Raw genomic sequence first — 115343 nt, 5'->3', positions numbered from 1 at the left:
GGGAAAACGGATTTTTTCACACAGCAAATCGCTTATGACTGTATAGAACTCAATGAACCTTGCGCGGTGTTCTATATGGAGATGAACCCCGAGGAAGCTGCAAAGAGAACCGCAGGGAAAGCTCAAGGAAAGCGCTTTCACTTGCCCGATGGAAGCTGGGAGACTGGCGAACTGAAAGACGCCTTAACACACCCAAAGCTTTATGAAAATCTTCACCTTTACGATGCGAACGGCGTTACTGATTGGGAGAGTATACAAGGAGTGATGCTTTACTATATCGGTCAGGGTGTAAAACGATTTTTCATCGACCATCTAACAGCAATGGCAACAGGAGCCGAAGAAGACGAACGCACCGAGTTAGAAAGAATCATGAAGGGACTCTATGAGATTGCTAATCGATTAGGTGCAATGATTCATGTTATTTCCCACTTAACCACACCAGACGGAAAGAGCCACGAGGAAGGCGGACGGGTTACTATTCGACAGTTTAAAGGAAGTCGAGCAATCGGCTTTTGGTCATTCTTCATGTTCGGAATCGAAAGAAATCAACAAGCCGATGATGAAGAAGATAGACACACCTCAATTTTAAGATGCCTTAAGGACAGGCTCACAGGTCGTTCTGTTGGCCATACCATCCCATTAGGGTACAACTCAGACACCGGAAAGATGTTTGAGGCTGAAACGGAATTCAGCAACCCATTTAACGAACACCCACCAGATTTTTAAATAATCAACACAACACACAATTAATCAATTAGGAAATTTCTATTATGGATATGAAGCAAGCAGAAGAAATCAAGCGCGTTCACTTCGAGTTATCAGATACAGAAGTGAGAGAGTTAAAAGACGTTTCCGACTTACTTTATTTGATGGAACGTCGCAACGATTTAAAACACCTTGTTACACGTCGAGCGTTAATTAATACGCAGTTAATTCTAAACGCATTGCAGTAATGGATGTCTCCAACATGGAATGATAAGGAGGTGTAAGAATGCGTCTTGTCTTCGACATTGAGACAAACGGATTATATTTTGACGCAACGAGAATTCACTGTATCACCGCTATCGACATTGACACGGAAGTTATCAAAGAGTTTAGGCCGCACGAGATAGAGCGAGGGATTGACTATCTTAAGTCGGCCTCATACCTCACTGGGCATAATATTATCAACTTTGACTTGCCAGTCATTCAAAAGCTTTACGGTGTCAATCTAAAACTGACCTCAGAGATTTACGATACCTTAGTAAGTTCGAGACTTATCTATTCGAATATTAAAGACATTGATTTTCAGAATAGAGGCCGTTTTAAGTTGCCCAGTAAATTATTAGGCTCTCACTCGTTGAAAGCTTGGGGCTATCGTCTAGGCAATCACAAAGGCGAGTTTGCAGAGGTTACCGACTGGCAACACTTCACTGAGGAAATGCTTGAGTATTGCACACAGGATACAAAGCTTAATTTAGATTTATGGAGGAAATTACAGAGCAAGAACGTATCACAGCAAGCTTTACAACTGGAACACCAAGCGGCCTTTGTGCTTTCTCAACAGGAACGAAATGGGTTTTGTTTTGATGAAGGAAAAGCCATTAAGCTTTATGCACACCTCTCACAAAAACGTTCAGATATTGAAAGGGAAATTCAAAAGCGTTTCAAAGGTTGGTGGAAATGCGAAGAAGCCAAAAAGGCAAAGCGTACTATTAAACCTAAAAAGGGTTCTAACGCTCTCGCAACGGTCAAAGGAGCGGAATACTGTAAAATCAAATGGATTGACTTTAACCCAAGCTCAAGGCAGCACATTGAGAGAGTGTTAACGAATAAGGGATGGAAGCCGAAAGAGTTTACACCAAGCGGCCAAGCTAAAATTGATGAGACTATCTTGTCAAAACTGCCTTACGAAGAGGCAAAGCTTTTTGCTAAGCAATTCTTGTTACAGAAACGTATCGCACAACTTGCCGAAGGTAATCAAGGATGGTTAAAAGCAATAAGACAAGGAAAGATACACGGTTCTGTTAATCCTAACGGTGCAGTAACAGGGAGAGCAACCCATGCTTACCCGAATGTGGCGCAAGTACCATCCGCGCGCGCTCCTTTTGGCCGTGAGTGTCGGGAACTATGGACAGTTCCCAACGGCTGGTTTTTGTTAGGGACCGATGCAAGTGGTCTTGAGTTACGCTGTCTAGGTCATTTCATGAGTCGCTGGGACAATGGCGCATACATCGATACGATTCTAAATGGTGACATTCACACAGTAAATCAGAAAGCGGCGGGACTGCCTACAAGAGACCACGCGAAAACATTTATTTACTCCGTATGTTACGGCGCTGGTGACCAATTGGTTGGTTCAATTGTTGAACCTCACTCAAGTGCACAAAAACAAAGGAATATTGGTAAAAAGTTAAAAACTAAATTCTTTAATAGTGTCCCCGCCTTAAAGTACCTCAAAGACGCCGTAGCAAAGGCCGCTAAGCGTGGTTTCATTGTGGGCCTTGACGGTCGACCTGTTTATATCCGTTCGGCGCATGCTGCGCTTAATACGCTGTTACAGTCAGCAGGTGCATTGATTTGCAAGGCGTGGATTGTGGAACTTGAAAGGTTGGCAATTGAAGCAGGGTTAAAACATGGGTGGCATGGTAATTTTGCATACTGTGCGTGGGTTCACGATGAGTTGCAGATTGCTTGCAAGACAAAGGAAGTCGCAGAGCACTTATCAAAGCTTAGCCAAGACGCAATAAGAAATGTAGAAAAGATGTTTTCTTTTAAATGTCCTCTGGCTACCGATTCAAACATTGGTAAGAGCTGGTATGAAACACACTAAGTATTTTTTAAGGATTGAATAAATTAAAACGGAAAAACTGAAAGTCTTAGACCTGTTTTCAGGTATTGGCGGTTTCGCACTGGGATTAGAAAGAGCTGGACTTGAAATAGTTGGTTTCTGTGAAGTTGATGAACATGCAATAAATGTATTAAAGAGGCATTGGCCTGAGACACCAATTTACAACGATATTAGATACCTTGATGTAGGGATGCTTAAAGATGTCGATGTGATTTGTGGTGGTTTTCCTTGCCAGGACATTTCAAAAGCCAACACAAAAGGAAAAGGTTTACACGGTACGAAATCAGGTTTGTGGTTTGAGTTTTTTCGAGTTATCAAGGAGGTGAAACCAAAACATGTACTTATCGAAAATTCAGCGAACCTTAGACATCGAGGACTTGCAACCATCCTCAAAAATTTACATGACGTCGGGTATGATGCGGAGTGGCACGTTATCCCATCTAGCGCCTTTGGTGCGAATCACCAAAGAGCGCGATTGTTTATTATTGCCTACCCCAACACACCGAGATTACAAAGACCTATCCTCAACGGGGATTCCCTGCCAATCAGCAACAAAAAGGAAAAGCCCGAGTTTACTAGTGAGGGCGTATCAAAATGGTTTGCCAAGTGGATACAAGGACTTGTTATATCAAGAGACTATGCGATTTCCCAAAGGATGGCACGAAGTGCAATAAAACATTACGGAAATAGTTTAGACCCGCATATTGCACAGTTTATTGGGAGTGAGCTATTAAAGTTTAATAAGGAGGTTACCAATTAAGAGGGTTTTAATTTTAGACGGTGATCCGTTCGCATGGAAAGCGGCGGTTGCTCATGAAAAACAAATCGATTGGGGTGATGGGATTTACACCGCACACACAAATATTAATGATGCAATCAAGAGCGCAATTAAACAGATTGATAAAATTGCAGAGAAGTTAAATGCTGAGGTAGTGTTTTGCTGGAGTGACCCAAGCGGTTACTTTAGAAATGAGCTTGGAGATTACAAAGGCGGTCGCAAGGAAAGTATCAGGCCGCTCTGTCTCGAAGATATCAAGGAAGGTTTGGCAGAGCATTACGAATCCTTCATGCGCCCAAAACTTGAAGGTGACGACATCATAGGAATACTGATGACAGAGCCACGCTATAAACAGGGTTATGAAAAAATCGCTGTGTCTATTGATAAGGATATTCAGACGATACCAGGACTATTCTTTAACCCCGACAAAGACGCATCGCCAAGGCTTATCACAGAACAAGATGCGGATAACTTTTTTTATGCTCAATGTATCGCTGGTGATATCACGGACGGTTACTTTGGCGCTCCTAACTTTGGCATGGGAACAGCTCAACGACTGCTTAAGGAAATGAAAAAAGTTGAGCTATACGAACACACGTTAACGAGAGGAAAACGCAAGGGAGAGACAGAGCTAAGGCGTAGAGAGGTATCATGCGGTGACCCTTGGGAAATCGTTTTGAGCACTTACAGCGTTAATAATTTAAGTGAAGAGGTCGCACTATTGAACGCCCGCATGGCGCGAATCTTAAGGGCCTCTGATTGGGATAATGAAAAAAAGGAAGTGATTCTATGGACACCACAAAAACAGAAAGAAGAAAAAGCAGCGTAAAAAGCAATTGCATCTATTACAGTCAGTCAAAAGGTTGTAATGTCTATAGTTGTCAAGATTGTATCAAACAAGGTGCTGGTATTGGTGAGTGGTCAAGAAGCGGCTTTGAAACGACCGAGCGGGGTTATCCTGACTCGGTAAGAGTTCGGGCTGGAGTTAAAGAAAGCCAATCTATAACTAGTTCTGGCGGTTCTTCTGGCTATTACGATTTCACCATTACAAATCAAAAAGGTGAATCATTAGAGGTGACTTGTAATGATGTAATTCGTTGCATGGTCAATAATGATTTTGATTTAGGTAATATCGTTAAAGCAGCTAGAAGAATCTCAGAGGCCCGCCAAGGACGAGGCAAGGCGGGCGTCAGTGTTGATTATGATGTGAATAAGATTATTTATTTTTCTAGGCTAACCAACTCAGCATCTTGAAGTCGAACTTGCCGCCTTAAATTTAGTGCTGATAGATACTGAATAATGGGAAAGAGGTAAAATAGAGACGAAATAAATGTAGTCAAGGTGACGATAGTGAATGCGCTTTTAGCAAGAAACTCTTCGCTGCTTAGAGCAACATCAAAACTTTTTATAGAAACTATAATTAAACTAATAGCTATCCCGATGAAAAGTACTGACAATATTACATCCTTCGCATTTACTTCTACTTCTATTTCCTTTTTCATATCTTGCTTTAAGTATGGGAGGCAGCACCACAATTGGGTCCAACTAAAAAATCCGTTATAGCGGCTATGAAAGTCTATTAGTGATCTTCGTTGTTCGGCGTCTGCTTTAATGCCTGTTCGCAGCTTGAATAGGCTCATTTGAATAAACTCTTTAGCGTCTTTTAGTTCTACGCCTTGAAGAAGTTCTTTATCAATTGCGTTTATCAGAAGCTCTACTTTCTTTATGGTGTATTTTTTGTAGTCAAAAAAAGGTTTGAGGGGAGCAAACGGATTCATAGTTTAATTTCCTTTAAGTTAGATGTTGAGAAAGGTCCAATTGATACATTAACACAATAGTATGAAAGAAAATAAAACACAATGGTTAATAGCAGTCTTGGGGATTACCTTTACAGTTCTCCAAGGCTTCACTACCTACTATACGCGCAACGTGGACGCGCGACTAAATCAGATTGCGGTCAAATTAGATGAGACTCGCGAAATGTCCATCGAGACAGCCGCAAGACTTGCCGCGATTAATCAACGACTCTCACAAACTGAGAGTCAATTAAAAGAAATACACCGGACAGCCTTAACGAATCAAAAAGACATCGCGATTGTTAAAGCTGTAGGTAATAAATAATAAGGAGGTTTAAAGATGCCGCAGAGAGCGCCTAGAGGATGTCGCAAAAGAGGCTGCATGCAATTAACAATAGAAAGACATGGATATTGTCAGGAACACTCAACCCTTGCCAGTTGGGGCAAGTGGCAAAGCGAACACGGAACATCGTCACAACGTGGCTATGGTGCAAAGTGGCAAAAGCTAAGAAAGGAAATCTTAGCGCGTGATAAATATTTATGTCAGATATGTCTCTCAGCAAGTCGAATACAAGCAGCGCAAACCGTTGATCACATCATATCGAAAGCACGAGGCGGGACCGATGATCCCAATAACTTGCAATCACTTTGTTATCCATGTCACGACTTTAAGACAGCTAGGGAATAGCTTAAGGAGAAAACAAAAAGGAATGTTATTTGATGTTTTGAAAATGGCTGTGGGTCCATTAACTTCATGGCTAACTCATAAAAAGGAAATCAAGAAAATCAAAACAGAGACACAGTTGGCAGTTTTAAGGGCTGAATCTCAAAGTAAAATCAGACGTGCAGAAAATCAGGAAGCCGCAGACATCAATCTCGATTTGGTCGCATTGAAAACTCGCGGTTGGAAAGATGAATATTTGTTAGTGATTGGAACCGTTCCGATAATTTTATCGTTTATCCCTGATATGCAGATTTACGTTAAGCAAGGCTTTGAAGCGTTAAAAGAGACACCCGAATGGTACTGGTATTTAATGGCCGGACTCTTCATTGATACGTTGGGCTTTCGTTCGCTGCTTCGCGGCATCATTGATAGCACGTTACAAAAGCGCTTTAAATAGAGCCTTGTGCTACACACGTGCATAATCTTGGCACTATAAGCACCTAACAACTCTCAATAGGTTATAAAAAGCCATATTCTTACTTCTCTGGGTTGCAATGCATCTCTCGTGTGGATAAAATGCGTTCGCTTTTTGAGCTGAGTCTAGAATGTCACGGATAGGACATTGGGTATTTTTTATTGCCACGGGCTTCTCAGAAAGTTTGTTTGTACTTTTTAACTCATTAAGGTGGAAATGGAGTTCTCTTGAATGAAAGTTGCGCTTTATTGCATTGCTCTGAACGGATATCCAGAGTGAACGGAAAAGGACTCGTTCTAACGCATTAGATACAAAGCGCTGTTAATCAATCTTTGGTAAGCAATTTTTTGGGGCATTACTTTAGCCCGATTGCGTACCTGGCGTATATACCTATTTTTCTATGGAGATGATAATGTTTTATCGGTCTTTGTTATTGTGTGGGGCTTTATTCAGTGCTCATGCTGTTCAGTCAGCTGCTACAGGTGGCAGTGGAACCCATATCAGAGTCAATGAGTTTGTTGAATCAGATGCTCAAGCAAAAAGTGCCTGTGATGCGGCAGTAAGAGAGTTTAGGCCAGATAGCTCGTGTCCTTCGGCAGGTCGAAATGCTGCGGGTATGCGTGTGTATTCTGCGGGATGGTATCGAGAAGACGGTACTCGTTATCCATTCTTTTATTACAGCTTTCATGTGGGTGGAAAATCATGCCCATCTAATCCGGAGCAAACTCAAGGTAATCCTGTTGGGTGTTTAACGGGAACTAAATATCAATCGACGCCTATTTATCAAGGCTCGGGACATGATGCCTTGTCTTTCTCCACTACTTATAATAGCCAAGACCAAATAAGTAAAGATTCATCGTCTAGCAGTACACCAAGCTTGGGTATGCTTGGCGCTATGCGAGGGTTTTCTTTCGAACGCAAAGTGACTGGAAATCATGTTGACCGATGGGGTTCTGAATGGATTGTCAGCATTCAAAAAGCAAATGGTAACATTCAATATTACTACGGCGACAATGCCAACGAATTAAAAAGTACAACGGGAAGTCGCGCACGAGCAAAAGTATTAGCGGACAAAAGCGTTGAAGAAACGCTGTCTGATGGTACATTACACCGATATAACCCAGAAGGTCGACATGTTTCCGAAACCAAATCCAACGGCATTCAGCGAACTTACCATTATCATGAGTCTGGTTCTTCATCTGGAAAACTCGCGTCGATAACAAATACTTTCGGACAAACTCTAGCGTTTGATTACAATTCGGATGGCTTGGTGAGTAAAGTAACGGCTCCGGGTCACAAAGATTATCGGTTCGAATACGATGCTCATAAAAATCTGATTAAAATAATTTATCCAGATAGTACGGATAACGATTTAACCGATAACCCAACTAAAACTTTCCTCTTTGAAGACAGTCGTTTTCCTCATGGTTTAACCGGTATTATTGATGAGTCGGGTGTGCGTTATGCAACCTGGCAGTATGACGACAAAGGGCGTGCAACATCCAGTGTACATGATGGCGGTGCAGACCGAGTGGAGTTTGATTACTCAACCGAACATCAAACCAAAGTTCGACAATATGTTTCTGAGACAGAATATAGCGAAAAGATTTATCGCTATGAAACTTCTATTGGTGGACGTCGTGTCACCGAAATCGAAACGTTACCTTGTTCTGGTTGTGGTCAGGTGGGTAAAGATGCTTATGTTTATGATAAGGTTGGTAACCTTAAGCAAAAAATTCATGCCAACGGTAACATTGAAGAGTATCGATACGATAGCAATCAACGAGAAATATCCTTTACAGAAGCTTTAGGGAAACCTGAAGAAACGGTAACAACCAAGGTTTGGGATGATGCCGCCAATAAAGTCAAAAGCATCACCAAAGGGAATCTAGAGACAGCGTATATTTATGATGCACATGGCAAAGTGCTCACCAAAACACTGCGAGATATTGCAACCAATCAATCGCGTATTACTACCTACACTTACAACTCGTTTGGTCAAGTTACATCTATAGATGGCCCTCGAACGGATGTTAACGATACAGCCTTCTTTCGTTACGATTCGAGTACAGGGCGGTTAACTTCGTTTGATAATGCATTAGGGCATACTGTTCAGATTACGGATTACAACGCTGATGGAAGGCCTTTAAGCATTGTTGACTCAAATAATCAAACGACGACCTATACGTGGGACCACCGTGGTTTGCCATTAACACAAGCCATTAACGGTGCTCAGGCCAATTTTGAATACAATGAAGTAGGACTAATCGCTAAAGTCACTTCACCCTCGGGTGATACCTTAAGCTATGAATATGACGGCGCCCGTCGATTAACCAGCATTGCCGACAAGTCAGGTAATCGCGTTCGATATACCTATGATGTGATGGGTAATCAACTGTCATCGGAAAACCAGAATGTTTCCGGCGTTGTATTTAAAAAGCATTCGCAAGTTTTCAATGGACTTGGAGAGTTAGTGACTCTGTTAGGTGCGAATGCACAAAGTCAACAGTTTGCTTATGATAAAGCAGGCAATCAGAAGCAACATACGGATGGGAATGCGAACACTACAGAAAACCTCTACGATGCGCTAAGTCGATTAACTAAAGTGAAAGATGCTTTAAATGGCGAAACCTCTATTCAGTATGACAACGAAGGTCGAGTTATTTCCGTTGAAGATGCAAAAACATTAACAACCACTTATGAATATAATGCGTTTGGTGATGTGACTAAGCGAGTAAGCCCTGCAACAGGTATGACGACCTATACTTACGATAGCGCAGGTAATTTGCTAACAAAAACCGACGCAAGAAACGTACAAGTCTCCTATACCTATGATGCGCTTAATCGATTAGCGACGGTTCAATATCAAGGTGCTTCAGAGAGCGTAACGCTTCATTATGATGATATGCAAGATGGGAATTATGGTCGAGGGCATTTAACGTCGGTGATAGAGCCTTCGGGTAGCACTCAGTATGTCTACAATACCTTCGGACAGATGATTAAAGATATTCGAGTTGTCAACAATCAGTCTTATATTACAGAGTACCACTTTGACAGTAACGGACGTGCAACGGGACTGACGTATCCATCTGGTGTCAAGCTTCACTATGTGTATAACGCCTTGGGGCAAGTTCATGAGGTGCAAGTTACAATTAATGGTGTTCCTCAAACCATTGCGAGTAATATGAGTTACTTGCCTTTTGGACCTTTCTCTTCTTTAACCTATGGCAATGGGTTGGTTCAATTTAACGGCTATGATTTGGATTATCGACTGACTCAAAGTGATGTGACTGGACTTAGGCGTTTAAACTATAACTTTGATAACAACAATCAAATTACCACCATCAATAATACCGAAGCGGCTAATCAGACATTCTCTTACGATGAACTTAACCGATTAGATTCAGCGAGTGGGCAATACGGCTCTCTTGATTACGGTTACGATTCAGTCGGCAATCGAACTCAACTGGCAGAGAATGGTGACAATACGACCTATACTTATGGCAAATCTACTCAAGTGCCATCAGTGGATGGGACTATGTTACTCAAGTCTGAAGGTCATCGTGCGGTCACTTTTGATTATGATGCAGTTGGTAATACGATTCGTAAAAATGATTTGTTTATGAGCTTCAACCAAGCCAATCGATTAAGCTCGGTAGCCAAAGGCAGCACAACGGCTAGCTATCAATATAATGCGAAAGGTGAGCGTAGCGTTAAAATATTGAATGGAGTTGAAACACATTACATTTACAATACTCAAGGTCAGCTCATAGCAGAAGGCGATGCACATGGCGCGATTGTTAAAGAATATGTGTATTTAAATAATCAACCTTATGCACAGATTGTTGGTAGTCAGATTTACTATTATCATAACTCTCATCTAGGTGCGCCTGAGTTAATGACAGATAACAGCCAAAATGTTGTCTGGAACGCGAGCTACACTCCCTTTGGAGAAGCTCAAGTAACTGTTAATACAGTAGAAAATAACATCCGATTCCCTGGGCAGTATTATGATGTAGAAAGTGGTTTGCATTATAACTACTTTCGAGACTACGATCCCAGTATTGGACGTTATATAGAGAGTGATCCTATTGGATTAGGTGATGGTGTTAATACCTATTCATACACTCATCAAAATCCGGTCAACTATTATGACTCCAATGGCGAATCATCTATTAGTGCTTCGATAGGAGCTCATCCTGTTGGTCGAGCAGGAGTGGTTGGGTATCGAATTGGCTCAACAGCTAATAGTCTTTATACTGTTGCTAATGGTGGCGTGACTTTAGGTTCTGATATTTACGATTGGGTTAATGGGCCTTCGGATATTACGGCTCCGACACCATCACATAGAGCTGGTGATGAAGAGCGAACTGGAAACCCCGCTACTGACAGAGCTAACCCATCGGTGGCAAGACAACTTGAGTACGAGCGAGCTAAAGGTTACTGCGATTCAAAGCCTAGAGGTGATAGTTGCTCTTCTTTGTCAAAGCAAATTGATCATGCTAAACAATGTATTAAGTTCTATAAGCAGTTTGATGCTAAGTGGAACCCTGGGCGTCATACAGAGAAAATTGAGACTTGGGGATTACGACTTGCTAACTTAAAAGGCAAGTATAAAAAGAAATGCGCGCCGAAGTGTGCAACACAAGAGGAAGAGGATAAGTAATGAAATGTATTCCTGTTGAGAAAGATTGGGGTGATATTAATCGATGTCAGGAGCTGAAGTATGCCTATATGCATTTTCATGGAAAGTCTATGGATGAGTCATATGTTAGATTTCGAGCTAATGTCATTGAGGCTGTCTCAGAGCTTAGAGCAATGCCTGAAATACCTTTTAGATATTATATGTTAAGTTTTAATCAATTTATTGAAGAAAAAGAATATGATGAACTTGATGCAGCTGATACCGCTCATTGTTATCTTCGCGCAATTGAGTTAAAGCTGGAAAATGAACCTAATGTCATAGAGCCGATTATGAATCAGTTATATGAAACCCTCATGCATGTAGCAGATAATCAGGCTGCATTTGACGCACCAATCAATATTTATGGTAGCTTTGAAAAGCGCGTTGAAAAAATAAAGCTTATCTGGAAAGCTATTTAATAACATTTTGACTGAGTAGGAAAATTAACCTGAACCTGCTCAGTCAATCTATCCTATAGGGAAATAAATTGATTTAATATACACAAGTCTTAAAGACATATTAAAGGAGAATCTAGTCTTATCGTGTCAATAGTCAGTCCTTAAGCATATTGCTGAAAATCAACATGAGCTTGATGAACTTATAGAGCCTTAGTGAGCACTTCAAGTAAATAGTTATTTTTTTGGATAGTTTTTTGACTTTTCTATCGCAAGTAATGGGATTGTTGTGAATAGTTTGAAGGTGTATTAAAACAGTGCTTAGATACTCCCTCTTGGTATGGACAAAAGTTGAAAAGTGTAGACGATACTAATTTTATGGAAGATACACCATTACGTACAGTATGTCGCAGGGGTGATCTTGAACCAGTAAAGATATTAGTAGAAGTTGGATCTAATGTGAACGCTATTGGAGATATTGGTTGCACTCCGTTGTTTGATGCAATTGGAGGGAAAAGTCCTGAAGTAATTGAATATCTGATTTCTTCCGGAGCAGACCCTAAATATCAAAATGACCGCAAGTGGACCCCTTTATCTTATGCTATATCAACAGATGCCCCTGATGAAATAATAGCAATACTAAAAAAACATCAGTAGTAGAATGTAGGTGTTAATAGCTGATAGGCATGCAGAAAGTCTATCAGCTAAGTGTTAAGAGGCTATTCTTGCTTGTTGCTGTGATGTGTGATCAAGTGTCCTTGCACGCAACTTAGCTTCGCTCGATTACCATGCCTAAACTAAATCATTCAAGTTGGCTATCAAAAAATTTTCAGGAAACTGCAGAAGGAGAGTGTAAGAAAAAAGTCTCAAGCTGTCTTTAAAGTAGCAGCGTAAAACTTGAATCCCATCAAGCTTGCTCTAACTCCCCAATGTAATTTTATCTAAGTCTATTCTCGGGGCTGTCCTAAGCCCCTCTTCAAATTAAACAACAAATCTAAAACATTCATTAAGGAAAATGAAAAGAGATGAGAAAACTAAATAAATCAAACGTATACGGCCTTGTGGTCCACTGTAGCGCCACAAAGCCAAGCATGAAGGTAAACGCTAAGATAATCAAAAGATGGCACACAGAGGATCGGGGGTGGTCTGACATTGGCTATCACTTTGTGATCAATCGTGACGGTTCCTTAGAGTCTGGGCGCTCATTACAATATCAAGGCGCTCACGTTCGGGGCTATAACGCTCAAACTATCGGCGTGTGTCTCATAGGTGGGCTTAACGAACAGGGAGAAGCAGACGCTAATTACACGCTTGCTCAATATGCAACATTGAAACGCCTCTATGATGACTTAAGGCTACGCTTTCCGATTCAGGAAATTCTAGGGCATAGAGATTTAGATAAGGGTAAAGATTGTCCCTGCATAGATGTTCGGGCGCTGTTTTCGGAGGGATAAAAGAAAGGGGCCATTAAGCCCCTCTCTAAGTTACTTGTTTAACTAAATGCGTATAACGCCTCTTTAACTTCATTCAAATCAAAGTCACCGCACGCAGGTAAGAGCGGTGCTTTCTTTTGAGTATCAGGAAGCATTTGGCTATCTAGCTCCATTTTCAGCTTTTCATAAACAGGTTCTTTATAAAGGTCGATTAATGTTTTTCTGATGAGTATGAAGAACTCCTGAGAGTCACCTGCATGAACTCCAAAAGAATCATGTATCAAACAGAAATCTTTTAACCCATACTCTTTGTTAGCTTCTAAAACGGTCATCATTAAGTGGGTGCTATCTAATGAATGAACAACGTTAGGGCTGATAGCATTGACCATTTTATCCACATCAATATCACTTAGCTGTTTACGGAATCCAACTTGACAACGCCCACCTGTTAACCGAGTATTTATTCTTTTAAACTCTGTTTCATAAGCCACTTGATACGCTGGAAAGTTCAACGGTGTTGTCCAGGCGATGGCTTTATTATCCTCCGCGATTAGTCTTGCTGTTTCCTGCATCCAGTTCATAGCTTCCTCTGCTTTTTGTACGGTGCTTTCAATCACACTGTAGATTTGCTCTGCAAGGAAGCGCGCCATTTTCTGTCCGTATTTATCACCTTTTGGTAAAGTTAATAGTCCTTCTTTCAAAGCAGGCTTAACGATTTCTTTCATGATATGCTCTTGAAAACCTGCAACGGTTGCGCCATAGGGATACGTCATTACAGGCGTCTTGGTGATGCTCCTAGAGATGACTCCCGCAAAGAATGCTAACCATAGTTTTGCCATTTCATCGTCAGAATTAAGTAGAGCTGCACGCAGACCATTAGCGATATCTTGATAGATATCTTGAGGCGCATCGCGTACCGATTCTGGAGGCAATAAGTTAACGGACTTGGCAGTTAACATGCAACGAAAAGCTGCACCTAAATGTTGCAAGCCCGAGCATGTCCCGTCAAAAGCAATTGGCATTCTCGATAGATACTTATCGCCCTGCTCAAAAGCACCCTTAAGCTCTTCACAAACGGCCTGAAATAAAAATGGCTTGTCTGCACCTGTCCAGAAAAGATTATTTTCAGGGTCTTCCGCAGAGTCAAGGATATCTTCAAGGTTGTCATCAACCCATTTGATACGGTCAAAGAAGCTAACCTTATCGACGCCAAAGCAGCCCGATGCGTGAATCTTTAACCAAAACATACCATGTCGCCCCAGTGGTTTACCTTCTGAAAACTCAAGTAAGGCTTTAACGTAATCGGGTCCTTGAGGATTCAACGTTGGGACTGCATAAACACGGCCACGAGTATCCACTTGATAGGGCATGTAAATCTTATCAAAGTTTTGGAATCGTTCAGCGATATCTAAGTGAGTTAAACGATTTACTCGTTGGCTTATGAATCCCTGATTAACTTTTTTAACCTCCTTTTTTTCTAGATAACTCATGTCATCTGTTAGCTTGATGTCTTCATGAGGTATATACTTTTTGGAAGACAAGCCCAGTGTTAATTTTTTCTCAAGCATTATCTTTTGAAGCTTCAAGGCAGACTTTCGGATTCTCCATTTTGTGCATTGAATTATGTTCAGCGCTTTAAATACATGCTTAGGGTTTTTGTGATAAATCAACGAAAGCTGCTCTGGTATTTTACGCTTAACAAAAGGTACGGCTTCTTGAGCATCGGTAAGATAGCCACCACGCCTTAAGTTATGAATACTCCAGTCTTTCGGCTTGACTACCATCGGAAGATACAAAGGGGACAAGTTTCTGTATTTGTCCTTATTCTTCTCTATCCACTGTCGCATCGATTCAGTTGCAAAAACTCTTTTCTGTTTTCTTTTTTTATTAGCGCTTTTTACTTCTCTCACTTCAATCCAGTTAGTCGATTGCTCAAGTACATCAACACAGAACGCACCTACTTTTAATTGTGTTGCTTCGTCCCAACTTTTATGGACTCCTTCGTATCTATCATTGATATACTGTAAGGCGGTTTTACGCTCCCACTCAGACGCGCCTTTGTCTTTATCTATTAAGTTTTGGTGATGTTTTTGGCCCTTCTTAGACAGCCCAGACCATAAAACTTCATCCTCTACAGCATCGCCTATCCGCATCCCTACATAAGTTAGGCTGCGCTCTTTGCTGATGGTCGATAGGACTCTTTTAAGGGTCAGGAAAGCTAATATTTCAGGCTCAACAACACCCTTAAGCAGTTTTACAGGAACTGATAAGTTTTTCTTCTTTCTGAGCTCTTTTTTGAAGCCTTCTGTTAGTTCGGGTAATTCTTCGGCGATTTTTTTACGCCCATATAGTGTTTCGTCTTCGGCTCCTTTCTTTTGTGCTTTTTTGATTCGGTTGTCGTAACGCTCGTGACCTAAATCCCTTCCTAGTTCTTCCATTTCGATTTGTACATTTTCTAAATTATCCATTAAGCGACTTTCCTATTTTAAATGTCTGTTAGCGAACCTGTGCGGCTCTAAATGTATAAACAGCGGTCAATAATTGAGCCTTTATCCATGTGCCATTAGCAATCCATTGTGTATCTTAAATACTCTTTTGATGCCTTTATCCATAGGCCAATAGCAATCCATTAATCCGCAATAAATATCGTGATAATTAACCTCCTTGGTCAATATCACGGGGCGAGATTATATTAATGGTATGACCAGCTAGGCAAGTAGTATTTACGTACTAGATATAAGTTTTTGACATAAAGTGTCATAAAGGTAGTTTTGGGAGATCATAAAGGTTAAAAAGGGAGTGTGTGGTTAATTATATTGACTACCAGCTAATTGATATGTACATAGGCCATACACGTTAACACAGCGGCTTCATCCAACAGCCCAATGGTTTTAAAACGGCCCTCCCAGAAACGACCTGTACACTCATCTTCTTTATTGGCACGACGAGCCAAGTGTTCATTCAAACAACGCATATACCAAGATAGCGAACAGAGCCTTCCTTTCCAGTTTCCAATAAGCTCCAGGGCTTTAGTCTGCTCTGCAACAGTAGCGACTCCTGCTAAGTATCGTTCGACTATGACTGGTATAGAAAACAACTGACGCCATCGATGAATGACCTCTTGCTCATCCCAATCAACTGAACCTTCATCGTTTAAGCGTACAACAAGATGATAATGATTCGACATAACCGCATAAGCAGCTATTTCAATTGAGAACACTTTCGACAACTCAGCAAGCCTGTCTACTACCCATTGCTTTCGGTGTTCATAGTTTCTTCCAGTGAGAGTATCCTCCCCACATAGAAATGCGCGCCTGACACAACGGGAAATACAATGGTAATACGAAGTCGTTTCTGAACACACGAGTTCCTTTCGTGCACGGGTCATTTATAATATCCTTTTAATTAATAAGTCTAAGAAGCTCGTCTTCCTGACGGGCTTCATCAGTATTTTATCTGGTTAGACTTGTCAAACTGAAAGATGGGTGTCCTTTATCTCTCCTATCTATATAGTTTGACATATTGATATCCAATAATTCTAACAAGCAGCTTGTTGAGGAGTATTTAAACTATAGCACTTTTTAAGTACGCTAAGCCTTTATGCATGAGAACGGTTATCGAAAAAACTTTTTATTAATAAGAAAAAAGCTCATCTTCCTGACGAGCTTCAACGCTCTTTCATCTCAATTAGCTTGTCAAACTGAAAAATGAGTGTCCTTTATTTTTTCTGCCAGAAGTATTTTTTATTTCCCAAGTTAACTTCCTTTTCACTGTACCATCCTTTATTAGTGTCGTATTGACTATTAAATGTAGTATCTAAATGACTACTATACTCTTTCACGAGAATATTCCCTTCTTTTTCTACCAGACTTATTTTTCGTTTCACTTCAAACTTATAACCTGATCTCCTACCATTACTATTCTGACTATGATCCCACTGCTCATAAATATCATAACAACCACCACCGCAAGATTTAACACTGATATAAGTTAATCGACTACTCATCATCAATGTATGCAACTTTCCTACTTGCTTAAAACCCTTAGTCAAAACGATAAGGGGATGAGCATAAACAAACTCTTTTTCAATAAAAAGCCCATCTTGCTCACTTCTTTCTCTTAGACTTAAGAGTCCACCATTACACTTAACTTGTAACACAGATACAATGGACTCCCCCTCATCTATTAGCTCTGATTTACTTGGCAAGCTTAAAGGGCATATAGAAAACCCCTTAAACTTTATCTTCTCAACTTCATGAGAGAATTCAATAGCTTCAATATAGGAGCAAAATAAAAGGAAACTCCCCAATAGTATTCTATACACTTTAATCCTTCCTATCAGCATTGTAAGTTTCATAGTTTTTGTTTCTAATTGTTCTAGCTACATCACTATGATAAACACTTGACTCGAACATTGTAGCAGTTGCAGTAAAGAATGACCGAACCGCTCTCACAATACTAAATTCGGCCTTAATTTTAAACTTTTCGTTAAACTTAAAGTCAGCTCCCAAGCGAAAATCTGTCAATGTTAGCTCTCCGGTATCAATATCAACTAACCCTTTAAACTTCGCCATACCTAATGATCCAGACAGTTTATAATAACCAGTCTTTCCCTCAACAATCACATTGGATTGATCTAATGTTAACTTAGCCCCTGATTTTAACCTAATACTTTGCTTTCCTTTCATCGCCTCAACCAAAGTAGTCCCTTCAGTATCAAAGTGGAACAATCCATCTTTTTCAACAAATTCTTCATGAATTCTCTTCAATGCATACTTTCTGGTTTTGTTGTAAGGAATGGTCTCTTTCCCTGCTTCATTATTGTAAGCCCACTGAATAGCATTAGTCATAAACCCATTAGTGAACTTACCACCTGTCGCCTGAGAAATCAGCCCTCCAGTCACACCAGCAGCGATGGTTCGCTTCCACGAAAAACCATCATTACCCGTATCAATACTATCATTTATCCAGCCTCCAGCAAGCTTAGTAAAGAACGCAGATACAAACCCATGACCAAATTTACCTCCATTCAAAACAGTCATAGTGCCACTTAATGTGCCATGTGCCAGCGCAGCGTTGATCCCTTCAAGATGATTGCCGATCCCATCGGCAATTTCAGCTGAGATATAAGATGTGGCAAAACTACGAACCCCAGACGTCACTCCACTTTTGAGATTTCCACCTAGTGCAATATTATTTGCAGCATTCATAGCAGCCGCAGCCGCTCCGCAAGGAGGACATCCAACAGCAACGATTGAAGCTGCAATGCTTCCAACGGTACTGGCTATACCAGGAAACTTATTATAGAAGTAATTACCAAATACTCCTCCCATAGCAAACCTTGCCACACGGCGAAGATTCTTCAATCCACCACTCACTTTATACCCCGTCGGGTCAGTGTACTTAAGCGGATTATTCTTCACATAAGAATAACGATTAAAGCCTTTCGAATCCGTTGCACCATCTACATGAGGATCGGCCTGCATAAAGCGGCCCAACTTCGCATCGTAGATACGGCCATTCATGTGAATGACTCCGACTTCATCCAACATCTCATGACCAGTATAACCTTGTGAGGTAATACCTAATGGACTGTAGATAACCGAAGTGAACTCTCCACTCCAGGTAGTCGCGTTACGTTTGTTACCAAACACATCGAAGCTGTTCTCTTGAACAATCACACCGGATGCATTGGTAATCACATCGGTGGAGCCTAGATGGTCTTTTAACACATAGTGGGTTGTCGCTGTAGAACCATTGATTTCAATAACCGCTCCAGGTACTTGACGACGAAACACTTTGTCACCGTTTGGCTTCTGAATGTATTCGGTGCCGCCTAAGTAATAGGTCGTTGTTTTGCCGGAGCTGTTAGTATCGACACGCTTGTATCGACTGCGCATGGGTGAGTAAGCAAAGTCTGTTGTATGACCACTCTTCTGAATACGGCTCGGCTTATCAAAGGTCGCGTACTCAACCGTACGACCAGCACCACTGACCATATTACCGTTTAAGTCATAACAGTAGCTGTTATTACCTGCTTGAGTCACAGCGTGAATACCCGCTTTCACACTCCCACAAGTCGCACCGTCATAACGGTAGTCACCTACATCATGCTTCCAGGTTAAGTTACCCGTGGCATCATAGCGGAACTTCTCAACCCCATTAACGGTTGTCACTCGGTCAAGTGAGTCGTAGCCGAAGAGTTCTTGCAGCTGTTTACCACCACTCAGCTCTTTACGGTGCTCCAGATTACCAATGGAATCCCACTTGTATTCCAAATCCTGAATGCTTTGTGTATTCGCATTCACAGTAGAAATACCCGTTAAGCGTGACATCTTGTCATCGTAGGTACGTGTTGTTACCAAGCCGTTGCCCAGTGTTTCTTTAACCACGTTGCCAAAGGCATCCATCGCATTGATGGTTTGATACACGGTGGCATTCACTCCACCGCGAGCATCACGCACTTTCTCTACAAAACCATACTCATTGTAAACGTAGCGCAATCCGTAGTTACCACCCGCCGTGTTAAAGCTCTGGAACACACGACCATACTCATCAAAGGTGGTGCTCTGAATAAACATCACATCATCAATGGTGGTTCTCACCAAATCCGCTCGACCGTAATCGTCAAACTCCGACTCAACTACATAGTTTGAGTAGTCGTCATGAATTTTAGTCAATTGACCTATAGAACCTGAAACAACAGTGCTGTTATCAAACGTCCAATGAGCACGTCCAACTATTGTACCGTTTGCATCTTTATCTTCTTGCTTTACTTTGCGTCCTTCGCGGTCGTAGAAGTTAGAGACAATCTGGCCTTTCGCATCTTTCTGCTCAATAACCGCACCTTGCGCATTGTAGGTATAATGCCAAGCTTTATCGTTTTGACCGCCTTTATCCCAGTCCAACATGGACGTCTTACGACCCAAGGCATCGTAATTCACTTGCGATTGCAACACATCGTTAAACTTTACCGTGCGTAAGTTACCTAATGAACCATACTCATAATCCAACTCACCACCCAGGTTATCGACAACCTTAACCAACTCACCTGCCGCATTCTTGTATTCGGTTTTCTTATGACCTTTATCATTGACCGATTCGATTTTCAGTAAGCCGCCATCCAGGCCCAAGTAGTTGACTTTGCTGACACTGCCATCGGCATGCGTGATTTGAACCACATTGTTCAACACATCGAAGTGATTCGTTGACCAATACTGTGCAGTACCATCACTGAAGTAAGGCTGGCTCGTAGTGTATTCACGACCTTTGTTGTCATAACGTGTATCAACAAAAGTGCTACGACCATCAAAATGGATATTCGCTGCACGTAATGGACGACCTAATGCATCTATATACGTAATGCTGGACGCACCACCCGCACTCACTTTGGTCACTTTAATCACAGCACCCGTTGGGCAGTCGCTTTCGACCGAACACCAGCTTTTGGTGGTCTTCGACCATCCGCCTGTTGCTGTACGAGTAAAGTATTCATCACCAAAAGTGGTGTAGCGGCTTTCACTGACCACGCCTTGTGCATTCTTCACCTGAGTCGGCAATCCTAACTCATTACGCGCTACAACTTCTGAAACCAACTGACCATAACCGTTGTAGGTTTTGGTGGCATAACGACCATTAACATCATAGTCGGTACGAGCTGCACGCTGAATGAAGTAAGCATCGCTTGTCGACTCGGAAGGGTTCGTCGAACAAGTCACCCCATAGCTACACATAAGGGCATAAGTTTTATTACCAAAGCTGTCGTAACGATACTCGGTTTTCAGATACTCTGACTTGTCAGTGCTGTTAGGCTGAATAATTTCTTGAGTTAACGCACCTGTCATATCGTCGTACTCAAACGCGGTAGAACGAGTGATAGAAGTTTGTCCCGCTCGCTCGTGCAACACACTGGTTGAAGACAAACGACCAAGAATCCAGTTCGTTGTATCCGGTGTTTCAAAAGTATTCACTGTACGCTTATGGGTTAACCAACTGCCTGTATCACAGCCAGTTACACCGGATGCACACACATACAAATCACTTTGAGTTAACTCACCATCGGTATTGTATTCATTCACGGTAATCGCTTGCTTTGTCAAACCACCTTTTTCTAAGGTGCTTGTATTAAAGAACCAGCTGTCTTCAACCGCTTTTTCCATATAAGGAAGGATGATGTTCTTTGCGCCACTGTCTGTCAGGTAGCTTCCTGTGACTTTAGTGTTCCAGGTATTTTCTGCACGACTCATTAAGCGATTGTCGGTCTGCTCACCATACCAAACTTCAGACTTTAATGGACTGCCAATGTAAGGATAATCCTGACTATAAGTTGTACGGGTAATGACACTGGTTTGCAAATCACGCGTCTCCAACCACTCAAAGCCTAAAGCGCCTCGACCGCGTGGTTGAGTACGAACCTGACCGTAGCGATATTCAATGCCATTCATATTGCTGGCATCATTGTGAGCAGGTGCTGAGCTTTCTACTTTTTGAACCACATACTGAGGGCCATCAAACTGATAAGTCACATGGCCTTGGCGCATGTTCCAACCGTTAGTGCCTTGATATAAGTTAGGCTGGCTTGGATCATTCAACGCCTTATAAGTAATCTTGGTTTTGTTACCCATGCCTGTCGTGACTTCCGTAATACGGTTTGCCACTTCAAATGGTGTTTTGTTAAACGAAGCATAGTTGTCGAAGTTTGTATAGGTAGTATGCTCATCAATAACTACAGAGATAAAGTCAAGATCTCCATCACTGTTTAGGTCAACAGGGGAAATATGTTGGCCAATACTTCCACGCATCATGGAGTTATGAATCACATCAACCAGCTCACCGTCACGATTAAACTCTCGATACTTCAAATATTCATCATGAACAAAGTAAACTTCGTTTAAACCATCTTGGTCTAAATCCAGGAACCAAATTGGGTCATTTTTATCAACGAGTGTTGACTGCTCTGGCAACATTTCTTTACCAGTAAAAATACGATATACCCAGTAGCCTCCACTGCCCTTATAATAAATATCAGATATTCCATCAAGGTTGACATCAGCCACCTGAAAATCTTTATCATTAAGAACGTTAATTCCAAGCTGGCCAAGATTCACAACATCTTTAAACTTATGACTACCTTCTGATGTATAAGCAACCCAAAAGTAGTCAGATTCTGTTATCCTAGGCTCTCGACAAATTTTTGCACCTAGGTGAGCAGCACACCAATCATCACTTACTCGTCTCATTCGAGTTACTTTTGCAACTAAATCAATACGACCATCACGATTGAAGTCAGCTACCACAGAATGCTCGGTGTCAACAACGATGTGGTAATCAAAAATGTCATCTTGAATACCACCAAAGCTTGTTTGAACTGTAGTCGTTTCAAACTCAACAGCGAACTCATCAGAAAAATACTTACCCTCTGTTACATTCGCACCTAAATGATAACGAACATAAGAACGGTCATTACGCTTATATACTAAATCAGGTAATGCATCGCCATTAATGTCACCTAAGAACCAGTTTTTGCTATCGCTATCAATATCAGATAACTTTAAGGTTCTCTGACTAAAGTCTGATTTCAGACATCCGTTCTCAAAAAATACTGCTATTAATTCTGTTGGCGTAGTTAATAGGGCTTCATCAACGCCATCTCCGTTAATATCGAAGTTAGCAAAAGTATGATCGGCATGAATGTCACCTTCTACATATCCCTGACATACCTGCTTATATTGCTCACCATCAAACTCACTAATTGCAAGGAAAGAACCTCGAACCCAATCTGACTGCGGACTACCAAATGAGCTCTGTGGCTCACCAGTGCTTGGATCTATCCAAGCAACTTCTTCACCATTTATATGCAACCATTCTGGTGTTGGGTCACTATCCAAATTGATGTAAATGCCTGACTTAAATTCAATTCCATTATGGGAAAGCGTGTCGGCAATGATGCCTTTATCAGCAACTTTCCAAGTAAAAGTGAGCGGCTTAAGATTTACACCATCTTTACTTTCGGTTATAGATTGCAACCGGCTAATGTTATCCGCATAGTTACCGTAGCTCAGAGTGTACTTTCGAACTTCTACACCACCATCAGATACGGTGATATTATTCAAAATGTCTCTCAGTCGAGTCTTACCACCCAGAGCATAACCAACATTGTAATCATCACGAGTCGTATCGAAATTAAACTGAATAACAACGTTAGGACCATAACTCACTTTATTGATATGGAACTCGCCTTCTGACTCATACTCGGTATATTCATAACTAATACGGTTGCTAAAGCGGTCTTCACTATACGTTTGTGCCCAAGCCAAAACTTCTTGTGCAACAACACCATTTTTATTCGCTAAAAACTGAGAGTCAGACGTCGCACCATATCGGTTGTAACTACCATCTTTAAGCCACACTTCAAAGTAATCTGGTCCGGCACCTGCTTGTCCTTTTGCAATAACTTTAGTATGAGACTCTGTTACTGTTCGGTATTCAGAATCGGACTTACCGTATTCACCTCTGACCAACACCAAACGCTGACCGTCCAAACAGAAGCGATCATCATAAGAAAGAGTTACGGATTTATCGTATCCATCGATTAACTTACTTTGACCGCAACGAGAAATGGAAGATACGCCAGAAATACTCCAACCAACACCAACATGACTATTACCGCCACCAGAGTTGTAAGCCAGAGCTAAAGAAGGTGCGATAGCGCCCACGCCCTTAGGAGTGTAAATAGGTAATTGATAAGTAGCATTACCCGACTCATCGACTCGGAACTGACCCGTTGTAATACCAACAGCATCGGATGTGATGTCTCTTGCAGGAATAGGCTCAACGTGAATGGCTGGTGCAATTTCTGTTGAAGCGTCGTCTGTACGGATTTCAACGAACTGACCACCGACGCCCGCTAATAACGTGTAAGACGCCTGATTATTGGTGATAACCATATCATCACGGCCATCACCGTTCACATCCAGGAATAAGATAGATGAAGAGGTAGACCAATCTAAACCAAGATAGCCACTAGCAAAGTTTTGTAGTAACGAGCCGTTACTGTCCAACAAAGTGGCTGGCGCATTATCACCTTCGCCTTGTAATAACATTTCATTGTGGCCGTCACCATCAACATCACCAAATACCACACGAGGATTTGTAAGTGAATCATCCATCTGGAATTCAGTATAAGAAGCATTCCCACTCACATCCCAGGACACAATCGCATTCGGAACATTCGGCGCAATAGCAATAGGCGTAATGATGTCACCGTGTAAGAACACAAACTGCTGTTGTCCTAGCAACAACAGCTCATCACCAGGATTCGCATTCAAGTTAGAGGCATAGGCCTGATAGCTCTCTGCACTCCAGTCTTCGATATTGGTGATTTGTGGGTGAGTGGATGTCCAATTGATATAGATAGGTGAAGTGATGTCTTCACTGGTGCTGGTGGGCATTAACCCTGAGGTCGCGCCTCGTGCTTTGGCTTGAATGAAACTGTCGGACTTTCCATCCCCATTAAAATCGCCAGTCACTTCATTGTGAGTCGTACTGTACCAGGGGAACGTCGGATTCGTGACCGCCTGTGCGGTCGAAAAAGAAAAGACACTTAAAGTCAGTGCTATCGATGAACCTAATAATCGCTTCATTCAAATCATTCCTGAGTCAATGTTGAATCGTCCAGCACCTAAAATGAGGTCCTGGCTGAGCTATCTAAAAATTCGTGTATATCTGTACGCCAATAAAGTGCTTAAGGCCCTTCTGGCAATCATTCAACTGAGAAATTTTTAAGTGTCTGCCACAGTCAAAAGGTGGAGACATCTGTTATACCCGTCGCCTTTCAAGATGCAGCGGTGTTGGCTGCGCGCGCTCACCCCAATCACTTAGTCTATCTAAGCTCAGGGGACTCGCTTGCTGGCCGCCTACCTGCACCTCGAAATACTTTGGCTATATTTACCTTCTCAAGTCTTCGCTTTCTGAACCGAAATCCACAGCAATGTGACCTGCCGATATTCTCTGTCAGAAAGTACAACCAACACCTGAAAACAAAAACCTGTCTTCAAAGCAGACAATCTACCTGCTCCAAAAAAAGTTTCTAATTATTTGATATTATTAATATTTCTTTGGCTAACCTTAGCCGTGTCTTGCTTTCATTCCGTGAGGATTTGAGCCTAGTATCTTAATAGCCTCAATAAAAGTGGCGAAATGATACCCAACTTAATCGCTTTTATCAATATAAAGTTACATTTAAAGAGTTTTTTGGAATAAAAAATAAACAGCGAGAGATACTCTCAAAATCTCCATTAATAGCAGACCAATCGTCTGTTAAAAAAATCCTAGATACAAAAAACTCAATACCGCGACAAGGTTAACCGCGTACCTTCCTGCTTCATCTGCAGTCGGCTTAAGAATGACATACCTAACAAAACACTACTGGGCTGAGCGCCGACGATCACTACGGCTTCCACATTTTTCAGTTCAATATCACCCACGCGCACCGTCGCCAGATTCACTTTATAAGCATCAGTAATGCCTGAGGCTGTTTCTACCTTGGTTAACCGACCTTGGGTACGATAAGGAATGCGAACTCGATTAGCCACAGAGTGATTCATCGCGATCACCGTGGCTCCCGTATCCACCAAAAAGTTAACCGAAACGCCGTTAATCAATCCTTTGGCACGGAACATCCCGTCACCCTGACGGATCAGTTGCAATACTTTATCCTGGCCTTTATTGGTATCCGCCGCAAAACCAGCGGAGCTTAAAGAAGAAGTCGAAGACAGGGCCAGAGTGTGTTTTTTGCCGCCCCATTGGATCACCGCCTTGCGGCTGTCGGCTTTAATAAGAGTGACACCTTCTGGTGAGGTTTTGCCGACTTTTAGAATGCGTTGCTGGCCGTTGATCTTAACAATAGCAGTGTTCTTAAAAAGGCCGACTACATCAATAGATAACTCATTGGCGAAAACCAGTGAGCTAAAAAAGCTACCGACTATAAAACACCATACTGCAAACCTAAGTGCCACAATAAACCACCTATTATCGCTGCCAAAACACCCGCCAGAATATCATCCAGCATGATTCCTAACCCGCCTTTAACCTTTTTATCCGCAATACTGACGGGCCAAGGCTTGGCGATATCAAATAATCGGAACAAGGCGAATCCTAATACTATGGCACGCCAGTCATTAGCAGGCAATGCCATCATGGCGATCCAGAAGCCCACAAACTCGTCCCACACAATACCGGGATGGTCGTGTTTATGTATCGCGCGAGCTGTTTCACCGCAGAGATAGATGCCCACTCCCATTGCCACAATGGTAGCTACCACATAAACAGCAAATGGCAGACTCGCCAAAGCTATGTATAAAGGAATTGCCAGTAGCGTCCCCACAGTTCCAGGCGCTTTAGGTGCGAAACCCGAGCCAAAGCCAAAGGCTAAACAATAGACCGGGTGCAGTAGTATTTGTTTTTTTGTTAACGGCAAATCATTCATCAGGATGCAAAGTGATCAAAACCAGATTTATTAAGTTCTAACGGCTCGCCGTCTTTCAAAATACGTACGCCGCTTTTACCGGAGATACGCCCAACAGCATAACAAGCAACACCTACAGATTCGAGGGCAGACTGTACTTTTCGGTAATTGTCTTCCGAAACCGTGAAGCATAGCTCGTAATCATCGCCACCGGTCAGTGCACAATCCAGAGCTCGTTCATGAGTCGTCACACTGGTTGCCGCTTCAGAGAGTGGAATGTCATCTGCATTGATCACAGCACCAACTTCACTCGCTTTACAGATATGACCTAAATCAGCCACCAGGCCATCAGATACATCAATTGCTGCCGATGCGCCGACTCGCAGTGCAATCCCCGCAGCCACTCTAGGCTCCGGTCGGTAATAACGGGTTAGCAAGTGATCACGCACTTCACCTTGAGCCGCCAATCGATGCTCAGCAATGAGCAATCCTAAAGCCGCGTCACCTAGTGTGCCAGTGACACACACCAGATCGCCCGCTTTAGCGCCACTGCGTTTGAGTGCCACACCTTCTGGCACAAAACCATGAACCTGCAAGGTAATCGCTAAGGGTCCTCGAGTGGTGTCGCCACCGATGACCTGTAAACCATAGTGATGCAATAACTCATGAAAGGTATCGCTGAAAGACTGTAACCATCCTAACTCTGCTGTAGGCATCGACAAAGACAAAGACACCCACGCAGGCTCAGCACCCATTGCCGCTAAATCACTTAAGTTAACAGCGATGGCTTTGTGCGCAATATCCGCAGGCGCAGTGCCCGATAAAAAATGGATACCTTCATTCAAGGTATCCATAGAAACAGCAAGACACTGATCGGAAGGTACATTCAGTAATGCACAATCGTCGCCGATGCCTAAAACCACATCGCGACGATCTCCCTCTTTTCGAACAAAAAATTGCTCGATAATATTAAATTCCGAAACTGACATAGATAACTCTATTTAGCGAACTTCTAAAGGTCTCAGTTCTTTGGCCAAATTATCCAGCACACCATTGACATATTTGTGACCATCTTCTGCGCCAAAAATTTTTGCCAATTCCAATGCTTCATTAATAACTACCCGGTAAGGGACATCCATGCGCTCAGAAAGTTCCCATGTTGCGATCCTTAAAATAGAACGCTCAACGGGATCGACCTCATCCAGGGTACGATCTAGATGAGGGGCAATTTTCTCATCCAGAGTGGCCAGAGACGTGAGAGTACCTTTGAGTAACTCGCGAAAATACTCAATGTCTGTTTTTTTGGGATTTACTAATTCCAAAAATTGAGTTTCGATGTCGAGCAAAGGATTGCCCGACATTTGAAATTCGTAAACGCCCTGTACTGCGTAGTAGCGGGCCTTACGTCTGAGAGAAGGTTTAATAGTCATGTTTTAACCAATTGCGTCAAACAAGTTAACCATTTCTAGCGCCGTAACGGCTGCTTCGCCGCCTTTGTTGCCAGCTTTGGTGCCCGCACGCTCAATCGCTTGTTCGATAGAATCAACGGTTAATACACCAAACGAAACAGGTACATCAAAGTTGAGTGACACTTGAGCTAAGCCCTTGGTGCACTCACCCGCAACATAATCAAAGTGTGGCGTACCGCCACGAATCACTGCGCCTAATGCAATAATTGCTTGATGATCTTTTTTTGCCGCAATGCGTTGAGCAGCGATGGGCATTTCGAAAGCGCCAGGAACGCGGAAGATCTCAATTTGGCTTTCATCAACACCGTGACGCTTTAAGGTATCAATCGCGCCTTCTAGCAGGCTTTCTACGATGAAGCTGTTAAAACGTGCTACCAAAATAGCAAATTTAGCATTTTTGTCAGAAGCCACTAACTGGCCTTCGAATGTTTGCATGTTCTTTATTCCTGCTTATTCGTTATCTTCTATGTATTCAACCACTTCCAGATTAAAACCGGACAGGGCGTGATATTTTTTCTCAGGGCTAAGTAAGCGTAGTTTATGAACATCTAACTCAGCCAAAATTTGCGAGCCAACACCGACTTTACGTAACGCATCACTGGGTGCCATTTTAGGCGACTCAATGCCTTCGTCTTCGTCGGCAAAGCGCTTGATGCGAGCAATTAAGGATTCGGTAGGTTCTTCATTGGCAAGTACAACGACAACCCCTTCGCCCTCTTGAGCTATACGCTCGATAGCACGATTAAGCGACCAACTAGAACGGTCACCGCGTTGCTGCTCCAGCAAGTCAGCTAGATTGTCAGTAACGTGAACTCGAACCAAGGTGGGTTGATCCGGCTTAGGGTTACCTTTGACGATGGCAAAATGTAACTTGCCATCAATGTTGTCCTGGAAAGTATGGAGACGGAAGTCACCATGTAACGTCGGCCAATGGCACTCACTCACCTTGGCTACGGTTTTCTCGTTCATGGTGCGATACTGGATCAAATCGGCAATGGTGCCCATTTTGATGCCATGCTCTTTGGCAAACACTTCCAGATCAGGACGACGGGCCATAGTGCCATCTTCGTTTAAGATTTCAACAATCACAGAAGAAGCTTCTAATCCCGCCAGACGAGCCAGATCACAACCGGCTTCAGTATGACCAGCACGATTAAGTACGCCACCAGGCTGCGCCATTAATGGGAAGATATGACCAGGCTGCACAATATCAGACGGTTTCGCATCTGAAGCGACAGCGGCTTGCACTGTGCGAGCTCGATCAGCTGCAGAAATACCTGTTGTGACACCTTCGGCTGCTTCAATAGAAGTCGTAAATGCCGTTGCGTATTTGGCACCGTTGTTGTTAACCATCAACGACAGATTGAGCTGTTCACAGCGCTCACGGGTTAGAGTGAGGCAGATAAGACCGCGCCCATAGCGCGCCATAAAATTAATATCTTCGGGTCGTACCATGGTCGAAGCCATGATCAGATCGCCTTCGTTTTCGCGATCTTCATCATCCATCAAGATGACCATTTTGCCCTGACGGATGTCTTCAATTATTTCTGAAATGCTGCTAAGAGCCATAAAATACCTGCACTCAATGATGTTGCTGATAGCTATTATATCAGGGCGCTCTCAAAAGCGTGACTGTTAAGTGCTTTTGGCTGCAATTACGCCCAATAAATTACCTATAAGGGGTCAATTTCGACCAAAACCTATTTCATAAAGCCATATTGGGCCAGTTTGTCCAAGGTAATGCCGTCCGCTGATTGCTCACCAGAGAATTGCAGTAAACGCTCCAGGTAACGGGCAATCTGGTCGACTTCCAGATTAACCAAAGTACCTTCGGCGTAATTCTCCATGATGGTTTCTTGCAGGGTATGAGGCACAATATTGAGTTCAAACTCTGTGTCCATGACCTTATTAACCGTTAAGCTGATGCCATCAATACAAATCGAACCTTTGTGCGCAATGTAGCGGGCCAACTCATCAGGCGCTTTAATCACAAAACGAACAGAGCGCGCATCTTGCCAACGATGCATTACTTTACCAATACCATCAACATGCCCACTGACCAGATGACCTCCAAGGCGCTTGGTCGGCGTGAGAGCTTTTTCCAGATTCAGTGGCGCTTGATTGGCGTAGCGATCAAACCCGGTAAGTTCCAGAGTTTCTCCAGAAACATCGGCTTTAAAATAATCCTGGCCAAATTCAATCACGGTTAAACAAACCCCATTGCAGGCTATGCTGTCGCCCAAAGCAACATCACTCATATCAAGCTTGCCCGTGCCAATGGTGTAGCGGCGATCACCACCACGCTCTTCGATGGCCTGAATTTGACCAACCGCTTCAATGATACCAGTAAACATATAACCTCATTATTTCGTGAGTTGATGACAATCTAATCAGTAGATAACCGATAAGTTAGGCGCATATCACTACCTAGCTGGCGCATGTCAGTTAATACCAGCGTTTGTGCTTGAGACATGGTTTCTAACGGCCAATGAACTAATGGTCGCGCATCACTGCCCATTAGCTTGGGCGCCATGTAAACCACCAGTTCATCAACGAGCCCTTGCTGCACAAAAGCACCAGCGAGTTCAGCGCCCGCTTCAATTAAGACTTCATTCATTTCGTGACGCGCGCATTCAGTGAGTAAATCTTGCAACCAGTTTTCCTGCTGAGAAAAAACTCTGCGCTCAATATGTTCAGGCAGCTCTGCGTCATAGTGGTTATGACCCACCCACCAGATAGGTGAGCGAATAGCAAAAAACTGCTGTGACAGATCGGCTTTGGCATCACGATCGGCCAAAATTCGAACTGGCTGTCGGAATGCTTGTTGTGTCGAGTCAGAAACCTCTTCAGGATATTGTTCAAAGCGAACATTCAGTGATGGATTATCATGGGTTAAGGTTCCGAGCCCAGTAATAATGCCATCATGTCGGGCGCGCAGTTTTTGTACATCAGAACGAGCAGCGGCTCCTGTAATCCACAAGCTCTCGCCACTGGCCATGGCAGTGCGACCGTCCAGACTCATTGCCAATTTGCAACGCACATACGGACGTTGTTGAGTCATACGAGAAATAAATCCGGGATTGATGGCGCGCGCATCCGCTTCCATTAGCCCCGACTCAACCTGTATGCCAGCTTGCTGCAATAGAGCAAAACCGCCGCCGTCCACCTTAGGATTGGGATCGCGCATGGCAGCAACCACACGTTTAACGCCAGCCTGGATCAAGGCTTTGGCGCAGGCTCCGGTTTTACCCTGATGAGCACAAGGCTCCAGCGTCACATAGCATGTCGCTCCTTTGGCTTGCTCACCCGCCTCGGCAAGGGCATTCACTTCGGCATGGCCTTCACCAAATCGCTGATGATAACCTTCGCCCACAACCTTACCTTGATTAACGATGATACAGCCCACTCGCGGATTAGGGCGCGCTAATAAGTAACCGCGCTCAGCCAAACGCAAAGCACGAGCCATGTGTTGACAGTCATCAGTATCAAAAGGCATGAGTTACCTCAAAAAGATGGGAAATATACCCGTCGTCTTTATTAAAGTGTAGGGCTATTAGTCGCCTAGAAGCACTTTGAATAACTTGGGGTATCGATTAGTCAAAATAATTAATGGCGAGAACACGCTCTCGCCGAACACAGTTCAAGCTTAAGTGCTTTGTGATTCCAGCTTGTCGATTTCTTCGCGGAATGCGTTTACATCCTGAAAACGACGATAAACAGAAGCAAAGCGAACATAAGCGACATCGTCCAGATCACGTAATGCATTCATCACCAACTCACCCACCATGGATGAGGGGACTTCACGTTCACCCGTTGCACGCAATTTAGACTTGATTTTGTTGATGGCTTCTTCGAGAGATTCAACACTCACCGGACGTTTCTCTACTGCACGCATAACACCGGCACGCATTTTTTCTTCATCAAAAGGTTGGCGCGAACCATCACTTTTGACCAATCGAGGCAAGACCAACTCAGCGGTCTCGAAAGTAGTAAAGCGCTCACCACAGGCAGAGCATTCTCTACGCCTGCGAACTTGTCCTCCATCCGCTACCAAGCGAGAGTCGATGACTTTGGTATCGGGGTGTGAACAAAAAGGACAATGCATGCTTCACCTCATAAACTTATTAACATATAACCTGGCCATTAGGCCCAATAAAGCAACGGCCCAATGACTGCTTGTTGTTCTGTTTGCGAACAACCAGGCAGTAAATTGAGCCGACGCCAAAGATGGTGTCATCCTACACCAGAGGCGATTACTTATAAACAGGGAATCGAGCCGTTAGCTCTTTGACCTTGTCTTTCACTTCTGCAATCACCGCTTCGTTTTCGATATCGTCAAGAATATCGCAGATCCAGCTCGCTAATTGCTTCACTTCGTCTTCTTTGAAACCACGCGTCGTCACCGCAGGCGTACCCATACGCAATCCACTGGTCACAAAGGGCGAACGAGGCTCGTTAGGTACTGTGTTTTTGTTCACCGTGATGTTCGCTTTGCCTAATGCAGCTTCAGCGTCTTTACCGGTGATGTCTTTGTCGATTAAGTCCATCAAGAACAGATGGTTATCAGTACCGCCAGAGACTATTTTATAACCGCGTTCCATGATCACGTCTACCATGGCACGAGAATTTGCAACCACCTGCTTTTGAGTTTCTTTAAAAGAGTCACCTAAGGCTTCTTTAAAAGCAACGGCTTTAGCAGCGATAACATGCATCAGAGGACCACCCTGGCCACCAGGGAAAACCGCAGAATTAAATTTCTTTTCTAACTCAGGGTTGCTGCGCGCCAATATAATACCGCCACGAGGACCCGCCAAGGTTTTATGAGTTGTTGAAGTCACAACATCAGCATGAGGTACTGGGTTAGGATAAAGTCCAGCTGCGATCAAACCCGCAACGTGAGCCATATCAACCATAAAGTAGGCACCTACTTTATCAGCGATCTCACGGAAACGCGCCCAATCAACCACACGAGAATAGGCCGAGAAACCCGCCAGAATCATCTGAGGTTTATGCTCAATTGCCAACTGCTCAACCTGGTCGTAGTCGATGTAACCTTCTTCGTTAACCGGATACTGAACTGAGTTATAGATTTTGCCAGAGAAGTTAACCGGTGAACCGTGAGTCAGGTGACCACCGTCCGACAAGCTCATACCCAATACGGTGTCGCCGGGCTTCAACAAGGCCATGTAAACCGCAGCGTTTGCCTGCGAGCCGGAGTGAGGCTGTACATTAGCGTAGTCGGCACCAAATAACTCTTTGATTCGCTGAATAGCGATATCTTCTGCCACATCCACATATTCACAACCACCGTAGTAGCGTTTATGAGGATATCCTTCAGCATATTTATTGGTTAACACAGAGCCCTGAGCTGCCATAACGCGCGCGCTAGTATAGTTCTCAGAAGCGATCAGTTCGATATGCTCTTCCTGACGCTGGCGCTCATTTTCGATGGATTGCCAAATCTCGGGATCGTATTCGGCGATAGAAGAAGCATCATGCAACATGCTCATTCACAAAGTCCTCAACTTGATGGTGAAAAGTTGCGCTATTCTATCGTATTTGTTGAGGCTGTGTCTTATTGATATGTAAAAAAGTTACATCAGGTTAAAAAAGTGTCAAAGTTGGCTACGACGCGGTCAGCCCGAAGCCTCGAAAACATACTAATACATACTCAAACTTGCCGAAAAGCACAGAAAAAGAAGGGTTGCGCACGCCATCATCACAAAGTGAAATACTGACGTGCGCAAACAGAGAAATCTATCTTATTATCAGGCTGCCTCCACCTGTGGTTTACTGGCCAGACTGATCACCGACAGACGCTCTTCCATAACTGGCTGCAATTGCGTCAGTAGCTCAATGTGACGTTGATTAAATTGATTTTCGCTGTAGCTGGCAAATATCAGCAGCGACTGCCAATCTCCCTTATTAAGCGGTTGAACCATTGCCGACTTCAACGGGTAACGATCAATCAAGGCCTTTAACAGAGTCGCATCCACATGCTCATTCACATAACTGGCAATGTGATTAGCATAGACCAGTTCGCCACTATTAATTTGATTTAAAAACAAATCTCGTTGATTACCCACTCCTGTTGGGATCGTTATCTTATAAAGATTTTTAAAAGACTGTTTGGGCGATAGTTGTACAAAGTTAAACGCCGTTTCTTTCGCATTTTTTTCGGCATAAATAATCACATCACAGGCGAGATAAGAGTGAGCACTTTGATACAAACTGTCGACAGCATCCGCCACCGATGTGGCATTTTGCAATCGAGTAAGAATATTAAGCACGAGCTCCGAGCGAGCCGACATTTGATTGAAAGACTCGGTTAGCTGGCCTAACTCATCAATGCGTTGAGTGGGTACCTGATGTCCGAAGTCTCCATCAGCCACGCGCATAAAGGCTTTTTGAGTAACCACCAGAGGACGGATAACCTGATAATAAAACCAGGATGCAAATAACAAAGTAAAAGTAATCACAATCGCCACGGTAAACTGCCCTACCATGGCAGACACTTTGGTTTGACGATTGGCGATACTATCAAACTGAATCACCATATTCTCAAATTGAGCCACCATATCAGGTGATTGATTGTTTATGTATCGAGCTCCCCACTCCAATCGAGGCTCATCGGCATTATCACCAAACTCTTCAAAAATAGATTGTTTAAAGCTAGCCCATTGGGTTTCAGTCTCTGCAATGGTCGATGATAAATTATCAAACTCAGCTTTATCAATCAGTGTCATACGACTGCCAGCCAGCTCTTCTACCAAGGCTTTTAACTCAGATAACCTTTCTACTTTAGCGGTAACAACATCAATGTCTTTAAGTAATACCCGATAGTAAACTTCGACATCTCGAAAATAGCTCTCGTAATCTCGAGCAGCATTCGATAAATAAGTACTGCTACTGCGCTGAATGGTTTTGATTGTATCGTTTAACCCGTGAACAACTACCTTACCATTTGCCAGCTTTTGACTCTGCTCTGACATCGTAAGAATAGCGGCGATCAAACTAACAATAATGGCTGTCAAAATAAAAAAACCAGTTAACACCTTCAACTGGATACTGCGTTTAAATACTGACATAGGGAACTCCCAATACAATGATAGCTATTGCAGGGATGCGCCAGAAATTCGTTTGTTACAATCACGATCACTTTCGTAAATATTTACACCCTAACTATTCAAAATGATCGACAGGGATATTAACAATAAGAGATGTTTCCTCTTCGGTGGTCGGACAACCCATCATAATCAACTCATATCCTTGATCGTCTGATCCACCAGCCTGCCACTCTGATATCTGCGCAAAACGCTCAATGATTTTCATCAGCTCTTGAATCAGCTTGGCGTAGAGTTGCGGTGATAAGCTTAAGGGTTTGGCAATAAAAAAATGCTCTGCTGCATCGGGAGCATTCATCACTTTGTCGCAGGTTGCTTCAATGCTCTTTTGTACCTGTTGTTTGAGCACTTTGCTTTGGTGATCAAACCCTAAGGGCGCCTGGACTAAAAAACGAACTTTGTTCTGTGGCAAAAGCTCTATCAGCTCGATGTTTTCCAACGCGCGTAGATACTGGTAGCTAGATACTTCATTAAGCTGATACTTGGCGGCAATTTCTTCTGCCGATAACCCCGTATAAAACAGCTCAGAAAAATAATGTAATAGGCCGGGATGTTGATAAAAAGCTTCATCCTGCCGTGCAGAAAAATAGTAGTGCAGAGGCGGTTGACTGTTAAAATCTTCCAGCAACTTAGCCAGTGACAATCCCGCAATGTCACACAGAGCCAACAAGCGGCTCATAGCAATATCGGACTGATTGAGCATTCTCTTAATGGTCACCTCAGCCACTTCAAATCGTTGAGCGAGCTCGGCATAGGTAATCGACTGTTGCTGCAGACTTTCTTTAATCGCTCCTAAGCAGTAAATCACCAGCTGCTCATCCAAGTCTTTCATATTTTGTCCACCCGGGTATCTTATTTTGATACCTGCAAAGTATACCGAGCCCAAGGGGTGTTCGCTACTCAACAACCTGGTTATGCTGGTTTCAGAGTGATTTTTAATGGGTGGTAATCGAATTTATGTGGTGGATGATTCTCGATATTTCAGGCGTTGTGTTACTGGGTGCAGTACTGACATTAGGTTTCTATACAGGGACTTTCTACAACCTGCTGAATGTTTATCTTATTTTTCGCTGTGGCGTAGAAGTCATCAAATTGGTGATGGCACTTATAAATCAAGAATACGGTATCACTTTTTGGCAGCAAGTGGTGCAGGAACAAGGCCTGTCTTACTGGCTTATTGCGCTCAACAAGACGCTCTTTTTTGCTTTGGTGCTCACTTATGTTTTGCAGCGTTTGCCCGCCTTCAGTTTCTCAGCGGATGAATATCGTTGGATTCTGATCATGATGATTGGTTGTCCGGTATTTATTATCATTGCTAGCTGGATACCCACCTCGCGATTAAACTGGCCTCAATTTGCACTGTTCCTTTTGATGAACGGCGTATTGATCTTTCAATTGCTGCAATTCTCTCGCACGCAATTTGCCGATGCGGTGCAGCTGCATTCTCCTTTCCAACAAGCGGCTTATGTAGGCCAGGGCGGAGCCAGTAGTTTATTTAACCATCACTTCCATTTGCCGGAACAGCGGTTTGCTTTAGACATGACACTGGCACAACGCGCAGAAGACACCTTATCTGAAAAACTGGAAGACTACCCCTGCTTTGATATTCCCCTGTACGCCCCCACCCAAGGCATCGTGCGTCAAATAAAAACTCATCTCCCGGATGTTAAAATAGGCAATAGTGATCAAGATAATCTCACTGGTAATTATGTTGTTATAGAAATAGCCCCCGAGCGTTTTGTTCTTATGGCACATTTAAAACAGAACAGTGTTGTCGTTGCCGAAGGCCAGTCAGTAAAACAAGGGGAATTAATTGCTCATTGTGGAAACTCAGGCAATACCACAGAGCCTCACCTACACCTGCAAGTACAAAATGCATTGGATTGGGAAAAGGTCACACAAACATTTCCTATTGAGTTTTACAACGAAAGTGGGCAGGCATTTTTTGCCAGAAGCAATGACATTGTCCCCGGTTTTAAGAAAGCCACCTTCGTTCGCAGATATGATTTAGAGGCGTGGGCGGCAGCCGAATAAAGAGGTACACTAGAGCATCCATCTATCATAAAGAGAAGCGACATGTCTCCAAGATTGCAGCTTGATGTGCTCAATCCTTCTACCGGTGATATCATCGAAACACTTTGCGCCGACTCTCTTGAGTCGGCAACGCAAAAGCTCGCCACGGCTCATAAAACTTATCAAGATGCTAGTCAAAGACTTCCGGTCCATCAACGCATTGCCTGGTTAACGCAGATAGCAGAGCAATTAGCCGAACAACAAGAATCCTTTGCGCAAACCATCGCTACCGAAGGGGGAAAACCTCTAAAAGATGCTCGTGTCGAAGCGGCTCGAGCCGTCGCGGGCATTCATACTGCGATTCATTACCTTCATCAAAATGACGGTACACAATATCCTTTAACAGACACACAATCTCAAGCACCTAGGCGCGCCATGTCCAGCGCGTTTCCTATCGGCCCGGTATTAGCTTTTAGTGCTTTTAATCACCCTCTAAATCTTATCGTACACCAAGTGATCCCAGCCTTAGCAGCGGGTTGTCCTTGTGTCATAAAACCTGCACCAGACACGCCTCTATCCTGCTTAAACTTTGTTAAACTGATGTGGCAAGTGGGTGTGCCGAAACATTACATCGATGTTGTCATTACAGCAGACTTAAACATAGCTCAAGCACTCATAGACAATCTAACCGAAGGTTTTTTTAGCTTTATTGGCTCAGCAAAAGTGGGCTGGCAATTAAGAGCAAAACTTAATCCTGGAGTACGTTGCGCCTTGGAGCATGGAGGCATTGCACCCAGCGTCGTCACTGAAAGCGCCGATCTAAAACGAGCAATCCCAGATATTGTTAAAGGCGCTTTTTATCACGCAGGCCAAGTTTGTGTCTCAACACAACGACTCTATGTTCACTCCAGTCGACAACAAGAAGTTTTACAACAATTGGTGGAAGCTACCCAGCAATTGCATATATGCGATGCCCGAGATCCTAAGACCGACGTTGGTCCTTTGATTCGCAGCAAAGAAGTCACCCGATTAACAGAATGGATTGAAGAAGCCAAAAACAATCAATGCGAAGTCGTGCTAGGTGGCAAAGCTATTAATGCACATTTTTTTGAACCCACCATTTTGCTCAACCCCGACAAAAACCTTAAAGTCAGCCAAGCGGAAGTCTTCGGTCCAGTGTTGTGCATCTATACCTACGAGCACTTAGAAGAAGCGATCCAACAAGCCAATGATACGCCCTTTGCTTTTCAGGCATCAGTGTACTCTCATAACATTCAACAAATAGAACAATGTTATCAACAGCTGAATGCAGCGGCGGTTATGGTGAATGAGCACACGGCTTTTCGCGATGATGCTATGCCTTTTGCAGGCTTAAAGCACTCAGGTTTAGGTATCGGTGGCATTCCTTATACTATCGACGACATGCAGTTTCAAAAAATGCAGATCTGGAAGCACACTCAATAAAACTAAAGAAAGCTCAAAATATTTAAAGGCACAGCTAACACTCTGGCACTTAAAAGCTGACGGAGTTATTCAAAAAAGCCTCATACTTTTTATGAGGCTTTTTTAAACTTATTTCTATTATGTAATTAAATGAACAACTAGAAGAACCAACCATCGATGGCATCGTCCAGATCGCTTTTACAAGTTTTTAACTGAGTATTATAACGAGCCGCTTGCAGCTTCACCTTTTTTGCGACATTAATCAGCCAGCCTTTTGAACGATAAGTACCACGAGAATAACCACCACGACCTTCATGGTATGCCAAGTATTGATTGTAGGCATCCCACTTAGATATGTTGAGTCGACGCTGTGTTTTATGAGTGTACCAACCAATAAAATCAATAGCGTCACCAAAATCATCTCTCGAGCCGCCCGAGTTCACTTCTGCTCGATACTCGCCCCAAACTTCATCTTTCGCTTGCGCAAAACCGTAAGCACTCGATTTGTATCCCCAGGGGATAAATCCCAGCAGGTAATCTCGTGGCGCATGCACATCATGACGAAAACTGGATTCTTGCTTCATGATCGCCATCATCACCCAAATAGGCGTTCCCCAACGTTCGTTAGCATCTACGGCATCTTCGTACCAGTCAGTTTCACCACGAAAAATAGAACACAGATCATTCGCGTTCGATGGCCGATAGGTACTGCACCCCAAAAGGAGGCAGGAGATTAGAATACACATTGTTGTTTTTATCGTCGTCAAACTTAAGCCATCCTTCTGTTTATAGCCAAAGTACTTCACACAGCTTGTGGGAATTGTCCATAAAGAAACAGTTAACTGTCAACTACTCGTGCTGTCACAATCCAGTCGCCCAGTTGCAATGACTGTGCAACATCAAAGCCACTAATCACTTTACCAAATAATGTGTAATGACGGTCCAAGTGCAAGTTCGGAGCCAGGTTTATAAAAAACTGAGCGCCACCTGTGTCTTTGCCAATGGTCGCCATACCGATGGTTCCAGGTTGATGAGAAAGCGATGAGATTTCTTCGCGAATCGTGTAACCAACATGCCCGCTTCCATCACCCTGATGCTCACCACCCTGCGCAACAAAGTTGGGAATCACCCGAGAAAAAAGAGAACCGTTATAAAAGCCGTCTCTGACCCGTTGAATAAAATGGTAGGCGGTATAAGGCGCATGCTTGTCAAAACCAAACACCATAGTGCCTCGATTAGTCACCACCTCAACTTTTAACAGATTTATAGGAGCGACCTGCTCATAGTCAGGTGTCGATTGAGCAGGATATTCAGGCTCTTTAGCTTCAGGAAGCTCGTGCTTCCACCGCTGCTGTCGATGTTTTGCGGTTTGTTGTAACCAGGTTAGCAAACGCGAGCGTTCTGTTTGGTACTCTGTTTTATCGAGCTCTTTTATCAACTTAGCTAACCAGACAACATCTTCTGGAGAAACATGGTTTAGCGACCATTGAAGCGCGGCTCGACGGTCACGTTTTAGCCATGCGTCAAACAGCGATACCTTCAACCATTGATAATTGAAGTTTTTGGAACGAGCGCTCAGTTGCTCAAAAACCTGAGGACTTGCTGTATTGGCTAACGCTGTGATCGCTTCTGCGGCTAAAGCAGGCTTGCAACGATCAACACAATCAAAAAGCATCGCCTTAACTTGAGGTTGATCAACAAACCCATGTAAAGCGCGAATGGCTTCTATACGAACCGCAATCGAAGAGTTAGACATCTGCCGCAATATAACCGCAAAACCTTTGACCTTTGGCAATCGTCCCCACGCTTTAATCAACAAAGCTTTTGCTGCTGGTGCCTGAGCAGAGTTAATGGCCAACTCCCAGGCTGACTCGTCAATATAATCCTTAGGCCAGGGGATCCGTGTGAGTGCAAAGGCTGCGTTTAATGATTTTGTTTTCTGCATTGCAGAAAGTTTTAACAAACGAGTATAAAGCGAAGGAGTGACAATCAAATCATTCCGATGCCAGGTCGCCAACAGGCCGATGGCCTGAGCCGCAGCGTCAGCCACATCGTCTCGCAAAATTTGCAGGTTCAAAAACTGGGCTGCCGTTTTTCCTCCCAAGCTTCCCAGAGCTAACAACATCTCTTTTTTTACGGTAACAGTCGATTCAGTAGAATAAGCCTGTATTAAGAGAGGCACTCTATCGGGCTCGGCACTGATTCCCAATGCTAATGCCGTCGCAGCTCGCACAACAGCACTCTTATCCGCTAGCATTAAACTCAATCGTTCCGCAGCATGGGCACCACCGATACGTCCAAGGCTAAGCACAGCCAGCTTTCGAACTTCTTCATTCGAGTCACCTAACCCCTGTTCAAAAATAGACCAGTTTATTGCTCGTCGATCGGCTTGCGTATAAAGCTGTTCAATAATAGCCGTTGTTTGGGGAGAGAAACTTTGTGATTCAGGAGCTTTATGAACACAGGCATTCAACATAAAAAGAAGGCATACCCACAAAGGAACAAACGCTATTTTTTTCATATTCTTTACTCTTATTATTTACTGCCTGCGAAACGATAAAATTCTGATAAAATAAGGTTAACTTCATTAATAAAAGAAAAACTCACATGGCACAATTCATTTATACCATGAACCGGGTGAGCAAAGTTGTTCCACCTAACAAAACCATTATTAAAGATATCTCACTTTCATTCTTCCCTGGTGCAAAAATCGGTGTCCTCGGACTTAACGGTGCGGGTAAATCAACCGTACTACGCATTATGGCTGGCGTTGATACCGACATTGATGGCGAAGCTCGCCCTCAGCCGGGCATCAATATCGGCTACCTACCTCAAGAGCCTGTCCTGGATGAGTCCAAAGATGTACGCGGAAATGTCGAAGAAGGACTCGGCGAAATCAAAGACTATCTCACACGCTTCGAAGAAATCAGCAACGCCTTTGCTGAGCCTGATGCCGATTTTGATGCCTTGCTAGCTGAGCAAGCCTCATTGCAGGATAAGATCGATGCCTGCAATGGTTGGGAAATAGAAAGAACACTAGAACGCGCCGCAGAAGCGTTGCGCCTTCCACCATGGGATGCCAAGGTAGAGCATTTATCTGGTGGTGAACTACGTCGTGTTGCTTTGTGTAAACTGCTGTTATCAAAACCCGATATGTTATTGCTCGATGAGCCAACAAACCACCTGGATGCAGAATCAGTAGCATGGTTAGAACGCTTTTTACATGACTACAAAGGCACAGTGGTAGCGGTGACTCACGATCGTTATTTTCTAGATAATGCGGCCAGCTGGATCTTAGAACTTGATCGCGGCCATGGCATTCCCTGGGAAGGCAATTACTCGTCCTGGTTAGAGCAAAAAGAACAGCGCTTGGCGATGGAAGAGAAGCAAGAGAATGCTCACCGCAAAGCCATGAAAGAAGAACTAGAGTGGGTTCGTTCTAACCAAAAAGGTCGTCAGGCAAAGAGTAAAGCGCGTTTATCACGCTTCGACGAACTCTCTTCTCAAGATTTCCAAAAACGCAACGAGACTCAGGAACTTTATATCCCACCGGGCCCTCGTCTGGGTGCCAATGTGATTGAAGCCACCAACGTTAGCAAAACCTATGGCGACAAAGTTCTCTACAACGATTTGAACTTCCGCCTACCTCAAGGTGGTATCGTGGGAATTATCGGAGCTAACGGTGCCGGTAAATCAACATTATTCAAAATGTTGATGGGACAAGAAAATCCTGACAGTGGCGAAATCAGCATTGGTGAAACTGTCGAACTAGCCTACGTTGATCAGTCACGAGACAGTCTTGATGACAACAAAACCGTTTGGGAAGAAATCTCTGATGGTCTGGATATGATCACAGTCGGTAATTATCAAGTTCCTTCGCGTGCTTATGTTGGTCGTTTTAATTTCCGTGGTGGCGATCAGCAAAAGTTCATTAAAGATCTGTCTGGTGGTGAGCGCAATCGAGTCCATCTGGCTAAACTGTTGCGCAGTGGTGGCAATGTCTTGCTGCTGGATGAGCCAACCAATGATCTGGACGTTGAAACACTGCGTGCGTTAGAAGATGCATTGTTAGCCTTCCCTGGTTGTGCCGTTGTGATTTCGCACGATCGCTGGTTCCTGGATAGAATCGCAACTCACATGTTAGCTTTCGAAGGTAACAGTGAAACCGTTTGGTTTGAAGGTAACTACGCGGACTATGAAGCTGACCGTAAGCGTCGACTAGGTAAAGACGCCGATCAGCCTCAGCGAATTAAGTACAAAAAGTTAGGCGATGACTTATAAATAAGTTTACCAACACAAAAGCCGAGCAATAGCTCGGCTTTTTTATGCGTTTCAAAGAGAGAAAAAATCCCGGCACTACCGAATACTTTGCTTTAACTAAGCCAGAAAAATTCTTTCGCTCACTGTTTCAAAAACTAATTGACGCGCGTAGCAGACGGCTCTTCAAGCTCGCTGCATTGAGGTAACTCAACCCTTTGAGTTTGAGATAATATACGACGCTTACATGCGTATCCTACTGCCGTTTCGACAATATCTTCTTCGAGCTCTTCGTTCTGACATTGGCACTGTATGCTCTCAACACGATAGTCGGTTCCGCTAATCACATTATTTAACTCTATTTTTGTGACTTCAATTTCCTCATCAGGAAATGCGTTATACAGTCCAATCGCTATCAGGGTTAACAGGACCACCATCAAAGCCGCGCCCAACATGGCTATTAGTATTCTCATTCAGTATTACTCAGATTCGTTCAGGTACGCTTGTTATTAACGCCACAAGATTTCAATGGGGGCTATTTTACCGATCTTACCTCCCGAAAGTCAGCAAAATACTGTTTCCAATATTGTCGATACACTTGCTTCAGCTCTAAGACAGATAAAACCCTTTAAGTATCATGAGGTTGTTCTGTATTAGCAATGCAATGAAGCACTGATATCTCATATAAAAAACCATCACGACGACAAGAAGTACTCGCTTTCTATTGATTCCCAATATAGCTCTACAAAGACATTCAACGAAAAATCAACAGACCTTAATAATCTGCTACATTTATAGGTGGAGGATATGTAATGGAAGAATCAACAGAAAGACGGCTATTTCATCGAGTTCCGTTCGATCATTCTGCGACATTAACGCAGAATGGCACCAGCTACCCGTGTCAGTTGAAAGACATATCACTAAAAGGAGCACTGGTTAGCTTTCCCTCAGAAACTGAGTTTGAAGCAGAAAGTGAAGCCTCTCTTACCTTCTTCTTAGGCCATGACCGACACAAAATTAATATGGCCAGCAAAATCGTACACCAAGAAGAAGGTTCTGTTGGGCTCTACTGCGTGCATATCGATGTTGAAAGCATCAGCTTGCTGCGTCGAACCATCGAACTGAATACGGGCGACAGCACTTTGCTCAACCGAGAACTGGCAACACTCATCGAGCAACACTCGCAGCAAGCCTAACGCTTATTGCAGTTGGTCAAGCGCTTCCTGGAGGTTTTTGACGCCAACGACTTCAACGTCTTTTGGATACTTTTTGGGTAGGTTAGCATAAGGGACAATCGCCTTCTTAAAACCATGCTTGAACGCTTCTTTTAACCGTTCCTGGCCATTGGGTACTGGGCGAATCTCTCCTGCTAGCCCCACTTCTCCAAAAACAATCAATTCTCGAGGCAGAGGCCGATTTCTTAAACTCGAAAGCACAGCAAAAAGCAACGCCAGATCGGCACTGGTTTCGGTCACTCGTACCCCACCCACTGCATTTACAAACACGTCTTGATCAAAAGTCGATACCCCACCATGTCGACTTAAAACAGCCAACAACATAGCCAGTCGATTTTGCTCCAGTCCAACAGTGACACGCCTTGGGTTCGATAAATGACTTTCATCAACCAGAGCCTGCACCTCTACCAGCATAGGTCGCGAGCCTTCCCAGGTCACCATCACTGTACTGCCTGCCACTTGTTGTTCATAACTGGATAGAAAAATTGCCGAAGGGTTCTTAACTTCTTTAAGCCCAGTTTCGGTCATGGCAAACACACCCAACTCATTGACCGCACCAAATCGATTTTTTACAGCACGTAGAATACGATAGCGACCATCACGTTCACCTTCAAAATACAATACAGCGTCGACCATGTGTTCCAAAACTCGCGGCCCCGCCAGAGCGCCATCTTTGGTGACATGCCCAACCAGAAATAAAGCCGTATTATTTTGCTTAGCATAACGCACCAGTTGCGCGGCACTCTCTCGAACCTGAGAGACACCACCGGGCGCAGATTGCAACTGTTCGGTGTACACCGTTTGAATCGAATCCACGACCATGATCGATGGTTTTTCGGCATCGGCGTGAGCCACCATCAACTCTACCTGAGTTTCTGGCAGCAATTTCAACTTGTCACCATTGAGACCTAATCGTTTGGCGCGCATGGTGACTTGCTGTAGCGACTCTTCTCCCGTCACATACAAGGCTTCTAAACGCTGACTGAGCACGCACATCGCTTGCAATAATATGGTCGACTTGCCAATGCCTGGATCACCACCAATCAAAATCACCGAACCAGGAACAAGCCCTCCGCCTAATACTCGATCCAGCTCCTGCAATTGGGTCGAAGTGCGTGGCACTTCTTGCAATTCCACATCGGCCATGGTTTGAATCGCTCCCGTTTTGCCCGCATATCCGGAATGTCGAGCAGAACGAGTATTCGCTGCTGCTGGGAGTTGCTCGGCCAAGGTATTCCATTGTCCACAATCACTGCACTGGCCTGTCCATTTAGGAAAAACAGCACCGCAGTCGGTACACGCGTATTGAGTTTTCGTTTTCGCCATCGTATCTCTTCAATTTTTACTATAATTTAATCGCGCCCTGAGTCATTTCACTGGCCCTACAATCAGGTCTGGTTCAGCTCAGAAAAGTTTATCCAATCAAGCATTTAGTTAGACCCTAGTAACCTTAGAGGACATTTTCCGTTTTGGCAGACAATGAAAAAAACATCATCCGGCATTATAAATCCACGGGGCGTTCGGGCAAGCAAATTGTTGACGAAGAAGTCAAAGAGGGCTCGGATACCGCTCACTTTCTCGCCCGTATGGAACTGCGTCGACTCAGCATGGCGTGCAACATTACCATGGATATGCGTGGCAAAGTGCCAGGCGAGTGCAAAATCTTTGAGTATGAAGGCTATGCTCATTATCTGGATGATAAATGCATTGAAATTTTTAAAACCAAAGCGGCGGAATTCGATAACAAATACACCGTCGGTGTTTTTGAAGCCGTCCAATCGGCCGAACATACTTTTAAAGCCCAGCATGAGAAAGAAAACAAAGAACGTTTAAAAAGACGCGCCGAGCGAGAAAAACAGCAAGCCCAGGTTGTTCATGATCCCTTATTTGCGTCATCAGATGAGAATTCTGACAACTCAGCAGATACCTCTCAGTCTCAATCCAGCAAACCACTCCTCGAAACCGAGTTAATTCCATTTGGTTACCGCGTACAACGAAAAGAACAACGTTTGAACTATGCGACTGAGGTCATATTAATTCTGTCAGAAAACACTCAAATCACAGCAAAAACCAGTGATGTTTCGGTTAGTGGTATCAAAGTCATTCTGCCAAGAGAAGTCGAAGAGTTAACGGCCGAAACAGAAGTCCAAATTCAGTATCCGAAACTAGAACAACAACACAGACGCAAGTTAGGTAACGTAGATTACAAAGTGATTTCGCAAGAAGTGTCTGAATCTCGCAAAGTGGAACTGCGTTTAATTCGAATATTCAGCGAAAAAGAAACAGCGTTTGATGATTTTTTACCGAAATTCATCCAAGCCTATATAAGCCGCTACAAGATAGATCTCGAAGACAGCCTGCAGGCACTCACGGCGAAAGTCTATGAACGCATTTACACTCTTTCGACTCCGACCACATTAAATCTTCTTCATATTTCTCCGAGCAATGTTAACAGCTTGTACGCAGCCCGAAGGCTTGGCAAACAAGATTCACTCAGAGATCATCTGCTCTCGTCATTGTCGGCTTCACTGGATCATTTTTTTAGTCCTTCTAAATTGCAAAAGCTAACCAAAGAACCTTATATTTTATTGGAATCTTTTGTTATTAAAGGCAATCGTCAAGAGCGAGTTTATTGCGCCGAAAGGCAAACCCTGCTCAAAGATAATACCATTGATGATTTCTTTAATATCGCGACCAAAGCGCATTTTGTTGCACGAGTACTCGTTTCACTGCAAGCCGTTCATCACAATGATATTAGTTTGACCAAAGAGCTGATGGCACCTCTGACAGAAGTGGATCCTGTTCGTGCAGAGTCGTTACTTAAAACCTGGGAAAGCACTACACATATTGCCTACCTATCCCTTGTTGAAGAAAAGCTCAACCCCGAATCAACGCTTAACAACCAGTCAGAACAACTGGCTTCTCTTAAAAACTATCAGCTCAAACCTAATGCCAATCCTATTTGGCAACTTGGCTATCGACAACAACGCAAAGAAGAACGCTTTGTGTATAAGTCAGAGGTCATTATTACTGCCGACAACAAAGAGTTTTCAGCCAACACGGTTGATTTTTCTCCCGGGGGATTAAAAGTTGAACTGTCAACATCGGCCCTATTGCCAACGGATCTCAAGCTCGGCGCCAGTGTCACAGTCAATATGCCAGAGCTACAAAAAATAGCCAAAAAAACGGCTAGCCTGACACAAGTACCTTATAAGATCGTAGGCATTCACCATCATCAAAATGCCATCAGTTTAAAAACAGACTATAGCGATAATGCTCATCAAGGAGAATCCTTCTTCAGTCGACTAATTGCTAACAACAAGGATAAATTGCAAGAGTGCCATGAAGAAATAGAATTTACCGTGAAAGCCGAAATGTTGGAGTCGATGTTCAGTCTTTATCTGAATTCCCTGCCTTTTTTTATCGGTCGCTATCCAGGAGGCAAATACAGCATTCGAGCTGCAGGCGTAACAGACAATATATCGCCATTGCTTTGGCAGTTTAAACAGGGCGACTATTTTGATTTTTCCAGCATTAATCTGATGGATTATTTTTACGAACAAATAAAACCCAGATTAAGCCGTAAAGGACAACTAGAAGCCGGTTTTTCGACACGATTTTTTGCCACCTTTCCTCCCCAAGATGCAACCGTCAAGAGCGACATAACCGTCGTTCCTGAGTCAGCAATGCCAGATGCCCGTGAAATCGCCAAATTCATTCTGAAAGCACGCAAAAATCCCCGCTATCGCATATTAAAAGCACACTTTTTGCCGCCTCCCTATATGCGTCTCGAAGAGTTTTCTGAAGAACTGGGGGTTATCCGAAAAAACGCCGCCAATCAGGCAAAAAAATTTGAACAAGCACTCTCTCAGCTCATTGCATTGATGGAACTGGAAGACCTTACACCTTTTTATCTGGTCTAGCACGGCAGGAAACTGGCAGATTATGTCAACTAAGGTTATGATCAGGGCCTGACGGCAAGCGCTCGATAAACAAAGCTGACATCGAGCTAACCGAAGAGATACATCAGCAGTTATGTGGACTCCAGATTCCTGGCAAACAAAGAGACTTGAGCAACAACCCGACTACCAAGATAGACGGGCGTTTAACTCCGTCATCAATGAACTCAATACCCTGCCCCCTTTGGTCAGTCCCAAAGAAGTCGCACGGTTAAAAGAACTCAACGCCAAAGCCTCCCGCGGCGAAGCTTTTATTCTGCAGGCAGGGGATTGTGCAGAGTCTTTTGCCGACTGCAATCAAATATCCATCAATCGCAAGCTCCAGGTTATTTTACAAATGAGCGCTTTGCTGATGTACAGCCAAGGGAAACCTGTTGTACAAATTGGCCGAATGGCAGGCCAGTATGCAAAGCCTCGTTCAGCACACACAGAAACCAAAGCAGGTCTTTCGCTACCTTGCTATCGCGGTGATTTGATTAACGACATTGAGTTTTCTAAAGCCGCTCGAACGGCAGATCCATCTAGACTGCTTAAAGGCTACAGCCTTGCCTCTCTTACACTTAACTACATTCGAGCCTTTGGCAGCGAGCAGGTCAAAACCTTCTTACAGCCGGATGCCTGGACCGAAGAAAAACTACTGGGGTTATCCAATAGCCGATATGCTCCTTTGATCCAGCCTATTCAGCAATCCATGACCATGTTGGGCCATATTCAACAATACCCGCATCCATTTTTGTCAGAGTTTTTTACCTGCCACGAAGCGCTACACTTGCACTATGAGCAAGCGCTTACCCGGCAACAGCAAAACGGCGAATGGTATAACTTGTCGACGCATTTACCCTGGGTGGGTATGCGAACAGCAAAACCTGACTCAGCCCATATTGAATACCTACGCGGGATCACCAATCCCGTTGCCATAAAAGTAGGCCCGCGAATGAGCAGCAATTGGTTACTGGAAATCTGCCAAGCTTTAAATCCAGACAACCAAGCTGGCAAACTGATGTTGATCACTCGACTAGGTGTCGATCGTGTCCAAGACAAACTCCCTGAGCTGATCCGTCATATTCAGAGCAACAAACTGAATGTCACCTGGTGCTGCGACCCTATGCATGGAAACACCGTCGTAACAGATAAAGGACAAAAGACACGACCTTTTGAATCCATAGTTAAAGAAATGCAGGAAACCTTCGAAATTCATCAGGCACTTAATAGTTGTCTGGGAGGTCTGCACCTTGAATTAACAGGTGACCATGTCGTGGAGTGTACTGGTGGCGTCCATCACGCCAGCGCAGACGATGTCAAAACAGGATACCGCTCTCTGGTCGATCCACGGCTTAATCCCAGTCAGGCTATCGAGCTACTGCTTCAGCTAGTCTTAAGTCAGCATAAAAGAGGTGTATCTTTGCAACCAGATATGGTAAAACTTATCAGTTAATAGCTAGGCATTTATCGATGCTTATTTGATCAATAAGCGCGGAGTAGCGAACGGAATTCGAAATGGGGACTTTGGGGGGTTACCATGAAACTACCTAAGTGGTTAATTTTACTAAGTATTATTATGTCATTGAGCGTGACAGCAGACTCGTCGCAGTCAAATAACTCTCACTTGCTCAAACAAGCTTCAGTGCACAAAAAATGCGATGAGCAAAGTTACTTTAACCCAAAAGAATCCGATCTGTTGCTTCAGGTAGCAGAGCAAGAAGCCGCAGCGGCCTCAGAAAAAGACAAAGACCAAAAGAATAAAAAAGATCCAAGCTGGTTTGATAAGCTTGTCAAACAACATAAGCTAGGTAGCCTCCACTTCCAAGATCTTATTGAATTATTCTATTAAATAAAAAATCCCCCTCTCATCGAATTAAGAAGCCCGGTCACCGTACCGGGCTTCTACTTATTTAGAGATAACAAGCTGATTTAATAAAGGTTTTTGTCTTTATGTCTGTTATGATGGCAGAGCATTCACTGAACTGAGGGCCGGACATTGAACGAGAATCATAAAACTGAAGGCAAAAAACGCTCTAACTTTTTTAGTGTTGTTCAAAGTGTGCTGGCAGCATTTATAGGGGTTCAGAGTGAAGAGAAACGTAAAGAAGACTTTGAGAAAGGTAGTGCTGCAGAGTTTATTTTTGCCGGGATTATTGGAACGATTATCTTTATATCTCTTGTCATGTGGATGGTAAACTCAATTATCTCTGACTATAACGCTGGTGGATAAAAGTCTTTACTATCATAGAGATAAAAAAAGATGCTGCCATTTTGCAACAGCAGCACCTTCTTAAATGGACATTACTTTCTTACAATTACTTCTTAGCCGCAGGCTTAGCAGGAGCAACTGCTGAGAACGACTTTTCTGAGCTTACTTCAACAAACTTCTTCCATTCGTCACCTAGCTCCTGACCCATTACCAACACGCCTTTAGCGTCATCGGCAACTTTACGAGACAGATCAGCAGCAACACTTAATTGCTCCTGAGCCAGAGACTGAAGTTCTTCTGGTGATTTTACTTTTGATAACTTGGTCATCTGCTCGAAGCCAACTTTTGCGTACTCATTTGCTAGCTCAAGATTTTTTTGACCAATTTTCTGCATTTGCTCAAGTGCAATACGGTTCATTTCAAACGCAGGCTCTACAAACACCTTACTTTGCTCGGCGAACTGGTTCATGAATTGCGCGAACATACTGGTTTCTCCCTTATATTTGGTGAGTGTTTAGTTATAGAACGACTTTTGCTGCAACACAGCATAGAACACTTTTTTTTGCTGCGCAACAATTAATCAGAGATATTATGTGAATAATTTGTGACCCATCGTTAAAATAGATAAATCCCTAAAAATTGCTTGCAAGTTTATTATTTATCGACAAAATGACGTAAAAGTGACACTTTCGCAATGCAACATGTAAGTAAAACAAGCGACTTCATTCTGGAGAGAAGATGATGGATAACCTGAACAATCAGCAAGAGTTCACCGATTTTATATCCAACCTCGGGAATCAGATGATTAAAGCAGGAGAAATAATTCAGCAAAATGCGAATCGCATGTGGTTTGATATGCAGCGCCAGACGCTTATGATGACAGAGCTAAACGAAGCCATGTCAGCACTCAGTAGCCACCCAGAGCTTCTGCAACGATATCAGCAGCGCATCACCGAAGGCTTTACAGGTCAATTGCCTGTGACAGTCCCCAAAAAGGATCGACGCTTTAAAGATGAACAATGGCAGCAGGCAGGTTTTGCTGAACTAAGCCAAATGTATCTAAATTACTGTGATGCAACCACAGAGCTTATTGAGGCATTACCCGGTTTTGATGAAGCCAAAAAAGAGCGCGTACTCTTCTTTTTGCGCCAGTGGCTATCGGCCATCTCTCCTAGCAACTTCTTGATGACCAATCCTGTGGCCATAGCAGAAACCCAAAAAACTGGCGGCGCCAACTTACTTCAAGGCATGACGAATTACCTCGAAGATCTTGAGCGAGGGCAAGGACTGCATAATATCCGCATGACCGACCTCAATGCCTTTAAGCCAGGAGAAAACTTGGCAATCACAGAAGGCAAGGTCGTCTACCAGAATGACTTGATTCAGCTGATTCAATACAGTCCAAAGATCGATAAAGTAAGTGAGCGACCACTACTTATCGTGCCACCTTGGATCAATAAATACTATATTCTTGATCTCCAGCCCAAGAACTCTCTGGTTGACTGGGCAGTAAAGCAAGGTCAAACCGTATTTATGATTTCATGGGTGAACCCCGACCAGAGTCACAAAAACAAAGATTTCGCTCATTACGTTCAAGAAGGTGTCATCGAAGCTATCAATGCTGTGTGCGAGACAACAGGTGCCAAAAAAGTGAATACACTGGGCTATTGCCTCGGCGGAACCCTGCTCGGAACCACTTTGGCTTATATGAAAGCCATCAAGGACAACCGAGTCACCTCGGCCACCTTCTTTACAACACTGCTGGACTTTACTCACCCAGGTGAGCTGGGTTGCTTTTTATCAGAAGAACAACTGGAAATCCTACGCCAGCAAATGGATGTAGAAGGTGTATTAGATGGTCGAGCTTTAGCCCTTTCTTATAACATGTTGAGAGAAAACGACCTCCACTGGGCCTACCATGTAAACAATTATCTCCTGGGCAAAGAACCTCCAGCGTTCGATCTGCTTTACTGGAACTCTGATGCCACCAATTTGCCAGCGGCGATGCATCACTTTTACTTGAAGAATATGTACCTGGAAAACAAGTTAAAAGAACCTGCAGGAATCGAGATCAATGGTGTCGCGATTGATTTAAGCAAGATCGACATTCCTTGTTATTTCCTTTCTGCACAAAAAGATCACATCGCTCTGTGGGAAAGCACTTATCTAGGGGCTCGCCTGATTAAAGGCGATGTCACTTTTGTATTGGCTGGCTCAGGACACGTAGCCGGAGTTATCAACCCAGCAGACAGCGGAAAATACAGCTACTTCCATAATACAGAACTCAAGGATAGCAGCGATGAATGGCTAGCAAGTGCGGAGCAACAAGAAGGCTCTTGGTGGCCAAACTGGATGGAGTGGCTACAAGGAAATGGCGGCAGAACTATCAATGCCAAAGATCCAAGCAAAGGGAAATTACCAGCGCTAGAAGATGCACCAGGCAGCTACGTTCTAAAAACTTTGTAAATTTATTATCACATGTCACTCGCTTATCACCTTCATGTACACATTGAGGGTGGTAAGCAGCTACGACCTATTTTGTCGCGTACAACCAATAACTTTTATAGATAGTTTAGACGTAAGAAAGCCTTAATAAGCAGCGTAAAATGTTGCTTATTAATGCAGAGTAATCATTTAAGAAAAGCGCTAAGAAACGGCGGCCATCCGTTTAATTAAATACCAGACACTGGAATTAAATTAAACGGATAAACCAGAGTACAACAAGAAAAAGTGTTCCTTATTTAATGATCAAGGTTCCAAAAACGTGTTTGGGCTGATACCAAATCGCTTGGATAAAGCTCTGATATGTCGAACAGTAAGAGAACGCTTACCATTTAAAATTTCAGAAACCACACCTTGGCTGCCCACCTCTTTCAAATCAGATTGTTTGATTTTGTGGACTTTCATTAAATATCTGAGAGCCGAGATTCCACCACCTGTAGCGTTCATGATGTTTTGCTCTTCGTACTGCTTAATCGCTTGAGCCATCACTTGTATCAAACTGTTCAGAGGGCTATCAGGGTTACCATTTGCAAGAGTCAGTGCCTCTTCCATATGCTCTAATAACGTCTCGTATTCCTGTTCAACACTTGGACATTGAATCATAGGGGCTACAGCACCCCAGTGGTCTATAGCTGTTTGCAGTTGTTCGTTCATTGCGTTCATTCCTCTATCTCCTCAAAAATTTGTTTACATTACACCGGGTCGAATGTCTTTAACCATTGCTACTTGTGAACCAAAATGTATCGTTGCTTTCAACAACAATGTCGTTCCGGGCACAAGAAACCAATAATCGTTTCCTGTATTTCGCAATTCAGAAAACGTTCGACGTAATGCTATATCCGAGGAAAAATCGGAATAAGACATTATGCGAAACCAGCCGTCCAAAGCCACTGCGGAAGCGGGGAATTTCTCCTTCGCCTCAGCAAGCCGATTCGTTGCTACGACTTTCACTGTTTTTCTCCCTTAGCATCATCTCATAGAGAGAAGATGCGATAGTTGTCAGGTTTATTATATGACACAGAATCACAAATATGGAGAGCAGTTAGGAACAAATTGTTATAAATGTGACCCATTTTGATATAAGGAATTGAGAACTACTTGCATTTGGAAGTAAAACGTATTACCGAAATACTGCAAGAACTTCCTGAGCTTGGTCACGCTGCTTGCCGTTACAGCTAATAAAACGACGCACAGGGAAAGAGGATATGTCGGCACTCTGGTAAATATCACGCGTAAACGCATTTTCATGATTAGACACCACCACGCATACACCACGTGCGGCTAGCCGCTCCGCTCGATGCGCCAGGCGCTCTTGATCATGCAACGAAAATCCATGCTTTGCATAACTTGTAAAGTAGGCCGTCGGAGACAGCGGCACATAAGGAGGATCGCAATAAACAACATTGCCACGCCTTGCACGCTTTAACACATCTTCGAAGTCAGCACTAACAAACGTGGCTTTCTTGGACTTCTTCCAAAAATACAGCATTTCGTTTTCTGGAAAATAAGGCCGCTTATATTTGCCAAAAGGAACGTTAAAGCCACCATCCAGGTTGTAGCGACATAAGCCATTATATCCGTGGCGATTAAAGTACAGAAACAAAGCCGCCTTTCTGGCGCTGGCTTCTATTTCATTAAATTCTTCTCTCAACTCATAGTATTTGCGCGCCTTATTATATTTAGGCTGAAATAACTCCTTTGAATATTCAACGAAGGAGCGTCCCTCTTTTTTTAGCGTTTTATAGAGGTGAATGAGGTCCGGATTAATATCAGCGAGCAAATAGCGCTCGTAATCCGTATTAAGGAACACAGAGCCAGACCCCAGAAAGGGTTCGATAAGCTTTTTTCCAGCAGGAAGCTCAGCACAAATTCGGTCGAGCAACCGAAATTTACCGCCGGCCCACTTAAGAAATGGTCTGCTATATTGCCCTGAACGCAATGATTAATTACTCTGAAATTTAAGTATAAGAATTGGCTGCAACTATACGGGAAATTGGCAGAAAATGCAGTAACAGATACGTTTTAAATGAATGAACAGTCAAGCAACACAAGTATTAGTGCTTGCTAAAGATGAAACTAGAAGCAACAAAGATCAAAAAACAACCAAAAGAGTCAAAATAGAAGCCCCTTGCTAGCAAGGGGCTAACAGAATTAATCGTTAGATAGCATCTCTACTTTATAACCCAGAGCTTCAAACTGAGGCTTTAAAGTTTTTGCATCACCAACCACCAATTTCACCATAGAGTTCACGTCCAGATGTTTTTTGGCCAGCTGATTGATCTCATCTTTCGATATATTCTTGATGATACCTGATTGCTCATCGACAAAACCTTGCCCTAATTCGAAGTCAAGGATGTTAGATAAGAATCCAAGCTTTTTAGAAGGCGTTTCGTACTTCAAAGCATCACGCTGACCAATCGCTCGACGCATAAAGTCCAGCTCTTCATCAGCAATACCTTTGTCATGATAGTTTTTAATTTCGTTCATGATTTCAACAAAAGCTTTGTCAGTTACGTCCGCTCTCACACTGGATGTTGCCGTATAACCACCATCCAACTTGTCGCCCCAAAAGTAAGAACGAGCACCGTACGTATAGCCTTTGTCTTCACGAAGATTCAAGTTAATACGGCTGTTAAATGCTCCGCCTAGAACGAAGTTCATCAAGCCGGACTTAAAGAACTCGCCAGTAAAGTCACGAGGGATATTGCGCTTACCGATGCGAATCACTGACTGTGCGGCTTCATCTTTATTGACCATGTAAATAGTTTTGGGGTCAAAAGAGCGCTTAGCAAAAGTAACGTCTGTAGCTTCTGATTTACCTTTCCAGGAATTAAGAACAGCCAATGCTTTGTTCATTTTGTCTTCAGGTAAGTCGGTCACAACCACCATCTTTGCCCCCGCAGGCTTAAAGAATTTGCTGTAGAAGCCCTTAACATCTGCCACAGATAATCCACCAACCGACTTCAAGGTACCGGAGGTAGGAATGCCCGCAATGGTATTGCCATAAAGTACAGACAACCAGGCATTGCTAGCCAGAGCGCTGGGATCTTTTTTCTGATTTTCGATGCCTTGCTCGACTTGCTTTTTCAAGCGATTAAAATCAGCTTCTGTAAAAGCAGGCTGAGTAATTTTCTCTTCTAACAAAGCGAGTGTTTTATCTAAGTTCTTTGTTAAGGAATTAACATAAATGTTGACGCTGTCATCATCTGCAGAAAAAGAAATAGAACTGCCCAGCTTTTGCAGTTCAAGGCTCATAGCTTCTGAGCTACGTGAACGGGTTGATTCATTCATCAATGAAGCCATTAACTCGGCAACACCAGCCTTATCAATCGTCTCATTATAATGACCCCCTTTCACACTAACATATAGTGAAGTCGTCGGTGTTTCGTCATTCTTCGCACCTAATACTTCAATACCATTAGCTGTTGTAGACTTCCAGAACTCAGGTAATTTAACGAGCGGATTAGCACCGGCTTCTGGCTGTTTGCTACGATCAAAATTATCAACGGCAACGCGCTTCTTCAATTCAGATTCTTTAACAGGCTGATACTCAAACTCTCGTGTTGCTGGTGTAAAAGTATCTTTATGAGCAATGGTAGCCAGCGCCCCTTTAGGTACAATACTCATGATAACGGCGTGCTTGCCTTTTAGGTATTGCTCGTAGACACGCATCACATCTTCGCGTGTTACTGAGTTATAGCGCTCAATGTCTTTTTGTATGTAATTAGGATTACCAGTAAAAGTTTCGTAAGCCGCTAACTGGCTTACTTTTCCGGCAACAGATTGAAGTCCTAAAATAGTATTGGCTTCGAATGTCGCTTTTGCTTTCGCCAGATCATCATCCGTCACACCGCGCTGCTCAAATTCTTTTAAAGAAGCACGAATCGTAGCTTCAATGTCTGCCAGCGTTTTGCCCGAAGCAGGATGAGGAAGAGCATACATAACAAAATTACAGGCCAGTTCCTGACAGCCATGGCTGACACTGGATTGCACAGCAATACTACTCTTTACCAGATTCTTATAGAGTAATGAGGTTCTGCCACGACCAATGATTTCGCCCAACAAATCCAAAGCCGCTTCGTCTTCATGGCGAGCATAAACCGTAGGATATGACATCAATACCAGCGGAAGATGCACATTGTCTTCCATTGAAATATAACGATCAGCGTTTAACTTAATAGGGGTCGGCTCAATATCAACGACCTCAGGTCCACGAGGAATGGAGCCAAAGTATTTTTTCGCCAACGTCAGTACTTGCAAAGTATCAACATCACCACCAACAGTTAGTACGGCGTTATTAGGCCCATACCAACGCAAGAAGAAACGTTTTAAGTCATTAACATCCACCCGGTTAAGATCTTCCATATAACCGATAACAGGCCATGAGTAAGGATGCCCAACGGGATACATTGCCTCAGATACACGCTCAAACAATCGACCATAAGGGCGATTATCAACGCGTTGACCGCGCTCATTCTTTACGGTTTCACGTTGAACCTCAAACTTCTTTTGAGTCACCGCATCTAACAAAAAGCCCATTCGATCAGCTTCTAACCACAGCATCTTTTCTAGCTGATTAGCAGGCACGGTTTGGTAATAGTTGGTTCGATCACTATTGGTTGTACCATTTAGAGTGCCGCCTGACTCAGACACAATTTTAAAATGTTCTTCATCAGCCACATGCTCAGAGCCCTGGAACATCATGTGCTCAAAAAAGTGAGCAAATCCTGACTTACCTAGTTCTTCACGTGCAGAACCAACATGATAAGTGACATCGATATGAGCCAAGGGATCAGAGTGATCTTCATGGATCACGATGGTCAGTCCATTATCCATTCGATATTTCTCATAAGGAATGACAATCTCGCCTTCAACCTGAGAAACTCGCTCGATGAATTGGATCCCTTCGGGGAGTGCTCGCTTCTCGGATTTTTGAGTAGCGACATTAGGAGATTGGCAGGCAGCCAGTATTAATGACGCGCCAACTCCAAGTATTTGCCAATGTTTCAATGTAGGCTCCTTACCCATGTCTTTCTAACAAAGTAATAACCACACACTCATCACGACTCCCTTGCGGGCTTACACAATAGGTGACCAGCATGCTCTAAAGGGGTTAATTCTATTACAAAAGAGTAGCTGAAATGATAAGGAGGGCCTGTTTGAAGCCATGAAAATGTTAACAAATATTAAAAAACAGAGGGATTTGTGGGGTATTGGTAATTTTAACGATTTTGCGACATAACCTGGCAGGTTTGGTAGTAACCGGAATTAAGCCCGCAAGCTCACTTGGTCGCCTGCTGCTGTAGCGTTCAGCACGCCTAGAGAGCGCAATCGAGATTCAAAACGTTGTCGGCTGTCTGTAGCTACCGTCTCTTCGTCACTGGCTAATGGCTCGCGTTCTGTTCGTAGCGAACCTCTTGTACTATCGGCTTCACCGCTCAACTCATCTGCTGCCAGCTCTGCTCTGGCTTCAGCAATACCCGCAGCCGCGCGCGAAGCCACTCGCTGATCTTGTGCAGAAGGATCCGCAGGAGCCAGTGCTGCTCGTCGAACTTGTTGCAGCTTTCTGATGGTCGCTTCTGGGTCGTTAGGAACTTCTGAAACATCAATAGAGACCTCACCCGCAACGGCATAACGAGCTCCATCGGGGCCAGTTTTAAAGACAAATGAGGGAGAGCCTGCCAATTGTCCACCAACACGAGCATGAGCAGCTTCGTGCTCTCTAACGGCACGATCAATCTGTTCAAGCTCTCGAATTTCGGCCGCTTCCTGTCGCTCTGTACGCTCCTGAAAGAATTCGCCAGTGGATGACGCTTCTTCTTCGACGCCTGTGTTACGGTTATCTGACGCAGCACTATTAGCGCCCGCTTCATCACGGTCACTGTCTGACTGCTGTTGACTCTGCTCTTCTGAGCCTTCGTCTTCTATCTGACCTTCTTGGTCAAAGATTTGAGTATCAGCGGAATCTTGATTATTTGACTGACGTAACCCCTGACTTTCGGTGCCAGGTCGAGACTCTGGAATTCTTTCCTGCCGCTCAGCATCCTTACGCACGGCTTCCGTTGGCGGATTAACCGTAGTAATAGGAAGAGCTGTCGTAGCAGGATTAACAACCATCGTCAGGCCTTGATATCAATAATACTACCGAGAACCTTCTGTTCAGTTTCAATAACGCGTGCGTTGGCCAAAGCATCTCGCTCTGCCACCTGAAGCTCAACCAATGGTTCGACTAAACTTTGTGTTCCCTGTTTTTCGACATTAGCAGACGCGATTTCTTGCGCAGCAGTTCCAGCACGTTGAACGGCATTCTGAAAACCACCTAAAGCTGTTGATAACCCGTCAATTTGCATAGTTCACCTCAAAGAACACTACTATCCAATCTCGTTATCGGCCAAATCAAGTAAAGGTTTAGCCAAAAAAGCGATTTTTAATGACTATTATCCAGATTATTCCCATTAACACCAAACTGACCAGTACGAGCGCCGAGCCAATGTCTTTCGCTCGCCCCGAAAGTTCGTGCTTTTCTGCACCGACTCGATCAACGACCGCTTCAATGGCAGAGTTAATCAGCTCAGCCATCAGCACCCAGAAAACGCTGGCAATCAATAGGATCAACTCTATATGTCCTTGGGCCAACCAAAAGGCCGCAGGGATCAAAACCGCTGCCATCAATACTTCTTGACGAAAAGCCGCCTCATTCTTCCATGCAGCTTTAAACCCCTTCATAGAATAAAAAAATGCATCAATAATACGTGCTATACCTGTTTTTCCCGGCTTGGCCATATCCATCCTCAAATTTCTTTAACAGTACTTGCTGCTCGACATTAATGACATTTTAAATCAATAACCAAACAACTTATAACCGATCATTCTAAAAACACCGACTGTCACCAAACGTTCAAAAAGCGTTCACTTGACTGACATGCCTGGATACCAAAGTGTGATTAATGAAGCAAAGTGAGCGCGAATTATGAACACTTTTCTCCAAAGAATCCACTTAATGGACACCCATGCTTTTTTGTGGGTAACCAATAAGCAAGGATGTCATTACAGACGACTGGTCCGTTTTATTTCTCGTACAGGCGATGGCCCTTTATACGCTGTTATAGGCTTAACACTTTGTTTGTTAGAACCGATATACGGAACCACTTTTTTTCTGACCGCGTTACTTGCCTATGGCATTGAAGTCAGCCTTTATCTGATATTGAAAAACGCCATTAAACGAGACCGACCTTGCGATCGGTTAACGGACTATCAAGCCTGGATAAAACCTTCGGATCAATTCAGTTTTCCTTCCGGTCATACCGCTGCAGGATTTGTATTCGCTGTAATGGTTTACCACTTTTATCCGGCCTACAGCCTTAGCGTTTTCATCTGGGCAGGCCTGATCGGTTTATCTCGAATCATTCAAGGTGTTCATTATCCTGGTGATATCGCAGCAGGCGCCCTACTCGGCATTTTCGCCGCTAGTAGCGCACTGTATTTAGTTACAACTTTTTAACGGGTCCTTTTTTAATTGATCTTTATAAAACGAACAAAAAAACTATGAAAATACTATATGGCGTACAAGCCACGGGTAATGGTCACATTACCCGTGCACGAGTAATGTGTGAAGCTCTAAACAAAGCAGGAATAGAAGTTGACTGGATGTTTTCGGGACGAGAGCTGGATCAATATTTTGATATGGAATGTTTTGGAGATTTCCAACGCTTTAAAGGACTTACATTCGCCATCGAGAAAGGACAAATCAGCTATATAAAAACGGCTTGCAAAAATAACTTGTGGCAATTTTACAAAGACGTTAATGCGCTTGATCTTTCTGGCTATGACTTGGTGATCAATGACTTCGAACCTATCTCGGCCTGGGCGGCAAAAAAACAGAAAAAATTCTCAATCGGTGTTTCTCATCAAAATGCCTTTCGCTTTCAGATCCCCAAAAAAGATAACAACCTGATTACCGATCTCGTGATGAAATACTTTGCCCCTGTTTCGCTTCCCATTGGAATACACTGGGATCACTTTAATGGTGATATTCTACCTCCACTGGTTGAAGCGCCGCATAGAGAGAGTGTTGTCAACAATAAAGAGTATCTGGTCTACTATCCCTTTGATGATCTCAATACTTTAATCAGCCTGTTAAAGCCTTTTAATGACTATGAGTTTTATATCTATCACGGTGTCAAAGAAGCCGTTGATTATCATCATATTCACGTGAGACCTTTTTCGAGAGAAGGATTTCAACATCATCTACATGCTTGTGAGGGGATTATTACAGGAGCAGGATTTGAATTACCGAGCGAAGCCATACAGCTCGGAAAAAAACTGCTTATTCAGCCGTTAAAAGGACAGATGGAACAACAATCCAATGGATTAGCACTTCAGCAACTTAACATGGCGACGGTTGTCAGCCAATTTACTCATGACAGTGTCGCTCAATGGCTCACCGAGCCACGACCTGCAATGGTTAATTTTCCGAATGTCGCAGATGCGCTAACCCAATGGCTACAACAAGAAAACTGGGATAGCCTACAAAGTTTAAAGGAAGCCCTTTGGGCACAAGTCACTCCACTTTACCATCAAGAAGAAGCGACTTTGCCAGAACTACAAACTCAAACATCATAAAGACACAGGTGGATTAGTGTTTCTTAATGGGCACTTCAATAGTCACACACAAGCCCCCTGTACTTCTATTACTAGCGCTGAGAGATCCTTGATGGGCATCAATCGCTCGAGAAGCAATCGCGAGCCCTAGCCCTGCTCCACTGTCACCATCTCGGCGAGCCCGCGCAGAATCGACTCGATAGAAGGGTTTAAAGATATTTTGTAATTCGGCCTCAGCCACTCCAGGCCCTTCATCCTCGATAGTGATCTGTAAAGTCTCTTTATGTAAAGACGAAGTCAGCATGATGGAACCGCCATCTGGAGAATAGCGTAGTGCATTACGCAAAATGTTTTCTATAGCACTACGCAACAAAGTGAAGTAACCGCTAAACTGAATCTGACTTTCCAGTTGAGCCCTTAAGGAAATCTCACGTGCTTTCGCTTCGAAGGCAACATCCTGTATAACATCGTCTAACAATGAATTTAGCTCAAAGAGCTGTTCAGCTTCATACACTTGCCCACGCTCTAAAGCAGAAATATGCAATAACTGGCTGATCATATCATTTAACCGATGGCACTCCATTTCGATACGCTCAACATCTTCTTTTAATTCTTCACCAGCTTTTTGCTCAATAAGTCCGGCAGCTACTTGTAGGCGAGCCAGAGGTGAGCGCAACTCGTGAGAAACATCACTCACGAGTTGCTTTTGCGAAGCCATCACTTTACTGATGGTGTCATACATTGAATCAAAGTCACAGGCCAACTCATAGAACTCATCTCGTCGTCGTCCCATTTTATCGACGGCAGAGACAGACTCACCGTTAGCCATCTGTCGAGCAACCTGCTGTAAACGGCGAATGGGACCAACAATACTTAAAGCCATCAAAAAGCTTAATAAGCAACTAACAAGAATCGCGGCAGAAAACTGCAAAGGCTTAATCGTCGAGAGATAACGAAAAAAAACTTTGGTTCTAAAACGCCCTAGATGTCGCGAAAGATATAAATAATACCTTTCGTCATCGATAACGATTCTTTTAGGCCCAGAGATCAATAGATCTCCATGCAATACCGACAGCATGCCTTGTTGCTTTCGTTTTAAATGCAATGCGCTTAATGACTCAGGGACCGGATGCCCCGCTCGCTCGATGCCTTCTTCATCAAGAATGTAATGAGGAATAAAGCGTCTTTTCTCGGCAAGCTTTTCTTCTGTGCGCATGCGAAATACATCAACAGGGCCGTGCAAAGCATGCAGTAGACGTTGCTTTCGTCTTGTCTTTACATCCGATTCCAGCACCCTTTTCATTTTAGACAAGACTCTCTGAGTACCAGGGTCAACATCATGGAAGGTAATAGATTCTTTAAACTGTACCCAGATAAACAAAGAGACAAAAAACAAGAAGAGTATCGAGCCCCAAAACCAGAGAAACAACTTCCAAAAAATGGATATCTTGTTAAATGGCCACATATTGATAGCCTACACCTCGAATGGTTTTGATACGTTCTTCTCCTGTGGTTCCGGCTCCTAACTTCTTGCGTAAATGACTAATGTGCATATCGATACTGCGATCAAATGCGGCCAACTTACGTCCCAAGCACTCTTCACTGATAGACTCTCGTTTGACCAGCTCTCCCGCATTATCAGCCAACAACAGCAAGATTTGAAATTCGGTTGCGGTCAACTCAATCACCTCATCATTCACACTGACAATCCGCTTGCCAACTTCAATGGTCAAGTCAAGCAATGTCAAATCCTTGCTTTCTTCGGCATCTAATTGAGGAGGCATAGCTTCTGCACGTCGAATAATGCTACGAATTCGAGCAACAAGTTCACGAGGATTGCAGGGCTTAGCAAGGTAATCATCGGCTCCCATCTCCAAGCCCACGATCCGATCAATCTCTTCGCCTTTCGCCGTTAGCATCAGCACAGGCACAGACTTCTGACGACGAATATCTCGCAATACGTCAAACCCATTCATTGTCGGCAACATCACATCAAGAACAATCAAATCAAAGTCAGCACTTCGAATGCGCGCTGCGGCTTCTCCGCCATCATGAACACTGGTTACCTCGAACCCTTCTTGAGAAAGGTAGCTAGTCAGCAAACTGCAAAGCTCTTGATCATCATCAACGATAAGTAAACGATACATCCTGAAGTGTGCCCCTGTATTTCAACATAATTAATAACTATATACCCAAAGCATTTCAAAGTGCAGGTAGGCGGCCAGCAAGTGAATCCCCTGAACTTAGACACACTAAGTGACTGGGGTGAGTGCGCGCAGCCAACACCGCTGCACCTTGAAAGGCGACGGGTATACCCAAAGTACTTCAAAGTGCAGGTAGGCGGCCAGCAAGTGAATCCCCTGAACTTAGACACACTAAGTGACTGGGGTGAGTGCGCGCAGCCAACACCGCTGCACCTTGAAAGGCTACGAGTAATAATACTTACTTAATCTCGACACAAGTATGCCATGCTGTAAAGATTTCTGTAGTTATTTGCACCTCTTTACACAATCTTTACAAAGTCCCTACCCTTATTTGCACATTGTTCTCATAAACTATGTGTAACGGTTAAGCAATAACACTCTAACCTACAGAAATAGTTTGAGATACACCTATTTATGATTAAGTCTTGAATGGGTAATAATTGGGAAACAGGAGCATATAATGATGAAACTTAAATCCAAGTGGGTACTAGCAGGTTTATTTTCGATGATGGCAACCAGTGCTTTGGCAATGGGTGACTTCTCTCATAAACATGAGAAGCGTTTTGAGCGCATGGCTGAACACCTTGAACTAAGCGTTGATCAAAAGGAAGCGGTACGTACAATCATGGAAAATCGTAAGCCACAGATGAAAAGCTTACATAAAGATATTCGAGCTTTGCGCAAAGAAATTCGAGAAGTGATGCAAGCCGATGTTCTAGACGAGTCAAAACTGCGTCAACTGACTCAGGCTGTTGCCAATAAAAAAGCCGATGCTTTGATTATTAGAAAACAGTCAAGAGATGAAATAAAGCAGCATCTATCAGCCGAGCAGCAAACCAAAATGGCTCAGCTTAAAAAGAAGATGAAGCGTCGTCATCACGAAAGAATGCAGGAGCGCATGGGCTGGTAGCCAAAAACAATTGCAATACGACTCTATAATAGCCGTTCAATTAATTGATTGAACGGCCACTTTCTTCGTAAGCATCTTCATCAATAAATACTTCACCTTCAAACTCATAAGCTTTTAGTATCCCTTTTCCAATCGCTTCATTCACCTGAGCCTCTGTCATTTGATGCTGTTTCATAAAGCAGGCCATGGTAACAGGTTTACTAAGATAGCGAGATGCTCGCTTATAAGGATCAGAGTTGCTTTTTACCCAGAAGTAGACTCCAATGTTTGTCAGGAGCACCAAAACTATAATAGCACCCAACCAAAAACCACTCGCGCTTCCCTGACTCACCAGCGCCGACAAACGAACAATGACCAAAATAAAAATAATGTTGAGTGGCAAAAAAACAATATTCATGGTGTCAGGTTTCGGTAACCAATTTAGTCAGCAATCATCCAATCAACAACATAGTCAACATGAGCTTTTAACGAATCAATGAGTTTAACTGGTGTTAATGCTTGTTGTACCAGCAACCCGATTTCAGTACACCCAAGAACAACAGCACCTGCACCATTATCCTCAAGAGACTGGATCAATTGAAGATAAGTTTGCTGTGACGATGATTCAATTTTACCGTTGCATAACTCTTCATAGATGACCCGATGGATTTCTTTCCTGCCCGACTCATCAGGAACTAACATTTGAATATCCCGTTGCTCTAAAGCCTCGCGATAAAAAGGTTTCTCCATCGTATAAGCCGTCCCTATGACGCCTAATGTATTGGTTTGGAATCGTTTTGCTTCAATGGCAATAGCATCAGCAATATGCAAAATAGGGATATCAATTTGGTTCTGGATATCTTCGGCCATTAAGTGCATGGTATTGGCACAAATAACAATACCCTGAGCACCGGCTTTCTCTAAAGCTTGAGCGTTTTTTGTAAACTCTCGTGCAAGCATGTCCCACTGATCTTGCTGTTGCCGCTCGTGGTGCCACTGAAAGTCTACGCTACGCAGTAATAAATCAGCAGAATGCAACTTCCCCAGTTTTTGATTAACCTGCTCATTGAGCATTCGATAGTAATCTGCCGATGAATGCCAACTGGTCCCCCCCAGCAATCCTACGAGCTTCATAGTTTCTCTCCGTTAATTACTTTTTTAAGGCGTGAGAACTGCTCTTCAATAACACCATCAACAGGTTTTGCCCATGCCGTAAAGCCAGTTGGCATATAGCCACTCACTCGATAAGTCCAATTAATTCGAGTTCGTTTTTCTTCGGCTTTAAGTTGAATATTAAGTACGGCATAGGCCGCTTGATCTTGCAACGGTCCTAAGCCACCGCTGAAGGTTAATCGATTAGGAGCAGCATGATGAATAACATTTAAATGTCTCACCTTACCATTCGATAAGGTTTCACAAAAACAGGACTCTTTATCCAAATCAATGTATAGATTTTCAGCTTTACCAGCAAAAGAATGAGAGGGATTCCACCACTTATGAGCTTGTTGAGTCAGTACCGTCCAGCTTGCATCCTGGCTCGCATCAACCACGATATGTCCTGACAACTCAAATCCTTGATCAACAGCATGCTTAACTTCAGCATTTAACGCTGTTGCAGCAATCCCTAGTAATAAAAAAATGACTATATGACGCATATTCAACCCCAGCTATAAATTCCACGAATCGATTCAGCTACTCAACCCAACGTATTTCAAGGTGCAGGTAGGCGCAGCAAGCGAGTCCCCTGAGCTTAGCTTTACTAAGTGACTGGGGTGAGTGCGCGCAGCCAACACCACTGCAACTTGAAAGGCGACGGGTATATACCCAAAGTATTGCTACAGAGAGTATATATAAAGACACGCCTTAAATCATACAGGAGTCGTTTGAATTAAAGTAGAGGGGCTAATTGATCCGATGAGACTAAAGGAGACTCTTTGTCACGACTGTAACGAACTTCTGCAATAAGAGGCGCTGAAATCAATTGAGTCAGTGTCACTAGATTGTCAGCATAGGCACTCATGTCAGGATCAATTTCGTTAGCAACCCATCCTGCCAGTTTCATACCCCGCGCACGAATGGATTCAACGGTTAACAAAGCATGGTTAATGCAGCCAAGTCGCATCCCAACCACCAAGATAATATCGCAATCTAGTGCAGCAGGAATATCGGCAAAAGATTGGTTGTCGTTAAGAGGAACGAGCCATCCGCCAGCGCCTTCGACTAATGCAATATCCTCATCAAACGAATCCAGGCTAAGAGATTGCTCAATACTTTCAACAGTCACTTCAACCCCTGCATTAGCAGCCGCAATATGAGGAGCAATAGCGGGTTCAAAACAGAATGGATTGACCTGCTCATAAGCTAGTGCTTTGGAGGCAGAGACTTGCAATAACAATGCATCTTCATTGCAGAGTTGTTGATTAATAAACTCAGCTCCCGCAGCCACAGGTTTAAAGTTGGCGACAGATTGCTGACAAGCAGCCAGAGAACGGCTAAGTAAACAGGTCACATAGGTTTTGCCCACTTCAGTATCTGTACCTGTGACAAAATATCGTTTCACTTATAATCTCCAGTGATGTTTCGGCATAAATTAAGGTTGAATATTACTTCACTTCAATCGAGTAGGTATCTTGTTCCAAAGCAACAGGACGTCGCCACCCGTGACCGTATATGACTTCGTAGGTTGCAGGTAACACACCTTGCTCATTACGCAGTGCCTCATAGTGACTGACCATCGCCTGCCAATGAGATTTGCCCATCAGTCCTCGCTGACTGCCTTCATTCATATTGTGTGCCCCAATCCCTCGCAGATCTTTCATCAGTCCCGTGACCGTTTGATAGGTCAACTGGATCTCTTCCATATCAACAACAGGATCTTGCAGCTTTGCACTTAACATGGCATCACCAACATCGTGCATATCAATAAAATCATTAACATGCGTATAGCTGTCGACCTGCTGCCAGGCATGGCGTAATTCTTTAAGAGTGTCAGGCCCCAGAGTAGAAAACAAAACCAGTCCTTGTGGTTTTAGTACTCGATTTAATTCACGAAACGTGGCGGATAAATCAGGAACCCATTGAATCGCTAAGTTCGAAAATAACAAATCAATGGAGTTATCGGCGAAAGGCAACTCGTCGAGATCAGCACAAATATATTCACAACGAGAAAACAAGCCATTTTTCTTTTTTGCTTGCTCGATCATACCCTCGGCAATATCAACACCTGTCACTTGAGCTTTAGAGTATTGTTTCTTTAACTTCCGAGTAAACACGCCAGTACCACAACCTAAATCGGCGATACGTTGCGGTTTAATATTCATTAACGACAAGCGCTCAAACAATCGCTCACCCACTTCATTTTGCAAGAAGGCAAAGTTATCGTAATGTTTGGCCGCTTTAGAAAACGAAGCCGCTACTTTTTGTTTATCTACCGCCGTCATCAAGCAACATGCGCCTCTTGCTGTAAAAACTCAGTTAGGACTTCAATAAAAGATTCTTTGTGCGAAAGAAACGGCGCATGACTGGCTTTAGGAAAAATATATGAACGACTAGCAGGCGACAAGGCGTCAATCTGCTCAACCACTTTTACGGGTACCAAGCCATCGAGTTTTCCATACATTCTTAAAAAAGGGTGTTCAATACTTTTAAGTCGTTCACGCACATCCATTTCTTTTAACAGCTCAAGGCCTCCTCTTAAGGCTTTGCCTGCTGGGCGACCATGTAAAAACACCGTTTCTTTTAGTCGTTTGATATCTTCTTTGTGCGTTTCGCTGCCTAATGTTTGAATCCCTAAAAAGCGGATCAAAGTCATTTCGTAATCTTCTTCAAGCATCGCAATAAAGTTTTCCATAACAGACACTTTCATTGCGTAACTCCACTCGTCCTTCACCAAAAATGTAGGGTTACTGGCGACGGTTACCAACTTGTTAACACGTTCAGGAAAATCTAAAGCTAAGGTGGTTGCCAGCATCCCGCCCAGAGACCACCCAACGTAATGAGCCTGCTCGGGGGCTACCGATAAGATCTGCTCTTGCAACAGCGCAACCTGATAACTCGCATTCGGAACAGGGCTACGGCCAAACCCTGGCAAATCAATATTAGTGACTCGAAAGTGAGGCTCAAGATATTCGTAGAGATGCTCGAAGATGCCACCATGGATACCCCAACCGTGCAACAATACTAAATCAGGCCCCTGGCCAAACTGTTCAAAATAAGGTTTTAACGCCATTGTGTTTTTCTTTCCTCAAGTATCTCTTCAATATAAACGATTGACTCATCAAGTTAACGAACAGTAGTTCAATGAATATTAACTTAAACGCTGTGGAGCAAATCGCATTAGCGCATCTTTGATGGCCAACAGCAACTGCTCAATCTGCGATTGCGTATGGGCAGAATTAAGCGTAACACGTAAACGAGCACTGCCTTTGGGTACAGTAGGAGGACGAATAACACCCACCCAGAAACCACGCTCACGCAACCATTTTCCAATCTCAACGCAGGCATTATCATCATGGATTAACACCGGTTGAATAGCGGTATCCGATGGCATAATAGCGATACCCAACTCCTGCGCCATGGATTTAAACAGCGAGATTGATTGTTCCAGAGTTTGTCGTCGCTGGGGCTGCTCTCGACACAAACGAACATTGCGATAGCTGGCATAGGCCATCGCGGGCGACATGGCTGTTGTATAAATATAAGAACGACCAAATTGTGTTAAGGAATCAATCACCTCTTGGCTAGACGCGACAAAAGCACCAGCCGTGCCAAGTGCTTTGCCAAGGGTTCCCATCAATACGGTTACCTGCGAAGGCAACACCTGGTACTGTTCCAGTAACCCGGCACCATTGGCCCCGAGTACACCAATACCATGAGCATCATCAATCATCATAAGCGCTTGATGCTGCGTGGCAATATCTACCATTTTTGTGATTGGAGCAACATCACCATCCATGCTGAAGACACCATCACTGACAATCCATTTAAATCGAGCATCTCGTGCAGCTAACTGTTGCTGCAATGACTGCATATCGGCATGCCGATAACGAAGATTGCTCGCAGCCGCAGTCAAACCACTGTCGATTAAAGAAGCGTGATTAAGTTTGTCCTGCACTAATAAATCAGACTTATCAGTGAGAGTATTCAAGACCGCCAGGTTCGCCATATAACCCGAAGAAAACAACGCAACGGCCTCACGCCCTGTCCAATCCGCTAACTCTTGCGCTAGCAGTTCATGGGCTTCACTGTGGCCACAGATCAAATGTGAGGCGCCGCTGCCGACACCGTACTTGCGTGCGCCATCATTGAGCGCAGCTAAAGTGCAGGGGTCGCTGGCCAATGACAGATAATCGTTACTACTAAAATTAATCAGTTGTTTTCCTGCGCATATTACCTGTGCAGATTGATTGGATTCCAAAGTCGATACCTTGCGTTCCAAACCTGCTTGCTGTCGCTCAACTAAGCGCTTGCCAAGCCACTGACTAAACTCTGAATTCATATCAAGCTCATCGCTATCAGTAAAAGATGCGTATGTCTTTGCTGCTCGATTTATTGAGCAGCATTGTAGAAGCGAGCACCTTGTTGCTGAGCTTGCGCAGGCTCAATAGTTGGCACCTCAATATCTTCTTCGGTATGAGTACGGCTTTCAGGCTTGATTCCTAATTTATCAAACAACTCTCGATCGGTGTTTTCTTCGGGATTGGCCGTCGTCAGTAGCTTTTCACCATAAAAGATAGAATTAGCTCCGGCTAAGAAACAAAGAGCCTGAGTTTCGTCCGACATTTCTTCACGACCGGCAGACAGACGCACATAAGACTTAGGCATCATAATGCGAGCTGTCGCAATGGTACGAATAAACTCGATGGGATCCATCTTGGGCGTATCGGCTAATGGTGTGCCTTCGACTGCAACCAGCATATTAATTGGCACGCTTTGAGGATGCTCAGGAAGATTTGCCAGCTCTTTTAGTAAACCCAGACGGTCTTGATGCGTCTCTCCCATGCCAACGATACCGCCACTGCATACATTGATACCCGCATCACGAACATTTTGCAGCGTGTCGAGGCGATTATCGTAGGTACGAGTGGTAATAATTTGAGAGTAATACTCTTTTGAGGTGTCGAGATTATGGTTGTAATAATCGAGTCCGGCGTCTTTAAGCTCTTGTGCCTGATCAGCAGAAAGCATTCCTAAAGTCACACAGGTTTCCATGCCCATTTGCTTAACATTTTTGATCATCTCAAGCACAACGGGGAAGTCTTTCGCTCTCGGCGAACGCCAGGCGGCTCCCATACAAAAACGGGTAGCACCATTCTGTTTTGCCTGACGAGCGCTAGACAATACCTCTTCCAACGCCATCAACTGTTCTTTGCTAAGCCCGGTGTTGTAATGGCCGCTTTGCGGGCAATAGGCACAGTCTTCAGGACACGCCCCGGTTTTAATGCTTAACAAGGTCGAGGTTTGCACTTCATTTGGATTAAAATGCTGCCGATGGACGCTCTGGGCATAAAATAACAAGTCATTGAAAGGCATAGAAAAAATTTCATCTACTTGCGAGACGGTCCAGTCACTTCTCAGCGCTCCCAACGACAATGACTTATATTGCAACATGCCACATACCTTAATTTTTTATAATATCTGGGCATCATGGTATCGGCTAGGCTTACCATGTCAACGAATGCCATGAATAAAAGTTGACAAACGAACAAAAAACAGCCAGCCAATATCCCTATACTTTGCTCGTTTTCAACTACAATTACTCTTATCTCTCATTGTTCTTTTAGACTTATGAAGCTGCTTCTGGTAGAAGAAAACGAATCCACTATCAACTATGTACTTAACCTGCTATCGGATACAGATTATCAAGTCATTAATGCCCATTCGTTCGCCGAGGCCAGAGAGTTAATCCATCATAGCAATATCGATATTATTTGCAGCACCCATCAACTACCCGACGGCGATGCATTTGCTCTGTGCAAACACGTGCGTAAAGAAGAAGGACTACTCTTTACCCCTTTTATCCTGCACACCTCTGAAGCAAAAGAAGAAGTGATGAAGAAGGCCCATTTATTTGGGTTAACGGAGGTGTTTTTTAATTCCGAGCTGGAACAACTACTGGTTTACCTTAACCGCTTGCAACGCATTCACGCCAATATAGATGGTCGTGTCTTAGTGGTTGAAGATTCTCGTTCTCAACGTGACTTGCTCACTTATGCATTAACCGGAATTGGTCTGGAAGTCGAATGTGCGCCAGACGTAGAACAAGCCTGGCACCTATTTGTTGCTCAATCATTTAACTTGGTTATCACAGATATTTTGCTCGAAGGCTCCACCAGTGGGCTTGAGTTAGTCAGTCGCATCCGCAAGTCTCCCGAAGCCTATGGTGCAATACCTATCTTAGCGGTAACCGCTTTTGACGACACCGCGCGTCGTTGCGAACTCATTGCGCGAGGCATTGATGACTACCTAACCAAACCTTATGACATCGAAGAACTGCTGATCCATGTGCGCCAGCTTATCCAAAAAAATAAGATGTTCTCGGATCTAAAAGCTCAACAACAGATAGCTCAAAAAGCCAATGCTGAAAAAAGCAAGTTCGTTAGTAGCATCAGCCATGAATTGAGAACGCCGCTCAATTCAATACTAGGTTTTAGCAAATTGATTCAGGAAGAAGTCACTATTCCCAAAGATAAACAAAATCTACTAGGTGCGATAGAACAAGCTGGTCACCACCTACTAGAACTGACCGAACAATTATCTGATATCACACGGATTGAATCCGGCAATTTCGAACTTTATTTGGCAAAGTTCGATCTGGCTCCGTTGATCCATGAAGCCGTCAGTTATTTATCACCACAAATTAAAGAGAAAGAACAACGCCTGAGTATTCATATAGTACCTGAACATATTGAAGTCTTTTCTGATCAATTACGGTTAAAACAGATTCTTATTAATTTGATTTCCAACGCCGTTAAGTATTCACCCAATCATAGTTCTATCGACATTAAAGCAAGACGCACAGCTAGCAGTTTAAAAATCCAGGTTGAAGATGATGGGCCAGGAATAGAGAAAGAACATTTGGACACGCTATTTAAACCTTTCAATCGACTTGGCTTTGAACGTTCAGAAATTCCAGGCATTGGTCTTGGCTTGAGTCTTTGCAGTGCCTTGGCAGAACTCATGAACATCAACATCAGTGTGAAATCAGAAATTGGCCTGGGCAGTAAGTTTGTATTAAACCTACCGGAAGACAATCACCAAACTCAAATGCCTAAGCCCACAGTTTCCAAACAAAAACTGAATGGAACCGGCAACATTTTATACATCGAAGATAACCGTATTCATCACCTATTGCTTAAAAAATATGTTGAGCGAATCAAAAACTTTAATATTACGTCAGCCTACTCCGCAGAAGAAGGACTTGCGATGCTCGAAGAGTCTTCTCCTGATATTATTTTTCTTGATATTCACTTACCGAGCATGAATGGCTGGGAAGCAGCGAAACACATGAAAACCAACCAGCTAACGAGCAAGATCCCCATTGTCGCAATTTCTGGCTCCATGCTTGACGAGTCACAAAAGCCAGAAGATTTGTTTAACGACTTTTTGCTAAAACCTTTTGATGAGCAACAAATCAGCAATCTTCTGCATGCGCATTTTGATATGCCTAATTCTACTTCATGATGGTTAAGTCACAGTCGGTCAAACGGTTGCGCCAACAGCTCGTAGAATGGCGCACCTATCTGATGGGCAAACAGTGCGCACTGTGTCGACTGGCCATCAACAACGATATGCCCCCCACTTCACCGGTTTGTAGTAGCTGTGCTAATCACTTGCCCTATAGTCCTCATCTATGCCAAAGCTGCCCGACTCCTATCGCAGAATCTCAGCAATTCTGTGGGCAATGCCTGCGACAGCCATCCGTCATTGATCATTTGTTAATTCCCTTTGACTACCAACCGCCTCTAAGTCACTGGATACCCGCCTTAAAGTTTCACCGACAAACTTATCTTAGTCAGTGGTTAGCGCATGTCATCGCAAAAGCTGTTGAGCAAAAAGCATCGACTGAGAAGCCAGACCTAATAATTCCCGTCCCTTTGCATCCAAAGCGCCTACGTTGGCGCGGTTTTAATCAAGCCCAGCTGATTGCTCAAGGTGTTGCCAAACAACTGGCCCTTCCACTCAACACCAAGCTAGTAAAGAAAATTAGAGCCACCGCCGAACAAACCTCACTCAATGCCAACGAACGTAATCAAAATATGCGCAATGCATTTTATGTCTGTGCTCAACCGCCTGCGCGAATCGCCATTATTGACGATGTCATCACCACAGGCAGCACTGTTCGCGAACTAGCCAAACAGCTCAAAAAAGCAGGATGCAAGGAAGTCCATGTATGGGCTGCTGCACGTTCCGTTGCAAGATAAAATAAAATCTCGTTTTCTATCATTAGGCTCCAGAGAGCCTCGCACTATCTGAATTACCACCGATTAAGCTTGCTCTATTTTCAAGCCCATGTTACAAACCACGGAAATCACCAGAGTAGCCCTATCGTGCCCAAAAAAGACAGATACAAACAAATTCTAAGCCTGGCGCTGCCTATTCTCGGCGGTATGATGTCGCAAAATATACTGAATCTGGTCGACGCTGCCATGGTTGGCTATCTGGGCACCGCACAACTGGCAGCTGTTGGTATCGCCAGCTTTATTAATTTTGTTGCCGCAGCTCTATTTATGGGGATGTCAGCGGGTGTCCAAGCCATGGTAGCCCGCCGTATTGGCGAGGGTCGCCAAAAAGACGCGGCCAATCCACTTAACGGTGCTCTGGTTGCCATACTCGTCACGGCGATCCCACTATCTATCGTTTTGACGCTCTATGCCGAAAACATTATGGCCTGGCTCAACGACGATCCCGAAGTCATTCGTTACGGCTCTGAATATCTCGAAGTTCGCTTGATGGCGATTTTTGCGGTCGGTATGAACTTTTGCTATCGAGGTTACTGGAGTGCGATTAAGCTGACAGGCTTTTACATGCGCACCCTGCTCATCATGCATAGCCTCAATATCGTACTTAACTATCTACTGATTTACGGCAAATTCGGCTTCCCTGAGCTAGGGGTAGCAGGCGCAGGCTTAGGTACAGCACTATCAATGTTTGGTGGGACGCTGGTGTACACCTATCTGGCATTACGCCACACCAGAGATTTTGGCTTTGGTTTACATTTGCCACACAAAGAAACCCTGATCACGGTGGTTCGCATCTCCATCCCTTCATCCATCCAACAGCTATTTTTTGCCATGGGCTTTACCATACTCTTCTGGATTGTTGGTCAGGTTGGCACCGCTGAGCTTGCCGCAGCTAATGTTCTAACCAATATCACTCTGGTTGCCATTCTTCCGTGTATTGCATTTGGCATATCAGCAGCCACGCTCGTAGGTCAAGCACTCGGTCGAGGTGAGCCCGACGATGCCCATCAATGGGGCTGGGATACCACCGTCATTGCCATGATCACCGTGTTTATTATCGGACTTCCCATGATCATAGTGCCGGAGTTTTTGCTGGGACTATTTTTACACGAAGCTACCGCTATCAACATCGCCATACTCCCCTTACGCCTGGTGGGTATTGGCATTATGTTAGATGCTATTGGGCTGGTTCTAATGAACGCTTTACAAGGCGCAGGAGCCACCAAAGATACTATGAAAGTTTCTCTTATTATGCAGTGGTTACTGTTCTTGCCGTTGGCTTATACCATGGGTCCAATGCTCGGCTTTGGTTTAACTGCCATCTGGACTGTTCAATTTGTCTATCGCAGTATTCAGGCGGGAATTTTTGCCTGGTTGTGGAACCAGAAAAAGTGGACAGATATTAAGCTAGCATAAAACCAGAGCCTACTACCGCGAGCCGCTATTGTTATGACACAACACCATGAGTTTTATCAGCTCGACCCTGATACTATATTAGATGCTCTTGATGCCACGGGTATCGAGGCCGAGGCTGCTCTACTGGCCTTAAATAGCTATGAAAATCGAGTGTACCAATTAAGAGACTTCGCGCAAAAACGCTGGGTCGTGAAGTTCTATCGTCCTCACCGCTGGAGTGATGAACAAATCCTTGAAGAACACCAGTTTTCGTTACAACTCGCCGAGGCAGAAATTCCGGTTGTTGCCCCGACTCTATTTAATGATCAGTCGCTCTTGCACTTTAAGAACTTTCGTTTTTCATTATTTGAAAGTCGTGGCGGGCGCTCGCCCAATCTTGATGACGAAGAAACCTTAACCTGGTTAGGTCGTTTTATTGGTCGTATCCATCTTATCGGCGAAAGTCAAAATTATAACCAACGTCCTGTCATTAATGTTGATGCTTACGCTCAACAAAGTCACGACTTTGTTATGCAACAAGGCTTTGTTCCAGACAGCCTTAAAGAATCCATGAACAGCGTATGTCTGCCTTTAATTGAAGCCTGTGTCGAACGCTTTTCTCGTTTCTCAGATATCGAAACTTTTCGTATCCATGGTGACTGCCATCCTTCCAATATTTTATGGACTGACGATGGTCCTCACTTTGTCGATCTTGACGACAGCCGTATAGGACCAGCAGTGCAAGATTTATGGATGCTGATTACTGGCGCAGAGCAAGACAAAGTTGCACAGCGTAATGCTTTGTTGGATGGCTACGAAGAATTCCGCGAGTTCGATTATCGCGAGCTGCATTTAGTTGAAGCACTAAGAGCGATGCGTATGATGCACTATATGGCATGGCTGGCGCGCCGCTGGGAGGACCCCAGTTTTAAGCATAACTTCCCCTGGTTTAATACTCAGCGATACTGGGAAGAACAATTGCTTTCATTAAAAGAGCAATTAGGCACTTTGCAAAATGAAGAAACGCCATCAATTTGGCAATAACAAAATAAAAAAAGCAAAGTGTCCAGGCGATGAAACACTTTGCCAAATATACCCGTAGCCTTTCAAGATGCAGTGTTGTTGGCTGCACGCACTCACTTCAATCACTTAGTGCATCTAAGCTCAGGGGATTCGCTCGCTGGCCGCCTAGCTGCAACTTAAAACGCTTTAGGTATCGTAAAGTTTTATAATTATTGATGACCTGACAAGGCACCCCACCTGTCAGGCCATTCTTTCTTAACGTCCGTTTTGACCACTGACTGTGGTAAATTCTGGATAGGCTTCTAATCCACAATCTACTTTGTCCATGCCAACATATTCTTCTTCTTGTGATACTCGAATACCTACGACTTTCTTAAGAATCCACCAAACGGCGAATGATGTTGTAAATACCCAGGCAAAAATGCACACCAGCCCAATAAGTTGTGCCGTCATAGTTGCTCCTTCATTGGTAAGAGGCACAACCAGTACACCGAAGATCCCAGCAACACCGTGGACAGAAATAGCACCAACAGGATCATCCAACTTTAATTTATCCAACACAGTAATCGACACAGAACATAAAAGACCGCCCACTCCGCCAATCAGGGTTGCAACCCAAGGAGAAGGAGTTAATGGCTCAGCAGTAATCGCTACTAACCCTGCTAGCGCACCATTTAATATCAAAGTTAAGTCAGATACTCGATAACGCAGACGGGTATAAAGAAATACAGCGATCACACCACCTGCGGCAGCCGCATTGGTGTTAACAAAAATTTTGGCAACCGCATTGGCATTTTCAATATTGGACAGCGCCAACTGTGAACCGCCATTAAAACCAAACCATCCCATCCACAAGATGAAGGTACCTAATGTTGCCAACGGAAGATTAGCCCCAGGAATACCTTTCGCCTGTCCCTGTTGATTATATTTTCCTGTACGAGGCCCAAGCAAAATAACCCCTGCTAATGCCGCCGCCGCACCCGCCATGTGAACAATGGCCGAACCAGCAAAGTCATTAAATCCCAACGTGTGTAAGAAGCCAGATCCCCATTTCCAATAACCTTCAACAGGATAGATAAAACCTGTCAATACAACAGTAAACATTAAGAAGGCACTCAGCTTCATACGTTCGGCAACGGCTCCCGATACAATCGACATCGCCGTAGCAACAAAAACAACCTGGAAGAAAAAGTCTGAATACAGAGAGTGATCAGCATTACCCGCTTTAATAGATTCTGCGCTATGCTCATCTCCTAACAAGAAACTAAAGTTTGGTAACCAACCACCTTCTGGGCTACCGTACATTATTTGATAACCCATCAACAAAAACATAATGCAAGACAAAGAATAAAGTGCAATATTTTTCGTCAATATTTCGGTCGTATTTTTGGCTCTAACAAGCCCCGCTTCTAACATGGCAAAACCTGCTGCCATCCACATTACTAAAGCACCCGATACTAAAAAATAGAACGTATCTAATGCGTATTTTACTTCAACCATTCTCGACGCCCCTTAATCAGTTATACCGCTTCTTCACCGGTTTCCCCGGTTCTTATTCTTACGACGTTTTCTAATTGATAAACAAAAATTTTACCGTCACCAATTTTCCCAGTTTTAGAGTTTTCGATAATGCTGTCGACAATGGTGTCGACCAAGTCATCAGGAACCGCTACTTCTATTTTCACTTTAGGTAAAAAGTCGACGTTATACTCTGCACCTCGATACAGCTCAGTGTGACCTCTCTGTCGACCAAATCCTTTCACTTCGGTCACAGTTAACCCCGATATCCCCGCATCATTTAATGCCATTCTCACATCATCAAGTTTGAATGGCTTAATAATGGCCATCACAATGTTCATACTCCACCCCTAATATTTATCTCGTTATATTCGATGTATTGCAGAGCTCGTGCCAACTTAGCAAAAACAAGAAAAAGCCTTGTAGAGCACAAACGACCATCTCTTGAAGCACTTTTTTGGTGCGAGAAATTGATTTTCGAATAAGAAAAGTGAATTATGATGGTGCAAATGCTAGAGTGGTCCATCCACAGACAGTAAATAGGCAGAAAAAATTTTGGCCAAGTTATTGTTAGCAGGTTTTGGTAAACTGGCACGTCCTTTATCTGTACAATTACAGCAGCAAGGGCATCAAATAACGGCGCTAAGACGCTCACCTCAAACGGAAGCGTCATCCATTAGCCAACTCGGCATTGATCTTTCTGACAAGAGATCAGTTGCTAATATTCCAGATGATTTTGATCAAGTGGTAGTAACCTTAACGCCGGACGCGTACGATGATGCAAACTACCGAAAAACTTACATAGAGTCTGTCGATAACTTATTACAACATTTTGCTCAGCGAAATAAAGAAACTCACTTTACTTATGTTTCCTCTACTCGCGTTTACGGGCAAAAGAATGGTGAATGGGTGGATGAAGACTCAGAAACAAAGCCTGAAGACAGTAGAGGTCAAATTTTACTGGAAGCAGAGCAAAACTTACGAACCTACCATAAGAAGAATACCATTATCCGTTTTTCAGGAATTTATGATAGCCATAGCCAACGTCTACTAAAACAACTAGAAAAGCCCGTACCTAAATCACCAGAAGTTTATACCAATCGAATACATAGAGAAGACTGCGTTGGAATATTAAGCTATCTGGTACAAAAAAAACTAGCCGATGACTCCATAGAGTCGATATATCTGGGTAGCGATGACGACCCTGCGCCAGTCTGGGATGTACTATCCTGGCTAGCACAGTCGAGAGGCCTTCCACCACCCACACCCAGTAGTGAAGAAAGAAATAGAAACAAACGTTGTGATAATCGTAAACTTAAAGAATTAGGTTATAGTTTTAAATATTCAAACTATAAAAAGGGATATTCATGACAACTGATGAGAATATCCCCCTTATGTATTAGAGTAGTTTACTCACTTCTAATTTGTATAGAGTTAACATCTTCGCCATCTCCCCAACGAGTACAAGCCGCATACCCTCGAACAGTCACTGTTTTTCCACTTGCCTGAGCAGCTAACAAAATAGATAGCTGGTGCTTTCCTGATACCGACTTCTCATCTTTTATCATCCAGTAGTCATGTTTAGCACAGGCAGGCTTTTCATCGCGACTAAAATTTTTTAAGGTAAAGTAGGTTAAGCCGTCACTGTCACGAACTATCAACCAGTCGATTTTTCCCGTTGCCGAGCTAGCAAACACAGGAAGTGATAGAAACAACGCTATACTAACAAAAATAATCCTCATAAAATCTCCCAAAAAAATAATAATTCCAGATTAATCAAAATAGAAATAAAATTGTATATTAATTTAAATATGCGACGCAATTCAATGTATGAGATTATTCCTGACTTTGAAGCCAGACTAAAGCACGTTGCTCAAAGCTCGAAATAAAGTCACTTTTATATTGCTGGTAATCCTTGGGAATATCGGAAGCGATTACAGCCTCTCTTTTTATTTCAGCATAACGTTGGCAAACATCCTTATGAGCCAACAAATAATCTCGAAAAGCCAAGTGGCGTTTTATAGAAACATCACCTTGTTGATACGTATGAAGATGGTGTGTTCTTTTCTCATTACCTCTATAAAAGTAACGCCTGCCCTTAAGGCCATACTCACCTTTACAGATATAACCTAACGCAGCTATTTTATCTGACGAATTATCCAGCCTATTGAGGCATGCTACTTCCATTAATATATCAATAATAGGTTTTGCTGATAGTCCAGGCACAGACGTACTACCAATATGGTGAATCGCTAAGATATTTTGAGTTCCCAAGGCAGAAAAAATCCGTTGCTTTTCATCCTTAAACATTGCAGGCCAACGGTCATCGAACTCTTTCACAATAACTCTACGATTCATTCAAAAAATGCCTGCTTACTGCCCCAGCCAAACTTCTTCTACCCACTCCCAGATAGAATCCCACTCTTGGGCCGAGTCTATGTCACCGTGTTGCCAAAAGACAATTTCTCCAGTTTGAGTAATGCAATAATAATTACTCCCTTGGCGACAAATAGGTATCAACTCGCGTGAGACACCTATATCCCATGCCTCAGCAGCCACATCGGGTAAGTGAGTATGTAAAGCATCATCACTCACGGTAACGGGCTCTATCGATCCATACACCACATCACTGACTGACATTAAGAAATCTTTAAACTCTTTTGGCAATGGAATAAATATTTCTTCTTCTATCTCTACCAGCAAATCCAAGTCTGGCAACTCTACGGAAGAAAATCGATCTTCATTTTTCTCACGTAACATATCAACGATTTCATTCATAAAAATTCTCTTTTTGTTTTTTCACGGCTGAGACACTGTCTATTCTTTTAAACTGATTAACTTGCCAACAATAGCTTTTAGATGATTTTCGGCTTCTTTTTTTCCATTTAAAGAAAACATCTTTGCCAATGCAGTAAATTCTTTATGTTGCCAAAACCTTGCCATTAAAAAAGTAACCTCTGGCTCTTGTAACTGCAACATTGACGACTTATCTGAAAAATAATGTTCTATTAATTCAAATAAAGAGAGCACCGTATCGTCACATTGTCTTGCTCCATCAAGATACAAGCTCACTTCTTCTAGTACATGCTTTGGTATCCCTTTGCTCTGTCCTCGAGGGGAAATCTTCCAGAGCTGAAATATCAATGCTAACTCTAAACGCTCGAATACTCTTGGTAATAACAAACGCACTTCTCGAAAAAAATTACTTGATAGTAGTCGCCATTCATAAATATTGAGAGCGCCGATCCAGGAAACCATTAACAAACTATGGCAACCAGAACTCTTATCACGGGTTCGGCCTAGACGAATGGGAACAAATTTATTATGGTGCCAGAACTCAATCAAGTCTGACGTTGCAGCAAAGCTGGTACTTAAGTAATCAACTTTAGCCTGCAATGCTTGCTTTGTGACTTGTTGCAATAGCTCAGTGCCTACTCTTTTGCCTCGCAACTTTTCATGAACAGCAATGCGCTGCACACGCCAGCTTTTTAGCTTAGCTAACTCAGGTGATAACAAATGAAAAGCCAAAGATTGGGGAACCAGGTGCCCTCGTAGTCGTCGCTTGCCCTGAGAAATTTGCTGCAATAAATCATCGTCAGTAATTTGTTCTCTAAGTACTAACACAACACCAATCACTTTACCTTCGATGGAAGCGACCAACACTCCCCGTTCAGGATGGTCCATGAGCTGGCGTAAATCATCTGGCGAAGTTTGATAGTGAGAGTCCACTAACAAACCAAAAACAGAAGGTAACCACTGCTTATCAATGGCAGCACTGCTATCAAACCAGCGATACTCGATAGACGATAACTCCACTGACTCCATTGCAGTGATCTCATCAGCAGACGCCTTAAGTAACAACAGTTCATTAATCCAGTCCTCCAGAGGATCATCTGGAGCCCAACGAATAGGTTGATTAAGTTCAAGATGTTTCCATTGTGGAGTCTGTTGATCCAGCTCACTTTTAAAGCGAATAGCAAACCCTCGTCCTGTTCCTTCGTAACCATGAATGGTCGAAGCAAACACAACTCGAGGATAAAGTTGAAGCAGTTGTTTTAACTGCTCCGCAGGAATAGCAGCAGCTTCATCAATAAAAACCGCATCCGCTGCGGGTTGTTGTTTGATAAGTTCGTCTGGAGCAATAAAATTTATGGATAACTCGGCATTGACCGTTTTATCAAACCAGTCAATCGCTTGTTGTGCCGATCGTTTTGTCGGGGCAGTTAGAATGATTTGCTTATCATGCTCATTAGCTAATTCCGCAGCGGCGATACCCAGAGCTGAACTTTTGCCTCGCCCTCTGTCCGCCGTTAATACCAAAGGACGTTTTGCTCGCCCATTTACCACACGCTTAATGGCTTCAATAGCTTGTTGTTGCTCATCATAAACAGGTTCAATCCCAGGCCGACAATAGTGCCAATGAAACGGTTTTACGATGCCCGTTTTATTGATCATGACACTGGCTGGGTGAGACTGTATACATTGAGTCAAACGTTCAATATATCGGCTAGAGTGCGATAGTGCCTGGCCAAACAAACGCTCATGTTCAGAACTCGGCAGCTCAGGCCATTGCTCCAGCGGTGGTACAATTATCCATAAAATCCCCCCCGCTTTAACAACTCCTGCAATAGCCCCAATAACATTGGCACTCACATCCTCACTGGCATTCACAATACAATGTTCAAACTCTCTACCAAGTACCGAGCGATATCCCTCTAATGGGATAGTTTCGAATTCTCCAATGGGATGCTCTGATAAAGCAAACGCCTCTAGAATCCCCTGCGAATGCAACAGAGACAATAACTCCACAGCATCACTTACAGGCATATTGAGCAGAACAGGCGTGCGAAATCGTGACTGCTTGAGTGTCGTTAACAAGCTTTCCAGTTCAGAGCGGCAAGAATCAAATAATGCTTCAATCGGACTCATAGATATTTTTTAAACTCTGTTAACAATCGATTTCACTGTGATATATCAGGGTGCACTAGTCTATTTTTTTGCTTCCGCTTATGCCATAAAAAAATATTATTTTAATAATAAAAACTACTGATTACTGAGCAACAATATTTCCGGTTACAAATAAGTGAGTTCAGACGTCCAGATCTTTATCGTCATAGATGTCTAAGCACTGTTATACTAATTATACCTGTTGCATTTCAAACAGCACGGGTGTTGACTGCAAGCCCTCACCATAATCACTTAGTATTTCTAAGCTCAAGGGATTTGCTTGCTGGCTGCCAAGGTGCTGTGTGAAATACTTTGGGTATAGATAAAGTCGCCGTCTAAAACCAACAAAAGACAAGCGGCCTAAAGCACCCATTCCTCTTATTGTATACGGTTAATACGTTTTTATTGAATTTTATCAAAATATGAATAACGACCTTGTGATTCGCCAAGCTACACTCGATGACATCGACGACTTAGCCGCTATGTTCAACGAATATCGCCAATTCTATCGACAACCTGATAATCTCGAACAGAGCAAAACTTTCTTACAACAACGACTAGAAGCCGAAGAGTCCATTGCCTTTATTGCATCTCATCAGCAGCAACCTTCTGGCTTTGTTCATCTTTATCCGACTTATTCTTCTGTGCATTTAAAGAAAATCTGGATATTGAATGATCTTTATGTCCGTTCTACTGCTCGTCGAAAAGGCGTGGGCTTTGGCCTCTTAGATGCCGCCAAAACAATGGCCAAAGAAACAGGCGCTTTATGCCTTAAGGCTTCATCGGCGCAAAATAATTTCACCTCCCAGCAGGTTTATGAGGCTAAAGGCTACCAAAGAGACAGGCAGTTCTTTCACTATGTACTGCCATTGATGCACTAGCGCTTGTTAGCGCCAGTGCTAAAGGACTTAGCTTATTGAGAGAAGGCTTTTTTGATACCACGCAAAGCCTGACGTGTTCGATGTTCGTTTTCGATTAATGCAAAACGAACATAGTGATCACCATACTCGCCAAACCCAATGCCGGGAGATACCGCTACTTTTGCTTCCTTTAGCAGCCACTTAGAAAATTCCAAAGACCCCATATCTCTATATTGCTCAGGAATAGGAGCCCACACAAACATCGTTGCTTTGGGTGGTGTCACCTCCCATCCCAGTCGATTAAGACCTTCACACAAAACATCTCGACGTTGGCGATAGCGTTCACATATCTCTTCAACACAGTCTTGCGGACCTTCTAGCGCGGCAATCGCCCCTACTTGCAACGGCGTAAAAATACCGTAATCCAGATAGGATTTCATACGCCCCAGAGCATGGATCAGTGTCGGATTGCCGCAGCAAAAACCAATTCGCCACCCAGGCATATTGTAGCTTTTTGATAGCGAATAAAATTCAACAGCAACATCCTTTGCCCCCTCTACCTGCAAAATGGACGGTGCTTGATAGCCATCAAACACAATGTCGGCATAGGCCAAATCTTGAACCAGCCAGATTTTATGTTTTTTCGCTAAGGCGACCGCACGCTCAAAAAAATCGAGCTCAACAACATCGGTCGTTGGGTTAGCCGGAAAGTTCAACAGCAACATCTTAGGCCGTGGCCAGGTCATGCGTAGTGTTTTTTCCACTTCCTCAAAGAAGCCATCCTCACTCTCAAAAGGCACATGGAGAATATCAGCACCAGCAATGACAAACCCATAAGGGTGGATAGGATACGCTGGATTAGGAACGATGACCGAATCGCCACGCTCCATAGTTGCTAACGCCAAATGCGCCAAACCTTCTTTAGAGCCAATAGTGACAATGGCTTCGGTTTCAGGGTCGAGTTGTACATCATAACGCTGTTGATACCAGTCACAGATGGCTTTACGCAAACGAGGGATTCCTTTTGACTGGGAATATCGATGAGTACGACCATCCTGTGAGGCCTCCATCATTTTATCAAGAATATGCTGTGGCGTAGGCTGGTCCGGATTGCCCATACTAAAGTCTATAATGTCTTCTCCACGGGCTCGAGCAGCCTGCTTGAGGTCACCAACAATATTAAATACATAGGGCGGCAGGCGTTTGATTCGGCTAAATTCTGGTTCCATCGTCTCAACTACTTAATTAAACACATTTAATACGCGCTATTATGCCCAAATAAAGGCACAGAGCAGAAATACAATTTAGTTAGTTAACAGATAGCAAACGAAAAAAGCCTGTCAAGACAAGCCTGACAGGCTAAAGGTTGAGACACCTAAGAGCGTTACTCGTTGAGGCACAAGTAACAAGCCGTTTTACAATATTTATCCAAAGTTTTTCCTACTGCACGTTGGCGGCAAACAAGCGAGTCCCCTGAGCTTAGACAAACTAAGTGACTGGGGGGAATGCGTGCAGCCAACACCCGTGCGGTTTGAAAGACGACGGATATTGATGCCACCACTCTAGGGAGGAACATCCATGTCACTAGGAAGATTAATGCTTGCGACCCATCAATTTCCTATTCCGTGCGACAATAGAGCCTGACATCATCTAGAAACTAGCGGGACCAGTCGCTGTTGTTTCCAGAGTTGTGTGCTTTAGCAACCCACGAGAGAAATAGTAATGCGAATCATTATCATTTGCAAGAGGTTATTTTCAAATTCTCCAAATTTCTTATAGCTTTAACGAATAACCAGCCCCACTGAATAATAACCTTATTATTTAAGCGGCCTAATTCGTTGACAATTCAATCGATTCCTTCAGTTAGCGTTCAGTTTTCAAACGGTAAACTAAGTTCCATGATGGCAATTAACTGAGGACACAACAATGAAAAGGCCAACAATTCTGGCAACTGCCGCCATGCTAGGTTTAATCCTGACATTGCCACAACTGGAAGCTCGAGAAAGTGCGCATCGAGAAGGTCAATCGCGTAAATACACTTCGAGTGGTGCCAAACAGCATTCGACCCGCAATAGCTCTCATCGCAGCCATAGTCAACGTCAAAGCACGGTTAAGCACTCGGGTCATCGAAACAGTTACCATTCCTCACGTAACTCGCAATCCCGACAGCACAGTCATCGCGGCTCTAACCACCGCAATCATGGCAACCATCGCAATGCTTCTTACTCTGGCGGCAAACAACATGCGATCAAGCACAATAGTCATCGCAACAGCAGTTATCGTCATTCACAGGTAAGCGAACGTAGTAGCCGAACCTGGAACGCCGAAAAACAGCGTCGCACTGTTAAGCACTATCGCAATCATGATAAACATCGCCACAACTGGCACCGCGACAATGTAAGACGCTGGAGAAGCGACTACCGCCCTCATCGTCATTACAGTAGATATCATCGTAGCGGACATTATTATCGCCCCTACCGACACTACAACTACCATGTGAGTTATCACTATCCAGTATGGGTTTACGATTATTACTATGACTATCTGCACACGCACCATCATGGCCATCACTGCCCACACTGGCACTATCGCAGCGGCTGGGAAGACATTGCTTTTGGTGTAGTAGTAGGTGCGGTCTTATTTGACTAGGTGTGTGGGGAGCTTCCCCATCGCCTCTAACAACCCATTCTTCGTAGTAACCAGTTTGCGGACGCCTCGATACCTAACCAGGGAAATAACCAAGACTCTAAACCAATCGGGGTGGACCGCACTTAAGCATAGTGCTCTACAGCGGCCTGAAAGACTAAGGAATGTAAATAGGCCAAGTGATTAACATCATCCAGATACCCTCCTCCCATCACAACAGCAATAGGAATCGAGCGCACTTTTGCCAGTTCCAGAATCCTTCTTTCACGTTCCAATATTCCTTGCTCAGAAATCGAGAAATTGCCCAGGTTGTCATTTTCATAAACATCGACACCCGCAATATAGATAATTAACTCAGGCGCTAAAGCATCAACAATCATGGGTACCTGTTCTGCAAGAATAGCCAAATAGGCTTCATCACCGATCTTAGGAGGTAATTCAATATCTTTATCACTGTTAGCTTTACGACCAGGGTACAGCCTCTCACTGTGCATGGAGCAGGTAAATACTCGATCATCTTCCGCAAACAAACGTGCAGTCCCATCGCCCTGATGGACATCACAATCAAGAATAAGAACTCGGCTCACATCCAGTTCGTCTAAAGCCAGGCGAGCACCCACCGCCACATCGTTAAACACACAGAATCCAGCGCCATGGTCAAAATGTGCATGATGAGCCCCACCCGCGGTGTTAGCGGCAAATCCAGTGTGCAAAGCCTGACGAACGGTTTCGCAAGTCCCACCAGCGGCACTTAAAACTCGCTTAACCAACGCCGGGCTCCAAATCACGCCCATGCGTCGTAGCTCAGAGGCGGTTAAGGTACCATTGAGAAAATGTTCAATGTATTGGTGGGCATGCACCTTGGCCAATAGCGAAGGTGTTGCAGGCTTGGGGCACACTCTATTGGCAGGTATCACCGCAGAGTGCTGCGCCAAATAATCAGCCAAAGCGCCATACTTGGTCATCTTGAGCGGATGTTCAGGATCCCAATGGATACGATAATCAGGATGATGAACCGCCACTATGCCCATTGAAGTCTACTCTGCACTATTTCCATCGATACTCGGTATGGCAAATTTCTTCATACAAAAAATCAAACGATTCACGAGCCTGTTGCTGTGGCAAAAATGGAATATCAATATGATGACGCATAATCTCCAATCCCGCATTGTCTGCAACTATCGATGCCATATTGGTTCGTTTATCAAAAAAGGATTGCTCAAGACTCACCGATTGCATTTTATGAAAAGGTACGATGGTTTTTTGTTTAATCAGCCAGCCACTCATATACACAATAGCATTGGATGAAAAACCATAACGAATCGATGCCACATAGCGACGAGCATGAATAACTATCAGTGGTAACATCAAGAACAACAGCAGAAAGTAAGAAGACAACCAATAACTTAAAGGCAAGGTTATCAAGGTTAACCAGAAACTGCGTACCCGTGTCATACGCAACCATCCACCAAAGTCCGCTTTGAGCCACTGCTCAACATGAGTATCAACATCCGGTTGAACCTGATGTAAAAAATCATCAATCGAGGCAGAAGGAATAATCGGTGCCAGCCAGACCAGCCGAGTGGTTGCACCTTGCTCACTGGAACCGCCGCCCGCCGTCTCAACTCGAACAGCACTGCGTTTGAACCATCGATGCAATAAAGTTTCACGAACCGTCAACAACTGAATTTTTTGAGCAGGCAGTGTTGCGTTAATATGAGTTAACAGACCATAGGAAGCGACTAACTTATTGTCTTTTTCGACAAGCTTGAAGCCGTAGTATGTCACTATCGCAAATGCGATAGAAAGTATTCGAATAAAAATTAAAAAACATACTGCGCCACCCAACACCAGCATGGCGATAGATAAAGGATCATTGCCCTGTAAACTCAATTGAGAAAAAAGCTCACTGTTGCGCAACAGTTCTTTTGCCTTATTCTCAATGTTAGGCATCTGGTAAAAAATCCCCATAAAGGCAGCGACGACAACCATGCCTTTATTCGAAATAATCCCCATCTTAACAAGCTCAAGAAGCTCCAGTGACAATATACTCGAAGACTTAGAAGCTTCTTCGGGTACTTCTTCATCAACAGTGTTATCAAGCGATGAGTCGATATCTTGCTTTGCGGCACTATTCAACTTAGCCTGCAACTCATCAATGCGTTTCATCGATATTACACGAATCACAGCTTCTGGCTTGCCACCACTGGCAGACTCCAGTTCAACCTGAGCAACATTGAGTAATCGATGTATAGGATTACGAATAAGATTAAGATTTTGAATTTTTTCGTAAGGCACATGGCGAACATTTTTAAATAGAATGCCTTCACGAACAATGATTTCATTAACATCCAAAATGTATCGATAAACCCAGTTTTGCAGCAAAGAGATAGCAATACCAGGGATAACTAGCCAGGCAGCATAAATTTGATACTTGTCTCCTCCAGCGACCAAGGCAATTACAAGAGGAAAAATAAACGCTTTGATATTACGAGCAACAGAAAACAGCCACGACATAGGATGAAGCTGTCGCTCAATCACCTGTTCAGAAGGAGACTCTACAGAGCTTTCAACATCAGACACCATCGGCGACTTCCTGCTGCAACAAATCATCGCGAATTTCAACAGCGGTTTCAAAACTCAACCCCACTAATGAAACAGAGGCATCCAGGGTTCCTGCAGTATGAATAACCAGTGTTGAAATACCATACTGTCGTTGCAATGGTCCTTGAGCCACATCAATATGTTGAACGCGACTACGAGGCACCGCATGTTGCTTGCGCCAAAAAATGCCACGTACAATATGCATACCTTGTTCGTCAAAACGCCAGCGGGTGGTTTCATAACGACGAGATGGTAAGTAGACAATCTGTAAGTATCCCCACAATGCCATTGCGGCCAAAGCAGCTAATACTATCCAGAGATCAGGCCATATCTGGTTGACTAACAGCAAAATAATAGCTGCTACGATTAATCCCAGAACCAGAATCCCAAATGTGATTGACGCCAAAATACGAAAGTATGTTTTTGCGTTATCCGCTAGAGACAGCATTGAAGAGTCTTGAAACAACATTATAATTCTCTTATCAAACAGTCGATCCTATGAGGGGTAATCAGAAGATTACCCCTCAGCTAAAAATACAGTCACCTATAATAATTTTTTATTACGTCCAAGTTGTACCAGAGGCTGTTATTCTTTCATCGACAATCTCAGCCTCTAAAATAAGCACCTAGTTACCAATAGGCGATCCTGGAGGCAGCGGGCGCGCTTTCATTGGATAAGGTATTTCTGCATGTTGAGTGTCCAACATGGATTGTAACACCAGATAATATCCAAGCATTTCATCGCTGGAACGAGCGCGATCAATTTTGCGCTTTAACCACTTTCGATTTTGAAACACTTCTTTTGTCGCAGCCGACGAAACTTCAATAGGCGCTTGATTATTTTGAATCAATGCCAACAGATGCGTCAGATAACGAACAGCAATACGCATCTGGATCTGCTGCTGAGGCTCATCAGCGGCTTTACTTTTAATCAGCTGTGAAGAAAGTTGATTAAGCAACACACTTAGCGACGGATACTCGTCGTTTCTAGCATGTTGCTGACTCAAACGCGAAAGGCGCTTGGCATTTAATAATAAACTTAAAGTATGCTCTGCACTGGCTTCTGCTGCTGATAAAGGATCAAATAACAATCCTGTCGCTCCTTTGAAGCTTTCGCGAGTTTTCTCGTAGCCATAAGCTTTTGGGGGAATTAAATCAATCAATGACGATGGTAGTAACAAAACGTCAGGCTGCAAAGTTTTTAACAGAGCTTCAATAGCGGCTGCCTGCTGTTTGGCCTCAACAGGATGCTGAATAAATGTATCTTGGCCCTTTACTGCATATTGATAATGATGGCCCGCTACCTGTTTAACAGCGGCTTCAACTTGATAACGGTGCAAGTTATAAATAGGCACCAACACCTCTTCAATCTGTGAGAAAGGCGTACCATCAGGAATAACATTTTGATTAAATTGACTAAGAGCTAATTGCCGTACTGTCATAAGGCGTTCAAGTTCTTGAACCGGATCACGACCGTTATCCCACAAATGAGCCTCGGCATGCAAGCCACCTTGAGGGCGGGCATCAGGATCACTGATAAAATGCAGTTGCTTAGTTTCAGCTTCCTTAATGATCGCCAGTAACGCTTGCTCTTCATCGGTACCCGAAGCAAACTCGCTATAACCATACTTCACAACCAGCTTATCCCATTCTCCCATTCCAGTCGCATAAGCATTCGTTAACTGAATCGCATCGTCTTTTATTTCATACAACGGATGCGGATAATCCATCACCGACTGTCGCCCATCGGCACTGGCAGCAAAGTTATGAGCAATACCTAATGTGTGCCCAACTTCATGGGCTGAGAGTTGTTTAATGCGATTCAAAGCCATTTGCAACTGTTGCGACTGGGCAGGATTAGACTCGGCAAAAGGTGCCGTTAACCCTTGAGCAATCAACAAGTCCTGACGCACTCGTAAAGATCCTAAGGTGACATGACCTTTAATAATTTCGCCACTACGAGGATCAGCAATCGACGCGCCATAAGACCACCCACGGGTAGCACGATGTACCCATTGAATCACATTGTAACGAACATCCAGAGGATCAGCGTCTTCTGGCAAAATTTTAACCTGAAACGCATTATCAAATCCGGCGGCTTCAAACGCCTGATTCCACCATAAAGCGCCTTCTACTAATGCACTGCGCACGGGCTCCGGTACACCATTGTCAACGTAATAAACAATGGGTTTAATCGCTTCGCTTTTTGCTTGGTCAGGAAATTTCTTTTCTAGACGATGACGCTGTATCAACTTAACCGTTTGCGACTGGGTTAATGGCGCTGCATAGTTCTTATAATCGTGAGTCCAAAATCCTGAGCGAGGGTGGTAAACACGACGTTGATAATTATCATCTGGCAATCGAATAAACGAGACTCTTTGACGCAAAGAGAATGAATAAGGATCGGGAGCAACCTGTCTAACATATTGGCCAGGATTGTTGCCAGTAAAGGTAAGAATCGATTGTAGCTCTGTATTATCAGGGAACGACTTAAGAACATTGGGATCCAGTGCGGAGCGTCCAGAATCAACAGAGAAACGCCCTTGCTCACGACGACTCAGTTGGCGACTGACACCCGCAAGATCAGACAACAAAAAGGCTGTTACATCGATAAGAGCCTTGTCACCACTCTCTGCAACCAGGTCAAAACCAGCCAGTGTAGATTCAGCGAAAGCTTCCGTTACAGAGCGAACTTCTGACGCATTACTTGAGTCAGCTCGATATTGCATATTTTTTTGTACTAAAAATACTCTGGGACCGACGCGACGAAAGTTCACAATGCGTGGTTCACCCAGTCTCCCTCGATCCAGGCCAATATCGTTGGAACCTAATCCATAAGGCAATCCATTTACATAAATAAAGTCCTGTTCTAGATCAACCAACAGATAAACCTTAGCTTGCTTTTGATGATAATAAACATCAAAAAAGCCTTCTTTTTTTTGCATCCCCTGCGTTGCTTTCTTTAACGATTTAGCATCGACACAAGAAACAGCAAGCAATAGTAACCCCAAATAAATCCAAGCCCGCTTCATAGCATCCTCTTTTATTTTTCTACTTTTCTAAAAACCACAATTAATTCGCTGATGACCAATAACTATCAGAGAAGAACAAGCTGTTAACAAACAAACGGCGACTGCCTTGCCAAAAACCGCGGAAGTTTAAGTTATCAGCAAAAAGCACCACACTACCGCTGCCTTTTCGCAAAGCTACCATACCGACGGTGTCACCAATTCTTTGTTGATTATCTAACGACGCATAACCACTTAACAGAGGCGCTTCTGGATAACGAGCCACTTGTGCAAAAGGCTGTTTATCGACACTGTAAACATCAGTGCCACGTCGAAAAACGGGCAACTGACGGCGCTCAAGTCCAAAGGCCAGTGGGTGGGAAATATCAACATCCCACGAAAAGATAGCTCCGCCGATGATTTTTTCGGCTCTATATTGAGCGCGCTTAGCGTAGTCCATGCGCTCAATGTCTTGCACTTCATCATTTTTCTGCCGTTTGATAGAACTCCAGGACTGTTTTGACAACCAACGCCCCGCCTGTCGACTAGCAATTAAATGTCCACCGCCTTTAACCCACTGGTGGATTTTTTCTGCTTCTTTTTCTTTCCATGTGTAACGTCCAGACACCAAAATCAGATGAGTAAAACGGCTCATATCCATTTTGGGTAATTGTTTTGCTTTAACGCGAACCATGGGTATCTCTAAAGACTGATCCATCAAATGCCAAACTTCACCCGCTTCATAACCGTTAACCCCCTCTCCTACAACCATCAAAGGGCGAGGTAATGTAAGCGGCCTCATTGAAGGGCTGCCCAGGTCAATGCCACTCACAGCCAGACCAGCAATCACTTGATGAGCTTTAATCGATGTATCTTGTAGCAAATCATTAATTTGATTTACCAGCTCCTCTTTACCAAAAGGCTGATGAGACAACATGACAAAAAGAGTACCTGGTTTAAAAGCAACTTCTCCAGAAAGGGTGCGCATCTGACTGGGCTTGGTCGCCACTTTAATTTTGATACCTTTGTCGAGCAATTTATAAGCCACCGTCGCCGCTGCCGAATCCGTCCAATCCAGAGCTACGGCAATCGACTCGTCATTAATTTCTAGGGTCTTCGCCTTAGTCACTTGATGGCCAATTTTGGTGAGCAAACGTTCACTGAAGTCACCACTATCGACAGCACGATAATCCAGATTAAAGGCTAAGGGTAACGTCCAGCTCGATACATCATAAAAAGTGTTATCTTTAAATTTGGTTTGGGTTTCAAACAATGCTCGAATCAATCGGTACTGAGGCTGTTGCGTCGGCACAATATACGCTTTCAGTTTGCTAAACTTGTGGTCATCAATAGTTAGATCACGACCAAGTTGATAAAAACGAATCTGGTGTTTTGCCAGTATGTCGTTAAATGCTTTTAATCGAGTCTCATCACCATCGGCATCATAGACATAAGCTTTAATATCAGACTTTCGAGCTTCCCTTTGTGCTTTTTTATAAAAGTCCTGCTGATATTTCAGCAGTGCCTGTTTTTGCTCCAGAGCGGCATCCAGGGTAGAGAAAGACGTCGACAATTGATTTCTGATAGCAAACGGAAACGTCACATCACCATTAGGAGACTCTTGTCGATGTCCACGAGCACTGGCTTGCTCAAACAAAATCCCTATAGCGCCGTTCACATCAGGATAGGTTGAACCTTTGCCATAATAAAAGTCATCGAAGTTTTCCTGGGTATAATAACTGGAACCTAGCTTATCCAAGGTTTTCGCATGATAGGTTGCAATGGTTTTCGTTAGGTCGATATTTTGCTGGGGTGTAATGGGATTAGTACGCTCAGGCACACCAGGCTGAAAGAAATAAGTCGAATGAGTTCCCATCTCATGAAAATCAGTCAACACCAGAGGCTTCCATTGATGAAACCATTTAAGGCGAGCAGCAGACTCAGGGTGCTGAGCTAACAACCAGTCTCGATTGAGATCAAACCAATAGTGATTGGTGCGACCGCCAGGCCAGACTTCGTTATGCTCAAGATCTCGAGGGTCGGCGACTGTCTGGGTGCTTTTGTGCTGATTCACCCACGAGGCGAATCTTGATAGCCCATCGGGATTGAGCACGGGGTCCATCAGAATCACCATATTATCAAGCAAACGCTCAACTTTTTCGCCTTGCGCCGCTGCCAGATAATAAGCCAGTAATAACGCCGCGTTAGCTCCACTGGCTTCATTACCATGAACGCTATACCCCATCCAGACCACACCCGGGCCTTTGTTATCACGCTTTAGGATATTCTGATGACGAGTTTTGATAGCATCCAGATTCTCAATATTGCTCGCCGAGCTAAAACTGACCAGTAATAAAGGGCGCTGTTCCCAGCTACGGCCCATCTCTTCAACCTGGACCCGCTTTGATGTTGATGCCAGAGCATACATATATTCGGATATTTGCTCTGGTCGCACGTGCCAGTCTCCTACTTGATAACCAAGGACCGACTCAGGGGTCGGCACCTCTGGGTCAAACTGAATCGACTCATCAAAGTAGTAGCTCAACTCTGTTTTCGCTAAAGCGACCACAGAAAACAGCAAACAAAAGGCATGGATAATTAATTTCATAAGGATATTTATTTAACAAAGACTTTTGCCCTCAACATAGAGAACCTTCACCCTATACGCAAGCGATTTTCAGTTTAAATGCATAAGATTCAGGCGTTTGCCATTGAGTCGCGTGTAATAAGAGCCAGCCAAATTGGACCAAAAACAACGCTCAAAAACACTCTATAAGTACCCGCTATGACCAAATATTTAAAGCTTATGTACGCAGCTGGCAGCGAACATGCTAAAATCCGGCCATTGTTTGTAAGATTTACCACCAATCATCCATGATCACCATCACAGAAGAAGCTCAAGCGCACTTTCGCAAGTTATTATCCACTCAAGACGACGACGGCGTTAATATCCGTGTATTCGTTGTTAATCCAGGCACCCCTAATGCAGAGTGTGGTGTTTCTTACTGCCCACAGGATGCGGTAGAAGAAAACGATATGGAGTTTTCATTCGAAGGGTTCTCCACGTTTATCGATGCAGAGTCGGCTCCTTATCTGGAAGACGCTCTCATTGATTACAAAACAGAGCAAATGGGCGGCCAACTAACGTTAAAAGCGCCCAACGCTAAGGTAAAAAAAGTAGCTGATGATGCACCAGTCACTGAACGAATTCAGTACTTTCTAGAAGCAGAAATCAATCCTCAGCTTGCCAACCATGGCGGTCAGGTCTCTTTGGTTGAGTTTACTGAAGACGGCATTGTCGTTTTGCAGTTTGGTGGCGGTTGTCAGGGTTGCGGAATGGTCGATGTGACTTTGAAAGAAGGTATCGAAACAACCTTGAAAGAAAAAGTGCCTGAAGTACAAGGGGTTAGAGATATCACAGAACACACTGAGGGTGAAAACCCTTACTACTAAAGCCAGCTGTTCCTCCATTGAATATCCCAGATATAAGGCATCAGTCATACGACTGCTGCTTTATATCACTTCACGTAGTGCCTTCTCTAAATCTTCGTATTCAAATTCAAACCCAGCCTGCTTAAGACGTTCTGGAATGACACGTTGGCCAGTCAACAACAAATCACTCATCTCTCCTAATGCCGTTTGCAATACAAAGGCTGGCACATGGCAAAATGCAGGACGATTTAATACCTTCGCAAGCGTCTGAGTAAACTCCGTATTGGTTACCGGATGAGGTGCTGTCACATTAAATACTCCCTGACAGGTTGGATGCTCCAATAAAAAAATCATTGTTTTAACCACATCGGAGAGATGCACCCAGCTCATGTACTGCTCGCCATTCCCTAAACGGCCCCCAAGCCCCAACTTAAATGGCAGTAACATCTTTTGTAGAAAACCGCCATCCGCACCAACCACCAGCCCAAACCTCATGCAGCATACTCGGCGACAAAAGGCCTCAGTTAAAAGCGCTTCTTTTTCCCAGTCATTACAAAGCTGATGGGTAAATTCATCTACGGGAGTGGTTTGTTCATCAACAAATCGATGCCCTTGCCGACCATAAAAGCCCACCGCCGATGCAGATAGGAAAACTTCTAGTTCCGCTTTATTAAACTTTAACCAGTTAGCGAGTTCTCGCGTTAGCTGAATACGAGAACCACGTAGCTCCTCAACACGTTTAGCTGACCAACGTTTGTCAGCGATGGGAGCTCCCGCCAGATTGATCACAGCATTAATTTGTGAGGCATCTAATTTGCGATAATCACTAACGCACTTAATTTCGTCAGTAAATAAACGTTGCGCATGCAACAAATCACGAGTCAATACTATGACCTCGTGCTGCTGCTTTAAAATCTCGATCAGCGCACGACCAACAAACCCCGTACCACCAGTAACCAGAACCTGCACTGTGATCTCCTCTCAGTCACAATAGAACCGTAGTCAAAGAGCAACAGCCTCTAACGATTACGCTTGCCAATTAAACGCCATAAAAGAATCCCCAGATATCCAGGGGCCGCAACAATGACACCAGCCACCATCAATACAGCTCCCCCATAAAACACCCACTGACTTTCCCACCCCGCAGCAAGGTACACTATGACAACGCCAACAAAAAAAATCCCCGTGCCAATGAGCATTTGTTTAAAGCGACGTTTCGGTTGAAAAATAAATCTTTGCCACGCTTTTTGATAGCGATTCATGCCTCGACGACCAGAAATAGAGTAAACACACTGCATGTACGATATCACGAACTAGCGACCATGACCGCTAAGGTGTCTCAATGCCGATGCCAAAGCACCAGCAAACTTTTTATAATCGGCCAGTAATATAGGTTCAAAAGCATGTTGAGAATTCACACGATCAGCCATCAAAAAAGAACGCACTCGACCATTGTAACTGATAGAGGTAAAAACAAACTGCTTTAATCGTTCATCTTCCTGAATAAACTTAGGAAGCTGGCTCCAGTACTTAGCATGCTTTTGCTTATCAAACTGCAAAAAGGTTTGCTTTTGCATAAACTTATTAAACAACGGTGACTGATTTAAAACCACCTGAAACCCAGGTATTTTTTCTTGTGCAGAGCTTTGTTTTGACATCAATGACTTGATGCTTTCTTTATCTTTCGACAACCCACAAAAAACAGCACGATCAAACTGCATTTCGTTAAGACAAACCGATAAAGCTTCATCGACCAATTTCTTAATATGCTCAAAGCTACCCGGAGCATCGAGCATTTTATTAGTAAACTTGCGCACCTGAGCCTGTTGCTTAGGCTCATAGAGATGTATGACTTCTTCTTTACTACTGGATGCTGATTGAGTTTTTGGCTTCTTCGGCTTGGGCGCCACTACCGATACCGAACCAGTGGGCTTCTTCTTAGATGCTGGTTGCGATGGCTTCTCGGCAGCTCGTTGCTTTTGTTCTAACTTAGCTTGAGCCTTCTTCTTTGCAGCATCTTTGCTGGGCATGTACAAATGATAGGGAGATGGCGAAAGCTCACAGAACAGCGCCGACACCATACCTTGCTCACCAACATGCACATTCATTCGTTCAGCTTTACGACAACAATCCCATAAAAGCTTTTTGAGTTGATGATCTTTGATGTGGCTGTGAATGGCCAATAAGTCAAACCAGTTCGACCAACTGTTACGCAACCATGGCGAACACATTGCCTGAGCCACTTTGTTAGCAAGCAGCAAGGTCATCTCTGGTGCGGATAAATGCATTCTCAACTCGCGACTGCATTCCTCCAGACGCAAGTCCTGTTCGCGATATAAATGAATCACCTGCATCATCTCGCGGATAACTGGCACTAACGAAAAATCAGCCAGGCGCTGATTCATAGCAGGCAACAAAAGTTGCTCACAAATAGCACTTTGAAACTCGGGGTAGGAAAAATTAAACAGAGACTGAGTTACTTTATCTTGCTGAAAAGGTTTGCGATAAAACATTCGCCGAACCTGCCAACAACGCCGATGTTGCTGCCAATACAATACCCACTCTGCAACACGAGCAAACAAACTCGCCCATGCTAACTCATGAACATTCCCCCCTCGTTCTCGAGTTATCACCTCAGCAATGATCGAAGCCATCATACTCTCTGCGAGTAGCTGATGATATTCTCTTGATGTTCCTTCTTCTAATCGAGTAAGAGATTTAAAAATAGGTTCACAGCCTTGCAGCCCCAATACGCTTAGAGCATGATCGATACCAGCGACTTCTCCTGTGCGCCCCTTACTTTTCTCTGCGGCCTCATGATGAGCATACAAACATAAGACAGGATCATTACCGATGACCTTAGCAATATCTCCTGCGGCACAATCATCGCTTTTTAGTCGCGCTTTCACTCCCTGCACATCATCAATAATGGGCAGCTCTCGTTTTTTTAGTATTTCGAGATATTGAGCAAAGGACTGGCTATCAGCTTCTGGCATAAAAATGACGTGTTATTATGACGAATATGAGTAAAATAATAGTCAAAGACGTCTCTGTTTTCCTAACTAAATACGAATATGAGTTTAAACTGTCCTTTATGCCTCGCAGATCATAGTGCTTTTTTCTGGCAGGATAAGCGGCGAGAGTATTATCAATGCGGTACCTGTCGCCTTGTTTTCGTCCCCTCTCAATTTCATCTGAGTCACCATGACGAAAAAAACGAGTATGATAAACATCAAAATACACCAGAAGATCAAGGCTATAGGAAGTTCTTATCGCGCCTTACTCAGCCCCTAATCAGTAAACTGGCACCCGCAGCTCGGGGCCTCGACTTTGGCTGTGGTCCAGGCCCGACGCTATCGGTCATGCTGGAAGAAGAAGGATTCCACTGTAGTCTCTACGACATCTACTACTTTCCAGATAAAGAAATGCTCAATAAGACCTATCAGTTCATCACCTCAACGGAAGTCGTTGAACATCTATCAAAACCAGGTCAGATTTTTAAGCAACTCTATGACATTCTGGAACCTGGCGGCTGGTTAGGCCTTATGACCAAACGCGTTATTGATAAAGAAGCCTTCGCAAAATGGCACTACAAAAATGACCCTACGCATATCAGCTTTTTTAGTGATGAAACCTTTGAGTGGCTGGCCGAACGATACTCCATGTCTCTTGAGTTTATCGCGTCCGATGTTGTGTTAATGCGAAAACGCTAATACCTAACTGAATACACTAAATCCCTTTTCGTTTTCTAATAAAAAAAGCCAGTCAATAATATTGACTGGCTTTTTAGAGTGAAGCTTTATGCTCTGAATAATGAATTATTCGTTGCTCAGAGCCGGCTTCAATGCTTCTAAAGCTGCCTCTTCTTCCTTTCTCTTCTTCGATTTAAACAATCCCGTAATGTCTTGCAAAATCAAATAGAGCGCAGGGATCAACACTAACGTAATCATGGTCGCAAACATAATGCCGAAGGATAATGAAATCGCCATCGGGATAATGACCTGAGCCTGTAAACTCTGTTCAAACAAGATAGGCAACAGACCAAAGAAGGTGGTGAGTGACGTCAGCATAATCGCGCGGAATCGTTTTACTCCGGCCTCTAATACAGCATCAACCAATTTGACACCAGCACTACGGGCCCGATTAACAAAGTCCACCAATATCAGGCTGTCGTTGACCACCACCCCGGACAGCGCTACCAAACCGAATATCGACATCATACTCAAACTATGGCCCAGTAACATGTGTCCAATAAATGCACCAATCAATCCAAAGGGAATAACGGACATTACAATGAATGGCTGTAGGTATGATTTTAATGGAATTGCGATTAACACATAGATCATCGCAATAGCAACCAAAGCAGCAAGCCCTAACTCAGCAGCAAACTTTTGTTGCTCAGCATTACCACCGCCTAGCTCAGAAGACACACCAGGATACTTAACCAACATCTTAGGCAAGAATTCTTGAGTAATCTCAGTAACAACAGTACGAGTTTCTACTTTCTCAGGATCGATGTCAGCACGTACAGATACCGCACGTTTGCGATCTTCTCGTTGAATAGAAGCAAATCCTTGCCCCATACTAAACTCAGCCACTGCAGAGAAAGGAACCCAATCACCAGCCGGTGTACGAATACGCATATTCTCAAGATTAGCGATTGAACGACGCTCTTCTCTTGGATAACGTACCATCACCTTGATTTCATCTTTGCCACGCTGGATTCGTTGAGCTTCTTCACCATAAAACGCCTGACGAACCTGTCGGCCTAAATCAGCCAAAGACAGCCCAAGAGTCTCTGCTCCAGGTTTTAACTTCAACTTAATCTCTTGACTGCCACTGCTATAGGATGAACGAATATCGTAAACGCCATCATACTCAGCCAGTTTGTTTTGCAGTTCTTTTGAAGCCGCCTCCAGGTTTTCATAGTTACTTCCAACTAAACGGAAGCTTAAGGCTGAGTCACCACCTACACCAGCACCTGACTGCAAACGCAACTCTTTTACACCAGCAACTTCACCAATCTCTTCGCGCCAGGCTTTTTCGAATTCAAAGGTGTTCACATTACGGAACTCGCCTTTGGTTAATTCAACAAACATTCCGCCACCACTGTCGCCATTGGTCCATGACAACATGTGGTCGATGATAGGATTACCATCGTTACGTTCTGCACTCAATCGCTCATCAACAGCTTGTACTGTTTTCTCCAGCCGCTGCACCATAGCATCACGAGAAGAAATAGGAGAGCCGTTATTTAGAGTAAATGAAACCTGAATTCCGTCATTGGCAATAGTCGGGAACATCTCGAACTTTAGATGCCCACTCACCGTCATGACAATACACAGAACAAAGGCGCAAACAAATGACAACAATGTTAAATAACGATGCTGCGCAACCTTACGCAGTAAAGGTTGGTACACATTCTTAGCAAACCTTTCCATGCCTTCACGTATTCCATGTTGTACTTTACCTAAACGAGACGCTTTGGCATCGTCATAAGTTTCATACTTCATGTGTGCTAAATGTGCAGGCAAGATAAGTTTCGATTCCACCAGAGAGAATAGCAAACACAGAATAACCACCACCGATATAGCTTCAAAGAATGGAGCCACAATCGAGTCAAGGGTCAGCATAGGAGCAAAGGCAGCAATGGTTGTTAGAACCCCAAAGGTGGCAGGCATAGCAACACGTTTGGCACCTATAATGACATTCTCTTTAGTATGCCCACTGGCCTTCACTTCGGAGTATATACTTTCTCCTATTATGATAGCGTCATCCACCACTATCCCCAGCACCAGAATAAAACCAAATAAACTTAAGAAGTTAATATTAGTAGCAATGGTACCCAGCTTATCCATAAACAAGAAAGCGCCAAAGAAACAGATAGGAATCCCCACCAGAACCCAAAGGGCTACGCGTACGCGCAAAAACAGAGTTAGCAAAATAAAGACGAGAAGAGCTCCCATCATCATGTTGTCAAACATCATATCTAAGCGTTGCTGTAGATAATAAGAGCCATCACCCCATACTTCTACATTGACTCCTTCGGGCAATGTTTCTCTAGTCTTTGCAACATAATTGCGAACAGCCTCAGCGATTTCTAAATCATTTTGCTCACCGACGGATTTAACTCGAATCACGGAAGATCGCTTACCGTTGTATCGCGCATAACCATCAGACTCAACAAAGCCATCATTAATCTTCGCTACGTCACCTAATAACAAACGAGTACCATCAGGATTTGTACGTAGCACTAACTGGGAGTAATCGATACCCGTATAAGCCTGGCCAACGGTTCTAAGACGAATGTCACCACCATCGGTTTTGATGGTCCCACCAGGAAGATCAAGCGATGATCGTCTTACGGCCGTTGCCACTTCTGACATGGTCAAGCCATAAGACTCTAACTGTGCTTCAGACAGCTCGATAGCAATTTCGTAAGCTCGGTTACCCATCAACTCAGCACTGTTCACCTGGGGTAGCGTCATCACCCCATCACGAATTTCGCGCGCGATGGTTTGTCGGCTGGCACGATCCATATCGCCGAAAATGCTTAACCACATTACATCGGCAGAAAACTCCACTTTATAAATAACAGGCTTCTCAGTTTCTGCAGGAAAAGTCGCAATCGAATCAATCTGAATTTTAATTTCATTTAATGCTGCGTCTAGTTCAGTATCACTGGTCAGCTCAACCATTACCGAACCAGAGCCTTCTGATGCAGTAGAACGAACGCGCTTTATTCCCTTAACATCTTGAATCGCTTCTTCTAACTTAATAATAACGCCCTGCTCAACTTCCTCTGGTGCAGCACCCAAATAAGGCACAATAATATGAACCATATTAGGTTGAATGTCAGGCATCATGCGTTTGGTCATCATCATATAGGAAACTAATCCAGCGAGGATAACGAAAACCATCAACAAGTTGGCCGCAACGGAGTTATAAGTAAACCAGGCGATTAAGCCTTTCTCTTTTTTAATTGGATTCATACTTGGCCCCATGGATTACTTATTAAGCTGTACAGGTGTACTTGGTGCGGCTTTAGCAACGGCTTCTTCAGTTTCTACTTCAGAAACATCACCTTCGCTGCGCACTTTCATACCTTGAACCGGAGATTCCATGGAGGTAAGAACCACACGGTCACCTTCAGACAACCCGGAGTCAACAAATACATAGTTGGCTTCTGCTCGAACAACTTTCAGCTCACGAATGTACAAACGGCTGTCTTTATCACTGACCAACACTTTGTCTAAATCGCGAAATGCATCGCGTGGAATTTTATATAAATTATCTAATTCCACTCCATTAATGTTTGCAGTAACAAAAGTGCCAACTTTCAGTGGGGCTGTATTGCCTTGCGTAGAAAATAAACGATAGGGGTCGTTGATTTGAGCTACGGCATAATGCACGCGACTATTCGAATCGATGACACCTTCCATACGTACGATATCGGCATTCCAGGTCATGTCTTCGCCAGCATAGTTGGCTTGTAGCGTCACAGGAATAGAATGCCCCTCTTCGTTGAGCATTTTCATATCCGGCACATTGATGTAAGCAAGCTCTTGATCCGTTAATGGCAAACGCACCTCAGCGTAATCAATCGCAAAAATAACGCCCAGCTGAGTACCGGTACCTACAAACTGACCAATATCAGAAAGTTTGTTTTTTAGCATGCCGTCATAAGGGGCGCGGATGGTGGTTCTTTCTAGCTTGCGTTGGGCATTTTGTAAATCGGCTTCAGCGGATAGCACATTGGCTTCGGCTTCAGCCAGATAAGGCTTTCTCAATGCAAGAGCGGGCGCTTGAGAACGTTTTCTTCCAGAAAGGTCCCACTCTTTTAACGCTTGTTCTGCGCGGGCTTTTTCTTGTGCGTATTGTGCTTGTTGGCCAGCTAAACGGGCTTTTGCTTGCTTAAGCGCAACTTGATAATCGGTAGGATCAATTTCAAGTAATACTTCGCCTTTTTTAAAGTATCCACCAACCACAAATTTGGGCGATACATTTTGTACCACCCCAGATACTTCTGATACCAGTGTGGTTTCGGTCCGGGGCATTACCACCCCCTGACTTTCGACGTTAAACTGCACCGTATCAGGGGCCAACTCCATCACCTCAACCAGTGGAGTTCTGTCTACAGTTGGCTTTTTTGGCGCTTCCGGCTTGCTTTTCATCATGAACATTACGCCAACAGCCGTTACTGCAATCACGGCAATACCAGCGAAAATAGAATGACTTGTTTTCATATCAACCCCAATACTTTATTTGTGTTCCAACTCAGAAACATAGAAATCCAAAAAAATAACCCTGGCTAAAATCATTTCGTTTAACTTTTATTTACAACCACATATCAACCAGAACAATGCCAGCCAGCTCAACCCCATGAGCACTTCTCTGCGACACTAAACCAGATGTATATTTCAAAATAGCCATAGCGTAGTAGACAGTTATACGCCAAATTTATAAAGACGGGGTTTCTTGATGTTATGAAAATGTTTCTGTTTGTTAATATAAGCTCGAAAAACTCGAAAAATCCTATTCTTTTGGTTTATTTTATGATTTTAACCGATATAGAGTGCCACAATAGGGGCAACTAACCTGCCCTTGGCTTTTAATATCTAAAAAAACTTTTGGGTGCATGTTCCACAGTTCCGTCGCTTCGGTAGGACAGCTCAAAGGTAGTTGCTCAGGCTCAACCCAACATACATTATCGCTTCGATCAACGGCATTTTCTGCTTCTACTGTCATTAACTTGCTCCCATTGCTTAAGTTACCGTCTTCTCTTGCTAATTATAGCCTTAATCACCTGGATATACTCAAGTTTCCAGCCATTGGCTCCATTGTTCTTTTACCCTCTGCTGATGCTGCTTGAGTTGTTTCGCTACAGGATGATCTTTCTCTCCCCAGACTTGAGCCCCGGTTAACAAGTTGAGATTCACTTGTCTGCGATACCAGCGATAGCTCTCATTTAATAACTCAACATCATCTTCCGCCACTGTCTCAAGATGCTCCAATAGTCGAAACAGTTGCGTGGTCCGTGAAGGTATCTCTTCATCTTGAATACAATGCCCGTGTTTTAGTATTAGATACTGAGCAATAAACTCAATATCCACCATTCCACCAGAGCCTTGTTTAATATCAAATGAATCTTCAGTGGACTTATCCAGATTTTGGCGCATCTTAATGCGCATATCAATCACCTGATCACGCAATTGTTGTTCATCACGATTGCGTTGAACCACCAGACGCCGAATCTCATTAAAGCGCTCATTCAATGTGCTGTCATCTCCCACAACACGAGCTCTCAACAAAGCCTGATGTTCCCAGGTCCAGGCAGATTCTTCTTGATAATCATGAAATGCCTCAATATGGCTCACTAACAATCCAGAATTTCCTGACGGGCGTAATCGAGTATCCACTTCGTACAGAACACCCGACATAGTTCGCACACTCAACATGTGAATGATACGTTGTGCTAAACGAGTAAAGAACAAACTGTGCGTAATGGGCTTTTTGCCCAGGGTCTCACTCTCGGGTTCTGCATCGTATAAAAAAACAATATCAAGATCAGAACCAAACCCTAGCTCTTCCCCCCCCAACTTGCCATAGCCGACAACAGCAAATCCACGTAAACAATCCGGGCTGGCGCCATCTATCTGCGGCACACCGTACCGGTGACACAATTGATGCCAGGCTAAACGCATAGTAGCCAATACGACGGCTTCGGCAATGCCACTCAACAATCGACTTAACATTTTGATATCAATGGTGTCGTTCAAAAAAGCGGCTGCCACTCTCAGCTCGTTGGTTTGCTTAAAAATACGCAGCTGTTCTTGCTGTTGTTCTTCGTCATCAGGCTCAACGCGAAGCAATTGTCGATTCAACTCTTCGACCAGTTCTTGTTTGGATAATGGATGATACAAAGAGTTAGGGTACAACAGTTCATCCAACAACATAGGAAACTCAGCCAGACGTTCGCTGATCCAGAAGCTCTGGCTGCACAATCGAACCAGATGCTCTAATACAGGAGGATTCTCTGCTAACAAAACCAAATAGGATGAACGCCGTACAATAGACTTTAATAATCGGAACAGGCGCTGCAACACTTGGCGCGGATTTTCTTGTTGCCCAACAAAGGTTAATAACTGAGGTAAAAAGCGCAGTAAACGCTTGCGAGCCTGATCCGAAAGCGACATTGCTGTAAAGGCTTCTATCTCTTGAGTCAGTAAACGCTGTTCGTCTTCGTTAACAGAACCGAACAGCTGCTGGATGAAATCATCATCCATTATGTCTGGCAAAGACTCTACATCCGGCTCGTTGGATACCGATGCTTCAAACACGGCAGAAAAATGGCGACGAACCGTTTGTTGTTGATAATCCAGATGAATTAAAAAAGCTTCATAGGTTTCGAAAGCTAAGGCAGTCGCCAAACGCAGTTGATCCATTTCTTTATCTGGCAATGTTTGTGTTTGCTGATCATACATGGCCTGAATTAAGTGCTCTGTTCGGCGTAAAAACAAGTAAGCCTGAGATAACTCAGCACCACTGCCTTTAGGCAACAACTGCTCCTGTTCTAGCAAAGGCAGTACACTCAAAAAATGTCGTTCTTGTAATTCGGGAAGTCGTCCACCACGAACCAATTGCAGTGCTTGCGCGATAAACTCGGCCTCACGGATCCCTCCCGCACCTAGCTTGATATTATTTTTAAGCCCCTTACGGCGAACTTCCTGCTCAATCATGGTTTTCATTTCTCGTATCGACTCAAGTACGCCAAAATCGATATAACGACGAAAAACAAAAGGGCGAATCATTTCATAAAACTGACGCTGTTCTTCAGCTCGTCCAGTTAACAGTCGCGCTTTAATTAAAGCAAAACGCTCCCACTCTCGACCTTGTTCCTGATAATAATCTTCTGCCGCATCAAAACTCATCGCCAGAGGACCACCGTCACCATAAGGGCGCAGTCTCATATCAACACGATACACAAACCCATCGCGGGTCACCTCTGCCAACAAAGCAATAAGCTGTTGGCCCAGGCGAATAAAAAATGTTTGATGCGCTAGTTTGCGCTGGCTGTTTTGTGTTTCTCCATCGGTCTGATAGAAGAAAATTAAATCAATATCCGAAGAAAAATTAAGCTCTCGCCCACCAAATTTGCCCATGGCCAGAATCAATAGGTTTTGTCGCTCTCCCTGTCTATTGAAAGGCTCTCCCCACTGCTTACAAAAACCCGGCATCAACCAGTCATAGGCCTGACGAACCAAAAGCTCTGCACAATAAGAAATATCAGCAAAATCTTGCTCGATTTCACTCAACCCCAACACATCTCTAAAGGCTATGTGCGCCATACAGCGACGCCGCCACTGTCTCAGCAATTGCTTGGCCAATACAAGATTGGTCGTGTTATTAAGAGACTCCTCTAACTGTTGCTGAATAGCCTCAAAATCAGGTCGCTCGAGATAACTTTTGTTTTGTAGCCAATCAATAAAATAGGCTTTGTCTTTTAACAGACAGTCACCAAAAAATGGGCTCAAAGCCAAAGCTTGCTTCAACATCTGTTGATGCGGTTCGCTCAGGCGCTTTAGGTCTTCGTCCTGCTCGCTAAAAATGCGTGACCATAAAGAATCAATCTCAGTTGTAAGTATTTTATTCAATGAAAGACTACCTGCTTACTGATAGTTGAGAATCTGCCCGGGTAGGAAGTGTGCTCCTCAGTATCTATACCCGAGGTATTTCAAAGTGCAACCAGCACCGCTGCACCTTGAAAGGCGACGTGTATATCTTATACCAGCTTTTTGTTGAGCGTATAGCGATAACTCATTCTGTTTATTAAAATTATTGAGAATAACCAATGGTTAAGAGGACTTAGATAATGGAATTCATGAAATGGTTTGCCCTGATTATGATCGTCTTCACGATTGCGGAGGTACTTAAGTACGCCATTAAACATAAAGCCAGCAGTCGGCAGCCAAAAACCGATCCAGAAGTGGCTCACCTCAAAGAGCGGCTCGCTAGCCTGGAATCTCTGGAAGAGCGTGTAAAGACTCTCGAAAAAATCGTTACAGATCCAAGCGAAACACTCAAAAGAGAAATCAACGGGTTGAGCTAAAGCTTCCCTAATCTACTCTCGATTGAGTCATTAATCCTTTAATACAAGCGTCGATTGTCGCTGGCGATTGACCACCAACTGGGTGACATCAGGTCGAGAGTAATGCCCAGCAGGATCAAAATTCTGTCGCTCTTCATACACCCGAGCATGATCTATGTGAGCAATGATTAAGTCTTCTTTTTCTATCTGCGGCTCAACCACCCACTCACCATCGGGTGCAGCGACACAAGAACCACCATTCGCCAGATATTCACCGTCGCAAGCTGCGACAATATCGTCATAAAAAGGGACACTTTCTGGAATATCAGACACCTTTAGTAGACCGCTCACAGACATGACATAAGAACGACTTTCTTTGGCAATAAACCGGGTAATATCAATCGTATTATGCTCGCCACCCGGCCAAATCGCTACATGCAGATCTTCGCCCTGAGCGTAGAGCGCAGAACGCGCAAGCGGCATCCAGTTTTCCCAGCAGTTTAACCCTCCAACAGTAAAAGCACCGAGCCTGTGAGTTTGTAACCCATGACCATCACCGGGAGACCAACTCAAGCGTTCTTCGTAGGTTGGCATCAGTTTGCGATGAACCGATCCAATATCACCTTCGGCATTGATGTAAACCATACTGCAATACAAGCTGTGCCCACCGCGTTGCGTTGGCCGTTCAATAATCCCAAGATAAACCGCTATCGAATGCTCTTTGGATGCAGCACATACGGCATCCAGATGACCCGCCTCAATCTGCACCGCCTGTTGCGCATAAAAAGCATGCAGCTTCTTCTGTTTTGATGAATTAAATTGGGATCCATTGGTACGCTCTATCCAAAATGGATAACCAGGAGCAAAGGCTTCACCAAAAGCAATCAAGTCAGCACCTTGAGCTGCAGCCCGCTCAATGCAGTCAAGAACCTTTGTTAAAGTAGCTACACGATCAAGCCAAACCGGTGCGATCTGCGCCAAACCAAGCGTCAATTGCGTTTTCTCTTTCACAACCACAGAAGCCTCATTTACCAAGGATAGGTGCTGTTATTCTACTCGGACATTAAACTGACGCAACGAAAAACAGCCGCAGTTCACTACCTTCATCTAAAGCAAGAATCACAAAAGAGTCTTGACACCTAAGCCTTCGAGCACCATAAATGTAAGGGCACATCGATTTGCTGAGCAGGGAGAAAGCATGGGGCTGTATTATCTTTATCATCAACATTGTCTGGCTCACGAAATGGGCAATTCGCATCCTGAAGCACCCGCCAGACTCAACAGCATAGAAAACGCTTTGCAGCAATGCGGGCTGTGGGATGCCTTTTATCATGTTAAAGCCCAACCTGCGACACAAAGACAACTTCAACTGGCCCACCAGACAGAGTATCTGGACTATGTGTTAACTCACGCCCCCTCACAAGGCTACTTACAGCTCGACGCAGACACTCAAATGAACAGCGCCTCGCTAAAAGCCGCACTCTTAGCAGCAGGCTCAGGCCCACAAGCTTTGGACTTGATAGCTCAAGGAGAAGTGCAGCGAGCTTTCTGCGCCATGCGCCCTCCAGGACATCACGCCGAGCACAACAAAGCCATGGGCTTTTGTATTTTTAACAATATTGCTATCACCGCGCTCTACGCTCGACAACAAGGCTATGAACGCGTAGCCATAATTGATTTTGACGTGCATCATGGTAATGGCACTGAGAATATTGTGGCGGGCAAAGATGGGCTCTGGCTTTGTTCCACTTTCCAATCACCTTTGTATCCCTTCAGTGGCGAAGAGCCCTTGGCCGATAATATTTTTAATATTCCTCTGCCTGCAGCAACAGGCAGTGAAGACATTCGAACGATTTGGCGCGAACAGGTTATTCCAGCGATTGCCGATTATGCACCCGATTTATTACTTGTTTCCGCAGGCTTTGACGCGCATCAAGACGACCCTTTGGCCCAACTAAACTTGACCGATGATGATTATGCTTACTTTGGCGAAACACTAAAAGCACAAGCCCAGGCAACCGCCACAGGAAAAGGCATAGCGTTTTTAGAAGGGGGTTATCAACTACAGGCTCTGGGGCGCAGCGTTGCTGCCTTCTTACAAAACTGGCAATAGGAAAAAATATCAACACCACCTTATCCCAAACGCAACGCATCGAACGACATAAAAGCATCATGCGCCATTCATAAAGGTGCAACGCCAGCTCAATAGCCTAGCGATATGGCAATCAATATGATCCTTTTTAACAATGCTTATGCAGCCCTATTTACCGGAAAAAAAATATCGAGCCGAAGAAAGTCTACGCCTTATTCGTTATATTCAAGAGCTGATCCGCAAACCCTCGATAACTCCCAATGACGGCGACTGCATCCCCTGGTTGGCCCAACGTCTGCAACGGCTAGGATTTGAATGCCAGATCTTCAATTTAAACGGCGTCACCAATTTAATTGCCAAGTATGGTGAAGGAAAGCCAGCAATAGGTTTTGTTGGACATACGGACGTCGTCCCAGCAGGAGATGAATCCCGTTGGTTGTATCCTCCTTTTTCCGCCCAAATGCACCAAGGCTTTATTTATGGTCGTGGCGCAGCCGACATGAAAAGTGGCCTCGCCTGCTGGCTAGTCGCTCTCGAACAATTCCTACAAGACAACGCTGATTTTAATGGCAGTTTGTACTTTTTGGTCACTTCAGATGAAGAAGGCGAAGCAGAGTATGGCACGCGCGCCATCGTTGAGCACCTTAAACAACAAAATGTCACTCTTGATGCCTGTATTGTGGGCGAGCCCACAGCCAGTCGTTTTACTGGCGACACAATTAAGGTGGGCCGTCGCGGTGCAATATCAGGTAAACTAACCATTGAAGGCAAAGCGGGCCACGTTGCTTATCCCCATCATATTATTAATCCAGTACACATCATGGGTGAGGTGATCTCAGCCCTCAATCAAATTCAATGGGATCAGGGCAGCCAGGACTTTCCAGGAACCAGTTTGCAGATCACCCATGTGGACTCCGGCGACTTTGTTGATAATGTAAGCCCCCACGTTTGTCATATCCACTTTAACATCCGCTACAGTCACCAATGGTCAGAAAAAAGCCTCAACGAGGTCATCGTTAATACGATTAATCCAGTCGCCGACGAGTACCGTATCAGTTGGGATCGTCCTTGTTTTCCCTACATGACTGACGCTAATACCCAAGGCAGTTATTTATTACCTGCGTTAGAAAAGTCCATCTTTGAAGTGACAGGACACCACCCCGCTTTATCGACCTCTGGTGGCACTTCTGATGGCCGATTTGTTGCCACACTCGCAGGCGAAGTCTACGAAATCGGCGTCCCCAATCAGACCATTCACCAATTTAATGAGCGGGTATCCATTGCCGATCTCATAGCTTTGAGAGATATATACCTGCAATTATTAACTAAAATATTCTAAATATTGGATAACCTAGCCTAATTACCCCTAGCATAAGAAAGGCTATTAGCGGCTTTTTTACCTTCAATTATGGAACTTTGTGGATCATGCGCCTGATTCCTCTTTTCCTTACGGGTCTGGCCTGTTATTTCTATATCTAATGGTTATAATGTCCTATTAAGGAGTATTTAGATCGGCTTATGACAATAGAATATAAAACGAGAACCCAGGCTGTAGCGGAAGCAATTCGAGAGAAAATTCTTAGCGGAGCCATCAAAGGAGGCCAGCCGCTAAGGCAAAATGCGCTGGCGGATGAGTTAAAAGTTAGCAGAATCCCAGTTCGTGAAGCTCTGTTACAACTAGAGGCAGAAGGCTTAGTTAAATTTGAAGCCCACAAAGGAGCCGTCGCGACGGAGTTGTCTCCCGATGAATGCCGTGAGCTTTTTGAGTTAAGAGCCATGCTCGAAACCGAAGTACTGAAGCTAGCCATATCGAATCAACAGCAAGAAGACTGGGATAAAGCCGAAAACATTCTAGATCGCTTTGATTCTCTGCTGAACTCTGGCGAATCTATCGAAAACTGGAGTGAGCTTAATCAGGAATTCCACAATACACTTTACCAACCCTCACATCGTACTTTCACTCTCGATTTAATTCGGTCATTAAATACCAGCTCTGATCGCTATATTCGCCTGCAATTGCTATTAACCAATAAAATCCCGCAAGCAGAGTCAGAACATAGAGAACTGTTGGAGCTATGTCGAGAAGGCAATAAAAGAGCAGCGTGCAAATTACTGAAGCAACATATTGAAGATGCAGGAAACGCCATCGCTTCGTTGATTGAGCAACAGCAAGAAAAGTAAGCCGTCGCCTCTAATCCTTAATAAACAGTTTTTCGCATTAACCGATTGAACTGATCTGCTCACCGTCTGAAGATTTAGCTTTTTGTAAGGCAAGTATGGCTTTTTCGAGTAGCTGGTTCATATCGTTTTCTACCGACTGAGCCACCACTCCAAAACTGGAAGTAAAGGGAAATCCATTCTCTTTCAATGTTTTTGTATAGGCATCAATGCTCATCTTCAATTCTCCAGCTTTAACAAAAGCACTGTCGAGGCTTCGATTTGGCATAACCAACAAAAATTCATCATCACTAATACGCCCAACAAACTCACTGGAACGACAAGAAGTACTGGCCATTCGAGCAATGTCTTTTAACTGCTCATTAGCACTAATATCCCCCAATTGTGAGCCCGCGCTTTTAAGTCCATCCAAATGAAATATTACCAGGCTAAAAGGTTGCTTTAATCGGCGTGACCAGTGCATCAGGCGAGACGCTTCCGTCAATGTTCGGTAACGGTTTGCTATGCCAGTGACATTATCGGAATTGACCAAACGATATAATCTTATTTGCGTGCGAGTTAAAAATAAAAGACTGCCTATGAGAACCAAGGATAACAAACAGGTAGCAACCAACCACTTCTTTTGTGTTTCGCTGGCTGTCTCTCGTTGCTTGATCAGCGCCTTATCAATCTCAATGGTTTTTGCCAATAGTTTCTTTTCAGCGACCTCTCGCTCAACTTCATAACGCACTTTCATTTCGTGGGTTTGCTTTTTATTCGTCTCTTGTACAATTTTTTTATACAAGGTTTTCCATTTCTCGCCCCACAAGGTTGCTTCTTCATACTTACCTTGACGAGACTTTAAGTCAAACATTAACTCATACACATGGACTTTAAAATTGACATCACCGTTTTCTTCTAAAAAGTTACGAGCCTGATCGATGTAGTTTTCTGCTGCCACAATATCCTGCATTTTCATAAGTGTTCCACTGAGCATCGTTAAAGCTTCATACTCGATGTGGCGCAATTGCATTTCTCTTGCTTGCTTAAGTGCCGTTTGCAAATACTCCTTGGCACTGTCTAGTTTATCCTGATGATTGTAGGTTCGCCCCAAGCCTAAATTAGCGTACAACAAGTTCAATGAGTCTTGTCGTAAGATCGACATTTGCTTAAGCTCAGTAAAATATTTTTCCGCAATACCCAATTTATTATTGTTCACAGCATTCGTTGCCAAGGCATACAAAGAAACCGAATAACTGAGCAGGTCATTGACTTTTTTATACAGTGGTAAAGATTGTTCGAAGTAACTGTGCGCCGTTTCATAATCAGCGAAATCGTTGTAGATATTCCCTAATATCACCAAGCAGATTGCTTTGCCTCGGGGATCCTCATCTAACGTTTGGTAAATATCGTAAGCACTTTGTATGGCTGCCAATGCCTCTGCTGATCGCCACTGAACATAATAAACATAAGCCATGTGGTATAGAGCTTGCGCCTCTAATCGGAGCAATGCATTGAGCTTGGCCTCGTGACGACTTTGTCGAAATAAATCCAGAGCGCTGGTAAAGTCTTTTTCTATCAGATAGGAAGCACCTAAATGAATCGATGCCTCAATGCGTAGTGCCACAAACTGCCTATCAGCGATCAATTCCAAGGCAGCTTGTGCATGGTTGCGAGCCAATATGGCTTCTTCTTTCTCAATATAAAGCTCAGCAAGAACAACACTCACCGCTATACGCTGAGCAGTATTTTGGGCATCGCTTAACAATTGTTTGAGTTTGGTTTCCGCTGCATCTGGTTGCTGCAACATAACAGCACGAACCTCATCAAGCTGAGATTGGATATCTCCAACCTCAGCACGGATACTGCTTATGGATAGGCAAACAAAAAAAATAAATACTGTGCGAAATACCGTCACGGTCACCAGTTCACTTTATCAAATGGGTCATATAGAGTCTTTTCCCAGAAGACTACCAACAACTTAACCGCTAAACCAATTCAAACTGTGACAGAGTTCACAGTCTTTTTTGTTACCCCATAAAATGGGAGGTTATTATTTTGGTCAAGTTGTCTAACCCGGTTTAAAACACGACCTTGAAAGAATATTAAAAAAAAACTGAATATAATAGTGACAAATAACCGAGTTACTTAAAATCGACCAGTTTTCAAGCATCCATTTGAGCATTTTTAAGAATCATCCATAAACAATATAAGGTTACTATACCCTTTTAAGCCCTTCCCTGGCATTTATGTTAGCAATGGCAGCTTATAGCTGCTGCAATAGTGTTTCAGCGTTACTCACTTCAAACTGCTTAGGCTCTTCCAAATTCAGCTGGGTCACAACCCCATTATCCACAATCATTGAATAACGACGTGAACGCAGTCCACCAAAACTGCCCGTCTCAACATCCAACCCTAGTGCTTTGGTAAATGCGCCATCACCGTCACCTAACATCATAATGTCTTCGGCATTACTGGCATCACCCCATGCCTTCATTACAAATGAGTCATTCACCGAAACACAAGCGATGGTGTCTACCCCCTTGGCTTTAATCTGATCAGCATGAACCACAAAGCCGGGCAAGTGAGCTTTTGAACAAGTGGGAGTAAAAGCGCCAGGTACGGCAAACACGACAACTTTTTTATTGGCAAAAAGCTGCTCAAAATCAACATCCTGAGCACCGCTTTCGCTTAATAACTGTAAAGGAACATCAGGTATTTTATCGCCTACTGATATCATAAATTATTCTCTTAGTTAGCAAATCAAATAATAAGGTACCAGTTTAGATCTTTAAGAATCATCAAAGCAACTCTCTCTTTCGATCTTTTCGGCTCCCTTAGTCGGGAATAAAATAAAAACGTAACAGGGAATCCATCCCCTCAGAGGTGCGATCAAGGGGAGCAGCTTTGCTAGCTCGATAACACCATTGATACTCCTTGTTTTTTAGCAATACCTTTTGCTTAATTGCATTTTTCCATTTTGTGATCAGGCCTCTCATGATTCTCTCCAGAAATATGTTGATGCCTGATATCCACCTATTCAGGCTTCATATAACGTTTGCGTTTTTTTTCTTTTAACAAAGCAAGGTCCACTAAAACAAGTCCATCGACACATCCGGCAAAGTCGGGATCGATGCCAAAATCTAAAAACTGAACACCGCCTGGTTCGCACAACTCAGTATATTGCTTATAAAGCGTCGGTACCGCACAACCCATATTAGCAAGATAATCTTTCAGTTGTGTGAAGTCGGCCTTGTAATCGTTACCGACAAACTTGGCTCGTAATTCACTTAAGGCATCATCACTGACCTTATAAGGTTGATAAGACTGAGCCATCACCTGGGGTTGTGAAAAATACAACTTATAAAAATAAATCAACAAATCTTTTGCCGCCGCAGGCATATCATTGCTGATGCTTACAGGCCCATAAAGATAACGACACTGAGGGTTAGACTTTAAGAAGGCCCCAATTCCAAACCATAGATAATCTAGACTGCGCTTACCCCAGTATTTAGGCTGGACGAAACTACGTCCTAACTCGAGTGCAGAATCCAGGTAAGACGACATTCCCTCTTTATAATCAAACAGAGTGCTGCTATAGAGACCATCAATACCTTGCTGCTCAATCACTTTTTTTGTTTCACAGAATCGATAGGCTCCAACAATTTCCATTGCATCGCGATCCCATAGGACCAAATGATAGTA

At 43.7% G+C, this 115343-nt stretch carries 101 protein-coding genes (2 of these 101 running past the window's edge); 38 read left to right on the top strand and 63 right to left on the bottom strand.

What is annotated here, in order from left to right; genetic code table 11:
• The 6 genes from NH399_RS15775 to NH399_RS15750 all read left to right on the top strand — a co-directional run.
• Positions 1-726 carry the 3' end of a toprim domain-containing protein gene (locus tag NH399_RS15775; protein ID WP_253041745.1) on the top strand. 906 nt of this gene lie to the left of the window's left edge, so only the last 726 of its 1632 coding nucleotides appear in the window; the start codon falls outside the window, past its left edge; the stop codon is at positions 724-726.
• 44 nt (positions 727-770) lie between these two features.
• On the top strand, positions 771-953 hold the full coding sequence (locus NH399_RS15770) for a hypothetical protein (protein WP_253041743.1): 183 nt from the start codon (positions 771-773) through the stop codon (positions 951-953).
• 224 nt (positions 954-1177) lie between these two features.
• A complete protein-coding gene (locus NH399_RS15765; protein WP_253041741.1) occupies positions 1178-2812 on the top strand; it encodes a DNA polymerase in 1635 nt (544 codons plus the stop codon).
• A gap of 22 nt (positions 2813-2834) precedes the next feature.
• Entirely contained in the window at positions 2835-3590 is a 756-nt protein-coding gene (locus NH399_RS15760; protein ID WP_371876086.1) for a DNA cytosine methyltransferase, read from the top strand.
• Positions 3571-4437 (top strand): hypothetical protein, encoded by an 867-nt coding sequence (locus tag NH399_RS25955; protein WP_371876085.1) that lies wholly within the window; start codon positions 3571-3573, stop codon positions 4435-4437. The genes NH399_RS15760 and NH399_RS25955 overlap by 20 nt, the downstream gene beginning before the upstream one ends.
• Entirely contained in the window at positions 4398-4862 is a 465-nt protein-coding gene (locus tag NH399_RS15750; RefSeq protein WP_253041737.1) for a hypothetical protein, read from the top strand. Before NH399_RS25955 ends, NH399_RS15750 begins: the two co-directional genes overlap by 40 nt.
• Here the strand turns inward: NH399_RS15750 and NH399_RS15745 are convergent.
• Entirely contained in the window at positions 4829-5386 is a 558-nt protein-coding gene (locus NH399_RS15745) for a hypothetical protein (protein ID WP_253041735.1), read from the bottom strand. The genes NH399_RS15750 and NH399_RS15745 overlap by 34 nt on opposite strands.
• 61 nt (positions 5387-5447) lie before the next feature.
• Here NH399_RS15745 and NH399_RS15740 point away from each other — a divergent pair, with 61 nt between their 5' ends.
• The 7 genes from NH399_RS15740 to NH399_RS15710 all read left to right on the top strand — a co-directional run bounded on the left by NH399_RS15740 (position 5448) and on the right by NH399_RS15710 (position 13076).
• Positions 5448-5729 (top strand): hypothetical protein, encoded by a 282-nt coding sequence (locus NH399_RS15740; RefSeq protein ID WP_253041733.1) that lies wholly within the window; start codon positions 5448-5450, stop codon positions 5727-5729.
• A 57-nt stretch (positions 5730-5786) separates the two neighbouring features.
• On the top strand, positions 5787-6092 hold the full coding sequence (locus tag NH399_RS15735) for an HNH endonuclease (RefSeq protein ID WP_253041732.1): 306 nt from the start codon (positions 5787-5789) through the stop codon (positions 6090-6092).
• A 22-nt stretch (positions 6093-6114) separates the two neighbouring features.
• Positions 6115-6525 (top strand): hypothetical protein, encoded by a 411-nt coding sequence (locus NH399_RS15730; RefSeq protein ID WP_253041731.1) that lies wholly within the window; start codon positions 6115-6117, stop codon positions 6523-6525.
• A 430-nt stretch (positions 6526-6955) separates the two neighbouring features.
• The gene (locus NH399_RS15725; protein ID WP_253041729.1) at positions 6956-11209 is read left to right on the top strand and encodes an RHS repeat-associated core domain-containing protein; all 4254 of its coding nucleotides are present in this window, start codon (positions 6956-6958) and stop codon (positions 11207-11209) included.
• The gene (locus tag NH399_RS15720; protein ID WP_253041727.1) at positions 11209-11646 is read left to right on the top strand and encodes a hypothetical protein; all 438 of its coding nucleotides are present in this window, start codon (positions 11209-11211) and stop codon (positions 11644-11646) included. Before NH399_RS15725 ends, NH399_RS15720 begins: the two co-directional genes overlap by 1 nt.
• A 327-nt stretch (positions 11647-11973) precedes the next feature.
• Positions 11974-12279, top strand: coding sequence for an ankyrin repeat domain-containing protein (locus NH399_RS15715; RefSeq protein WP_253041725.1), 306 nt, complete (start codon positions 11974-11976; stop codon positions 12277-12279).
• 368 nt (positions 12280-12647) lie between these two features.
• Positions 12648-13076 (top strand): N-acetylmuramoyl-L-alanine amidase, encoded by a 429-nt coding sequence (locus tag NH399_RS15710; protein ID WP_253041723.1) that lies wholly within the window; start codon positions 12648-12650, stop codon positions 13074-13076.
• 38 nt (positions 13077-13114) lie between these two features.
• Here NH399_RS15710 and NH399_RS15705 read toward each other — a convergent pair whose 3' ends face one another.
• From NH399_RS15705 to NH399_RS15630, 16 genes are all read right to left on the bottom strand, one after another.
• Positions 13115-15523 (bottom strand): DNA-directed RNA polymerase, encoded by a 2409-nt coding sequence (locus tag NH399_RS15705; RefSeq protein ID WP_253041721.1) that lies wholly within the window; start codon positions 15521-15523, stop codon positions 13115-13117.
• Positions 15524-15882: 359 nt separating this feature from the next.
• Positions 15883-16443 carry a transposase gene (locus NH399_RS15700; protein WP_253041719.1) on the bottom strand — a complete coding sequence of 187 codons (561 nt, stop codon included), beginning with the start codon at positions 16441-16443 and terminating at the stop codon, positions 15883-15885.
• A 330-nt stretch (positions 16444-16773) separates the two neighbouring features.
• Positions 16774-17412 carry a hypothetical protein gene (locus NH399_RS15695; protein WP_253041717.1) on the bottom strand — a complete coding sequence of 213 codons (639 nt, stop codon included), beginning with the start codon at positions 17410-17412 and terminating at the stop codon, positions 16774-16776.
• Positions 17381-24697 (bottom strand): FG-GAP-like repeat-containing protein, encoded by a 7317-nt coding sequence (locus tag NH399_RS15690; RefSeq protein ID WP_253041715.1) that lies wholly within the window; start codon positions 24695-24697, stop codon positions 17381-17383. The genes NH399_RS15695 and NH399_RS15690 overlap by 32 nt, the downstream gene beginning before the upstream one ends.
• A gap of 702 nt (positions 24698-25399) precedes the next feature.
• On the bottom strand, positions 25400-26071 hold the full coding sequence (locus NH399_RS25950) for a TIGR02281 family clan AA aspartic protease (protein WP_253041713.1): 672 nt from the start codon (positions 26069-26071) through the stop codon (positions 25400-25402).
• On the bottom strand, positions 26038-26541 hold the full coding sequence (locus NH399_RS15680) for a phosphatidylglycerophosphatase A (protein ID WP_253041711.1): 504 nt from the start codon (positions 26539-26541) through the stop codon (positions 26038-26040). Before NH399_RS15680 ends, NH399_RS25950 begins: the two co-directional genes overlap by 34 nt.
• On the bottom strand, positions 26541-27509 hold the full coding sequence (thiL, locus tag NH399_RS15675; protein WP_253041709.1) for a thiamine-phosphate kinase: 969 nt from the start codon (positions 27507-27509) through the stop codon (positions 26541-26543). The genes NH399_RS15680 and thiL overlap by 1 nt, the downstream gene beginning before the upstream one ends.
• A 12-nt stretch (positions 27510-27521) precedes the next feature.
• Entirely contained in the window at positions 27522-27950 is a 429-nt protein-coding gene (nusB, locus tag NH399_RS15670) for a transcription antitermination factor NusB (RefSeq protein ID WP_253041707.1), read from the bottom strand.
• 3 nt (positions 27951-27953) lie between these two features.
• Positions 27954-28424 (bottom strand): 6,7-dimethyl-8-ribityllumazine synthase, encoded by a 471-nt coding sequence (gene ribE / locus NH399_RS15665; RefSeq protein WP_253041705.1) that lies wholly within the window; start codon positions 28422-28424, stop codon positions 27954-27956.
• A 15-nt stretch (positions 28425-28439) separates the two neighbouring features.
• Positions 28440-29558 (bottom strand): bifunctional 3,4-dihydroxy-2-butanone-4-phosphate synthase/GTP cyclohydrolase II, encoded by a 1119-nt coding sequence (gene ribBA, locus NH399_RS15660; RefSeq protein ID WP_253041703.1) that lies wholly within the window; start codon positions 29556-29558, stop codon positions 28440-28442.
• A 131-nt stretch (positions 29559-29689) separates the two neighbouring features.
• On the bottom strand, positions 29690-30343 hold the full coding sequence (locus tag NH399_RS15655) for a riboflavin synthase (RefSeq protein ID WP_253041701.1): 654 nt from the start codon (positions 30341-30343) through the stop codon (positions 29690-29692).
• Between the two features lie 32 nt (positions 30344-30375).
• Positions 30376-31485 carry a bifunctional diaminohydroxyphosphoribosylaminopyrimidine deaminase/5-amino-6-(5-phosphoribosylamino)uracil reductase RibD gene (ribD, locus tag NH399_RS15650; RefSeq protein WP_253041699.1) on the bottom strand — a complete coding sequence of 370 codons (1110 nt, stop codon included), beginning with the start codon at positions 31483-31485 and terminating at the stop codon, positions 30376-30378.
• Between the two features lie 150 nt (positions 31486-31635).
• Positions 31636-32094: a transcriptional regulator NrdR gene (nrdR, locus tag NH399_RS15645; RefSeq protein WP_253041697.1), complete on the bottom strand. Its 459-nt coding sequence runs from the start codon at positions 32092-32094 to the stop codon at positions 31636-31638.
• Between the two features lie 148 nt (positions 32095-32242).
• The gene (gene glyA / locus NH399_RS15640; RefSeq protein ID WP_253041823.1) at positions 32243-33493 is read right to left on the bottom strand and encodes a serine hydroxymethyltransferase; all 1251 of its coding nucleotides are present in this window, start codon (positions 33491-33493) and stop codon (positions 32243-32245) included.
• 264 nt (positions 33494-33757) lie between these two features.
• The gene (locus tag NH399_RS15635; protein ID WP_253041695.1) at positions 33758-35077 is read right to left on the bottom strand and encodes a HAMP domain-containing protein; all 1320 of its coding nucleotides are present in this window, start codon (positions 35075-35077) and stop codon (positions 33758-33760) included.
• Between the two features lie 94 nt (positions 35078-35171).
• A complete protein-coding gene (locus NH399_RS15630) occupies positions 35172-35945 on the bottom strand; it encodes a helix-turn-helix transcriptional regulator (protein ID WP_253041693.1) in 774 nt (257 codons plus the stop codon).
• A 125-nt stretch (positions 35946-36070) separates the two neighbouring features.
• Between NH399_RS15630 and NH399_RS15625 the strand changes: the two genes are divergently transcribed.
• Complete coding sequence (locus tag NH399_RS15625) at positions 36071-37147, top strand: M23 family metallopeptidase (protein ID WP_253041691.1); 1077 nt, start codon at positions 36071-36073, stop codon at positions 37145-37147.
• 42 nt (positions 37148-37189) lie between these two features.
• Entirely contained in the window at positions 37190-38590 is a 1401-nt protein-coding gene (locus tag NH399_RS15620) for an aldehyde dehydrogenase family protein (protein WP_253041689.1), read from the top strand.
• Between the two features lie 137 nt (positions 38591-38727).
• Here the strand turns inward: NH399_RS15620 and NH399_RS15615 are convergent, their stop codons facing one another.
• Positions 38728-39315: a hypothetical protein gene (locus NH399_RS15615; protein ID WP_253041687.1), complete on the bottom strand. Its 588-nt coding sequence runs from the start codon at positions 39313-39315 to the stop codon at positions 38728-38730.
• Positions 39316-39407: 92 nt separating this feature from the next.
• Positions 39408-41090: a peptidylprolyl isomerase gene (locus NH399_RS15610; RefSeq protein ID WP_253041685.1), complete on the bottom strand. Its 1683-nt coding sequence runs from the start codon at positions 41088-41090 to the stop codon at positions 39408-39410.
• Between the two features lie 86 nt (positions 41091-41176).
• Between NH399_RS15610 and ettA the strand changes: the two genes are divergently transcribed.
• Positions 41177-42850, top strand: a complete 1674-nt coding sequence (gene ettA / locus NH399_RS15605; RefSeq protein ID WP_253041683.1) for an energy-dependent translational throttle protein EttA — start codon at positions 41177-41179, stop codon at positions 42848-42850.
• 134 nt (positions 42851-42984) lie between these two features.
• Here ettA and NH399_RS15600 read toward each other — a convergent pair whose 3' ends face one another.
• The gene (locus NH399_RS15600; RefSeq protein ID WP_253041681.1) at positions 42985-43299 is read right to left on the bottom strand and encodes a hypothetical protein; all 315 of its coding nucleotides are present in this window, start codon (positions 43297-43299) and stop codon (positions 42985-42987) included.
• Positions 43300-43638: 339 nt separating this feature from the next.
• On the opposite strand from NH399_RS15600, the gene NH399_RS15595 reads away from it, so the two are divergent.
• Positions 43639-44022 carry a PilZ domain-containing protein gene (locus NH399_RS15595; protein ID WP_253041679.1) on the top strand — a complete coding sequence of 128 codons (384 nt, stop codon included), beginning with the start codon at positions 43639-43641 and terminating at the stop codon, positions 44020-44022.
• 3 nt (positions 44023-44025) lie between these two features.
• Here NH399_RS15595 and radA read toward each other — a convergent pair whose 3' ends face one another.
• Positions 44026-45387, bottom strand: a complete 1362-nt coding sequence (radA, locus tag NH399_RS15590; RefSeq protein ID WP_253041677.1) for a DNA repair protein RadA — start codon at positions 45385-45387, stop codon at positions 44026-44028.
• Between the two features lie 143 nt (positions 45388-45530).
• On the opposite strand from radA, the gene NH399_RS15585 reads away from it, so the two are divergent.
• From NH399_RS15585 to NH399_RS15570, 4 genes are all read left to right on the top strand, one after another.
• The gene (locus tag NH399_RS15585; RefSeq protein WP_253041675.1) at positions 45531-47984 is read left to right on the top strand and encodes a PilZ domain-containing protein; all 2454 of its coding nucleotides are present in this window, start codon (positions 45531-45533) and stop codon (positions 47982-47984) included.
• A gap of 112 nt (positions 47985-48096) precedes the next feature.
• The gene (locus NH399_RS15580; RefSeq protein WP_253041673.1) at positions 48097-49455 is read left to right on the top strand and encodes a 3-deoxy-7-phosphoheptulonate synthase class II; all 1359 of its coding nucleotides are present in this window, start codon (positions 48097-48099) and stop codon (positions 49453-49455) included.
• 84 nt (positions 49456-49539) lie between these two features.
• Positions 49540-49851: a hypothetical protein gene (locus tag NH399_RS15575; protein ID WP_253041671.1), complete on the top strand. Its 312-nt coding sequence runs from the start codon at positions 49540-49542 to the stop codon at positions 49849-49851.
• A gap of 147 nt (positions 49852-49998) precedes the next feature.
• Entirely contained in the window at positions 49999-50232 is a 234-nt protein-coding gene (locus NH399_RS15570; RefSeq protein ID WP_253041669.1) for a DUF2970 domain-containing protein, read from the top strand.
• A gap of 85 nt (positions 50233-50317) precedes the next feature.
• On the opposite strand, the gene NH399_RS15565 is transcribed toward NH399_RS15570, so the two are convergent.
• Positions 50318-50695 (bottom strand): phasin family protein, encoded by a 378-nt coding sequence (locus NH399_RS15565; protein ID WP_253041667.1) that lies wholly within the window; start codon positions 50693-50695, stop codon positions 50318-50320.
• Between the two features lie 254 nt (positions 50696-50949).
• Between NH399_RS15565 and NH399_RS15560 the strand changes: the two genes are divergently transcribed.
• Complete coding sequence (locus tag NH399_RS15560) at positions 50950-52677, top strand: alpha/beta hydrolase (protein WP_253041665.1); 1728 nt, start codon at positions 50950-50952, stop codon at positions 52675-52677.
• A gap of 282 nt (positions 52678-52959) precedes the next feature.
• Here the strand turns inward: NH399_RS15560 and NH399_RS15555 are convergent, their stop codons facing one another.
• From NH399_RS15555 to NH399_RS15525, 7 genes are all read right to left on the bottom strand, one after another.
• Positions 52960-53367 (bottom strand): type II toxin-antitoxin system HigA family antitoxin, encoded by a 408-nt coding sequence (locus NH399_RS15555; RefSeq protein WP_253041663.1) that lies wholly within the window; start codon positions 53365-53367, stop codon positions 52960-52962.
• Between the two features lie 33 nt (positions 53368-53400).
• Positions 53401-53664: a type II toxin-antitoxin system HigB family toxin gene (locus tag NH399_RS15550; RefSeq protein ID WP_253041661.1), complete on the bottom strand. Its 264-nt coding sequence runs from the start codon at positions 53662-53664 to the stop codon at positions 53401-53403.
• A 169-nt stretch (positions 53665-53833) separates the two neighbouring features.
• Complete coding sequence (locus NH399_RS15545; protein WP_256489589.1) at positions 53834-54652, bottom strand: Dam family site-specific DNA-(adenine-N6)-methyltransferase; 819 nt, start codon at positions 54650-54652, stop codon at positions 53834-53836.
• Positions 54653-54864: 212 nt separating this feature from the next.
• Entirely contained in the window at positions 54865-57723 is a 2859-nt protein-coding gene (locus NH399_RS15540) for a pitrilysin family protein (protein ID WP_253041657.1), read from the bottom strand.
• Positions 57724-57981: 258 nt separating this feature from the next.
• Entirely contained in the window at positions 57982-58830 is an 849-nt protein-coding gene (locus NH399_RS15535) for a putative metalloprotease CJM1_0395 family protein (protein ID WP_253041655.1), read from the bottom strand.
• Positions 58831-58832: 2 nt separating this feature from the next.
• Positions 58833-59063 carry a hypothetical protein gene (locus NH399_RS15530; RefSeq protein ID WP_253041653.1) on the bottom strand — a complete coding sequence of 77 codons (231 nt, stop codon included), beginning with the start codon at positions 59061-59063 and terminating at the stop codon, positions 58833-58835.
• 58 nt (positions 59064-59121) lie between these two features.
• Positions 59122-59496 carry a diacylglycerol kinase gene (locus NH399_RS15525; protein WP_253041651.1) on the bottom strand — a complete coding sequence of 125 codons (375 nt, stop codon included), beginning with the start codon at positions 59494-59496 and terminating at the stop codon, positions 59122-59124.
• A 217-nt stretch (positions 59497-59713) separates the two neighbouring features.
• Between NH399_RS15525 and NH399_RS15520 the strand changes: the two genes are divergently transcribed.
• Complete coding sequence (locus NH399_RS15520) at positions 59714-60214, top strand: phosphatase PAP2 family protein (protein ID WP_253041649.1); 501 nt, start codon at positions 59714-59716, stop codon at positions 60212-60214.
• Positions 60215-60258: 44 nt separating this feature from the next.
• A complete protein-coding gene (locus tag NH399_RS15515) occupies positions 60259-61335 on the top strand; it encodes an MJ1255/VC2487 family glycosyltransferase (protein ID WP_253041647.1) in 1077 nt (358 codons plus the stop codon).
• Positions 61336-61348: 13 nt separating this feature from the next.
• Here NH399_RS15515 and NH399_RS15510 read toward each other — a convergent pair whose 3' ends face one another.
• Together NH399_RS15510 and NH399_RS15505 are read right to left on the bottom strand one after the other, a co-directional pair.
• A complete protein-coding gene (locus NH399_RS15510) occupies positions 61349-62779 on the bottom strand; it encodes an ATP-binding protein (RefSeq protein ID WP_253041645.1) in 1431 nt (476 codons plus the stop codon).
• Entirely contained in the window at positions 62766-63461 is a 696-nt protein-coding gene (locus tag NH399_RS15505; protein ID WP_253041643.1) for a response regulator transcription factor, read from the bottom strand. The genes NH399_RS15510 and NH399_RS15505 overlap by 14 nt, the downstream gene beginning before the upstream one ends.
• A 517-nt stretch (positions 63462-63978) precedes the next feature.
• On the opposite strand from NH399_RS15505, the gene NH399_RS15500 reads away from it, so the two are divergent.
• Positions 63979-64428 carry a Spy/CpxP family protein refolding chaperone gene (locus NH399_RS15500; protein WP_253041641.1) on the top strand — a complete coding sequence of 150 codons (450 nt, stop codon included), beginning with the start codon at positions 63979-63981 and terminating at the stop codon, positions 64426-64428.
• A 40-nt stretch (positions 64429-64468) separates the two neighbouring features.
• Here NH399_RS15500 and NH399_RS15495 read toward each other — a convergent pair whose 3' ends face one another.
• The 8 genes from NH399_RS15495 to bioB form a co-directional block, all read right to left on the bottom strand.
• Complete coding sequence (locus NH399_RS15495; RefSeq protein WP_253041639.1) at positions 64469-64825, bottom strand: hypothetical protein; 357 nt, start codon at positions 64823-64825, stop codon at positions 64469-64471.
• Positions 64826-64848: 23 nt separating this feature from the next.
• On the bottom strand, positions 64849-65541 hold the full coding sequence (locus NH399_RS15490; protein ID WP_253041637.1) for an aspartate/glutamate racemase family protein: 693 nt from the start codon (positions 65539-65541) through the stop codon (positions 64849-64851).
• Positions 65538-66062 carry a hypothetical protein gene (locus NH399_RS15485; protein WP_253041635.1) on the bottom strand — a complete coding sequence of 175 codons (525 nt, stop codon included), beginning with the start codon at positions 66060-66062 and terminating at the stop codon, positions 65538-65540. Before NH399_RS15485 ends, NH399_RS15490 begins: the two co-directional genes overlap by 4 nt.
• Positions 66063-66295: 233 nt before the next feature.
• Positions 66296-66967, bottom strand: a complete 672-nt coding sequence (gene bioD, locus NH399_RS15480; protein ID WP_253041633.1) for a dethiobiotin synthase — start codon at positions 66965-66967, stop codon at positions 66296-66298.
• 43 nt (positions 66968-67010) lie between these two features.
• Entirely contained in the window at positions 67011-67847 is an 837-nt protein-coding gene (gene bioC / locus NH399_RS15475) for a malonyl-ACP O-methyltransferase BioC (protein WP_253041631.1), read from the bottom strand.
• Positions 67847-68635, bottom strand: coding sequence for a pimeloyl-ACP methyl ester esterase BioH (bioH, locus tag NH399_RS15470; protein WP_253041630.1), 789 nt, complete (start codon positions 68633-68635; stop codon positions 67847-67849). The genes bioC and bioH overlap by 1 nt, the downstream gene beginning before the upstream one ends.
• 78 nt (positions 68636-68713) lie before the next feature.
• Entirely contained in the window at positions 68714-69904 is a 1191-nt protein-coding gene (gene bioF, locus NH399_RS15465; protein WP_253041629.1) for an 8-amino-7-oxononanoate synthase, read from the bottom strand.
• Between the two features lie 50 nt (positions 69905-69954).
• Complete coding sequence (gene bioB / locus NH399_RS15460; protein WP_253041628.1) at positions 69955-71016, bottom strand: biotin synthase BioB; 1062 nt, start codon at positions 71014-71016, stop codon at positions 69955-69957.
• 177 nt (positions 71017-71193) lie between these two features.
• Here bioB and NH399_RS15455 point away from each other — a divergent pair, with 177 nt between their 5' ends.
• From NH399_RS15455 to NH399_RS15440, 4 genes are all read left to right on the top strand, one after another.
• A complete protein-coding gene (locus tag NH399_RS15455) occupies positions 71194-73089 on the top strand; it encodes a response regulator (protein WP_253041627.1) in 1896 nt (631 codons plus the stop codon).
• Positions 73086-73829, top strand: coding sequence for a ComF family protein (locus NH399_RS15450; protein ID WP_253041625.1), 744 nt, complete (start codon positions 73086-73088; stop codon positions 73827-73829). Before NH399_RS15455 ends, NH399_RS15450 begins: the two co-directional genes overlap by 4 nt.
• A 126-nt stretch (positions 73830-73955) precedes the next feature.
• The gene (locus tag NH399_RS15445) at positions 73956-75284 is read left to right on the top strand and encodes an MATE family efflux transporter (RefSeq protein ID WP_253041623.1); all 1329 of its coding nucleotides are present in this window, start codon (positions 73956-73958) and stop codon (positions 75282-75284) included.
• A gap of 33 nt (positions 75285-75317) precedes the next feature.
• Positions 75318-76307 (top strand): serine/threonine protein kinase, encoded by a 990-nt coding sequence (locus NH399_RS15440; RefSeq protein WP_253041621.1) that lies wholly within the window; start codon positions 75318-75320, stop codon positions 76305-76307.
• Positions 76308-76541: 234 nt separating this feature from the next.
• Here the strand turns inward: NH399_RS15440 and NH399_RS15435 are convergent, their stop codons facing one another.
• Both NH399_RS15435 and NH399_RS15430 read right to left on the bottom strand, forming a co-directional pair.
• Positions 76542-77786 (bottom strand): ammonium transporter, encoded by a 1245-nt coding sequence (locus NH399_RS15435; RefSeq protein WP_253041619.1) that lies wholly within the window; start codon positions 77784-77786, stop codon positions 76542-76544.
• Positions 77787-77806: 20 nt separating this feature from the next.
• The gene (locus tag NH399_RS15430; RefSeq protein WP_253041617.1) at positions 77807-78145 is read right to left on the bottom strand and encodes a P-II family nitrogen regulator; all 339 of its coding nucleotides are present in this window, start codon (positions 78143-78145) and stop codon (positions 77807-77809) included.
• 214 nt (positions 78146-78359) lie between these two features.
• On the opposite strand from NH399_RS15430, the gene NH399_RS15425 reads away from it, so the two are divergent.
• Complete coding sequence (locus tag NH399_RS15425) at positions 78360-79175, top strand: SDR family oxidoreductase (protein ID WP_253041615.1); 816 nt, start codon at positions 78360-78362, stop codon at positions 79173-79175.
• Positions 79176-79213: 38 nt separating this feature from the next.
• On the opposite strand, the gene NH399_RS15420 is transcribed toward NH399_RS15425, so the two are convergent.
• The 4 genes from NH399_RS15420 to NH399_RS15405 form a co-directional block, all read right to left on the bottom strand.
• On the bottom strand, positions 79214-79546 hold the full coding sequence (locus tag NH399_RS15420; protein WP_253041613.1) for a hypothetical protein: 333 nt from the start codon (positions 79544-79546) through the stop codon (positions 79214-79216).
• A gap of 94 nt (positions 79547-79640) precedes the next feature.
• Positions 79641-80162 carry a GrpB family protein gene (locus NH399_RS15415; RefSeq protein WP_253041611.1) on the bottom strand — a complete coding sequence of 174 codons (522 nt, stop codon included), beginning with the start codon at positions 80160-80162 and terminating at the stop codon, positions 79641-79643.
• 15 nt (positions 80163-80177) lie between these two features.
• Entirely contained in the window at positions 80178-80582 is a 405-nt protein-coding gene (locus NH399_RS15410) for an SMI1/KNR4 family protein (protein WP_253041609.1), read from the bottom strand.
• Between the two features lie 39 nt (positions 80583-80621).
• Positions 80622-82733, bottom strand: a complete 2112-nt coding sequence (locus NH399_RS15405) for a tRNA(Met) cytidine acetyltransferase TmcA (RefSeq protein WP_253041607.1) — start codon at positions 82731-82733, stop codon at positions 80622-80624.
• A 440-nt stretch (positions 82734-83173) separates the two neighbouring features.
• Here NH399_RS15405 and NH399_RS15400 point away from each other — a divergent pair, with 440 nt between their 5' ends.
• The gene (locus NH399_RS15400; RefSeq protein ID WP_253041605.1) at positions 83174-83632 is read left to right on the top strand and encodes a GNAT family N-acetyltransferase; all 459 of its coding nucleotides are present in this window, start codon (positions 83174-83176) and stop codon (positions 83630-83632) included.
• 32 nt (positions 83633-83664) lie between these two features.
• On the opposite strand, the gene alaC is transcribed toward NH399_RS15400, so the two are convergent.
• A complete protein-coding gene (alaC, locus tag NH399_RS15395) occupies positions 83665-84840 on the bottom strand; it encodes an alanine transaminase (RefSeq protein ID WP_253041603.1) in 1176 nt (391 codons plus the stop codon).
• A 697-nt stretch (positions 84841-85537) separates the two neighbouring features.
• Here alaC and NH399_RS15390 point away from each other — a divergent pair.
• A complete protein-coding gene (locus NH399_RS15390) occupies positions 85538-86260 on the top strand; it encodes a hypothetical protein (RefSeq protein WP_253041601.1) in 723 nt (240 codons plus the stop codon).
• Positions 86261-86382: 122 nt separating this feature from the next.
• On the opposite strand, the gene NH399_RS15385 is transcribed toward NH399_RS15390, so the two are convergent.
• The 5 genes from NH399_RS15385 to NH399_RS15365 form a co-directional block, all read right to left on the bottom strand.
• Complete coding sequence (locus NH399_RS15385; protein WP_253041599.1) at positions 86383-87288, bottom strand: histone deacetylase; 906 nt, start codon at positions 87286-87288, stop codon at positions 86383-86385.
• 16 nt (positions 87289-87304) lie between these two features.
• On the bottom strand, positions 87305-88843 hold the full coding sequence (locus tag NH399_RS15380; RefSeq protein ID WP_253041597.1) for a PH domain-containing protein: 1539 nt from the start codon (positions 88841-88843) through the stop codon (positions 87305-87307).
• On the bottom strand, positions 88833-89330 hold the full coding sequence (locus NH399_RS15375; protein WP_253041595.1) for a PH domain-containing protein: 498 nt from the start codon (positions 89328-89330) through the stop codon (positions 88833-88835). The genes NH399_RS15380 and NH399_RS15375 overlap by 11 nt, the downstream gene beginning before the upstream one ends.
• Positions 89331-89487: 157 nt before the next feature.
• Positions 89488-91893 (bottom strand): zinc-dependent metalloprotease, encoded by a 2406-nt coding sequence (locus tag NH399_RS15370; RefSeq protein WP_253041593.1) that lies wholly within the window; start codon positions 91891-91893, stop codon positions 89488-89490.
• A 40-nt stretch (positions 91894-91933) separates the two neighbouring features.
• Positions 91934-94477 (bottom strand): M14 family metallopeptidase, encoded by a 2544-nt coding sequence (locus NH399_RS15365; RefSeq protein WP_253041591.1) that lies wholly within the window; start codon positions 94475-94477, stop codon positions 91934-91936.
• Between the two features lie 266 nt (positions 94478-94743).
• Here NH399_RS15365 and nfuA point away from each other — a divergent pair, with 266 nt between their 5' ends.
• Positions 94744-95322 carry a Fe-S biogenesis protein NfuA gene (nfuA, locus tag NH399_RS15360; RefSeq protein ID WP_253041589.1) on the top strand — a complete coding sequence of 193 codons (579 nt, stop codon included), beginning with the start codon at positions 94744-94746 and terminating at the stop codon, positions 95320-95322.
• A 60-nt stretch (positions 95323-95382) separates the two neighbouring features.
• Here the strand turns inward: nfuA and NH399_RS15355 are convergent, their stop codons facing one another.
• The 3 genes from NH399_RS15355 to NH399_RS15345 are packed head-to-tail and all read right to left on the bottom strand — an operon-like array spanning position 95383 to position 98297.
• Positions 95383-96270, bottom strand: a complete 888-nt coding sequence (locus NH399_RS15355; protein ID WP_253041587.1) for a TIGR01777 family oxidoreductase — start codon at positions 96268-96270, stop codon at positions 95383-95385.
• Positions 96271-96320: 50 nt separating this feature from the next.
• Positions 96321-96599, bottom strand: coding sequence for a hypothetical protein (locus NH399_RS15350; protein WP_253041585.1), 279 nt, complete (start codon positions 96597-96599; stop codon positions 96321-96323).
• 15 nt (positions 96600-96614) lie between these two features.
• Positions 96615-98297 carry an HDOD domain-containing protein gene (locus NH399_RS15345; protein WP_253041583.1) on the bottom strand — a complete coding sequence of 561 codons (1683 nt, stop codon included), beginning with the start codon at positions 98295-98297 and terminating at the stop codon, positions 96615-96617.
• Between the two features lie 78 nt (positions 98298-98375).
• Here NH399_RS15345 and NH399_RS15340 point away from each other — a divergent pair, with 78 nt between their 5' ends.
• The gene (locus tag NH399_RS15340) at positions 98376-99014 is read left to right on the top strand and encodes a class I SAM-dependent methyltransferase (protein WP_253041581.1); all 639 of its coding nucleotides are present in this window, start codon (positions 98376-98378) and stop codon (positions 99012-99014) included.
• Between the two features lie 105 nt (positions 99015-99119).
• Here NH399_RS15340 and NH399_RS15335 read toward each other — a convergent pair whose 3' ends face one another.
• The 4 genes from NH399_RS15335 to glnE form a co-directional block, all read right to left on the bottom strand.
• Positions 99120-102293, bottom strand: coding sequence for an efflux RND transporter permease subunit (locus tag NH399_RS15335; RefSeq protein ID WP_253041579.1), 3174 nt, complete (start codon positions 102291-102293; stop codon positions 99120-99122).
• Positions 102294-102308: 15 nt separating this feature from the next.
• Positions 102309-103547, bottom strand: coding sequence for an efflux RND transporter periplasmic adaptor subunit (locus NH399_RS15330; protein WP_253041577.1), 1239 nt, complete (start codon positions 103545-103547; stop codon positions 102309-102311).
• Positions 103548-103854: 307 nt separating this feature from the next.
• Positions 103855-104049 carry a zinc-finger domain-containing protein gene (locus NH399_RS15325; protein WP_253041575.1) on the bottom strand — a complete coding sequence of 65 codons (195 nt, stop codon included), beginning with the start codon at positions 104047-104049 and terminating at the stop codon, positions 103855-103857.
• 68 nt (positions 104050-104117) lie between these two features.
• Positions 104118-106955, bottom strand: coding sequence for a bifunctional [glutamate--ammonia ligase]-adenylyl-L-tyrosine phosphorylase/[glutamate--ammonia-ligase] adenylyltransferase (glnE, locus tag NH399_RS15320; protein ID WP_253041573.1), 2838 nt, complete (start codon positions 106953-106955; stop codon positions 104118-104120).
• A 218-nt stretch (positions 106956-107173) separates the two neighbouring features.
• On the opposite strand from glnE, the gene NH399_RS15315 reads away from it, so the two are divergent.
• The gene (locus tag NH399_RS15315) at positions 107174-107410 is read left to right on the top strand and encodes a hypothetical protein (RefSeq protein ID WP_253041571.1); all 237 of its coding nucleotides are present in this window, start codon (positions 107174-107176) and stop codon (positions 107408-107410) included.
• Between the two features lie 30 nt (positions 107411-107440).
• On the opposite strand, the gene NH399_RS15310 is transcribed toward NH399_RS15315, so the two are convergent.
• A complete protein-coding gene (locus NH399_RS15310) occupies positions 107441-108400 on the bottom strand; it encodes a carbon-nitrogen hydrolase family protein (RefSeq protein WP_253041569.1) in 960 nt (319 codons plus the stop codon).
• A gap of 187 nt (positions 108401-108587) precedes the next feature.
• On the opposite strand from NH399_RS15310, the gene NH399_RS15305 reads away from it, so the two are divergent.
• The 3 genes from NH399_RS15305 (at position 108588) to NH399_RS15295 (ending at position 111662) form a co-directional block, all read left to right on the top strand.
• Complete coding sequence (locus NH399_RS15305; RefSeq protein WP_253041567.1) at positions 108588-109502, top strand: histone deacetylase family protein; 915 nt, start codon at positions 108588-108590, stop codon at positions 109500-109502.
• Between the two features lie 133 nt (positions 109503-109635).
• Positions 109636-110820 (top strand): succinyl-diaminopimelate desuccinylase, encoded by a 1185-nt coding sequence (gene dapE / locus NH399_RS15300; protein WP_253041565.1) that lies wholly within the window; start codon positions 109636-109638, stop codon positions 110818-110820.
• A 179-nt stretch (positions 110821-110999) separates the two neighbouring features.
• Entirely contained in the window at positions 111000-111662 is a 663-nt protein-coding gene (locus NH399_RS15295) for a GntR family transcriptional regulator (RefSeq protein ID WP_253041563.1), read from the top strand.
• Between the two features lie 37 nt (positions 111663-111699).
• Here the strand turns inward: NH399_RS15295 and NH399_RS15290 are convergent, their stop codons facing one another.
• The 4 genes from NH399_RS15290 to NH399_RS15275 form a co-directional block, all read right to left on the bottom strand.
• Positions 111700-113562 carry a diguanylate cyclase domain-containing protein gene (locus NH399_RS15290; RefSeq protein ID WP_253041561.1) on the bottom strand — a complete coding sequence of 621 codons (1863 nt, stop codon included), beginning with the start codon at positions 113560-113562 and terminating at the stop codon, positions 111700-111702.
• 342 nt (positions 113563-113904) lie between these two features.
• The gene (locus tag NH399_RS15285) at positions 113905-114378 is read right to left on the bottom strand and encodes a peroxiredoxin (protein WP_253041559.1); all 474 of its coding nucleotides are present in this window, start codon (positions 114376-114378) and stop codon (positions 113905-113907) included.
• Between the two features lie 97 nt (positions 114379-114475).
• Positions 114476-114637 (bottom strand): hypothetical protein, encoded by a 162-nt coding sequence (locus tag NH399_RS15280; RefSeq protein WP_253041558.1) that lies wholly within the window; start codon positions 114635-114637, stop codon positions 114476-114478.
• A gap of 37 nt (positions 114638-114674) precedes the next feature.
• Positions 114675-115343 carry the 3' portion of a lysophospholipid acyltransferase family protein gene (locus tag NH399_RS15275; protein WP_256489582.1) on the bottom strand. 1044 nt of this gene lie beyond the right edge of the window, so only the last 669 of its 1713 coding nucleotides appear in the window; the start codon falls outside the window, past its right edge; its stop codon occupies positions 114675-114677.

The organism is Pleionea sp. CnH1-48 (assembly GCF_024124665.1).
Taxonomy (GTDB): domain Bacteria; phylum Pseudomonadota; class Gammaproteobacteria; order Enterobacterales; family Kangiellaceae; genus JAMXSB01.
The sequence above is the reverse complement of the archived record's forward strand: the minus strand, read 5'-3'. Positions and strand labels throughout refer to the sequence as shown.

Coding starts and splice junctions, on each gene's coding strand:
- NH399_RS15770 (WP_253041743.1), top strand. CDS start 771: ATGGATATGAAGCAAGCAGAAGAAATCAAGCGCGTTCACTTCGAGTTA.
- NH399_RS15750 (WP_253041737.1), top strand. CDS start 4,398: ATGGACACCACAAAAACAGAAAGAAGAAAAAGCAGCGTAAAAAGCAAT.
- NH399_RS15745 (WP_253041735.1), bottom strand. CDS start 5,386: ATGAATCCGTTTGCTCCCCTCAAACCTTTTTTTGACTACAAAAAATAC.
- NH399_RS15740 (WP_253041733.1), top strand. CDS start 5,448: ATGAAAGAAAATAAAACACAATGGTTAATAGCAGTCTTGGGGATTACC.
- NH399_RS15735 (WP_253041732.1), top strand. CDS start 5,787: ATGCAATTAACAATAGAAAGACATGGATATTGTCAGGAACACTCAACC.
- NH399_RS15730 (WP_253041731.1), top strand. CDS start 6,115: ATGTTATTTGATGTTTTGAAAATGGCTGTGGGTCCATTAACTTCATGG.
- NH399_RS15725 (WP_253041729.1), top strand. CDS start 6,956: ATGTTTTATCGGTCTTTGTTATTGTGTGGGGCTTTATTCAGTGCTCAT.
- NH399_RS15720 (WP_253041727.1), top strand. CDS start 11,209: ATGAAATGTATTCCTGTTGAGAAAGATTGGGGTGATATTAATCGATGT.
- NH399_RS15710 (WP_253041723.1), top strand. CDS start 12,648: ATGAGAAAACTAAATAAATCAAACGTATACGGCCTTGTGGTCCACTGT.
- NH399_RS15705 (WP_253041721.1), bottom strand. CDS start 15,523: ATGGATAATTTAGAAAATGTACAAATCGAAATGGAAGAACTAGGAAGG.
- NH399_RS15700 (WP_253041719.1), bottom strand. CDS start 16,443: ATGACCCGTGCACGAAAGGAACTCGTGTGTTCAGAAACGACTTCGTAT.
- NH399_RS15695 (WP_253041717.1), bottom strand. CDS start 17,412: ATGAAACTTACAATGCTGATAGGAAGGATTAAAGTGTATAGAATACTA.
- NH399_RS15690 (WP_253041715.1), bottom strand. CDS start 24,697: ATGAAGCGATTATTAGGTTCATCGATAGCACTGACTTTAAGTGTCTTT.
- NH399_RS15680 (WP_253041711.1), bottom strand. CDS start 26,541: ATGAATGATTTGCCGTTAACAAAAAAACAAATACTACTGCACCCGGTC.
- thiL (WP_253041709.1), bottom strand. CDS start 27,509: ATGTCAGTTTCGGAATTTAATATTATCGAGCAATTTTTTGTTCGAAAA.
- nusB (WP_253041707.1), bottom strand. CDS start 27,950: ATGACTATTAAACCTTCTCTCAGACGTAAGGCCCGCTACTACGCAGTA.
- ribE (WP_253041705.1), bottom strand. CDS start 28,424: ATGCAAACATTCGAAGGCCAGTTAGTGGCTTCTGACAAAAATGCTAAA.
- ribBA (WP_253041703.1), bottom strand. CDS start 29,558: ATGGCTCTTAGCAGCATTTCAGAAATAATTGAAGACATCCGTCAGGGC.
- NH399_RS15655 (WP_253041701.1), bottom strand. CDS start 30,343: ATGTTTACTGGTATCATTGAAGCGGTTGGTCAAATTCAGGCCATCGAA.
- ribD (WP_253041699.1), bottom strand. CDS start 31,485: ATGCCTTTTGATACTGATGACTGTCAACACATGGCTCGTGCTTTGCGT.
- nrdR (WP_253041697.1), bottom strand. CDS start 32,094: ATGCATTGTCCTTTTTGTTCACACCCCGATACCAAAGTCATCGACTCT.
- glyA (WP_253041823.1), bottom strand. CDS start 33,493: ATGTTGCATGATGCTTCTTCTATCGCCGAATACGATCCCGAGATTTGG.
- NH399_RS15635 (WP_253041695.1), bottom strand. CDS start 35,077: ATGTCAGTATTTAAACGCAGTATCCAGTTGAAGGTGTTAACTGGTTTT.
- NH399_RS15630 (WP_253041693.1), bottom strand. CDS start 35,945: ATGAAAGACTTGGATGAGCAGCTGGTGATTTACTGCTTAGGAGCGATT.
- NH399_RS15625 (WP_253041691.1), top strand. CDS start 36,071: ATGTGGTGGATGATTCTCGATATTTCAGGCGTTGTGTTACTGGGTGCA.
- NH399_RS15620 (WP_253041689.1), top strand. CDS start 37,190: ATGTCTCCAAGATTGCAGCTTGATGTGCTCAATCCTTCTACCGGTGAT.
- NH399_RS15615 (WP_253041687.1), bottom strand. CDS start 39,315: ATGTGTATTCTAATCTCCTGCCTCCTTTTGGGGTGCAGTACCTATCGG.
- NH399_RS15610 (WP_253041685.1), bottom strand. CDS start 41,090: ATGAAAAAAATAGCGTTTGTTCCTTTGTGGGTATGCCTTCTTTTTATG.
- ettA (WP_253041683.1), top strand. CDS start 41,177: ATGGCACAATTCATTTATACCATGAACCGGGTGAGCAAAGTTGTTCCA.
- NH399_RS15600 (WP_253041681.1), bottom strand. CDS start 43,299: ATGAGAATACTAATAGCCATGTTGGGCGCGGCTTTGATGGTGGTCCTG.
- NH399_RS15595 (WP_253041679.1), top strand. CDS start 43,639: ATGGAAGAATCAACAGAAAGACGGCTATTTCATCGAGTTCCGTTCGAT.
- radA (WP_253041677.1), bottom strand. CDS start 45,387: ATGGCGAAAACGAAAACTCAATACGCGTGTACCGACTGCGGTGCTGTT.
- NH399_RS15580 (WP_253041673.1), top strand. CDS start 48,097: ATGTGGACTCCAGATTCCTGGCAAACAAAGAGACTTGAGCAACAACCC.
- NH399_RS15575 (WP_253041671.1), top strand. CDS start 49,540: ATGAAACTACCTAAGTGGTTAATTTTACTAAGTATTATTATGTCATTG.
- NH399_RS15565 (WP_253041667.1), bottom strand. CDS start 50,695: ATGTTCGCGCAATTCATGAACCAGTTCGCCGAGCAAAGTAAGGTGTTT.
- NH399_RS15560 (WP_253041665.1), top strand. CDS start 50,950: ATGATGGATAACCTGAACAATCAGCAAGAGTTCACCGATTTTATATCC.
- NH399_RS15555 (WP_253041663.1), bottom strand. CDS start 53,367: ATGAACGAACAACTGCAAACAGCTATAGACCACTGGGGTGCTGTAGCC.
- NH399_RS15535 (WP_253041655.1), bottom strand. CDS start 58,830: ATGGTTGTTAATCCTGCTACGACAGCTCTTCCTATTACTACGGTTAAT.
- NH399_RS15530 (WP_253041653.1), bottom strand. CDS start 59,063: ATGCAAATTGACGGGTTATCAACAGCTTTAGGTGGTTTTCAGAATGCC.
- NH399_RS15525 (WP_253041651.1), bottom strand. CDS start 59,496: ATGGCCAAGCCGGGAAAAACAGGTATAGCACGTATTATTGATGCATTT.
- NH399_RS15520 (WP_253041649.1), top strand. CDS start 59,714: ATGGACACCCATGCTTTTTTGTGGGTAACCAATAAGCAAGGATGTCAT.
- NH399_RS15515 (WP_253041647.1), top strand. CDS start 60,259: ATGAAAATACTATATGGCGTACAAGCCACGGGTAATGGTCACATTACC.
- NH399_RS15510 (WP_253041645.1), bottom strand. CDS start 62,779: ATGTGGCCATTTAACAAGATATCCATTTTTTGGAAGTTGTTTCTCTGG.
- NH399_RS15505 (WP_253041643.1), bottom strand. CDS start 63,461: ATGTATCGTTTACTTATCGTTGATGATGATCAAGAGCTTTGCAGTTTG.
- NH399_RS15500 (WP_253041641.1), top strand. CDS start 63,979: ATGATGAAACTTAAATCCAAGTGGGTACTAGCAGGTTTATTTTCGATG.
- NH399_RS15495 (WP_253041639.1), bottom strand. CDS start 64,825: ATGAATATTGTTTTTTTGCCACTCAACATTATTTTTATTTTGGTCATT.
- NH399_RS15490 (WP_253041637.1), bottom strand. CDS start 65,541: ATGAAGCTCGTAGGATTGCTGGGGGGGACCAGTTGGCATTCATCGGCA.
- NH399_RS15485 (WP_253041635.1), bottom strand. CDS start 66,062: ATGCGTCATATAGTCATTTTTTTATTACTAGGGATTGCTGCAACAGCG.
- bioC (WP_253041631.1), bottom strand. CDS start 67,847: ATGACGGCGGTAGATAAACAAAAAGTAGCGGCTTCGTTTTCTAAAGCG.
- bioH (WP_253041630.1), bottom strand. CDS start 68,635: ATGGCGTTAAAACCTTATTTTGAACAGTTTGGCCAGGGGCCTGATTTA.
- bioF (WP_253041629.1), bottom strand. CDS start 69,904: ATGAATTCAGAGTTTAGTCAGTGGCTTGGCAAGCGCTTAGTTGAGCGA.
- bioB (WP_253041628.1), bottom strand. CDS start 71,016: ATGTTGCAATATAAGTCATTGTCGTTGGGAGCGCTGAGAAGTGACTGG.
- NH399_RS15455 (WP_253041627.1), top strand. CDS start 71,194: ATGAAGCTGCTTCTGGTAGAAGAAAACGAATCCACTATCAACTATGTA.
- NH399_RS15450 (WP_253041625.1), top strand. CDS start 73,086: ATGATGGTTAAGTCACAGTCGGTCAAACGGTTGCGCCAACAGCTCGTA.
- NH399_RS15440 (WP_253041621.1), top strand. CDS start 75,318: ATGACACAACACCATGAGTTTTATCAGCTCGACCCTGATACTATATTA.
- NH399_RS15435 (WP_253041619.1), bottom strand. CDS start 77,786: ATGGTTGAAGTAAAATACGCATTAGATACGTTCTATTTTTTAGTATCG.
- NH399_RS15430 (WP_253041617.1), bottom strand. CDS start 78,145: ATGAACATTGTGATGGCCATTATTAAGCCATTCAAACTTGATGATGTG.
- NH399_RS15420 (WP_253041613.1), bottom strand. CDS start 79,546: ATGAGGATTATTTTTGTTAGTATAGCGTTGTTTCTATCACTTCCTGTG.
- NH399_RS15415 (WP_253041611.1), bottom strand. CDS start 80,162: ATGAATCGTAGAGTTATTGTGAAAGAGTTCGATGACCGTTGGCCTGCA.
- NH399_RS15410 (WP_253041609.1), bottom strand. CDS start 80,582: ATGAATGAAATCGTTGATATGTTACGTGAGAAAAATGAAGATCGATTT.
- NH399_RS15405 (WP_253041607.1), bottom strand. CDS start 82,733: ATGAGTCCGATTGAAGCATTATTTGATTCTTGCCGCTCTGAACTGGAA.
- NH399_RS15400 (WP_253041605.1), top strand. CDS start 83,174: ATGAATAACGACCTTGTGATTCGCCAAGCTACACTCGATGACATCGAC.
- alaC (WP_253041603.1), bottom strand. CDS start 84,840: ATGGAACCAGAATTTAGCCGAATCAAACGCCTGCCGCCCTATGTATTT.
- NH399_RS15390 (WP_253041601.1), top strand. CDS start 85,538: ATGAAAAGGCCAACAATTCTGGCAACTGCCGCCATGCTAGGTTTAATC.
- NH399_RS15385 (WP_253041599.1), bottom strand. CDS start 87,288: ATGGGCATAGTGGCGGTTCATCATCCTGATTATCGTATCCATTGGGAT.
- NH399_RS15380 (WP_253041597.1), bottom strand. CDS start 88,843: ATGGTGTCTGATGTTGAAAGCTCTGTAGAGTCTCCTTCTGAACAGGTG.
- NH399_RS15375 (WP_253041595.1), bottom strand. CDS start 89,330: ATGTTGTTTCAAGACTCTTCAATGCTGTCTCTAGCGGATAACGCAAAA.
- NH399_RS15370 (WP_253041593.1), bottom strand. CDS start 91,893: ATGAAGCGGGCTTGGATTTATTTGGGGTTACTATTGCTTGCTGTTTCT.
- NH399_RS15365 (WP_253041591.1), bottom strand. CDS start 94,477: ATGAAATTAATTATCCATGCCTTTTGTTTGCTGTTTTCTGTGGTCGCT.
- nfuA (WP_253041589.1), top strand. CDS start 94,744: ATGATCACCATCACAGAAGAAGCTCAAGCGCACTTTCGCAAGTTATTA.
- NH399_RS15350 (WP_253041585.1), bottom strand. CDS start 96,599: ATGCAGTGTGTTTACTCTATTTCTGGTCGTCGAGGCATGAATCGCTAT.
- NH399_RS15345 (WP_253041583.1), bottom strand. CDS start 98,297: ATGCCAGAAGCTGATAGCCAGTCCTTTGCTCAATATCTCGAAATACTA.
- NH399_RS15340 (WP_253041581.1), top strand. CDS start 98,376: ATGAGTTTAAACTGTCCTTTATGCCTCGCAGATCATAGTGCTTTTTTC.
- NH399_RS15335 (WP_253041579.1), bottom strand. CDS start 102,293: ATGAATCCAATTAAAAAAGAGAAAGGCTTAATCGCCTGGTTTACTTAT.
- NH399_RS15330 (WP_253041577.1), bottom strand. CDS start 103,547: ATGAAAACAAGTCATTCTATTTTCGCTGGTATTGCCGTGATTGCAGTA.
- NH399_RS15325 (WP_253041575.1), bottom strand. CDS start 104,049: ATGACAGTAGAAGCAGAAAATGCCGTTGATCGAAGCGATAATGTATGT.
- NH399_RS15315 (WP_253041571.1), top strand. CDS start 107,174: ATGGAATTCATGAAATGGTTTGCCCTGATTATGATCGTCTTCACGATT.
- NH399_RS15305 (WP_253041567.1), top strand. CDS start 108,588: ATGGGGCTGTATTATCTTTATCATCAACATTGTCTGGCTCACGAAATG.
- dapE (WP_253041565.1), top strand. CDS start 109,636: ATGCTTATGCAGCCCTATTTACCGGAAAAAAAATATCGAGCCGAAGAA.
- NH399_RS15295 (WP_253041563.1), top strand. CDS start 111,000: ATGACAATAGAATATAAAACGAGAACCCAGGCTGTAGCGGAAGCAATT.
- NH399_RS15285 (WP_253041559.1), bottom strand. CDS start 114,378: ATGATATCAGTAGGCGATAAAATACCTGATGTTCCTTTACAGTTATTA.
- NH399_RS15280 (WP_253041558.1), bottom strand. CDS start 114,637: ATGAGAGGCCTGATCACAAAATGGAAAAATGCAATTAAGCAAAAGGTA.